Source organism: Bacillus mojavensis, assembly GCF_012648005.1.
In the GTDB taxonomy this organism is placed as follows: Bacteria; Bacillota; Bacilli; order Bacillales; family Bacillaceae; genus Bacillus; species Bacillus mojavensis.
On the sequence record NZ_CP051464.1, the window covers coordinates 2,489,065 to 2,604,407 of the forward strand.

Consider the following 115,343-nt stretch of genomic DNA (forward strand, 5'->3'; position numbering starts at 1 on the left):
GGTATTGTGATCATTGCTTGGATATCACTAATTACTTTGTGCATAGTGTTTGTGCATATTACAATAAAATCTGCTCCGGCTTTTTCTAATGATCTTGCTGCTTCCCCCAAGGTTTTACCAGCTTTATTCCAAGCTCCTTCTGATTGAAAGTGTTCAATCTCTTTAAAATTAACACTGTACAAAAGACACTTTGCCGAATGTAACCCCCCTAACTTCTTTTTTATTTCCTCATTGATAATTCGATAGTACTCAGCCGACGACTCCCAACTCATTCCGCCAATAAGACCAATCGTTTTCATAGCCCACCTCGATTTAAAATTCGAAATATTATTAGTATTTTAATATATAAGTCATTTTAATACCAGGACTGCTATTATCAAGTATAAAATGATTGATTGGTCTTCCAGGCCCGTAGCTACGGTGGAAATATAATTAAAATGATAGAAAACTATGCCCCTTTCTTGTCATGTGTATCGAAATCCTAAAATAATAGCGGATTTTTTATAATATGAGTTTCTTGTCTAGGACAACCTTTTTTCTTCATCATAACTTATATTGTAAGACAAGATTTTTTGAGAGGGTGATTTTGATGAGCTGCAACAACGGTGGGTTTAGAAGTGTGGACGAATTCATGTTCGGCTCTCGTCGCGGGAACAACGGTACCAATAGCTTCAATGGCTTCAATGGTTTTAATGGTTTTAATGGGGGTAACGGAAGTAACGGAGGTAATGGAGGTAACGGAGGCAACAATGTAGAAACAATTGTTTCTCCCACAAGAAATGTTGTAAATACGACAACCAATGAACGTACTGTTAGACGTGTTCAGCCTACTCATATTGTTAATGTTAATAGAAATGTTACAAGAGTAGAAAATTATTATCCAGTGACACAATCTGTAGAGAATGAAAATATCGTTGAGGAATATGATTGTGGAAGTGACTTAAGAAATCCATGCTGTAAACCAGTAAAAAGATGCAATAGGTAATCATTCAGTAAAGATTCATTTTAGGCATCCTTATGGATGCCTTTTTTATTACCCTACCCTTTCCAATTATAAGATTTTGGGCTTTAAAATGAAGAGAAATAAGTTGGTTTCTTTAAAGATAGACATTTAACAAAACGCTCGTATAAAAAAGGGGGACTTGGAGCGAGTCCCTGAAAATGAAAGAGTGGTTTTCTTCAATCATTTCTTTGTGAACTTGTTTTTTTGCAAATGATCTTCTATCACTTGTAAAGCCTGTTTCTCGTCAACGCCATTAGCTCTTATCCTAATGTGGGTATTAGGTTTAATTCCTAGTGACATCACATCAATGAGGGACTTGGGTGTATTTTTCAGATCGACAGCTTGCCCTTGATATTCAAGATATATACTGGAGCTAAATTGACAAGCCGCACGTACTAACAAGGCCGCTGCACGTGCGAAGCCTGTACTCGCGATCATTGTATACTGTTTTTCTATCATTCTCCCTGCTCCTTAGGCCTGAGAATTCCTTGAAGAATTGGAATAGGCCAGTTTTTATCATACGCCCTCTATTCTTTCTCTCAATCCGAAACATAGTATCTTGTTGATTTCCAGCAATATCGTTTACGAGCATAATTAATGATAACCAACTATTCGGTGAAGTACATATGGTTCTTCTAGAAACCTAACTTCTTGAGTCGTCAATTTAACTGCATCTACGGCATCTTCAAGATGTGACATTTTCGTAGCACCGTTACAGGCTCTTTCTGCAGCAGCCAGGCAAACGCGATATGGATACGGGGAACACCGTGTTTTTCCGCGATTTCCCCTGCTCTTTTATGATAAATGTTAACAAAGAAGGAATTGTTTCATTCATTCTAGCCTTACTTGCACTTATCCATGAAAACTTTCCATTTTGGGTCTGCTTTTGAGTTTGTCCTCATTTTCGCGCAGTTTCCCATCATAATCCTCAATTTTTTTATTTAATCTTTTTATTGTTTCATCAATTTCTCTCCGCTTTTCTATCAACCGCTGTCTTTCGTCCGCCAGGATATTTTTGCGTGCTTCTACTGTTCGGTCTCCTTCAGTAAATAACGTTGTATATTCAATTAACGCGTCTATCGTTAGTCCAGCATTTCGCATGCATTTGATAAATTCAACCCATTTGATATCTTCTTCACCATAATCGCGGATGCCGCTTTCTTTTCGTTTTACCGGCGGGATCAATCCAACACGTTCATAATAGCGGAGCGTTGCGGCTGTTAGGCCAAACTGCTTTGCCACTTGCGTAATATTCATATTTTTCACCTCTTTATCCTGCTGTTTTTGAAGATAACACTTAAAGTTCACTTTAAGTCAAGAAGAAACAAATTGAAACTGCTGACGTATTTCTCAATCTCATTCTTCAGGGAATGTCGTGAATATTCCGCCGCACGTAATACTTGGCATGATGCAACAAAAGACAGTGGGTTGCATGTAGACATTACTCCTGGAGACGGAACTGTTCATGATGAATGGTATGATACAGGATAAAACAGAATTTAATACTTAATTGTTTACTCTTATACTTTTATAAAAATATGTTTCTTAAAAAACTCTTGCCTTAAAGTGGACTTCAAGGTTTAAAGTGATGTTGAACACACCTGACAAACATCAAGTGACATGTTCTTATCTGGAAACTGACTATATGAAAGGAAGGTCTGTATGTGTAATCATCATAAAACTCGTGTATTAAGCGTACCAAATGCTAAAGCGAAATTTGAACAGACTACAATTGAAAGAAGAGAATTACGGGCGCACGACGTCTTAATCGACATTAAATTCAGCGGTATTTGCCATTCCGATATCCACAGTGCGTTCGATGAATGGGGCGGAGGAATTTTTCCGATGGTTCCCGGTCACGAAATCGCCGGAGTTGTGGAGGCTGTGGGAGCAGAAGTCACAAAATTCGCTGTCGGAGATCGCGTTGGCGTCGGCTGTTTTGTTGACTCCTGCGGAGAATGCGAATACTGCCTCAGTGGTGAGGAACAGTTCTGCACGAAAGGTGTTGTCCAAACTTATAATTCACTGGACTATGATGGAAATCCGACGTATGGCGGGTACAGCCAAAAAATCGTTGTCACTGACAGGTTCGTTGTTCGGATACCGGACAGTTTAGAGCTGGATGTCGCCAGCCCTCTATTGTGTGCAGGGATTACAACATACTCCCCTCTAAAACACTGGAACGTCGGCCCAGGCAAAAAGGTTGCGATTGTAGGAGTCGGCGGGCTTGGTCATTTGGCGATTCAATTTGCGCATGCTTTGGGTGCAGAGGTAACTGTCCTGAGCCGCTCTATGAATAAGAAAGAGGAAGCTCTTGAACTAGGGGCAGACCATTACTATGCAACCAGTAATCAAGCTACATTTACTGAATTGGCCGGGCGTTTTGACGTAATCTTAAATACGGTATCCGCGAATCTTGATGTAGATGCCTATTTATCATTGCTTCGAATAGACGGAACACTCGTCAATGTAGGGGCACCGGCCGAGCCGGACAAATATAGTGTATTTTCCTTAATCATGGGCCGCCGCAGCCTTGCAGGTTCTCTTGTCGGCGGAATTCCAGAAACACAAGAGATGCTAGATTTCGCTGCTCAGCATGGCATTGCACCTAAAATAGAAGTAATTCGTGCCGATCAAGTGGATGAAGCTTATGAGCGTGTTCTTCGCAGTGATGTACGCTATCGATTCGTTATTGATATGTCTACATTATAGTTGTAAAAGGTGGGGTAGCCATACTATTTTTTGTTTACTGCACTGCTCAGACAGGACGTGAAAATCATTTAAAAAGTCTATTTTTAAAAAAGAAACAGGTTGAAAAGAGTACTATCCTTTAGCCTCGTTTTGGCGGCAATTTACCAAATTGTGATAAATGATATAAAAACCATAAAACCTATAAAGCAACGCCTTCGCAGGACTCCTGCGAAGAACATCTGACAAGCAAATATTTTGAAGGAAGATGTACCTGCCTGTTATTCTATGGTATATAAGATTTCATAGGAGGTATAAATATGAGCAAAAAAATCGCTGTTCTCGTTACAGACCAATTCGAAGATATTGAATATACAAGTCCGGTAAAGGCATACGAAGAAGCTGGGCATAGCGTTGTAGCCATTGATTTGGAAGCGGGCAAGGAAGTTACCGGTAAACATGGCGAGAGAGTGAAGATCGACAAAGCGATCTCCGATGTAGATGCTAGTGAATTCGATGCCCTATTGATTCCTGGAGGATTTTCCCCAGATTTGCTTCGCGGAGATGACCGCCCAGGTGAGTTTGCAAAAGCATTCGTAGAAAATGAGAAACCTGTTTTCGCTATTTGCCACGGCCCGCAGGTACTCATTGATACGGATCTTCTGAAAGGCAAAGACATCACTGGCTACCGTAGCATTCGCAAAGACTTGATCAATGCTGGTGCAAACTACAAAGACGAAGAAGTAGTCGTTAGCCACAACATTGTAACAAGCAGAACACCTGATGATTTGGAAGCATTTAACCGCGAATCATTGAAACTGTTGAAATAACACAAAGGCACAGACGGTTTGAGTCTGTGCCTTTTTTATAGAGAAGATGTATTAGGTCTTCTCTAATCACAAGTCCTTTGATTCAAGTATCATCTTTTCAATTCTTTATCTTCTGACATCCAAGCTTCCCGCGTTGACATTCTGGAAGGCTGCTGTTGCATCCCAAACGTTCAAGCCAAATTGGCCTTCTGAGAATGCAGAATCCTCAGCATCTATCACCAGACGGTCATCCAAATATATTTTAAAGTGAGTGCCTTGAGCCACAGTTTTCAGATGATACTTTTTATTTATATCTATCGGTGTTTTATATTCAGCAATAACAGTGGCAACACCATCCTCAAATTTAAAAAATTTCACCAGATCATGTTTCGCATCCACATTGGCTACATAACCATTTTGTGCATCTTTGTCTGAACGAAACACAAGAGCTCCTGCCCCTTTTCCGTTCCCATCTTTAACTGTAATGTCAGATTCATAGGTGGAATCTGCTCCGGATGCTGAAGACATAATGAAGGAATCGCCGTCTGATCGTCCTTGTTTTCCATCAATTGTGTCAGCCCACGTACCGTTTACAGTTGTCCAGCCAGTCAAATTGGATATAAACGGTGACGCTCCCCATACTTTATTTAAAGGATGAATCGTTAGGGAGTTTACCTTAACACGGCCATTAACAGCATATAATTCAAGACCTTTGCTTGATCGATCCGGAAGAATGATGTCAGTCAACACCTGCTGTCCGTCATTGCCAAATACTTCGACTGAAGAGCGGTCAACAAAAATACGCATTTTTATCTTTCCATTTACCGGCTTCAGCGGAGCTGCTTGTTTCCCAGTGTTAAAGGTTGGATTGAAGGTGACGTTTCCGGATTGGCTTCGGTCAACGAACAGTTTGCCGCTCTTTTGATGGTAGCCGACTTTTGTATATTGATGTCTCCCTGTTCGAACCTTAAAACCAAATTCAGAAGCCGAACCTGGGTTCACTTGAAACTCTGCATTCATTTCATAAGCATCTCCAGATAGGCCCACCAATACATTACTGCTCTCTGGCGATATGCTCTTATTTTTCCACTCATGTGAGGCCCCCCGGATGGATTGCAGCTCTGTTACTGGTGTTTGAATGACTCTGACCCCTTTAGAGAACGCTTTCAATTTTACTTCTCTTGGAATAGTCATTGCACTTCTCCATGGAGATGTAGGAACATCGTTGGCATATTGCCAATTGCTCATCCACCCTAGCCAAAGCCGCCGTCCGTCTGAAGATGGTGTATCAGACCAAGAAACAGCTGCATAAAAGTCTTTACCGTAGTCGGTCCATAATACTTTGTCTGGCGGGTTTTCGTTCTTAAAAGTTGTTCCATCGAAACTCCCTACAAAATATTGCATGCCTGATCCTCCTGAAACCGCACCGTTTCCGACACTGACTTGCATCACCCATTTCTTTTGTTTCGGATTGCCGTCTACAGGAAGCTCAAATAGATCCGGGCATTCCCATACGCCTCCATGACTACCTTGTCCTTGCCCAAACTCACTTGCATATGTCCACTGCTTCAAGTTTTTCGATGTATAAATGAGAATTCGGTCACCAGCTGCCAGCACCAGCACCCACTTTTTATCTTTTTCGTACCAAAACACTTTCGGATCGCGAAAGTCTTTTTTTCCCGGGTTAGGAATGACCGGATTACCTGAGTATTTCGTCCACGTTCTTCCTTTATCATTACTATAGGCGATGCTTTGCACTTGGCCGTCTTCGTGATCCTGTGTATATATAGAGACAAGCGGCTTCTCCTTTCCGGTTTGAAAACCGCTTGTATTATTCCAATCGACCACTGTGCTTCCGGAAAAAATCGTGCCTTTTTCATCCGGTGACAGCGCTATAGGGAGATGCTTCCAATGAACTAAGTCCTTGCTTACTGCATGGCCCCAATGCATCGGCCCCCATTGCAGACCATATGGATGATGCTGATAAAACAAATGATACTCCCCTGCATAATAAACCATTCCGTTTGGATCATTCATCCAGTTTGCCTCTGGTGTAAAGTGATATTGAGGACGGTAATCCTCATCATAGTAGCTTGAATCGGCTGCACTTACTGGTAGTGCCATAGTAAACAGCATGGTGAACAGGATCACGACTTGAATAAGCTTCTTTTTCATTCTGATTCTCTCCTCTCTAACATTTGAACACATTCAAGAGAGACCTCTGCACGAGTAGATACGTGATAAAAGCTGTATCGAATGATGAAGAGGTTATGAGAAAGACTGCTGCAGGTTCTCCCCTTTTTACCTGTTAGCGCTTATGCCAGAAATCCAGCCCAATAGCCAAGAATACCGATCACAAATATGCCAACAATAATAAGGAGCGGATTTACTCCTTTTCGCAGCATCCATGCCACTAATAAAGTCAATCCTAAAGGCAGCACCCCCGGCATAATGCTGTCTAAAATATTTTGCACAGTTTGAACGTCAACTTTTCCGTTATCATCTTTAATTCTTGAAACAACGATTGGGATGTTGATGGTGGTCCACTTGGAGACCAAAGCCCCCATCACAAATAACCCGAGGATGGATGCACCTTCTGTCAGTTTTTGAATACGATTCCCTGTTAAATCCTGCAAAATCTCCATCCCTTTTACATAGCCGTACTTTAAACCGTAATATTTTGTGGTTAATCTGATGGCATTCAGCAGGAAAAAGAACAGCAGAGGACCGGCAATGTTTCCGCCTAAAGCAAGAGAAGCCCCTAAAGCAGCCAATACGGGACGTACGGTTCCCCAGAAAATAGGGTCACCCACACCCGCTATCGGACCCATTAAACCGATTTTCATCCCGCTTATTGCTTTCCCGTCAATTCCTTTATTGTTCGCCATTTCTTCTTCCATGGCAGCTGTCACCCCAAATATGGGGGCGGACAGCCACGGATGTGTATTAAACCATTCCAAGTGCCGCTGCAATGCTGCGTTTCTTTTCGCTCCCGGACCGTACAATTTTTTGATCGCCGGTATCATCACATAGCAATATCCCATTGCCTGCACACGTTCAAAGTTAAATGAGCCGAGCAAGAAATTCGAACGGATAAACATACTGAAAATGTCTTTTTTCGTTAATCTTTTTTCTTTCTCCATTTTTCATCCCCCCTCGTTCTTTATGCATCAAGATCATCATCATCATAGACAGCGGCATTGCTGCCGTCTGTGGCTGCGGCGACTGCTCCGTGTGCGCTATGTTTTTGCATAACCTGCTGGTATAAAAGCGCCAGACAGAGACCAAGAGCGCCAAATCCTACTAAATTGAAATCGGTAAACGCTGCCAACAAAAAACCAATATAGAAAAACGGCTTCAGATAAGGGATATTCATCATATTGATCACCATGGCATACCCCACAACAACAATGATGCCTCCGCCTATTTGCAACCCTTTGGTAATGACTTCCGGAATATTTCCCAAGAACGCCTGAACAGCGCTCACACTGATTAAGGCCACAACCAAAGTCGGTATCATGACACGCAGCGCTTGAAACACCATAGCGGTAATATGCATAATTTCAATTCCTTTGATATTTCCCTCCCTCGCATATTTATCAGCACGGTGAATGAAAAAGACAGTAATTGTTCGGACAAAAATAGTAAGCGCTTGACCTGCAGCTGCCAAAGCAACAGCGACGGCAATGCCTTCACCAATGCCTTGATCAGCGGTAATCACCAAAATGGTTGAAATCACAGAGGCAATAGCTGTATCCGGTGCCATGGCAAGGCCGACATTCATCCAGCCCAGCGCCATCAGCTCCAGCGTTCCTCCTAAGATAATTCCTGTTTTCAGATCACCCAGCACCAGGCCAACCAACGTGCAGGCAATCAGCGGACGGTGTGTTTGTCCTTCATCCAATACACTTGCTATACCTGTAATGGCTGCAATGATTAATAACAAAATAATTTGTATTGACGTCATCATCTCATCCCCTTGATGATTTTGTTACATTTCTTAAAATCTCCAAAAAGTCTTCGCTGGCATCAGAAGGCAGCTGCCTCAATTCCAGTGTGACGCCTAATTCATTTAATAATTCAAACGCCTCTATATCCTTTTCCGTTACACTGACTGATTTGGTGATTTGCCGGCGATTATTCTCAAAACGCATACCTCCGACATTTATGGTTTTGATAGGGACGCCTGCTTCTATGAGAGATACAACATCGGATGGTTTTTCAAACAAGAGCATCGCCGTTACCCCTTCGTAGCGCGGACTATGAAACGCCTTTGCCATTTTAGAAACTGACACGGCACTCGCCTTTACATTGGAAGGAGCAACCGAAAGGATCAGGGTTTTTCTCATTTCATCCTGGGCAACGTCATCTGACACCACGATGATTCGGTCTGCTGCATGGACTTTAATCCATCTTGTCAGGATTTGTCCGTGAATAAAGCGGTCATCAATTCTTGCCAATGTAATGTTCATCATAGTTCATCCTCTCTTTTTTCTTCGCTGACTGTTTTCACTTTTTCTAAATGTTCACTGCAAACTTGAAAGCTTTGCTGGCTCATTTTTTTTAAGTGATTCAGCAATTCTTTGAGTTTCATGTGTTCTCTTAGGCTTAATACCTCCAGTACGATCGGCAGGTTTATGCCGGCAGCCATATCCATCCTTTGATCCTTAGCGATAAAGGAAGCCGCTGCGTTATACGGTGTACCTCCAAAAATATCAACTAAAAACAGCACCTCATTTTCTTTCGGAATATCCTGAAGCGTCTGATGATATTTTTTTTGCAGCGTTTGGATGCCCTCTCCTTTAAAAAACGGCACCGCTATCAAATGATTTTCTTCCCCGAATATCATGCCTGAAGACTCTTTTAATGCTATGGGAAAGTCCCCATGTCCGCTAATAATGACTGAAATCATAACTCGTTTGCTCCTTTCCTTTTTCATACACCCATTTATAATGCAAGTATCGTGCCAAAGAAGCTGTGTTAAGCGTTTTCATTTGTTTTACAGCACATAAAGAAAGCTAATTGAAACACTTGTGGATACAAAAATAAACCTGTATTAAAATGGCGTTCCATTTAATACAGGTTTACGTAAAAAAACCGCTTTTAACACATGTGGCCATATACTTCTTCAGCAAAAATGGCGGCTATATATAATTTTTCATCATCGCTTATGTTCAGCCCTAATTTTTCTTCATAAGGGATTAATGTTCGCTCTGTCACCTCAAAAATCTCTTTCAGCTGATCGGTTATTTCGTCTTCTTCGGAAAAGGCAATCGGATTCTGTTTAATCACCCTTTCAAAGGCAAAAGCCGTATGCATAATCACTTTGATCATCACTGTGTTATTAAAAATGATGCCTAGCTCGTCTTGGATGGTTTGAAGCCACTCTAATAAGATATCTATAATGTGATGGGGGTTCAAAAAAACCAGATACTTTTTCAAACTATCCTCGCAAAGCTCCCGTACAATGATGTTTGTGCCCGATAATCCATTACTCATCGGGATGGTGCCTTTTGTGATCGCCTGTTGGATCATCTTCTCTCCTTCACCTTCAATTAAGACCTCCAAGGATACATGCGGAGCATTGATTTTAGGATCTTTTGTTCCTACTGTCGCAAGGATCTCATACTCTTTTTCGATTTCTTTGATGCTGTTTGCCAATTTAATCGATGATACGGTCAATATGTGGATAGGAGCATCAGAGGCCTTGTTTACGATTGTTGTTAAGATGTCTTCCAGCTTTTTCGCCGTTCCGCTGCCTGTTGTGCAGATCGAAACCAACGCCCTCTTTTTGCCTGGTGAGGCGGCAGGCTGCCGATCCCATAACTCAATAAAATCCTTTGTGACCGAATCATATATGGCATGTAAATGTAAATTCAGATAGTTCACCTTTCTGACGGCGTCCAGCACCATTGAGGTCGTGACATTGCTGATTGTTTTGATTTTGATGCCTGTTTTTTCTTCAAGCTTGCTTTCCAGCATTGCAAGTGACCCCATGTCAACAAGCATTAAAACACCTTCACCTTCATCTACCTGCTTCATTTTCTCCGCTAAGCGTTCCATGATTTCCGCAGGTGAAACAGAAAGAGGCATATCGACGGCCGCAATTGGGGTGCTCCCTAAAAGCTCCGTCGCTACTTCAACCATTGAACTCGCCATGCTATTTCCATGTGCGGCAACCACTATTCCCACTCTTTTGTTTTCTTTTAACGTTTTGATGGAATGAATCAGCATCGTTAAGTAGATGACTTCTATTTCCGGGACGGTTACTCTGAAGTGTTCCTGAATTTTGTCTTTAAATATGAGCGCCACCTCATACTCTTTCACATGTGTATCACGGATTTCATCTGTTTCCTGCGCATTTAAAACATCAATTTGCTTACCGCGTTTTAAAAATGAATCGATATGCATACTTAAGAAATAAATAAATTTACGGTCAAATGTGCAATGCAATTCATCTTCAGCTACTTCTTTTAATTGCTTCGTCATTTGAATCACGTCGTCCTCAACAAATGTCAGCAGATTGTCATTTCGAAAAGCCCTTTGGTTAAAAAAGCTTCTGACATGCAAATGAATATCCGTTAAAATATATTGGTTTATTTCCTTTTTGGACAAACCTTCTTTGTTTAACACTTCGACCTTTTTTTCTATCAAATGATACAAATTAAATGATAGATCATCATCAATTTTTGTTGTTTCATCTTCTACTATCGGGGATATGATGGTAGTGATATTGACATATTCAGAAATCGTTCTGCTTCTTTTCATGTTTTTGCTGCTTGACATCCAATCTTGCTTGATTTCATCCGGGAGATCCCGAACGGTTAGTTCCACAACTTCATCTCTGTCAAGATTATGTAAAAATCCATGTGCACAAACTAATTGTACATTTGATTTCAGCTGTCCCACATTCCCAAATTTCGCAGAATGAATCAATGCATTATATACATCGATATGCACACTTAGATTCTTCTTAATACGCTCTGCTTCTTTTCCCAATAAAAACGTTGTCAGATCAACTCTTTCTTTAAGAGATCGTTCTTCCAGCGATGGAATATGAATCGTCATTGGAATTCTTCGCAAAAATGTTTTTAATAAGGCAGAATTAGGATTTTCGGTAGTTGCACAAATAAATAATACTTTCGATGTTCGTTTATGCTCAGTTTCTCCAAGGCGGTTATAAGAACCGCTGTCAATGAAATAAAACAGCATTTCTTGTCCCTCAGGCGGAAGACGATGGATTTCATCCATAAACAGAATGCCCCCGTCGGCCTGCTCAACTAAACCGGCTTTATCTTCGCTGGCGCCAGTATATGCTCCTTTCTTATGGCCAAATAATTGAGAGAGTAATAATTGAGGATTGTTATAGTAATCTGCACAATTAAATGTGATGAACGGAGAACCAGGCTTCAAAATGTCAGAATAAGTCGCAAACTGATAAATTCGGTTCGCAAAAAGGGATTTACCGGAGCCTGTTGGCCCTAAGAGGAGCATGTGCAGACCGTGTGGAGGATAAAAGACAGCTGCTTTTGCTTGAGAAATTGCTTTCTTCAAACTCCCTTTTGCTCCAATCATAAGTTCTAGTGGATTCATAGAAATGTTTTGATGTATCTTTTTTGGGTTTTCAGAAAACTGCTTCAGCTCTTTAACTTCCATTATCTCTGTATCCCATTTTTTGTTGAATGCTTTCTCCACTACTTCCACCGGAATATAGCGCACGGGAAACGTTTTAATCTTTATCACCTTTTTGGACCGCACGAGATTGTTTAATTCAAAACTGACATTGGACCGGTCTATCTTTAATTGCTGAGCAATTTCCTTTGCTGAATTTCCCTGCACGTTTAGAAGATGATGTACGTCAGTCTTATGAAAATTTTGCAGCAGCTGGCGGTATATTTTATCAATCCTTTTCATCTATATCATCCTTTGTCCTTATTAGTCAAAATGGAAAAAACGGACATCAGTTTTTATGCCTTGTACTGAGGGAATCTTATCTCATTTAAGACCTTGCATTCACATGGATCCTTTCTTTTTGAATATTCCGTTAAATGTTTTGATATGCAGGAAACAATCAGCATCCTGTCTCACTAGATTGCACCAATTAAAAATAATTACGAACAGACGCCCTTTCTATTTTTGGTGTTTTTGATCTATGATTTACTCAAGTTGTCCCCCTTCAAAAGTAATAATTCGTAAACAGTTTATCACTCTTCGGGAACATATTGATGACAAAATTCCGATACTGCGGAAAATGCATCTTAAAGATCAGGACAAACAACCCAAAAACTCAATCTCTTATCTTGACTGAATGTTAACTAGTTATCTTCTTCTCACATTATTATTTTAATAAAAAATAGTGAGATATATATGAGAGCGGTAGAAAAGAAACCCTTTACACCTCCTGATGGATATGACACCTTATAAAAATAGAAAAGAAAGATAATAAGTTAGTTACATTTAATTAAAAAAATCAATAAAATTTAATTTAATTTACGTTTCCTGTTATAATGATAGATAAAAAATTTAGGAAGCTATGATACCTAAACAACCAAGATAACTTATATTTTTTATTGGAGGAAAACATAAAGTGACGGACGATTCCACTATGGACCATTCTCTGCACAAACGAAAATTGTCCAGAGGCCTTAAAAACAGGCACATACAACTCATAGCGATTGGGGGGGCAATCGGAACTGGTTTATTCCTTGGATCAGGGAAATCAATACATTTTTCAGGCCCCTCTATTTTATTTGCTTACATGATTACGGGTGTATTTCTCTTTTTCATTATGCGTTCACTGGGAGAGCTGCTCCTATCTAACGAGGGATACCACTCTTTTGTTGATTTTGTAAGAGATTATTTAGGAAATATGGCAGCATTTATTACTGGCTGGACATACTGGTTTTGCTGGATCTCACTTGCTATGGCTGATTTAACAGCTGTCGGACTTTATACCCAATATTGGTTTCCTGATGTACCCCAATGGATGCCAGGGTTCATTGCGCTTGTGATGTTGCTCATTATGAATCTCGCGACTGTCAAACTTTTTGGAGAATTGGAGTTCTGGTTCGCGTTAATCAAAATCATCGCAATACTGGCACTGATTGTTATCGGTATTGTCTTGATCATAAAAGGATTTTCCACACAGTCAAGCACAGCCGCCTTCACGAATCTTTGGAGTCACGGCGGCATGTTTCCAAATGGTTTACATGGATTTATTCTCTCATTCCAGATGGTCGTGTTTGCGTTTACGGGCATTGAACTAGTGGGGCTTACTGCAGGCGAAGCAGAAAACCCAGAAAAAGTAATCCCTAAAGCCATTAACAATATTCCTATTCGGATTTTACTTTTTTATATTGGCGCTCTTCTTGTGATTATGAGTATTTATCCATGGAATATCATCAATCCTGCTGAAAGCCCATTTGTTCAAGTATTCTCAGCAGTCGGTATCATAGCAGCCGCCAGCATCATAAATTTTGTTGTACTGACATCTGCTGCTTCAGCTGGCAATAGTGCTCTATTTAGTACAAGCCGGATGGTATACTCGCTTGCCAAGGATCATCATGCACCTGAACCATTGCAAAAGCTGACTGCCTCAAATGTACCAAGCAATGCCTTATTCTTTTCAGCCATTGCCATTCTGATTGGTGTTATTCTGAACTATATAATGCCAGAGCAAGTTTTTACGCTTATCACAAGTGTTTCTACTATCTGCTTCATCTTTATTTGGGGCATTATTGTGATTTGCCATTTGAAATATCGGAAAACAAGTCCGGATGCCGCAAAGGTGAATACATTTAAAATGCCGCTTTTTCCATTATCCAATTACGTAACACTGGCTTTTCTAGTGTTCATCCTGGTGGTGCTGGCACTCGCGAAAGATACGCGTGTTTCTCTATTTGTCACTCCAGTTTGGTTTCTCTTATTGATGATTGCGTATAAAGTTCGTAATACTAAGTGAAAATCACAAAAAAAGACAAGGGAGTTATGATCCCTTGTCTTTTTTTGTACTTCGAGGCACTAATAAAGCTTATTGTCCTTATAGAAATCAATGTATCAGGTAAACTGCAGAAACTAAAGGGCCTTCTATATATTTTCTGCTAACAATAAGATATTGCTTGTTTTATGATCCCGCTCAGTTAGTGACATGATGTTTTTCCATACGGATATCTACCAATACACTTATGAGGAAAATAAAGAATCCTTATTTATCCATAGACTCCGTATAAATGGCCGCTCATCAACTCAAACCAGTTTTGATACCAAACCCCACTAGCATGATCCCCGTTATTTTTTGAAAAGCTTTCTGGAACTTGGGATTTTTCATCCATTTTTTTGCGTAATCAATTATATAAACGAGAAAGAGGAACCATAACACCGCTAAAAGGGTGAGAATCGAAGCTAATATAATAAGCTGCTGGTTTACATTTCCCTTCAGATTGATGAACTGGGGCATGATCGTGACATAGACCAAAACCGTTTTGGGATTGAGAATGTTGCTAAGAGACCCTTGCATAAAGGAAGATTTATAGTATCGTTTCGGAGAAATTGCTGCGGTTTTTGCTTGGGCTTGCATGTCGTCTAAAGAGAACATATTCTTTGCAAAAAAACTTTTTATCCCTAAATAAATTAAGTATGCTGCTCCCAAATATTTGATCGTTGTGAAAAGAATCACCGACTTGGCTATAACCATTGATAAACCTAGAATGGCAATAACCGTCCAAAAAGAAAGTCCCGTTGCCAATCCGAGAATATTATAACGGCCAGCCTTTGCGCCATACCTAAGGGTATTTTTCATAACAAGCATCGTATCTGCTCCTGGAATGATAACCATCATAGCAGCTATTGGTATGTATGCGAGTAAGCTGTGCATGTTCTTTCCCCCTTTAAATGAATCCCCTCATATATAGTGACTACAAAAGTAACTCCTTACAAAAAGTGTATCAATACGTTTGGAAAAAATCAATATGGTTTGTTAAAATAGCGATTACAAAGGCAGCGACTGCTTTTTATATTGGAGGATGTATGAAGGAGAATATATTAGACATTTTAAAAAACCTCAATTTTACCGAATATGAATCAAAAGCTTATCTGGCCTTATTGCAAGAATCGCCTTTAACAGGCTATGCGGTAGCCAAAAATTCTGGCGTGCCTCGTTCAAAAATATATGAAGTCTTGGAAAGCCTTGTCTTAAGGGGAGATATTTTTGTAAGTCACGGAAATACGCCCCAGTATGTCCCCGTACCCGCTAAAGAACTGGTTAAAAACCGCCGGCTTAAAGCGGAAGAGAATTTTGACCAGGCTGAAAAATACTTTGAAAAATTTGAGCAGACCGCAAATGACCGGGAAAATATCTGGAATATCACCGGCCGCAATGAAATTCTTGAAAAGGTGAAGGCTTGTATATCATCAGCAAAAAAAAGAATCCTCTTAGAAATATGGAAAGAGGATTTTAAAGAAGTGGAATCAGAACTTAAACAGGCGGCAAATAAAGGTGTCATCGTCACTATTATTGCGTACGGAGAGATCGCATCTGATTTTGCTAATGTTTATCTTCATGATATGAGCAGTGAAATTACAGAAGAGTATGACGGACGGTGGCTTGTTTATAGCGGAGATGATTCAGAAGTTGTAGCAGGTATTGTCTCTCTTGGGAACGATAGCCGCGCTGCATGGACAATGCATGTAGGGTTAGTCATGCCTATTACAGAAGTAATCATTCATGATCTGTATCTCATGGAAATTATGAAGAAGCATAGAGGGCTTTTAGAAGATAGTTTTGGAAAAAACCTCATCCAGTTACGCCGCAAATTTTCAATCCACTCAGATTTTAAAAAACATTACTTGGAATAGAACACATGATGCTTCCTGTATATTATGTAACCAAAAAACATGGCTCGTCTCCACAAGCCATGTTTTTTTATGCACTCCCCAATTAAAAAGATCTTCTCCGTTTATTTTTAAGCAATTAATCCTCCCCCTCCCGCTCCTGATCATTTTTTAAAAAAATGATATCTGCGCAAACTATTTTTTAAACTGCCTCGTCTATCCTAGGTAACATCCAACGATATACGTATATTCGAAAAGGAGCCCTTTATTGCAATGAAGAAAAAACAAACAACAAAAGCGTTGCTTGTCACGTGTATAACTGACCATAAGCAAGATTTCTACAGGTTAGCCTTCAGTTATGTGAAAAATCAAGATGACGCGTTAGATATTATTCAGGAATCTATAAAAAAAGCGCTCAGCTCAGTTGAAACGGTCAGAAACCCTGAGACGATAAAAAGCTGGTTTTATAAAATTTTAGTTCGTACAGCTATTGATTTTTTGCGAAAACAAAAAAAGGTAAAGGTGATGGATGACGAAACGATAGAGTTTTTAAGCTCAGGAAAGAAAGATCACTATAAGGACACTGATCTTCATGAAGCGCTCGACGAATTGCCGTCCCACTATAAAACAATTATTATTTTGCGTTTTTTTGAAGACCTCAAACTAGAAGAAATTGCGGAAATTACAGGGGAAAACTTGAATACCGTCAAAACGCGCCTTTACAGAGCATTGAAGCTGATGCGCATTCAGTTGACGAAGGAGGATCTTTCTTAATGGATAAGAGATTACAGCAATTAAAAGAAGAATATAAAAATGTTCAGATTCCTAAAGAACTGGATATCATTGTCGAAAAAGCCCTTCAGCAAAAACCAAAAAAGAAAAGAATCGTCATGTGGCCGACATCAGCAGCTGTCGCGGCAGCTATTTTATTCACTGCACTTGTCAACATCAACCCAGATGCAGCTCAAGCTATGTCAAAAATCCCTGTCATCGGCAAGATCGTCAAAGCCATCACTTTTATTGAGATCAAAGAAGAGAAAGATGAATCAAGCATCGATGTCAAAACGCCTGCTCTGTCGGGACTTTCTAATAAAGAGCTTGAAAACAGCATCAACCAGAAATATTTGAAAGAAAGCAAGAAGCTATACAAAGAATTTATACAGTCCACATCCAAAAACAAAAAAGGACATCTCAGCATCTATAGTGATTACGAGACAGTAACAGATACGCCAGATTTAATTTCTATTCGGCGTGATATTGAAAAAACACAAGCATCATCTTACACACAAAGCCGTTATATCACAATTGACAAAAAGAACGATATCTTACTTACCTTAAAAAGCTTATTTAAAGATGACCGCTATATCAAAGTCATCAGCCAAAACATCAAAGAACAAATGAAACAGCAAATGAAGGAAGATCCAAATAAAATCTATTGGGTCACTGACGAGATTGCAGAACCATTCAAACACATTCAGCCTGATCAAACGTTTTATATTACAGAAGACCATAAACTTGTGATTTCATTTGATGAATATGAAGTTGCACCCGGCTATATGGGCGTTACAGAGTTTAAAATTCCGACCAGTGTCATCTCAAATCTGCTCATGGGAGAACGTTATGTTCGATAACAGAAAAACATCCATGTCGTCCTCTGGCATGGGAGTTTTCCCTTTCGCAAAGGGACCTGACAACTATCAAGAAGGCGTAATCTCGCAGCCAAAGCAACAAGAATATCTGCACATTATTGGAGGAATACCATGTATCACAAGACACAACATCACCGCTACATCACTGGACTCGATGGCCTTCGGGCCTTTGCCGTCCTGGCAGTTATCGCTTATCATCTAAACTTCAATTGGGCTAACGGAGGCTTCATTGGAGTTGATATCTTTTTTGTATTATCAGGCTATTTAATTACTTCTATCATATTACCGGCACATGGAAATGATATCAGCCTTGATTTTCGGGACTTTTGGGTGCGCCGAATGCGGCGGCTTCTGCCAGCGGCATATTTTATGATCATTTCTGCTGTTATTTGGGTCGTCGTGTGCAACCGGGAACTATTGCACACTGTACGCGGAGATGCCATCTCTTCTCTCTTTTACATGAGTAATTGGTGGTTTATTTTTCATAAACTCTCGTATTTTGATAGCTTCGGCTCCCCGTCACCGCTTAAAAATCTTTGGTCGTTGGCCATTGAAGAGCAATTTTATATGGTATGGCCGATGTTCTTGGTTGCTGGGATGTACATATTTAAAAACCGTGCTAAACTGGCGGCGGCGGTGTCATTGCTTGCGCTCTGTTCAGCCGTGATGATGAGCGTACTGTATGAACCCGGCGGAGATCCGAGTCGCGTGTACTACGGCACAGATACTCGTTCGTTTGAACTTCTCATAGGATGTGCTATGGCTCTAATATGGCCGATGAAAAGACTGTCTTCAAACAGGCTGTCAAACAAACTGAAGCGCCTTTTGCATGTCACTGAACTTTCGGCGTTTTGTGTTTTAGTATTGTGTGTCTATTTTACAGATGAATACGAACCTTTTCTTTACAGAGGCGGAATGTTTTTAATAAGCACTACCGCAGCGGTCCTTATTGCATGTGTATCCCACCCGAGCAGCTTTTTGGGCATTCTGCTTTCATGGAGGCCTCTTCGTTGGCTTGGAACAAGGTCTTACGGTATTTACCTTTGGCACTACCCTGTTATTGTGTTAAGCACGCCAGTTCAAGAAATCGGAAACCCTGTTTTATGGCATATCGTGCTAAAGATCATCGCTACATTTATACTCGCCGAGCTTTCCTATCATTTTATCGAGGAGCCTATACGGACACAGGGATTTAGATCATTTTTTCGCCGTATTTTTATCCATAGAATCAGAGAATGGAAAACGACATCTGTCGTCAGCAAAATGTCAATTGGTCTCATCATTCTCGCTACACTTATTTTTGCGGGAGGGCTGTCTGGGCTAGCCGGGGAGCAAAAGCACCCCACCAAATGGACGTATAGCTCACAAGAAACAAACGGTGATACCAGCCAGGCTTCTGAGGATAGAAAGAAAGCTGAAGCCAATGAAGACAGTGAAAACAATCCCGAACAAAAGACAACAGACTCCAATCAAGATCAAAAGCAAAACAAAGATAATGAACAAGAGACTAGTAAAAATAAACACAAGCAATCTCAGCAACAGAAAGAGCCGGCAGCTACTGATAAAGAAGTATTAGCTATAGGGGATTCCGTCATGCTTGATATCGCCTCCAGCCTTCGCCAGTCACTTTCACATGTCACAATTGATGGGAAGGTGGGAAGACAAATGTCTCAGGCTTTAGAATTGACACGGGAATACAAGTCTTTTAATCAGCCGAATAAAGCTGTCATCATTGAGCTGGGAACCAACGGCTACTTTACAAACAGCCAAATCGAACAATTGCTTACATCTTTCTCAAAAGCTCATATCTATCTTGTCAATACACGTGTGCCCCGGCAATGGGAAAGCAAAGTGAATGAATCTTTACGGCAGCAGGCTGACGCGCATGACAATATTACGTTGGTTGACTGGCATGCAGAAGCTCTCCAGCATCCGGAGTATTTCACCCCTGACGGCGTACACTTGGTTCCTCAGGGGGCTAAAGCTTTAACCGCTCTTATCGTTCAGGCAATAAAATAGATTAGCAAAAAAGAGGTCCTGCTGAGGACCTCTTTTTTTGCGATAGATCAATTCCAGTTACAGGCCCATCGCATGCACAAATTGCTTTTAAAAAAGGATTGCCTGTCACATTGATGACATGGACCAGGCATAAAACCTAATCTATTGGAAATTTATATTCTGCATTCTAAAATTATTCCTTCCGTTTCGTTCTCAATTTCACTTAATACGATAATAATATTCGATCCGTTAGTCATACTGTCACCCCTTTCGTTTATAATTCATTAATATTACAATATTTTTCACTTTATGTAAATAATTAGGTTTAAAAACCTCGCAATCTCTCTTCCTAACTTGAGAAATGGCTGGCTTATATATGGTTCTAATAATCTTTAATTCTAGCTGTGAAGACCTTATGTTTACCTATCGTTTCCGTGAGGGTAAGCAAATATAGAATGGGGGGATCATAGTGTCAGCTAATGCAGAAAATGAAATGAAAAAGCAAATAAATCGGTATGAGCCATTTTTCAAAAAACGATATAAAGTTCTCTATACAGTAAATGATTTTATCATTGGCGCTTTATTTTTCATCGGCAGCTTTTTCTTCTTTTACGATGAATTAATGTCTGCAGGAATATGGCTGTTTGCAGTTGGCAGCTTCCTGCTTTTAATCAGACCGACAATTCGACTGGTTCATGATTTTCATTACAGAAAGCATCTTGAGCGTCAATATCAACAAGGAGTGTCCTCTGACTAGTTTGAAGAAGCGAACAGTCTGAAACCTGCGGGGCATTCAAAAGCCGGGTCTATCGGACAGTCTAACTCAAACGGCAGGATGAAGGCAAAATGCTTGATTAAGTCAATAAAAAATCGAACTCCATACACAAATATATAACTTTATAACTATTTATATATAAAATAATAGAAAAAAACCTAAAGTTTTATATCTTTCGGACGATAATAATAATAAGGCCGGCGCGATACTCCCTATAACATCCTTTTCAGTAGATTTCAATATCGTGCCGGTTTTTTTCACATGCTAAAGCAATCCCGCCATCTCTGGCGGGATTTATTTTTACCTACATTCCTGTCCATACATCTTTTACATATCGTTTTTGATCTTGCAGCGTCTTCAGCCATTCTGCTGACGCTTCCTGACTTGCTCCTTTGTCACCTTCATAAGCCGCACGCAGAGTGTTCTCTACTTCAGGAGCCATATGCGCACCATCGCCGCATACATAAACGTGCGCACCTTTTTCGATCAGTGAAATTAATTTCTGTGCATCTTGTTTTAGCAAGTGCTGAACATATACTTTTGGCTCGTCTTCCATTCGTGAATAGCATCGATGGACTGTTACCAAACCGTCGTTTTCCGCCTGGTCAAGCTCTTCTTTATAAAGATCGTCATGATCAGGACGGCGGCACCCAAAGTATAAATGAGCTTCGCCAAGCGCACTTCCTTCCTTCTTCAGAACGGACCTGGCCTGGATGAAACCTCTGAATGGCGCAATTCCTGTGCCTGGTCCCACCATAATAAGAGGGGTTTCGGGATCATCAGGCAGCTGGAATCCAGATTGCGGCGTCCGAATGAAACAGGCAATCGTATCACCTTGACGGAGTCCGGCTAAATAATTGGATGCAACGCCCTTGTATTCTCCGCGTCCACTCCAAGCTGTCGCCTTTACAACTCCTACCGTCATACTGACCTTATTTGCTTTGACCTTCGGTGAGCTTGAAATTGAATAATATCTCGGCTTTAGTGATGGCAAAAGCTCTAAAAACCGTTCAAACGGCATTTCACAGGCCGGATAGTCCTCTAACAGATCCAGCATGGTCACACGTTTGGTCAGAACCTGTTCCTTGTACATTTCATCACTTGATATAAGCAATTCCAGCTCTTTTTTATGAGGCGGGCATACTGTATATGAAGCCAGCTCACGAAGCTGAAGCCTTGAAGCAGAATCCTGCAGCTCTACGTAGGATGATAATAACTCCGTCACTCTGATTGGCCGATCCAGCGGAAGGTGAGCCATATGCGGGCTTCCGTTCATTTTTATCACAGCGTGCGGCTGCAAATCGAATCGATTGAGAACCCGTTGAACCAGCTCTTGGCTGTTTTTCGGCAATATTCCGATGTGGTCGCCTTCTTTATACGTTTTTGAGTCAGGGAGCTCCAATTCTATATGACGAGTTGAACGCAAACTACTTTCTGCCTGAAGCTCACGGTTTTCAAGAACGATACCTTCAAACGCGCCATACGCTTTAGCAAGCGGTGTCTCTGTTGCTTCACTGAGAAACGTAATGGATAGTGAAGGCTTCGCTTCTTTCTCGGTTATTTCGTTCACATGGAAGGCTTCCATTGTTTCCTTCCAAAAGCGGTTCTCCCAAGACTCGCGATGGCTTTCAAAGTCGTCAGCCGCATCTCCTTCCCCAATGGATGTCAAACGTGATGCTCCTTTTGATGCCATCATGTCATCGATAAGGCGAGGAATTCGCTGATACGTGCTGGCCCAGCTTCGGTTTCCGCAGCCGAATACCGCATAGGAAACATTCTTTAATTGACCTTCCTCCAACTCTCCCAGCCACTCGACAAAGCCAGCAGCATTATCAGGCGGCGCTCCATTATATGAGGCAGTCACAATGACAACAGCACCTTGGTCAGGGAGTTTTCCGATGTAATCATCAAGAGGTGCGGTTTCCGCTGTAAAGCCGAGCCGGCGCCCGTAAGCGGCCAATTCACCTGCCATGCCTTCTGCTGTGCCGAGATTTGAACCGTAAAGAACGAGTAAAGGTGTGCCGTGTTTAGGTTTTGTCTCGTTTTCCTTCGTTTCGTGCGCGTTGCCAGTCTGTTCTTTTTTCTGAACATTCATTTGGACCGTCTTCCTTGGTTTCACTGTAATTTTAAAATTATCCGGTTTAATTGTTAATGCCTCTTTGATTTTGAGCTCGTAACCGGTGTGATTTATCAATTCAAAGTGCTTTAACACAAGGCCGAGAACCATTGTCGCTTCTTGAAGCGCAAACTGCATCCCGATGCACGCGCGCTGGCCGTTTCCAAACGGTTTATACGCATGGTGAGGAATATTCTCAGGGTTCTCAAACCGTTCCGGACGAAAATCTTCTGCATCTTCACCCCAAGCGTTTTGATCTCTGTGAAGTTTTGGGATCAAGACGGAGACGGGCTGCCCTTTACTGATAGGATATTCACCGCCTAATACTGTATCCTCCTTGGCATAAAGAGAAAAAGCGGGCGCTGTCGGATACAGCCTAAGCGTTTCATTGAGTACCATCCGGACATATTTCAGCTGCTGAATATGTTTATATTCTGGCGTGTCTTCCGTTAACACGGAATCGGCTTCCTCCTGAGCTTTTTTTAGTTTTTCTGGATGTTTAAGCAGGCAGTAAATCGCAAAGGAGAGCAAGCCGCTCGTTGTTTCATGGCCTGCAATTAAAAATGTGATGATTTGATATCTGATGTTTTCATCATCCAGTGTCTCACCCGTTACAGGATCTTTCGCATAAAGCATGAGCGATAACAGATCCTTAATGTTTTGATCCGGATGTGTTTTTCGCTCTGCTATTATTCTGTCGACCAGCGAATTCATCACTTCGATATCCTTTTGAAACTGCTGTCTCGTTTTGACCATCATCTTATCCTGCAGGCCCAGTCTTTTTGTTTGATTCATTCCCTCTTTTAAAGCCCGGAGCATGCTGGTGATAAACGGATGCTGTGTATCACGGTAAAAGCTGTTAAACCGATAGTTAAATCCGCATAACCCGATGGTATCAAGCGTCAAGCGGGTCATATCGTCCGCCACGTCAATTTCTTCATTCGGATTCAGCCGGCTCCATTTTTGAATCAGCTGTGTCGCGATATCCAGCATCATAGAATGATAGCCTTTCATTGCTTTTTGACTGAAGCTCGGCAGCAGAATACGATGGGCTTTCTGCCAATTCGGCTCGTGCGTCCAGCTTGTAAACAATCCGTCTCCTCCGAACTCACGCACTTTCAGCAAGCCTTTTCCAAGGTTTTTGTCAAAGCGGCTCTCGTCACACACTTCAGCAACAAGTTCATGGCCTGATACGAAAACGCCGGATACACCTGGAAAATCAAAACGGAAAATCGGCCCTAACTCATCAGCAATCCGCCATAAGGATTGAGAAAGCTGTTCCTTTTCCAAATGCGGGAGGTTTTTTAAAGGTCCGTATGTTTTCGGCTGAGGTATTGCACTTGCCTGTTTCATAAACATCTTCCTTTCTTTATTCTTCTGAAGTCAATGAATGAAGTTTAATCGCGTCCCAGCAGCACTGCTCCAATTCAGAAATCAAATCAGCATTCATCTCTATATCACCTTGTTGCATTAGCTGATACAGCTTGAGAAATGCGCCTAATACAATCGCAATTAATACATTGGAGGGCAAGGAGCGGATCACTCCTTCTGTTTTTCCCTTGTTAAAGAAATCGTCAAGCATTTGAGTCAGGTTTTCTATCATTTTTTTGCTTGTTTCATTCAAATAGTGAGCATCCTTTTTCGTCTCAAGGAAAAAAAGCGCGTAGTCGCTCTCCTTCGTAAATTGAACGAGACAGCAAAATATGTGGCGAAAGCCCTCTCTGACAGGCATTTCTGAATAATTGCGCTTTACCTTTTCTGAAAAGCGCTGAATGCTTTCTTGAAACAAAACATTGACGAGTGTTTCTTTGCTGTCAAAGTAGCGATAAATCGTGCCTGTACCAACTTCAGCTCTTTTTGCTATCATTGGGATGGTGGTGGCATCAAATCCTCTTTCCGTAAAAAGCGATAGCGATGCCTTCATGATCAAATCGTATTTACTGATAAGTGCGGATGCCATGTAAACTTAAAACCTCCGATTCTTTTAGGAATGAATGTTCATTCCGCTTGTTCATAAATGATATCCACTCTGCCACGAATCACCTCTTACCCATACTTATGTTTATAGTTTATATGAAAAAAACTTTTTTTAATATAAATGCTATGCAAAATATATAAAATTAAGAAAATATACCCAATTATCTAGATGTCAGAAGTCTGGATATATTTCCCGAGAAATTTTTTATTTAACAGCAATTATACAAAGACACGAATCACGTTCGATGACAGAAATGTCTCTAAAATGCTGATCTTGCAGCAATTGAATATATTTTTTCTCGCTTTTTTCTGCATTGTTATCAATACTGATGTAAAATCGGCCGTCAATTTGAAGCACTCGATAAATCTCTCTTAATGCGAGCCTGACATCAGTACAAGTCTGAACCGTATGTAACGAAAACACTTTATTGAAGGTACGGTCTTCAAAGGGGATCCTTTCCGGATGGCCATAGAGAATGCCCCCCTGTTCTGTTTTCTTTTGCTTTCGGATTGCACGGGACATCTGTCTTACTTTTCGCTTAGAAGAGTCGATGCTTTTGATGCTTCCCTTTTCAAGTTTTTCCGTTATTTTCTTAAAGACAGAGCCGTTTCCGGTTCCAATTTCTAAAATTCTGTCATTTTCTTGTATGTCTATAGAATCAATCATCATATGCTCAATTGTTTTCGTTTGCTTATATTTCCTAGAAAATAATTTCAATAGGTTGGATCGTTTATAAAGTTTGTTTTCTAGCATCTTAAACACCTGCTTTTGGTTTCCTGTGTTTATTTATTATATTGAAAAAATAAACATCGCTTCATTTCTTATACAGAATGAAGATATCAACTAGACGGCAATGTGTTTAGAAATGTTTCAACAGAACTGAACATTTTCATTTTTTCCCGCAAAAAAGGCAGAAAACAAAATGTTTTCTGCCCGCTTTTTAATGCCAATGATATGGGAACATATACAGCCTTTGCTGCAGGGTCGCAGCCAGTCTCTGCTGACGGAATGGATTGCCATAGCCGTGTTTGAAGGAATGCGGCATGGATGCATAACCATGGCCTATCGACGGCAGCCTTTTTTGTTGAAAGTTCATGATGCCATCACCTGCCCTTACATAAAGTGCTCTGCTTTTTTATGATATGCAGGACAGCATTTCCTTGACAGCTTCATTCGCTACACTTGGTCCTTCTCCATCGTATAATGCATCAATAGTTCCATTTTAAGCATATGTCATCTCTCCCTTCCTGTTTTTTTATTTGCTCTTAGCGCCAGTTTGTCAAATAAAGATGTTTCAGCTGAGATTCTTTCATTTCGTCATAAATCTGCTCGATCTGCTGTTCTCGTTCGAACTCTTCCGGGCTTTTAAACCGTTTGTTGATCGTTAAAGTCAAAAAGAATAGGTTAATCGTCATATCGCTCACCCCCTTTCAAAGTCCGCTCCAAGCGAAATAACCCGCGGCATCTCCCTGCTGCGGGCACATAAAAAACCGCAGACAAAAGAAGACACCCATCCTCTACTGCCTGCGGGGAGTTGCGTATGTCCGACGATTCCGATTTTAATGCGTGCGATAAGCATCGGTTAAGGAAGGACACGAACTCTTCCACAGGCTGAATAAACCATTATAAATTCCTTGTACATTACGTGAGCCACTAACTGGTCTGCGTCGTTGTCGCATTGTCATTTTGATTCAGCCTCCTTTGCTTTTTTTCTTACTTTGTAAGTATATCCACCAAATTCCATTTTGTAAACATCTTTTTCTAAAAATGGACGTAAATTGTGTGATTTATCGATTGTCTTTGTCCCTTGTTTATGAGACCTGCTTCATTTCTTTTCTTAAGCGGTCTTTCTTATGATATGCAATAAAATAGATGAATCCGACAAACACGGCTCCTCCAATAACATTGCCGATAAAAGCCGGTATGAGGTTACCGATAAACTGCCCCCACGTAAACGAGCCGGCAAAAATGGCAGCCGGAATCACAAACATGTTGGCGACAACGTGCTGAAATCCGATTGCCACAAAGGCCATGACAGGGAACCAGATGCCAAAAATTTTCCCTGCCCCATCTTGAGCACCGAAGGAAAGCCAAACTGCAAGACAGACCAGCCAGTTACAGCCGATGCCGGAAACGAGAACCTTGCCAAAGCTCATATCAAGCTTTCCTTGCGCGACAGCAATCGTCTTTTCCAAATATGGCCCCGTTTCGGTTAACCCGACAAGATGACCGAAAAAATAAGCAACAAACAAAGCGCCGATCAAATTCATAATGGTGACGATCACCCAATTAACCGCCAAATCCTTTAGTGATATTTTTCTGGAAAATAACGCCATTGCCACTGACATCATATTTCCTGTAATCAGTTCAGCCCCTGCAAGAACCACAAGTATCAGGCCTACAGGAAATACCGCAGCACCGATAAAACTGGACAGGCTTCCCCATTCTTTTGGAAGATCGCCGATCACCCTGATATCAAGCAAATAGCCGAATGCGATAAAGGCACCGCCTAAAAACCCTAGCACCAAGAGAGACAGCAGCGGAAGCTTTACCTTTTTCATCCCTGCTTCAATTGCTGCTTCTGCTATTTCATCCGGTTTCCGAAAACCCATACTACATACGCCTCCATTGTTTCTTCATTTTTACAGTTACAAAAGAAAAGCAACAAAAAAGGCAGCACTCAAATAACCTGTATCACTCAGGTGTTTGAATGCTGCCTAACTTGTTGCATACCCATACAACAACATCAAGCAGAATTAAGATGTTGGTAGAGAATATATACAGTTCGTGCATATATTCCATTGCTTTTGTCCTTCTATAACTGCAGTAAATACATCATAACAAATGTGACAATTTTGTGTCAACGGCAAATATGCTAGTTATAAAGGACTTCTTTTTGGTCATCAATTTTTCGATCAAAGACAAATACAGATACGGCGATATTTTCTTCAATTTTGATGTCAGAAAACAAATGAACAAGCTTAGCCCCGATCAGTTCCTCCATTCCTTCCGGCGTTTTTTTAGAGTAAAGGTCTTGAATCAGGCTTGTCCGGGCCGCATGCACCATCTCTCTTCCCTCAGGCGTGCGGGCGATAAACTGCTCGCTCGCGCTTAGGTTGCCGTAGAGCGTTGACACAGCCATATTATCTACAAATACCGTGTGAATCCGTTCAGGTCCTTTTCCGAACAATTCTTTGCGAAGTTTTCGAATAATATCATTGAACTCATGAATTTTCTTTGACATGCTCATTACCCCTTCCGATTTTGCCTTCATAAAAGGCCGTTCCCGGTTCCCCTCAGGACATTTCACTTGGTTAAAATTTTCCTGTCATATTGTATTATAATAAATATCACTTTATAATAAAAGCAGTGTTGATGGATTTGTAATAGGATCTTGTTATGAGTCTATCGGTTTATAAAAATCAAGGATTGGTCTGTTAGTAAGACTTGCTAGTGAACTATTCCGCCATGTGTGTTTACACCTTCTGTGAATGAAAGACAGGTGTATCTATACATGGCTTTTTTTGACTTCTTGATAGAAAGATGGAGGGGAATATGAATATGATGGACGATAAGTCGATCAGTGTCCGCGTTGACGGAACAGAAATTCAAGCACGAGCAGGGGCTACAATTTTAGATATTTTAAATGAAAATGGGATTGAGTATCCGCAAATCTGCCATGTCCCAGAGGTTGACCCGATTCAAACATGCGATACATGCATTGTAGAGGCAGACGGCAAGCTGGTTCGTTCATGCTCTACGGCCGCTGAAAACGGTATGTCAATTGATCTTTCGGGAAATCGCGTGAAAGAGGCGCAAACCGAAGCAATGGACCGGCTGCTTGAAAACCATTTGCTGTATTGTACGGTATGCGATAATAACAATGGGAACTGCACGCTGCATAATACAGCGGAAATGATGGGGATCGAGCATCAAAAATACCCTTATACGCCAAAAGAAGATCCGTCTTGCGCGGTTGATATGTCTCACCCGTTTTACCGCTATGATCCAAACCAATGCATCGCCTGCGGCCAGTGTGTTGAGGTGTGTCAGAACCTTCAAGTCAATGAAACGCTCTCTATCGACTGGGAACGCGATCGTCCGCGGGTTATTTGGGATGAAGGAGTTCCCATCAATGAATCATCTTGTGTCAGCTGCGGCCAATGTGTCACGGTTTGTCCGTGTAATGCACTGATGGAAAAATCAATGCTTGGCCAGGCTGGCTTTATGACAGGTATCAAACAGGATGTCATGGAACCAATGATTGACCTTGTCAAAAATGTTGAACCGGGGTACGGCAGCATTTTCGCTATTTCTGAAGTTGAAGCGGCTATGCGTGAAACAAGAACGAAAAAAACGAAAACGGTATGTACATTCTGCGGCGTCGGCTGCTCCTTTGAAGTATGGACAAAAGGACGGGATATCTTAAAGGTCCAGCCTGTTTCCGACGCTCCGGTTAACGCGATTTCTACATGTGTCAAAGGAAAATTCGGCTGGGATTTCGTCAATTCTGAAGAACGGATTACAAAGCCTTTAATTCGTAAAAACGGGGCTTTTGTTGAATCTTCTTGGGAAGAAGCCCTCGATTTAGTCGCAAGCAGATTAGGTGCAATAAAAGAGACATACGGCAAAGGCTCTGTCGGATTCATTTCTTCTTCTAAAATTACGAATGAAGAAAACTATGTCATCCAAAAATTAGCGCGTCAGGTATTTGAAACAAATAACGTCGATAACTGCTCTCGCTACTGTCAGTCTCCTGCAACAGACGGGTTGTTCCGTACTGTCGGTATGGGCGGTGACGCAGGCACGATTAAAGACATTGCCAAGGCCGGTCTCGTCATCATTGTCGGCGCCAATCCGGCTGAAGGACATCCGGTGCTTGCTACACGAGTAAAACGTGCACACAAACTTCACGGACAAAAATTGATCGTTGCCGACCTGCGGAAAAATGAGATGGCTGAGCGGTCTGATCTGTTCATTAGCCCTAAACAAGGTACAGACCAAGTATGGCTGATGGCCGTTACAAAATATATGATCGACCAAGGCTGGCATGATCAAGCGTTTATTGATGAGAACGTGAACTACTTTGAAAACTATAAAGAAACACTTAAAACCTATACCCTTGATTATGCAGAACGCATCACAGGCCTCTCAAAAGAGTACATCATTCAAATTGCCGAGATGATTCGTGATGCTGACGGCACTTGTGTTCTTTGGGGAATGGGTGTTACTCAAAATACAGGCGGCTCCGATACGTCAGCAGCGATTTCGAACTTGCTTCTGGCAACAGGCAACTACCGCCGTCCGGGTGCCGGCGCTTATCCTCTGCGCGGCCACAATAATGTTCAAGGCGCTTGCGACATGGGAACATTGCCAGGCTGGCTTCCAGGATATCAGCATATTACGGATGACGAAGCACGTGCCAAATTTGAGAAGGCTTATGGGGTGGCGATTGACGGAAAACCAGGTTTAGACAATATCCAAATGCTTCATTCCATTGAAGAAGGTAAGATGAAGGCCATGTACCTTGTTGGGGAAGATATGGCACTTGTCGATTCGAATGCGAACCATGTGCATGATATTTTATCAAGCCTTGATTTCTTCGTGGTTCAGGATATTTTCCTGTCGAGAACGGCGCAATATGCCGATGTCGTCTTGCCTGCCGCTCCATCTCTTGAGAAGGATGGAACGTTTACCAATACAGAGCGCCGTGTGCAGCGATTGTATCAAGCACTTCCGACACTTGGAGACGCGAAACCGGACTGGTGGATTATTCAAGAAGTGGCAAACCGCTTAGGAGCCGGCTGGAACTACAGCCATCCAAGCGACATTTTCTCTGAAATGGCCAGCCTTTCTCCTCTGTTTGGAAAAGCCAGCTATGAGGTGCTTGAAGGCTGGAACAGCTTCCTATGGGGCAGCTTCACAGGTGAAAGCACGCCGCTTCTGTATGAAGACGGATTTAATTTCCCAGACAAAAAAGCCCGTTTTGCACTGTCTGATTGGACTGAACCTGCCGCTTTCCCTGAAGAATATGATCTTCACATCAATAACGGCCGGATGCTTGAGCATTTCCATGAAGGAAATATGACAAATAAATCGAAAGGCATTCAATCCAAAGTGCCGAATGTATTCGTCGAAGTATCGCCGGAGCTTGCACAGGAGCGCGGCATTTGTGACGGTTCACTGGTTCGCCTTGTTTCTCCGTTCGGAGCTGTTAAATTAAATGCGCTCATTACTGACCGTGTGCGAAAAAATGAACTCTACCTGCCGATGAACTCGACAGACAAGGATTCAGCGATTAACTTCCTGACAGGGCCTGCGGCAGATAAACGTACGAACACGCCTGCTTACAAACAGACGAAGGTTCGCATGGAGGTGCTTGGAGGCTGTGAAAGCGCACCGCTTCCTAAAACAAACCCGCGTAACAAGAAACGGAATCCGCAAAACGGCGTCGAGGCAGAAAGAAAATGGAATCGTCCTGGTTATGTCCATTTGACTGATTAATTGAAAGGGGGAAACGAAAATGGCCACTCCGATTACAACAATCAAAAAAGAAACAAAAACAGCGGAGCAAATCAAGCTTGAGAAAATTGAGGAGCTGAAGGAGCTGCTGACGGAAAATGAGGATGCCGTCTCGAAAACGATGACGTTAATGAGTGAACTTAATGAGCTTGGTATCTTTGATGCAGCGGCAAGCATGCTGAGGGCGAAAGAAGACATCGCCAAAATCGCGCTTGGCCAGATATCTCGCGAGCCGGTCACAAACCTCATCAACACGATGATGGCGGCTGGAGGCGCTTTGACAAAGGCTGATCCTGCGTTTACAGGCAAGCTATTAGAAAGCGTGATGGCGGGAACCGAACAGGCGCAAAGCTTTTTAAAAGAAGACAAGAAGGTCGGCATTCTCGATCTCTTAAAAGCGATGAACGATCCCGATATCAACAGAGCAGTCGGCTTCGGACTTCAGTTTTTAAAAGGCATGGGAAAAGAGCTGCGGGAAGAATAACAAAAAACAGCCATCAGTTGATGGCTGTTTTTTTACTCGTCGGCTTCTTCCAAGCGCTTCTTATATACGAGTGAACGGTCGGCGCAAAAGAAAGCGCCGGCTAAAAACACGCAATCCGTCATAAACATAACCGATTTCTGGCCTAACGTTAAGCCCTGATCAGGAAGAACCGCGCCTATATATAAAAAAGTGCTGACTGCAAGCAAGGTAAAAGCGAAATGCTTGTAGTCTTCTTTTAATGATTTCATTCTATTCTTCTTCATAAGAGAATCACCTGCCAGATTCATAGTATACGACTATTATAATATAATCTGGCAGCTTACAGAGAAAGTAAATCTATCCATTTGTTATAAAATGTTAAGAGCCTGCTCGATATCTTCCAGCAAATCCTCTCCATCTTCTATTCCCACAGAGATTCTGATCAAGCCGTCCGTAATGCCGAGTTCAAGCCGGCGCTCTCTCGGGATAGAGGCATGTGTCATTCTAGCCGGAACAGAAATTAAGCTTTCTACAGCGCCTAGGCTTTCCGCAATTGTAAACAGCTTAAGTTTGCCTAAAAAGGCATCCACTCGCTCTTCACTGCCAATATCAAAGGAGATCATGCCTCCAAAGCCTGATCCTTGAGATGTCGCAAGCTCATGCCCCGGATGGTTTGGAGATCCAGGGTAATATAACGTTTGAACAGCAGGATGTTGCTCAAGAAAGCTTGCAATTTTCCGGGCGTTTTGATCAATTGCTTCCATTCTGAGCCCCAGTGTTTTGATTCCTCTCATTAACAGCCAAGAATCCTGAGGGCCAAGCACGCCGCCTGTTGAATTTTGCACAAAATGCAGCTCTTCTCCTAGCTCTTTCGAAGCTGTAATAACTAAACCGCCGACAACATCACTGTGTCCGCCGAGGTATTTAGTCGCACTGTGAAGCACGATATCAGCGCCTAAAGTAAGCGGCTGCTGAAAATACGGGGTGTTAAAGGTGTTGTCTACGATTAGAAGAACACCCGCTTTTTTCGCAATATCTGCCATCAGTGATAAATCGGTGATTTTGAGAAGCGGATTTGTCGGTGTCTCAATATAAATGGCCTTTGTGTTGGGACGAATCGCTTTTTCCACTTCTTCTCTGCTGCTTGTATCCACAAAAGTTGATTCAATGCCGAGACGGTTAAGCACTTTTGTCATTACACGATATGTGCCGCCGTACACGTCATCAGTCAATACAACATGGTCTCCGCTGTTAAACAGCATCATAACACCTGTGATTGCAGCCATTCCAGAGCTGAACGCATAGCCTGCTTCCCCGGCTTCGAGCTCTGTCACAAGCGTTTCCAGCGCAGTTCTTGTCGGGTTGGCCGTTCTTGAATATTCATAGCCCGTATGCTGGCCTGCTTTCGGCTGCTTGTACGTGCTCACTTGATATATCGGTACGGAAACAGCTCCTGTTTTCTCATCACCTGTAATCCCGCCATGTACCATCAATGTTTTTTTCTTCATATCAGATGCCTCCTTCGTATATATGTTTGCTGATATACCGATCACTGCTGTCTGGGAATACTGTGACAATATTTGTTCCGGCAGACGATTTTTTCGCTTCCTCCAATGCCGCATAAAGCGCTGCACCTGAAGAGCTTCCAATCAGCAGGCCTTCTTTTTCAGCCGCTTCTTTTACAAGCCTAAAGGCATTCTTATCTGTTACCGTATATATTGCATCAAAATGGCTTTCATCCATATAGTCAGGAATAAACTCCATGCCGATCCCTTCTGTTTTATGAGCATGAGGCTCTCCGCCGTTTAATATGGAGCCTTCCGGTTCGACAATCACTGTTTTGACTGCGGGATGTTTTTCTTTTAAGAAGGATGCTGTTCCCGCGAATGTGCCTCCTGATCCTGCACCTGCGACAAACGTATGAATATTGCCGTCAAGCGCTTTCCATATTTCAGGGCCAAGTGTCTTATAGTAAGTCGATGGATTTACTTGGTTTTTAAATTGCAAAACACAATAGGAATTTTCAATTTCTGTCTCCAGCTGTATCGCTTTTTGAATTGCTCCCTGCATTCCGTCTTTACGCGGCGTATGGACGATTGACGCTCCCAGCGCCTGCATAATCTGCTGCTTTTCTTTGCTGAAATGTTCTGGGACACAGAAAATGGCCTTTAAGCCATGTTTTCTGGCGTTAAGGGCAAGTCCGATACCTGTATTGCCGGCCGTTGCCTCTATAATAACTCCCCCAGGCTTTACTTTGCCTGATTCTAGGGCGTCACGGATCAGCATGTCTCCCAGTCTGTCTTTTATGCTGCCGCCAGGGTTCATCATTTCCAGCTTGGCATATACAGCCACTCCTTCAGGAATATCAAAATTCTTCAAGCGGAGAAGCGGTGTATTCCCAATCAGCTCAGTAATGTCCGTAATAACTGTCATATATGTCCTCCTCCTTGATAGAGGTTGTTTTAGAGAAAACGGAGGAGAACACTCCCCCCGTTTTAATGAATTCGTTTGATCACTTTTAACACAAGCTCTGTTGAGTTAACAGCGGCCTGCTCTAAAAATTGGTCAAATGAAACATGTGATTCTTTTCCTGCGATATCAGATAATGCTCTGATCACAACAAACGGCGTTTGAAACTGGTGGCACACTTGAGCGACTGCCGCTGCCTCCATTTCAACCGCATACAGATCAGAAAATCTCGCACGCACCTCTTCGACCCGCTTCGGATCATTCATAAAGGAATCGCCTGTTGCGATTGTTCCCTTTGCAACTTGAATGCCATCAAGCTCAGAAATCGCTTCTTCAGTAATGCTGATCAGCTTTTCATCTGCGGCGTAAGCAGCCGGAAGGCCTGGCACCTGTCCGTATTCATAGTCAAAGGCCGTTACATCTACATCATGATGGCGAACGTCAGTAGAAATGACGACGTCTCCCACATTCAGTGTATGATGAAATCCGCCAGCTGAGCCTGTGTTAATCACATAATCAGGCTTGTAGCGGTCAAGCAGAAGTGTCGTGCTGATCGCAGCATTCACTTTTCCGATTCCTGATTTTAAAAGAATGACTTCAGTTCCTTCATATTGGCCTGTTGTAAATTCACAGTGCGCGATCGTTTCTGTTTTGGCATTTTCCAGTTTGTTTCTTAGGATGGTTACTTCTTCTTCCATTGCTCCGATGACTGCTAGTTTCATCTATACACATTCCCTTCACTTTACCGTTTGATCGCCTCCATTATCCACACGAAATCGTTTTGCTGAATGAATTGGACTGCAAAACCTTCAGCTGTAAACATCTCTTTCATCGTTTCCAATGTGGGATAATGCTCCGTCTTTAAATCGTTCGCCAGCTGATAAAAGCCCTGAGAACGTGCTTTATCAATAGCTTGATTATACGCTTCTTCATGTTCAAAGACAGTATCGGCAAACACTATTTTATCATGCATGTGAAGGTATTTGCCATATTGCTTTATTGCGGCTCGTTTTTCTTCGTCAGTTAAATGATGAAAAGCATATGAACTGACAATCGTGTCAGCCTGAAATGGCGGTTCAGGGAATGTCAGGAAGTCTCCGTCAACAATTTCTGCCCTGCCGCGGAGCTTGTCAGATGCTAACTTGCGCATCGCCGGAGATGGCTCGACACCAAATATAGATTTTTCCGCTTCAAGCAGTTTCGCTGTCAAGTTGCCGGTCCCTGGCCCAAATTCTAACACACGCATTCCTGACCGGCTGACAATGGCATCCAAAATGTCATCATAGCCTCTGAACGCCTCTTTATACTGAATATCTAAACCTTGAACTGTTTGATCGTAAGTTGCGGCCCAATCCTCAAAGAGAGGGATAAATTCACGCCCCATAGTTGTCACACTCCATATTTTATAATTCCTATAAGTATACTATGAATTAATGATGGAACAGTTCCTATCTTACCACATCTTTTTGAAAGTAGGTACTAAAACACTTTGTGTTTTTTATCCAGTCATATATTGCGTGTATAGCATAAAAAGGCTTATACTTCATATGACTTGTAAAGGCGGAGGGGTCAAAAGATGAATTTTCAATTGGAACTGATTAAAGACAAAGTAGAATTTTTCGAAGCGGCATCACTGCAGGAGCTTGAAAAGAAAATCAACACACAAATTGAAAACAATAAAGCAATCATGCTGCGTGTGAAATCTGTCTCGCATCAAACTGCTGTAGCAGACGGAAAATTTTTTTACAGCGCCGTTGTTCATTTCGCAGCTGAGGTGTAAAACAAAAGCAGCCGAAAGATTCGGCTGCTTTTGTTTATTTTAATTTTTCTACTTTCGTGGGCTTCCAGCCTTTTCCGTCAACCCATGTAATCGTTACCTGGTATTTCTCTCCGCTCGTTTTATCTAAAATCTTACCTTTGGCATCCTGAGGGCTGCCGTTATTTCCGAGCCAGAGTACGGTCATGTTATCTGTTGAAACACCGGTTGCATATGATATGGCTTTCAGCATTTCGGCCCAGTCTTGTGAGCTTGAATCATAAGTGGCGGCATGCTCACCCTTTTGCTCAGTTCCGACTGCTTTCCAGTCAGGATTTTCATATGTCTTTTCCACATCACTTGATGAGCCGCCTTCTGTGACTTTTGCGTCTTTAAGCGGGTCATCTGAATCTGAGCTTGAGTCTGAATCTGAATCAGAGTCATCACTTTTAGAAGAATCATCTTTTTTGGAATCTGAATCAGAGTCAGAAGATTTCTCAGAATCCTTTTCGCTTTTGTCAGATGTATCTTTCTTACTGTCTTTTATATCCTCATCCGATTTCTTTTCCGTCTTACCTGAAGCCGGAGATTCCTGTTTTGGCGCCGTTTCAGAATCCTTGCTGACATCTTTGCTAGAAGGACTGTTAATGAACAGATTGGCTGCTACTACAACAATTAGAATAGATACGATTGCGATTAAGATGTTAAGCACTAAATTAGCTTTCCTGCGCTTATCACGGTTTTCATAACGAGATTGATTATTGCTCAATAATTCTGCACTCCTTTATCCCTCTTGGCTCAGCATATATTTTATCATGTGCTGAGAAGTTGTTCTATTTCTGATTGATTTCAATTTCGTGTACTTTTTTAACAATATCATAAAACACCGAATTTGTCAGAGCCTTATCCCCCGGCGTATCCATGTGTAAAACGACAAGCGCGTATTTCGGCTTATCCGCGGGAAAATACCCGGCAAACCATTTTTCATAAAGCGTTTCTTTATCTTTAGAAAGCTTTCCTGTCTGGGCGGTGCCTGACTTCCCTGCTACAGTATACGAAAGATCCTGAAACCTTCTGCCCGTTCCGGAAGGAGATTCCACCACCCGCCGCAGCATTTTTTGAAGCTGCTGCGCCGTATATTTGTCTATCGTTTCTCCTTTGAGCTTCTGATCTTTAAACTTCACAAGCGTTGTACCATTTTTGTATTCAATCTGCTCTGCGATTTTGATCTGTCGCTTTTCTCCGCCGCGGGCGATTGTCGCCATCATATTAGCTACCTCGAGCGGCGTTACCTTTACATTTTTCTGCCCGATCGCTGTTTGCGCAATTGCTTTTTTGACTGATTTGTCTTTTTCATCCCCCCAAATCACGCCGTCTTTTTCATTATAGAATTGGCGGAAATCTGACTCGTGGTACAGTTTTCCTTCCCAGCCTGCCCGATCTGTAAGGGACAGCTTTTCTGACATGTCTTCAATGACGGAATGGTCTTTCTTCATTAATTGTTCGGCAAGACTTGTAAACGTGTAATTGCAGCTTTGCGCGAAACTTTCTTCAAAGGACAGGGTTCCTTTATCGTCCCCCGGTTCGCCGTACAGGTTTAAATTGCAATTAAAGGTTTGACTCGGCTTTACCGCGTTTTGCTCAATCGCAGCTGCCGCTATCACAGTTTTAAAAACGGAGCCGGGATAGATTGGCGTCAGCATGTAATTTTGAAGCGTGTTTTGCCTGGACACATCGGCATCCGGTTTGCTTACGATGCCCGATACACTGCTCTTTTCGATGTCCAGCAGCACCGCTCCTCCTTTTTTCAGCCCCTGATCATCTAGTATGCCTTCTATCGCTTTTTGAATGCTGTGATCAATTGTTGTTTTGACTTGCAGCGGATAAAATGAGTTGGCCTCAGCTGTATATTTGACGTCCATGCCGAACAAAGGGTTTCCTTTTCCGTCCACATGATACAAAAGCTTCGTGTCCTGTTCCGGAAGCAAAAACTCATCAAATGTCCGCTCTAAACCAGTTGTGCCGATTTTCGTTTTAATCGGCAGGTTTTCCTTATCAGGATACTTACTGCGGAGAAGCGCCGGATCTTGATTGGTTGTGCCTATCGTATGCGAGGCAAGACTGGGCTTGTCTTCATTCTCCATATATACGCCGTAAATGCCAGGATATTTCAAAGAATTGATTTTTGTAATAGATTCCTTCGAAAGTGTTTTGATTTTCTTTTGATGTAAAATGACTGGTTTTTTCGATTTGGCAAGAGTCTGATGCAAATCATCTTCAGTCATGCCGAGAATCTCTGCGACTTTTTTAATCGGCCAATCCTGTGTTAACAGAAAAGGGAACAAGACAACCGCAGGCTCGCTTGTGCCAGTCAGTGCCTGGCCGTTTCGATCTAAAAACGATCCTCTGCCATCAGAAATGAGCACTTCCTCCGTTCGCTGATTGACACTTTCCTGTATTAAATTAATTTTCTTTTTAGAAAATGATTCTGTGAAAAACAGCTGAATTTCCGCCAGCCTCAGCAGAAGCAGAAAAAACACGATTAAAAAAGCCAGAACAGCCAGCTTCATTCGTTTCGATATCTTCATAAAAAAACACCTCACCCACATTGTGGACGAGGTGTTTCTTTGTTAAACGGATATTATGAAATTTTCACAATTTTCACGAGCATTTCTCCGCCCGGTGTCTGAACTGTGACTTCATCATCTACTTTTTTGCCAAGCAGGCTTTTAGCAATCGGCGAATCGTTTGATATTTTCCCTTCAAACGGATCAGCTTCTGCGCTTCCGACGATTGTATAAGATTCTTCATCGCCATCAGGCAGTTCGACGAAAGTGACAGTTTTCCCTAAACCGACAACGTTAGAGCCGCCGTCATCTTCAATGATTTTCGCATTGCGGATCATATTCTCAAGAGTCGTTACACGGCCCTCTACGAATGCCTGCTCTTCTTTCGCTGAGTCGTATTCAGAGTTTTCGGAAAGATCCCCAAAACTTCTCGCGATTTTGATGCGCTCTACTACTTCTTTTCGTTTAACCGTTTTCAAATATTCTAATTCTTGTTCAAGTTTTTGTTTTCCTTCTACAGTCATAGGAAAAACTTTCTCTTGTGCCATGTCCCTTCACTCCTTCTGGTTGTCCCTCAACATCTTCGATTATGTATGAGAGCATAAACTAAAAATACAAGAATGAGAACACAGGGCAGTCCTCGTTCTTCTCTCCCATATTGGTACTGTTTATCTTAAACTGAATCTTGTGGTTCTGCAAATATTTCGCGTTTATAAACAGGGAAAGAAGGGAATTTTACATCCCCTTCCTGCCTATACATAATATGGTCAGAGTTATTTATGTCTATGCTATGGTATTACAAAATCGCGTTTTGTTCAAGAATGGTTTGAATTTTTGTGACCATCAGATCAATTGCAACGTGATTTTGTCCGCCTTCCGGGATAATAATATCAGCGTACCGCTTTGTCGGTTCAACGAATTGATTGTGCATCGGGCGGACAACAGACACATATTGTTCAATGACAGAATCAATAGAGCGCCCGCGCTCATTAATATCTCTCATAATCCGTCTGATGATGCGCAAGTCAGCGTCTGTGTCTACATAAAGCTTGATATCCATCAGGTCGCGCAGCCTTTTATCTTCAAGAACAAGAATGCCTTCAAGAATAATCACGTCTTTCGGCTCTACGTGAACCGTTTCTTCCGACCGTGTGTGGAGCTTATAATCGTAAATCGGCTTTTCAATCGGACGGTAATTCAATAGATCTTGAATATGCTCGATTAAATAGTCATTATCAAACGCAAGCGGATGATCATAGTTTGTATTCAGCCTTTCTTCAAATGGAAGGTGGCTTTGGTCTTTATAATAGAGGTCTTGCTGGATCATTAAAATCGAGTGTCCTTTGAATTGTTCATAAATTGAACGTGTGACACTCGTTTTTCCTGAACCGGAACCTCCTGCGATTCCAATGACTACTGGACTCTTACCCATGGGTGATTACTTCCCCTTTCTCATCATGTTGCTCGGATAAATCTTTTTGTCTAATTTGAATTTGACAATTTGCAGGGGATGGCGGGCAGCGTCTAGCTCATTTCCGTCTTCGTCCCAAATGGTTTCAATTGTATGTGTAAAGTTTTCGATTTCCGGACCGAAAAATTCCACTTCGTCACCTTTTTTGAAGAAATTGCGCTGCTGAAGAGTGACCATTTGTGTATCCTCATCATAATTCAGCACTAAGCCGACAAAATCAAATGTTGTTTTTTTGCCGTGCTCGCCGAACATTTGCTCTTCATAGCCTGGTGTTCCTTCGAAGAAGGCTGTCGCAGTGTCACGGTTGGCGCATTTATCAAGCTCTTCCAGCCATTCTTTTTGAATCACAAAGTTATCGGGATCAGCGCAATAAGCGTCAATTACTTTACGATATACGCTGACAACTGTCGCTACGTAGTGAATGGATTTCATCCGTCCTTCAATCTTTAAGCTGTCGATGCCCATTTCAATCATTTTCGGAATCGACTCAATCAGCTTCAAGTCTTTCGGACTCATTGCAAACGGAGCATCTTCTTCACTGTATAAAGCAACGGCATCGGCCCCGTCGGTTTGATATAAATCATAATCCCAGCGGCATGACTGGCAGCAGCCTCCGCGGTTGGAATCGCGGGCTGTCATGTGATTGCTCAGGACACAGCGGCCGGAGTATGCAATACACATCGCACCGTGGATAAAGGATTCAATTTCGATATCTACTTTTTCTTTCATTTCTCTGATTTCGAGCGCGCTTGTCTCACGGGCTAGCACCACACGGTCAAGCCCTTCTTCCTTCCAGAACTGAACAGCCTTCCAGTTGGAGAGAGATTGCTGCGTGCTCAAATGAACCTCAACGTGAGGCGCTACTCTGCGGCAGGTTTCGATAATAAGCGGATCGGCCACAATGATGCCGGCAACGTTGGCGTCGCCGAGAGCTTTTAAATATTCTTCAAGTCCATCAATATTCTCGTTATGAGCAAAAATATTTGTTGTGACGTAAATTTTCGCGCCGTATTTTTTCGCAAATTCCACGCCCTCTGCGATTTCTTCAATCGTAAAGTTATCCGCATTCGAACGAAGCCCGTATTCCTGCCCTCCGATAAAGACGGCGTCCGCTCCGTAATGTACAGCAATTTTCAGTTTTTCAAGATTCCCCGCAGGCGCGAGAAGCTCTGGCTTTTTCGTAATCACACGCTTACCATCAACTATTTTAGAAATCTTATCATTTACGGCAGTCATAGCGTAACCTCCTTTTCATTAATAAACCGTTTCTTTAAAGAAGAAGCCGGTATCTATTTTTCTGTTTACTGGCTGAATGTTTTCAATGCGTTCGATCCAGTCTTCTTTTTTCGCTTCATATTCGTCACGGTTTTCCGCACACAGATCAATCGCTTCTCTGTACATGCTGGTGACTTCCACTAAGTATTCAGATGATTTCAGAACACCGTCGATTTTGAACGAATCGACTCCCGCATCTATTAGATCTTCAAGTTCATCAATGATACACACATCGTTCGGGCTCATGATATGTGTGCCGTTCTCATCTTCGAAAATCGGATATTTGTTATGGCGCTCCTTATCATGCAGGAACATGCCGGATTCTTTTTTCTTTCTTTCAATGTCCATGACTTTGCCCTGGTATTCGAAATAGTTTCCGATCAAGGAACGTTTCGATTGGAACATGCAGGTCATTCCATGCACCTGAACTTCAATTTCAACTTCTGCGTTTTCTTTGATCTCGACAATGCTGTCCATATTTAATTCTCTGGCAAGCACAGATCGAGCCGCGCCTTTACGTCCCCAGTAGTTGCATGTGTAATAGTTGGTTCCTGTCGTTTCTGTGCTCCAATGAAGCTTCAGATCCGGTGCTGATTCACGTGCAGCCATAAGAACGGCAGGATCGCCGAATACAGCTGCATCAACGCCCGTTTCCGCTAAGAAAGCAAGATAATCGCCTAGTTCTCCCACTTTATCGTTATGAAAAATTCCGTTTACGGCAACGTATACTTTTGCTCCTTCGTTATGGGCAATGTCTACGGCTTTCGTTACATCTGCACGTGAAAATTCCCCAGCTAATCTCAGACCGTATCTCTGTTCCCCAACTAAAAACGCAGTTGCCCCCGCCTGAATCAGCGGCAAAATGTCTGCCGTACTTGTCGGTGTGACTAAGAGCTCTGGTTTTTTCATGACGTTCACCTCTTCTTTTTACTAATCGCAAGCCCGTCCCCAACAGGGATAATCGCAGTTTGATAATCCGGATGATTCATCAGCCAATGATTATACTCATCGATTTTCGATACCAGCCTGCGCCTTCTTTTTGATTCTATTTTGCTGTAATCCTCTGCCACCAGACCTTTAAACAGCACATTGTCTGTTAAAATCACCCCGTCTGGCGAAAGCATCGGTTCATATAAGTGAAAAAAGTTTTGATATTGACCTTTAGCAGCATCAATGAAAATCACATCATATGGCGCTGTGACATGAACGGCTTCTGCTAATTCGAGCGCATCCCCGTAAAACACATGGATTCGGTCATCAAGCTGAAAATCCTTTATGTTGTGAACAGCTTCCTCATGGCGTGTCTCATTGCGTTCAATCGTATATATTTCTGCAGACGGCAGTGCCAGCGCCATTCGAATGGCCGAGTAACCGATAGCCGTTCCGATCTCCAGTATTTTCTTCGCCTGTTTGACTGACAAGATTTGGAGCAGCACTTCTATGCCCGCTTTTTCCATAATCGGAACATGATGTTCTTCCGCATATGCTTCCAGCTTCCTCACGTTATCCGGCTGAGGCTTCAATAATGCTTCTATATAGTCATTTATTTGTTCATAGCGGTCTGTCACAACAAACAGCCTCCCGTTCTAAAAAGGAGTGCCCCAGTCTTTGACACAGGACACTCTCTGAGCACAACTTGTATACGTTAGTAAACAACCCGATATATTTTATCATAAAACCTTGCGAAATGCGAATAAAAGGAGAGCTTTTGCTCTCCTTTTATTTCTGATTTTTTGCCGAAATATATTTTTCTTTTGCTTTATTATGTTCTTTTAATGTTTTCGTAAATACGACCTCACCGTTTGATTTTGCTAAAAAGTACAGATAGTCCGTTTTATCCGGATGAAGCGCCGCTTCCCAAGAAGACATTCCGGCATTGGCAATCGGACCTGGCGGAAGACCGGTGTTTTTGTACGTATTGTACGGCGAATCGATTTCAAGGTCCTTATAAAGCACCCGGTCTTTATGTTTGCCAGCCGCATACAAGACGGTCGGATCTGTCTGAAGCGGCATCTTCTTTTTCAGCCTGTTATAAAAGACGCTGGATATTTTATGGCGATCGGCTTTTTCAGTCGCTTCCTCTTCGATCAAAGAAGCCATCGTCAGCAGCTTATGCACAGAAAGCTTTTCTTTCTTCATTTCTGTTTTGTATGTCTTCACATAAGAATCTGTCTGTTTCATCATCTCAGTTATGATGTCCTCAAGCGACGTATCCGGATCGTGGAATGGATATGTAGCCGGGAATAGGTATCCTTCCAGCGGATGCTTTATATTTTTCTGAAAAACATCGTTTGTAACGGTGTCCGGAAATTCCTTTTTCAGCTGATTGATAAACGTTCTATCGTCCAGCTTTGCCATGACCTGTTTTGTTGAGTATTTCGTTTCCTCAGCAATGGCTGTGGCGATTTGTGTCAGCTGTTTCCCCTCAGGCACCGTAATTTGAAAGGCGTAGCTTGTAGCCCCGTTTGTCAGCTTCTTGATAATGGCATCCAGATCCATTCCTTTGTTCAGATGATAGTACCCGGCTTGGAATCCCGAAGCTTTTTTATATTTCACATAATACTGAAATGCCTTTTCACTTTTTATGACATTGTTTTCCTTCAAAATCGATGCGATCGCAGATACAGATGATCCGCTCGGAATGTTAATATTAACTGTCGTTTTATTGTTTTTTTCAACAGGTTCCAGCAGTGATTTCCCATATAAAAATGCTCCGCCTATGATGAGAAGCAGCACAATAACGGAAGACAGTACAATTCTTTTTTTATTTAGAAATGATTTTTTTTGCTGATTAATATACATAAGGTCTCCTCCCATCAGCTTTTATACTACATGATTCATGCTGTTTCGGCAATTTATTACAAAAAAACGTCTCTTGATAAGCAGAAAAAAAGCCGGAGCAGTATAGGCTCCGGCTTTTGCGCGGTTTTACTCTTCGTCTTCTTCCGCTAAAAACGTGTTTAATGTCTCTTCGATCATATCCCATTCTTCATCGGTTTCGATCGGGAATAGTTCGCCGTCTTCACCATCTTCGTTTGGCGTAAAGCTGGAAGCAAGAATTTCTACTTCTTCGTCATTCTTTGTTTCAATTGGGTAGTACAAAACATAAGATTTGCCAAACTCTTCGTTTTCAAATGTAAACAGCACTTCGCAAAGCTGTTCATTTCCTTGATCGTCAACAATTGTAATATTTTTTTCGCCGTGTTCCATTATATTCACCTCTGGCTTTAATTTAAACTGTCAAGATATCCTTGCAGAATCATAACAGCCGCCATTTTATCAATGACTTTTTTTCGTTTCTGCCTGCTGACATCAGCGGCAATCAGCATTTTTTCAGCCGCCATTGTGGTAAGACGCTCGTCCCACAGCACAACAGGTACATTGTACGTGGTTTCAAGCACTTTCGCAAATGCTTGGCTGGCTTCGCCTCTCGGGCCGACAGTTCCATTCATGTTTTTAGGAAAGCCGAGCACGATCTTATCTATAGTATAGTCTTTTGTCAGTTCAGATAAACGAGGTAATCCGTAATCGCCCTCTGCTTCATTTATCTTTATGGTCTCAATGCCTTGAGCAGTCCAGCCCATTTCGTCGCTCAGAGCAACACCGAGTGTTTTGGTTCCTAAATCGAGCCCTAATATTCTCATTGTTTATTTACGCCTCTTTATGCTGTTCTAAATAAGACTTCACCAATTCCTCGATTAATTCGTCTCTTTCAAGTTTGCGAATTAAATTGCGAGCGTCACGATGCCTAGGAATATAAGCGGGATCACCTGACAGCAAGTATCCGACAATCTGATTGATTGGATTGTAGCCCTTTTCCTGAAGCGCGTCATACACTGTAATCAGCACCTCATTTACGTTAGTTTCGGCAGAATCATCGGAGAAATTAAATTTCATCGTTTTATCAAACGAGCTCACCGTTTTGCACCTCTTTCCCAAATTCGCAGGCAAAGTTCAGCCTGGGGTCCTTATCTTACCATCATTCTACACTACATGGGCAAATTATAAAACGGATTTCACCCAATCTTCTACAGAAGCCAAGGCTTCTTCTAATTTTTCCGGCTGCTTTCCGCCTGCCTGTGCCATGTCCGGACGGCCTCCGCCGCCTCCGCCGCAAACTTCCGCGGCTTGTTTAACAAGCTTGCCGGCATGAAGGCCTTTCTCAATCAGATCCTTAGTAACACCGGCAGAAATATTGACTTTATCATTTTGCACAGCGCCAAGCACGATGACCGCAGAGCCGATTTTTGCTTTCAGTTCATCAACCATTGTACGGAGATGGTTCATATCTTTGGCGTTTACCTTTTCCGCAAGCACACTGACACCATCAACTTCTTTTACTTTTGATAGTATGGCGCCTGCTTCAACGTTGCCGAGTTTCGCCAGAAGAGATTCATTTTCTCTTTGCGCTTCCTTCAGCTCAGCCTGCAGCGCAGCAACGCGTTTCGGCACTTCTTTGATATTTGTTTTCAGTTCGTCGGCAGTCTGCTTCAAAACGGAGATCTGGCTGTTCATTTCTACGTAAGCGCCTTGTCCTGTTACAGCTTCAATCCGTCTAGTGCCAGCTCCGATTCCAGACTCAGATACGATTTTAAATAAGCCGATTTCCGCTGTGTTGCTGACATGGCATCCGCCGCAAAGCTCTAGGCTGTAATCTCCAACTTGAACAACCCTTACAATATCACCGTATTTTTCTCCGAACAGAGCCATAGCTCCCATTTCTTTTGCTTCAGCGATCGGTTTCAAATCAATGCTGACCGGGATGCTTGCCCAAATCTTTTCGTTTACAATAACTTCAATTCGTTCGAGCTCTTCTTTTGTCACTTGCCCGAAGTGTGAGAAGTCGAAACGAAGGCGGTTTTCAGTTACAAGAGAGCCCGCCTGATTGACATGCGTTCCGAGAACATCTTTCAATGCCTGGTGCAATAAGTGCGTTGCCGTATGGTTTTTAATGACGCCGCTTCTCATATGATCTTCAACCTCAGCTGTTACATGCATGCCTTTTTGAACGGTTCCGCTCTCGACAACACCTTCATGCACATGCTGGCCGTTCGGCGCTTTTTGCACATCTTTCACTTTTACCACTGCCAGCTCGCTGCGTAAAAAGCCTTTGTCGCCGATTTGACCGCCGCTTTCCGCATAGAAAGGTGTTTCGTCAAGAATGATCTGTACAGTTTCGCCTTCATGCGCTTCGTCAATTAACTGGCCGTCCCGCAGAAGCACAATCACATTGGCATCAGCCTTTGTTTGGGAGTAGCCGACAAAGGTGCTTTCTTCTGTTATGTCGCGTAATGCGCCGCCCTGCACCTGCATGCTGCCGACATCCTGACGAGCATTTCTGGCCCGCTCGCGCTGCTGGTTCATTTCTTCTTCAAAGCCTTTATGGTCAACTGTCATGTTCTCGTCTTCCGCATATTCTTCAGTCAGTTCAACTGGGAATCCGTACGTGTCGTAAAGTTTAAACACATCCGCACCTGAAATGACGCTGCTGCCCTTATCTTTTTCCTTTTTGATCATTTCTGACAAGATGGCAAGCCCTTCATTCAGTGTTTCGTGGAAGCGTTCTTCCTCTGTTTTAATGACTTTTGAAATGAATTCTTCCTTCTCTTTGACTTCAGGGTAGAAAGCAGCCATGATCTCAGCAACAACCGGAACAAGATCGTACATGAACGGACGGTTGATATTGATCGTTTTGGCATAACGCACAGCGCGGCGCAATAAACGTCTTAATACATAGCCGCGTCCTTCATTAGACGGAAGCGCCCCGTCACTGACAGCAAAAGCAACCGTTCTGATGTGGTCGGCGATGACTTTAAATGCAGTGTCTTTTACATTGTCTTGGCCGTATGCTTCACCAGAAATCGTTTCTGTCGCTTTGATGATTGGGACAAACAAATCAGTATCGAAGTTTGTCGGGACATTCTGGATGACAGATACCATTCTTTCAAGTCCCATGCCTGTATCAATGTTTTTCTTTGGAAGCGGCGTATAGGTGCCGTCCGGGTTATGGTTGAACTCAGAGAATACAAGGTTCCATACTTCAAGGTAACGGTCATTTTCTCCCCCAGGATAAAGCTCTGGATCATCTGGATCGTTCCCGTACGCTTCACCGCGGTCGTAGAAAATTTCTGTGTTCGGTCCGCTCGGCCCTTCGCCGATGTCCCAGAAGTTCCCTTCCAGGCGAATAATTCTTTCTTCCGGAATACCAATTTTTTTCGCCCAGAACTCATATGCTTCTTCATCTTCCGGATGAACCGTAACAGAAAGAAGCTCTTCATCAAAACCAATCCACTTGTCACTCGTTAAAAACTCCCAAGCCCATGTGATCGCTTCTTCTTTAAAGTAATCGCCGATGGAAAAGTTTCCAAGCATTTCAAAGAATGTGTGATGGCGCGCGGTTTTACCCACATTTTCAATATCGTTTGTTCTGATTGCTTTTTGAGCGTTTACGATTCTCGGATTTTCCGGCACAACGCGGCCGTCAAAATATTTTTTCAGCGTTGCAACACCGCTGTTGATCCAAAGCAGTGAAGGATCTTCATGCGGCACTAATGACGCGCTCGGCTCTACAGCATGTCCTTTTTCTTTAAAGAAATCCAAAAACATTTGACGCACTTCAGCAGAAGTTAAGTGTTTCATTGTATTTCCTCCTCTATAAAAATCGAAATTCTCTTCAGTGACAGCAAAAAAGCCCTCCCCCTATGCAAACCACACGTTTACACAGGGACGAGAGCTGTCTCGCGGTACCACCCTGATTACGGGCCTTATGATTCGCCCGTCACCTTTCATCCCATAACGCAGGATGTGCGGCAGCGATTAACTGCACTCAGGATTAGCTTCCTCCGATCTTCTGATAAAGCTCCTTTCAGCTTACGGAGCTTCTCTCTTTAACAGGGCTTCGGCGTACTCAGATCCGTCACTCGAGATTCGTATGTATTCTACGAGAAATTATAGACAAGCGGCACGCCAATGTCAATGCTCCGTCCGCATCCGCAGAAAATGGATCATCATCACCTTTAAAACAGCCGCAGCAGGCACTGCCAGAATCATGCCGACAATCCCCGCCAGCTCTCCTCCGGCAAGAAGCGCAAGCATAATCACTACAGGGTGCATCTTGAGGCTTCTGCCGACAATGAACGGACTGAGGACATTTCCTTCCAAAAATTGAAGTACAAACACCGTAATGACAACGACAAGAACGGCCTTCACAGAAATCGTCATCGCAATTAAAAGCGCAGGAACAGCGCCGATAAAGGGCCCGAAGTACGGGATGACATTCGTAATACCCGAGATAAGACCCAGTATCAGCGGATATGGAAGGTCAAATATCCAAAATGTGATACCGGCTACGGCTCCGAGAATCAAGCAGACGAGCAGCTGGCCGCGAATGTAATCACCGAGAGAATCATCTACATCTAGCAAAAAAGCGCTGCCCCGCTTCCTCCACGACTTCGGCGTCAAATACCACACCGTTTTTTTCATTAATTCGATGTCCTTAACCATATAAAACACGAGAAAAGGAATTGTTGCCGCGATTAAGAAATAGTCGAGCACTTTACGGATTCCGCTGATTGCCCCTTCGATTGTGCCGGCGAAAAACGCCTCCGTCTGCCTAATCATTTTGTCTATGCGGTGATGCATGCCGTCCGGCCAGTCATCTGTATGATTATGCACATGAAGAAGGAGCCCATTGTACGTCTCGGCAAACATAGGTATATTTTCTGATAAATCCGTCAGCTGAACAATTAAAACGGGCACACCCTTATATAATGCCCATCCCAGCCCGCCAAAAAAAAGAACATAAATGACCAAAATGCTTAATGTCCTTGGCAGACCTTTGTCATGAAGCCACTCAGTGACCGGCAGTAATAAATAAGAAATAAAAATAGAAATGATCAAGGGAATAAAGATTGATTTTATGACGAGCCACAGGGGAGACCATAACATATCAAGCATACAAAAGACATAGACTGTTAACAGGACCAATAAACAAATGGCCACCCATAACAAAAGCTGCACCGGTTTCTGGAGCATCTGCTTTCACCTCTCCTATATCTTTTGAGGATTATAAGGAATTATTCTTTTATGTTTTCCCTTCACTGCTGGCTTATATAAAAAGGATACTCTAAAGAGAGTATCCTTCTTTCCTTAAAACATTTTCATCATTTTTTTTCTCATCCGCTTCATGCTTCGATTATTATTCAGCATGTCAGATTGAGTCGCCATTCGGTACACGAGAGCCCCAGCTCCCATCGCCAAAAGAGAAGTCATTGTCCGATTCATCCTGCGCATCTCCTTTCGATATTAAAAATTGATGCTGCGTTCATCCTCAGAAAACAAATCATCCAGGCTGCTTAGCGTTCCGTCTTCTTCCACTTGATGAGTTTCAATCTTCCCTTTGACCACTGTCAGCTCAATGAAACAGCCCCAGCAATAATATTGGTTCACGCCGATTTTCCCGATGTCCTTACTTTTGCAGTTCGGGCATATAAGCATACTCACACCTCTATCCGTTCAGAACGATCTCGTCTTTCCGCACCTCTACAAGCGAATCTGCTCTTTGGATGTGGCGTTTACATCCCGCCAAGTCAGAAAAGAAACCGTCCGAGAGTTCATATGCTACGATTATGCCCCTGTCCAAACAAAAGTATACATCTTCCAGCATCCCCAAAATATCACCCTCTTGCGATTTCACGAGCTTCATTTTCATCTGCTCATATGTGAAGCATGATTTCGGAAGAGGCAGAAGCTGCTCTGCATTGACTGCAGCCAATATCCGGTCATGAAGAATGCAACTGATATCACATGCACGTAAAAGCGCATGATGGTTATGAAAAAGACGTTTTTGTTCAAGAATAAATCCGAGACAATTTCCTTCAAGAGAAAAACAAATATCAGAAATCGTCCCAAGATAAACAGAAGTTTGTTCTGAATATACAGGAAATCCTTCTACCTCATGGCATGTTCTCAAAGTGTGATCAACCACCTTTTGTTGAACAGGCTTAGGTTTTGCTTTTCACCTTTGACACATACGATGAAATCACTTCCACCCCCAATGAAAAAGCTCCCGCAAACACGGGAGCCCCTTTTACAGCTGTTCTTCTTTCATAAAATCGAATGGCGTAATGCCTTCCATTCCGATATTTGCGTCGTGCACGCTGAACGGGAGCTCTTTTTGCAAAGCTGCAAGCTCAGCATCCATTTCAGCCGTCTGCGCTGACAGCCTGTTTTTTAGTGAGGTCTGTCTGACAGTCGCGTCATTATTTTTCACGCCCCACTCCAGCGCTTCCTCTTCCCCGCATAAAATGAGAAATTTCTTCGCCCTCGTGATAGCGGTATATAGAAGGTTTCTTCTGAGCATTCTATAGTAGCCCTTCACTACAGGAAGAACCACGATCGGAAATTCACTGCCCTGCGATTTATGAATAGAGCAGCAATACGCATGAGTAAACTGACTGAAATCTTTTTTCGTAAACGTCATTTCATTGCCGTCAAAAGAGACAACAGCCATGTCTTCTTTTTCTGTGTTTTCCTTCGCATAGAAAATGGAAGTGATTTCTCCAATGTCGCCGTTAAACACATTGTTTTCCGGCTGATTGACAAGCTGCAAAATTTTATCCCCGGTTCTATAGACAACGTCGCCGAACTTAATTTCCCTCCGCTTTTCTTTTGGAGGGTTTAAAATATCCTGCAGCATCACATTCAGCTCATTGATTCCAGCTTTCCCTCTGTACATCGGGGCGAGAACCTGAATATCTTTTGCCGTATATCCTTTTTTCAATGCATTCGCGACAACCTTCTCAACCACTTCTTTAATTTGCGAACCACCGCAGCGAATAAAGGAACGATCCTTTGTCGGAGCAGTCAGGTTATTTGGAAGCAGCCCGTTTTTCATCTCGTGGGCAAGCTCGACAATGGACGATCCTTCCGCTTGTCGATAGATGTCTGTCAGTCTTACAGTCGGAATCACCTGGGATGCCAAAAGGTCTCTGAGCACTTGACCGGGTCCGACGGAAGGCAGCTGGTCTTCGTCTCCGACAATGATAATTTGATTATGATCAGGGATCGCTTTAAACAAATGATTCGCAAGCCATATATCGAGCATACTCGCTTCATCGATAATCAAAAGCTTCCCTTCAATTGGCTGGTCCTCTGTATGAGTAAATCCTTCCGCACCGTTCCAGCCGAGCAGCCGGTGTATCGTAACAGCCGGAAGACCAGTTGACTCACTCATTCGTTTCGCCGCTCTGCCTGTAGGCGCGGCCAGCACAATCGGAAAGGCTTCATCTTTTTTATAATCCGACGGATCAAGTGAAACACCGTGAAGTTCTCCATACAATTCCACAATGCCTCTGATTACCGTTGTTTTTCCTGTACCCGGTCCTCCCGTTAAAAGAAGCATCGGTGACGACAGCGCTTTTTGTATCGCTTCCTTCTGACTCGGCGCGTACTGAACATTCATACGCTCTTCCAATTCTCCCAAAGCCATCAGGAATTCCGATTCAGGAAACTGGTCGTCATATTCAGTTTGGCTTGCGATCTGTCTCACACGCTTTGCCACATTTTGTTCAGCGAAAAACAGCGACGGAAAGTAACATCGTTCATCTTCTATGACAATATCCTTATTTTCTCCAAGCGCAATAATCGCGTTAGCGGCATCCATTTCTGCAATGCGCTGCCCATCTGCTGCTGACTGGTTTAACAGCGTTTGGGTTTCGATAATCAGCTGTTTCGTTTCTATGTACGTATGCCCTTCTGACAGGCATGTCGTTTCTAGCGTGTATAAAATAGCCGCTTTTACCCGCTCAGGATGATTCCCTGAGAGCCCCATTCTTCCGCCGAGCTCATCTGCTTTTCCAAACCCGATGCCTTCCACATCTCTTACAAGCTGATAAGGGTTCTCCTGAATTTTTTCCAGCGTCTCGGATTCATAGGCCTGGTAGATTTTCATAGACAGCTGAGGGCCGAAGCCAAATTGATTCAGCGAAATCATAATTTGCTCCAGTCCCTGATGCCGCTGCAGGGCACCGGCAAGGGTGTCAGCTTTCTTTTTTGACAGTCTCGGAACATCATAAAGGACTGAAGAATCAGCCAAAATTTTATTAATCGCTCTGTCACCCAGCTTTTTCACAATCTCTTCAGCGGTTTTTTTACCGATTCCTTCAAACAGATCGCTCGACAAATACTGAATGACGCCTTCTTTTGTTGTCGGGATCTCCTTTTTGAAGTGCTCAGCTTGAAATTGCAGTCCGAACTTTGGGTGAGTAACGGTTTTTCCGTAAAACGTGTAGGTCTCTTCTTCTTGAAGCGCAGGGAAGTAGCCCGTCACGGATACGACTTTATCTTCAATAGCTTCGGAGGTCTCTGTGACTTTCACTTTCAGAACCGTATATAAATTGGCGTCATTGTGATAAATGACGGTGTTTACTGTCCCTTTTAAAAAGGGCTCCTCCTCCATTTTCAGCTGATCCGGGTGCTGCTGCACGAGCCGTCCCTCCTCCTGAGCTTTTTATGATGGGTCGATTAGTTTTTTTGCATGAAGCGCCAGCATATGATCCGGCTGGATTTCGATTGCCTTGTCCAGCATTTCAAGCGCTTTTTCACGATTTTCTTTATAAGCATAAGCGACACCGGAATTATAAAACGCATCCGCGTGCCCCGGGTCTTGCTCTGTTACAGCTTCGAATTGGCTGAGTGCTTCGTCCAGCATGCCTTCGTTCGCCAAGCACATCCCGAATTGGAAACGCGCTTCTGTATCGTCTTCATTCAGCTCGACCGCTCTTTGTAAATATGGCAGAGCGAGCTTAGGCTGCTCAAGCTTTACGAGAACCGTTCCGAGCATGTAGAAAAGATCACCGTTCTCCATTCCGGCACGCAGCGCTTTTTCAAACATGTCTTTTGCTTCTTTGTACATTTCTTTTACCACATAGACATTTCCTGCTCCATAATAAGCAGTGGCGGCGCTGCTGTCTAATTCAAGCGCTTTATCATAAAACGCTAAAGCCCGTTCCAGTTCATTTACGGATGAAAGCAGGTTCGCAAAGTTAATATACGGAATTGCGTCTTCTTTGTTTTCTTCAATCGCTTTTGTAAAAGCCTCTGCCGCTTTTTCGTAATCGCCTTCCTGCATTGCCGCTATACCGGCTTCATTGTAATCCACAGTCATCTTCCTTTCATTAAAAAACCCCAACTCGCTGTTGAGGTTTTTTTCATTTTATACATACCACAATTTTGTGCCATCTTTATATACGTCATCAATGGTTCCGCCGCCAAGGCATTCTTCGCCATCATAGAAGACAACGGCTTGTCCCGGTGTGACAGCACGAACCTGCTCGTCGAAAATAACCTCCGCTTCGCCTTCCCCAGTCATTCGAACTGTAACTTTATGGTCTTCTTGACGGTAACGGAATTTGGCTGTGCAGGAAATTTCTTCGCCATCCATTATATCCGAACGAACCCAGCTGATATTAGTCGCTGTGATTTTATCGGAGTAGAGGAGCGGGTTGTGGAACCCTTGGTCGACGTAAAGGATGTTCTTTTCAAGATCTTTACCGACCGCAAACCAAGGCTCGCCGCTTCCGCCGATTCCAAGGCCGTGACGCTGACCGATCGTGTAGTACATTAATCCGTCGTGGCGTCCTTTTACTTCACCGTCCATCGTCATCATATCACCCGGCTGCGCAGGGAGATATTGACTGAGGAATGTTTTGAAATTGCGTTCGCCGATAAAACAGATGCCTGTACTGTCTTTTTTCGCCGCCGTTGCCAGATCTGCTTCTTTGGCAATTTCACGCACACGGCTCTTTTGAAGCTCGCCGATCGGGAACATCACTTTGCTTAGCGTATCTTCTGTCAGCTGATTCAAGAAGTACGTTTGATCTTTGTTTTCATCAATGCCGCGCAGCATTCTGACTTTGCCGCCGCTTCTGTCGACCCTTGCATAGTGGCCAGTCGCTAAATAGTCGGCGCCAAGTGACAGTGCATGCTCCAAAAATGCCTTGAATTTAATTTCTTTGTTGCACAGCACATCCGGGTTTGGTGTTCTGCCTGCTTTATATTCATCGAGGAAGTATTGAAATACCTTCTCGTAATATTGCTTTTCAAAATTAACGGCATAGTACGGAATTCCGATTTGATTGCAGACGCGGATCACATCTTCATAATCCTCTGTCGCCGTGCAGAAACCATTTTCGTCCGTATCATCCCAGTTTTTCATAAAGATTCCGATTACGTCATAGCCCTGTTCTTTTAACAGCAGAGCCGCCACAGATGAGTCTACTCCGCCGGACATGCCGACAACGACTCTTGTATCCTCCCGCCGTTTTTCCATTTCATTCACTCCAATAATTAAGTCCGCCTTATTGTGTTAGCCGCTTTACAACAGCAGCCACATGTTTGGCAGCGGTTTTCACTTGCTCAGCCGTATTGCCGAGACCGAAGCTGATTCGAATTGAGGACGTCAGCCGGTCGCTCTCTTCACCGAACATGGCAGTCAGAACATGTGACGGCAGGACTGAACCAGCAGTGCACGCTGATCCGCTGGAGACCGCGACTCCCGCCATATCAAGATTTACCAGCAGTGCCTCCACAGATACACCGGGAAAATAAAGGTTCATGACATGCGGAAGGCTATGCTCTTGATCTCCATTGATCTCGAATGCCACACCGGCATCCTTAAGCGTGCCGGCTATGATTGTTTTAAACGATTGATACTTCTCGTTTTTTTCGTCCCGATCTTCGCCCGACAGCTTGACCGCTTCTTTCAGCCCGACAATTCCCGGAACATTTTCTGTTCCGGCACGGCGTTTTCTTTCTTGCTCTCCTCCGAATAACAACGGAGAAAGCTTTACATCCTTACTTGCATATAAAAAGCCTGTCCCTTTTGGCCCGTTGAGCTTGTGCCCAGAAACAGACAGAAGGTCAATATGGCTGCTTTTCACATCAATTGAAAAAAACCCGAATGCCTGAACAGCATCGGTATGAAAATAAGCCGTGTGTTCCTTCAGCAGCTGGCCGATTTCATCGATCGGCTGCACAGTTCCGACTTCGTTATTTCCATACATCACCGTCACAAGGATTGTATCATCACGGAGTGCTTCTTTCACCTGATTTGCACTGACTCTGCCGTTTTGATCAACATCCAGATATGTCACTTCAAATCCGTCTTCCTCCAGTTTTTCACATGTGTGAAGCACGGCGTGATGCTCAATTTTTGTCGTGATGATATGTTTTCCCTGATTTTTTCTGGCAAGCGCAGTTCCCATTATCGCTAAGTTGTCAGCTTCCGTTCCCCCGCTAGTGAAAATAATTTCCTGTTCTGCCGCACCAATTTCAGCTGCAATGTGCGCTCTTGCTTCGTCCACCCATTTCCGTGATTCCCTTCCAAATGAATGAATGCTGGATGGATTGCCGAAATTTCCGGAGAAATGCGGTATCATTTTCTCCAACACGCGATCATCCATCGGAGACGTTGCGGCGTGATCCAAATAAATCCGTTCCATTTTGTTTTACACCTCTGATCTAAATATAGAACATATAAGCTTCTTGCTCTCCATCTGTGTAGCTGGCAAGGTCCTCTAATGTTGTGCTGTCTAACACTTCTTTGACAGCGTCCCGTATGCGGATCCACAGCTCCCGTTTGGCAGGCTCCTCGTCTTCGAGCACTTCCACAGGGCTGATCGGGCCTTCAAGCACGCGGATGATGTCTCCAGCTGTAATGGCATCCGGCTCACTTCCTAATACGTATCCGCCATAAGCGCCTCTGATGCTTTTGACTAAGCCGGCATTTCGGAGCGGTGATACCAGCTGCTCTAAATAATGCTCTGACAGATTATTCGTCTGTGCGATGCTTTTTAATGAAGTCGGTCCTTCGCCATGCTTTTTGGCGAGCTCGATCATAATGGTGAGACCGTATCTTCCTTTAGTTGATATTTTCAACATGAACACCTCTGTTATTTCATGATTTTCCACATATATAATGGTAATTTCTATATAATTCGTCCGTTTATTAAATAATAGACCAACTGCTATTATAGCATACCTTGTTCGAATTTTCATGGAAGCCGGCGGAAACGCGGCTTCCCCCTTTTCTAATTTCCGGATTTCCGTTACCCTGTAATTAAGTAAGGAGAGATGATGATGAAGCCATTGGCATATCGGATGCGTCCGACGAAAATAGAGGATATTATTGGCCAGCAGCATCTGGTGGCTGAAGATAAAATTATCGGCAGAATGGTTCAGGCAAAACATTTGTCATCGATGATTTTGTACGGGCCGCCCGGAATTGGAAAAACCTCAATCGCAACAGCAATTGCCGGTTCAACAAGTATTGCTTTCCGCAAGCTGAATGCTGTTATTAACAATAAAAAGGATATGGAGATCGTAGCTCAAGAAGCCAAAATGTCTGGCCAGGTCATTTTGATTTTGGATGAAGTCCACAGACTTGATAAAGGAAAACAGGATTTTCTATTGCCTTATTTAGAAAATGGCATGATTATTTTAATCGGCGCCACTACAGCTAACCCATATCACGCCATAAATCCGGCCATCAGAAGCCGCACGCAGATTTTTGAGCTTGAGCCATTAACACCCGAATTGATTAAACAGGCTTTGGAGCGGGCTCTTCATGATGAGCACCGGGGGCTTGGCACATACTCCGTTTCTATTGATGATCAGGCGATGGAGCATTTTGCCCAAGGATGCGGGGGCGATGTCCGTTCCGCTTTAAATGCGCTTGAGCTTGCTGTATTGTCAACAAAGGAGTCTGCGGACGGCGTGATTCACATTACATTAGAGACTGCGGAAGAATGCCTGCAGAAAAAGAGTTTTTCTCACGATAAAGACGGTGATGCGCATTATGACGTATTGTCCGCCTTTCAAAAATCGATCCGAGGCTCTGATGCCAACGCCGCTCTTCATTATTTGGCTAGATTAATTGAAGCGGGTGACTTGGAAAGCATCGCGAGAAGACTGTTGGTTATCGCCTATGAAGATATCGGCTTAGCCAGCCCGCAAGCAGGGCCGAGGGTGCTGCACGCAGTTCAGACCGCCGAACGGATTGGGTTCCCTGAAGCGCGCATACCGCTGGCCAATGCGGTCATTGAGCTCTGTCTCTCGCCAAAATCCAATTCAGCTATTTTAGCAATCGATGAAGCGCTCGCGGACATCAGAGCAGGAAAAATCGGCGATGTCCCAAAACATTTAAAAGACGCGCATTATAAAGGGGCACAGGAACTAGGAAGAGGCATCGACTATAAATACCCTCATAATTATGAAAATGGATGGGTTGAACAGCAGTACCTCCCTGATCCTTTAAAGAACAAGCAATATTACAAACCGAAGCAGACTGGTAAATTTGAATCTGCGTTAAAGCAGGTGTACGATAAATTAGTAAAAAGAAAATAAAAAAACAGCCTTGAATATGCTTCAAGGCTGTTTTTTATTCCATTATTTATCCTTCACACGTTTAATTTCAATATCTTTCAAAAGATCCATGACAACATGACCGCCCATAATCAATCCTGCAACAGACGGCACAAAAGCATTAGAGGACGGCGGCATTTTGGCTTTGCGAATTTTCGCATCGTCATTTCCGACTTCTTTTCTGACGTCTTCCCGGATCACAATCGGGCTTTCATCAGAGAAAATGACTTGAACGCCCTTTTTGATGCCTTCTTTACGGAGTCTCGTACGAACCACCTTTGCGATCGGGTCCGTATGCGTTTTAGAAATATCAGCGATTTGGAAACGTGTCGGGTCTGTCTTGTTCGCAGCACCCATGCTGGAGATCAGCGGAATATCGCGTTTCAGACATTCTTTCATTAAATGGATTTTATAATGAATGGTGTCTGACGCATCAATCACATAGTCAAGGTTATACTCAAAGAATTGCTCATACGTTTCTTCCGTATAGAACATTTTTAATGAAATCACTTCACACTCAGGGTTAATGTCCGCAATTCGCGCTTTCATTAAATCTACTTTCGGCTGACCGACAGTAGAAAGAAGAGCATGAAGCTGACGGTTTACGTTTGTAATGTCCACATCATCCTTATCAACAAGCAGGATGCGCCCGACGCCTGAACGTGCAAGCGCCTCCGCTGCGAACGATCCGACGCCCCCAACTCCGAGCACAGCAACTGTGCTGTTTTTCAGCGTTTCAAGGCCTTCTTTTCCAATAGCTAATTCATTGCGTGAAAACTGGTGTAACAAGAACCTCACTCCACATTCTTAATCTGGTTTTCCTATGATAAATGGCTGTTACACAAACAGCCGTTTTTTCTGCGCATAAAAAATAAAGTCCCAATTGTGCCGTTGCAGCTTTCCTTTGTTTTGAACCCGCTCTCAGCAGGTGGGTGCCCTCTTTTAAATCTTGTAAGTCCTCTTTACCGAATGAAAAGAGGCATGTACGCCATTTAAAAATGCGGGCTCCCAAATCAAAAAAATGTTCGGTCAAAACTAGGTGTACAACTAACACATCAGGACTTTATTTAACTTGTCAAAATCATATCACAGACGATTTTGATTTTCAAGAATCGAACTGCACATTTAGTTCTTTACTTTTGATTTGATAGAAAGATGAAGCTCATCAAGCTGTGCATCGCTTACTTCTCCCGGCGCATCTGTCATCAGACAGCTTGCACTTGCCGTTTTCGGGAAGGCGATGGTATCTCTCAAATTCGTCCGGCCGGCAAGAAGCATAACGAGACGGTCTAAGCCAAGCGCAATTCCGCCGTGCGGAGGAGCGCCGTATTCAAATGCCTCAAGAAGGAATCCAAACTGTTCGGCTGCTTCTTCTTTTGTGAAGCCAAGCAGTGTAAACATTTTTTCCTGAATATCCTTTTCAAAAATACGGATCGATCCTCCGCCAAGCTCATAGCCGTTTAAGACGAGGTCATAGGCTTGTGCTTTCATGTCCTCAGGCGCTGTTTCAATCAGCTCAAGGTCTTCACGGACAGGCATTGTAAACGGATGGTGCGCTGCGTAAAAACGGCCTTCCTCCGCATCATGCTCTAAAAGCGGCCAGTCAATCACCCATAAGAAATTGAAGAGGTTTTCGTCAATGAGTCCGCGTTCTTTCCCAAGCTTTAAGCGCAGGGCGCCGAGTGATGCGGCAACAACTTCGAATTTATCCGCTCCGAACAGCAGCAAGTCACCCTCAGCGGCTTCAAGCGCTTCAATTAGCTTAGACTGCTTTTCATCATCAAAGAATTTGGCGATTGGGCCTTTCACTCCGTCTGCTTCGACCTTCACCCAAGCAAGTCCTTTCGCTCCGTAATTTGCGGCAAACGCACCTAGAGCATCAATGTCTTTTCTTGAGTAATCGCCGGCTCCGCCTTTTACGTTGATGGCTTTGACTACACCGCCGTTTGCCACAGCTGATGAGAACACCTTAAATTCAGTATCTTTTACAATGTCAGATACATCTGTCAAAAGCATGTCAAAGCGAGTATCCGGTTTATCAGAACCGTATTTGTTCATCGCCTCGTCATACGTCATTCGAGGCAGAGGAAGCTTGAGTTCCACACCTTTCGTTTCACGCATAATCTTTGCCATCATATCCTCAGCCAATGACATAATGTCTTCCTGGCTCATAAAGGACATTTCAATATCGATTTGCGTAAACTCAGGCTGGCGGTCCGCACGCAAGTCCTCATCACGGAAACAGCGGGCAATCTGATAATAGCGTTCAACGCCTGAGACCATCAGAAGCTGTTTAAATAGCTGTGGAGATTGAGGCAGCGCATAGAATTCACCTTCGTGCACACGGCTCGGCACCAAATAGTCACGTGCCCCCTCAGGTGTGCTTCCTGTTAAAATCGGCGTTTCAATATCAAGAAACCCTTTTTCATCTAAAAAGCCCCGAGCAGCTCTCGTCACGTTATGGCGCAGCTGGATCGTTTGAAACATAGCCGGTCTGCGCAAATCTAAGTAACGGTATTTTAAACGCACGTCCTCTGATACATCATCCGCTTGATCAGAAATGGCAAACGGAGGTGTCTTCGCCGCACTCAATACAGTCACTGCATCAGCGTGAATTTCAATCGCGCCTGTTTTCAAATTCTGATTCACTGTGCCTTCTTCGCGCGCAACCACTTTTCCTTGAATATCTAGAACGTATTCGTTTCTGATGCCTTCCGCAATAGCAAGCGCTTCTTTTGATACATCAGGGTTAAAAACGACTTGAACAATTCCCGTACGGTCACGCAAGTCAATAAAAATCAATCCGCCGAGGTCCCGTCTTTTTTGGACCCAGCCTTTCAGCGTTACAGATTCGCCAATTGCTTTTTCAGTCATTTCGCCGCAATAATATGTTCTTCCAAACAATGCGTTCCACTCCTTATCCCTTTTGGTTTGCTTTCATTACATGTATCAATTCATCAAGAGCCACTTCAATCTGTTCGCCTGTTTTTGCATCCTTTACGTTGATTTTGTTTTGAGCAAGCTCATCCTCTCCCAAAATCGCAATAAATCTGGCGTTGAGGCGGTCAGCTGTTTTAAACTGGCCTTTCATTTTTTTATTTTCGTAATCAATCTCACTGGAAATGCCGGCTTCTCTCAGTTTGTACACCAGCGAAACGGAATAATCCTTCGCTTTTTCGCCAAGCGTCACGATATAGCAGTCAATTCCCTGGTCAACCGGCAGTTCTCTTTTTTCAGCATCAATTGCGGCAAGCAGGCGTTCAATGCTCATCGCAAATCCGATGCCGGGCGCCTCTGGTCCGCCGATTTGTTCGACCAATCCGTCATAGCGTCCGCCGCCGGCAAGCGTTGTAATCGCGCCAAAGCCCTCCGCATTGCTCATGATTTCAAATGCGGTATGGTTATAATAATCCAGCCCTCTCACAAGGTTAGGATCAATTTCATAAGAAATGCCGAGATCGTTTAAATATTGCTTCACTTTTTCAAAATAAGCGGCTGATTCTTCATTTAAGTAAGTAAGAATAGAAGGTGCCGATTTCATCAGCTCATGATCCCGGTCCTTTTTGCAATCCAAAATTCTGAGCGGGTTGGTGTGCAGGCGTGACTGACAGTCTGAACAAAATTCCTCGATGCGCGGCTCAAAGTGTTTCACGAGCGCTTCTCTGTAGCTTTTGCGGCTGTCCCGATCGCCAAGACTGTTTATCACAAGCTTGACGTTTTTCAAGCCGGCCTTCTGGTAAATACCCATCGCCAGCGCCATTACTTCAGCATCTATTGCAGGGTCTTTCGAACCAATCGCTTCGATGCCAAACTGATAAAACTGGCGGTAACGGCCCGTCTGCGGACGTTCGTAACGGAACATCGGCCCGACATAATACAGCTTTGTCGGCTGAACAGGATTTGCAAATAATTTATTTTCATTAAAAGCGCGAACTGTTGCAGCAGTTCCCTCGGGGCGAAGCGTCAGGCTTCTGCCTTTGCGGTCCTGGAAGGTGTACATTTCTTTTTGCACAATATCCGTAGACTCCCCGACGCCTCTGGCGAACAGTTCTGTATGCTCAAAAATCGGCGTGCGGATTTCTTTATATTGATAAGTTCGGCAAGTGTCTCTCATGATTTGTTCAACATACTGCCAGCGCTCTGATTCTCCAGGCAGAATATCTTGTGTTCCTCTTGGAATGTTATATCCCATGTGTAGACCTCCTATGTATTCCTTATAAAATATACATTTATCGTCAATGATGAAAATGAAAAAAACTCCCGCCCCTACTATACACTTATAGTAGGGACGAGAGTTATACCCGTGGTGCCACCCTAGTTGGAATATTTTTGTATTCCCGCTCGATCCTTTAACGCAGGTTCACGTTCACTGCCTAATGACGGTATCACGCGTTCAGCAGGAAACCTCCGGAGTGTTGTTTCGAGAAAGACGCAATGGGAGCCGCTTTCAGCCTGGGGCGGTTCCTCTCTAGCCATGCAATCTGACCTACTCTTCTCCATTATTGGTTCAACAATTTAATTTATTATGTACTCGATTTCTATTATAATAATGGCATTGCTGTACTCTGTCAAGCTTTATTCCGGTTGTTTTTCTGCTGTGATGCTTCTTTGGACATAAGACCAAATTCAGTTGCCGTTTCAGTGAGATAACCAATTGTATCTGGATCGGCATGATCACTGAAATGCAGGTTTCCTTCGCCGTCGTGAAATGCACGCCCCATTTTTGGATGATATTTCATGATTTGCACACCTTTTTCATTGTATTTATGCCTAGTATAAACAAATCATTTTATTTTTATTTAAAAATCAGAAAGGACTTTACGATATTAAAAAAGAATGCTTTTTTTTAGATCATTAGAAAGGAGGACACAATGAGCAAGAAACACTTTGTTCTTATTGTATGTATTATCGTCGCCGGGGCGCTTTTCCCGCCATTTTCTGCCGTTACAGCCGCTCAGGGAGAAGCGGTCATCGCAACAGATGAAATGAATGTCAGAAGCGGCCCGGGACTTAGCTACGGCATCATGGCGGAGGTGAAAAAAGGAGAACGCTACCCCATCTTGAAGGAAGACGGAGACTGGGTGCAAATACAGCTTGGTTCCGGAGAAAAAGGGTGGGTTGTCTCCTGGCTTATTACTAAGGAAAAACAGGCAGGCACAAGCTCCACTGACAGCAGTAAAACTGTTACATCAACAGATCCAGATTTACGGATGAGAACAGGCCCTGGTACATCATACGAAGTCATCGGCAAATTCCCGCAGGGCAGCCAAGCCTCAGTGATTGAAAAGGATTCCGGCTGGGTCAAGATTTCATATCGAAATTCCACCGGATGGGTATCTTCCGAATACGTCACATCAGGCAGCGGCAGTTCAGCGTCTGAGGAAAGTGATCAGACAGAATCATCTGGTTCAACAACGGGAACGGTTGGCGTTTCTTCACTGAATGTCAGAGGCTCCGATTCACATGATGCAGCGATTATAACAAAACTTTCACGAGGAACGAAACTTACAATCCTCGAAGAGAAAAACGGCTGGCTCCATATTGAAGTGAATGGGCTAAAAGGCTGGGTCGCAAGCCATTACATTGTGACCAGTTCTCACCCGGATGAAAATTCAGCTGATGTCAGCAGTTCAGACAGTACCAAAAAAGCCTATATCGTATACGAAGGAACGAATTTAAGAAGCGATGCCTCAACGTCAGCTTCTATCGTTAAACGCACAGCCAAAGGCGATGCATACACCATTACCGGATCAAAGGGCAGCTGGTATGAAGTAAGACTTGACAATGGGCAGACCGCTTATGTCGCCAACTGGGTTGTGCAGACGTCTAAAAGCGCTAAAGAATCCGGGGAGCCGCCTGTCGCTGATTCCGCTTCCGGAAGCGGGTCGCTGAAAAATAAAGCGATTGTTGTCGATCCGGGGCATGGAGGAAAAGACAGCGGAACAATCGGCTATTCAGGCCAATTCGAGAAAAAACTGACGATCAAAACGGCGCAACTGCTGGCCAGCAAACTTAGATCAGCAGGAGCAGACGTGTATGTGACACGGCAGGATGATACATTTGTCAGCTTACAGTCACGAGTCTCGACGTCTCATTACCGCAACGCAGACGCCTTCATCAGCATTCATTACGACAGCTTTGCGGATACTTCTACAAGGGGCAGCACAGCTTATTACTACAGTCCTGCAAAGGATCAAAAACTGGCATCAGATGTACACTCTGAAGTGGTTAAGCGATCTTCAATTCCTGACCGCGGGGTACTATTCGGAGATTATTATGTGCTCCGCGAAAACAAACAGCCCGCTATGTTGTACGAGCTAGGATATGTAAGCCATCCGCAGGAAGAAGCCATTGTACATAGCAATTCATACCAAGAAAAAGTAACAGACGGAATTGAGAGCGGATTGGAGAAATATTTTCAATAAAAAAAGCTGCCTTTTGGCAGCTTTTTTTATTTTGAATCCATAATCAATGTAACCGGTCCGGAGTTTGTGAGCTTTACATCCATCATAGCGCCGAATTTTCCGGTTTCTACTTTGATTCCTTTTTCACGAAGCAAGTCATTCCATTTTTCATAAAGGCCCAAAGCCTTATCAGGTTTTGCGGCGTTCATGTAGTTCGGGCGCCGTCCTTTTCTTGTATCTCCGTAAAGCGTAAACTGTGAAACAGACAAAACCTCTCCGCCTGTATCCAGAAGCGACAAATTCATTTTTCCATCACTGTCATCGAAAATGCGAAGATTCACCATTTTTTCCGCTAAGTAAGCAGCATCCTCTTCTGTATCATCGTGAGTGATGCCGACCAGGACCATAATGCCTTGTCCAATTTGGCCGATCACATCTCCATCAACGGTTACGCTTGCTTCTGTTACTCGCTGAACGACTAATTTCATTTTCTGACTCCTTTAATTCATGACGCGGCGCACAGAATATATATCCCTTATTTGCTTAATGCGCTCGACGACTTTATGCAGATGATTGATGTTCTGGATAAAAATAGCCATATGAATGGTTGCCACTTTGTTGCGGTCCGATTTGCCAGAGACAGAAGAAATATTTGTTTTCGTCTCATTCACTGCCTGAAGCACCTCGTTAAGCAATCCGCGGCGATCATACCCAAGAATCTCGATCTCAACATTGTATTCCTTGCGTTTTTGCACCTGTGACTCATGTTCCCACTCTACGGGGATCAGCCGCTCCTGCGCTTCATTCGTTTTGACATTCGGGCAGTCGTCGCGATGGACGGAAACCCCTCTGCCTTTTGTAATAAAACCGACAATATGGTCACCAGGCACAGGATTGCAGCATTTCGATAAACGCACAAGAAGATTGTCGATCCCCTTGACGCGAACGCCAGCTTCACGCTTTCTTCCTTGCGGATACGGTTTAGGCTCAGCAGTGACATCCTGAACAATTTTTTCTTGTTCTTCCTGATCACGCTGTTTTCTTTCTTTTTCCGTCAGCCGGTTCGCCACCTGCAGGGCTGTGATGCCATTGTAGCCGACCGCTGCATACATGTCTTCTTCATTTGAGAAATTAAATTTATCTGCAACTTTTTGGATGTTCTCCGGTGTCAGGACGTCCTTCACTTCAAAGTCCAGATTTTTAATTTCTTTTTCAACCAATTCCCGGCCTTTTTCGACATTTTCTTCGCGCCGCTGTTTCTTAAAGAATTGACGGATCTTATGCTTCGCTTGTGAGGTTTGAGCAAGCTTCACCCAATCCTGGCTCGGGCCATAAGAATGCTTGGAGGTGAGAATTTCAACGATATCACCTGTCCGGAGCTTATGGTCAAGGGTCACCATTTTTCCGTTGACCTTCGCACCGATTGTTTTATTGCCGATTTCAGAGTGAATCCGGTAAGAGAAATCAATCGGGACAGAACCGGACGGAAGCTCGATGACATCTCCTTTTGGCGTAAAGACGTACACCATATCCGAGAACAAATCGATTTTGAGCGACTCCATAAATTCTTCGGCATCTGTTGATTCATTTTGGAATTCCAAGATTTCGCGGAACCATGAAAGCTTTTTCTCAAATGTCGCGCTTTCACTCGCTGCTTTTCCTTCTTTATAAGCCCAGTGAGCTGCAACCCCGTATTCCGCAATTTCATGCATTTCAAAGGTGCGGATCTGCACTTCCAGCGGGTCGCCTTTAGGCCCTATAACTGTTGTATGAAGCGATTGATACATGTTCGGCTTCGGCATTGCGATATAATCTTTGAACCTGCCGGGCATCGGCTTCCAGCATGTATGAATAATGCCTAGCACCGCGTAGCAGTCCTTTATGCTGTTCACGAGAATCCGGACAGCAAGCAGATCATAAATTTCGTTGAATTGCTTATTTTGCAGCACCATTTTTCTATAGATACTGTAAATATGCTTCGGCCGGCCTGAGAAGTCAGCCTTAATGTTGACTTCTTCGACACGTTTTTTCACCTCATTGACAACCTCGTCGACATAAAGCTCGCGTTCTGCGCGTTTTTTCTTCATGAGGTTGACAATTCTGTAATATTGCTGAGGATTCAAATAACGGAGCGCCGTATCTTCCAGTTCCCATTTAATCTTTGAAATCCCGAGGCGATGAGCCAAAGGAGCAAAGATTTCCAGCGTTTCATTAGAAATTCTCCGCTGTTTTTCTTGGGGAAGATGTTTCAGTGTCCGCATATTGTGAAGACGATCCGCCAGCTTGATCAGTATGACCCGGATATCTTGAGCCATAGCGACAAACATTTTGCGATGATTTTCCGCCTGCTGTTCCTCTTGAGATTTATATTTAATTTTACCGAGCTTCGTTACACCGTCCACAAGCATTGCCACTTCCTCGGAGAATGCTTCCTTCAGGTCATCAAGCGTCACATCAGTATCCTCCACTACATCATGCAGAAATCCGCCCGCGATTGTGGATGGATCCATTTCAAGGTCAACGAGAATTCCCGCAACCTGAATCGGATGTATAATGTAAGGCTCACCTGATTTGCGGTATTGCTCGCGATGAGCATCTTCAGCGTACAGGTATGCTTTTTCGACAAATGCGATATGCTCATCGGATAGATAACTGCGCGCTTTATCAATAACTTGCTCGGCAGTCAATACTTGTTCGTTCGCCATGGAATCACCTTTTTTAAAATGTAAACTGTATTGTAGTTTATTATCAAGAAAAAAACGATAGATGTAAAGAGCAGAAGTTCAAATCACCAAATAATATATCAAATAAATGCAAAACAATAGGAAAAAAGCACCCTGTATCGAGTGCTTTTTCCTTTATGAGGTTATCTTTAGTATTTCATTAATGTTAAGATGTCATAATTATCAAGCTTATTTCTGCCATCAAGGTAAGAAAGCTCGATTAAGAAAGCGATACCAGCTACAATGCCGCCAAGCTCCTCGACAAGTTTGATTGTTGCTTCAATTGTGCCGCCTGTTGCAAGCAGGTCATCTGTAATAAGCACACGCTGGCCTGGTAAAATCGCATCTTTGTGGATCGTTAATACGTCTTTGCCATACTCCAAACCGTAATCCACTTTGATGACCTCACGCGGCAATTTGCCTTCTTTGCGCACCGGTGCAAAACCGACGCCAAGCGCGTAGGCAACCGGACAGCCGATAATAAAGCCGCGTGCCTCTGGACCGACAACCAAATCAATTTGTTTTTCTTTCGCATATTCAACAATTTGATCTGTTGCATAGCGATAGACATCGCCTTTATCCATCAGTGTCGTAATATCTTTAAATTGCACGCCCTCTTTCGGGTAATCCGGTACAATTGTTACGTATTGTTTTAAATCCATCTGTTTTATGTCCTCCTCGTACTTTCATAAGCCTCTGAATCTTGTTTCATCAGCTTATTCAGCCATTCCTTCAGCTCTTCAGCCGCAGAATAATTCAGCTTTTGATCCAGCTCCATCAGCTGCTGTTTTGCTTGATATGTTTGCGAGTCTGTTAAATCGCGTTTTTTCGCTCCGCTTATTACAGACAGCACACCATTCTCTATTTTAACAAAACCGAGATCAAAAAACACCTTTGTCATGAAATTGATTGTTTCAACGGACCAGCCTTTATGCCTCGCAAGCTCTGAGCCGTGTTTATTCAAGTCAAAAGTGCCTCTTTTCAGCAAGAATGCATAATACCATTTAAAGTGGTCTCTTGCCGGAAAAGATGATAAAAAGTGTTCCTCATGATTGAGAAAGATGAAGTAAATCCGCTCAGGCGCTTTGCCTTCTAGCAAACGTACGAGCATGTCCAGCGAAGGCGGAGAATCCAGTAATACAATATATGCATTGTCAAGTTCACATGCCTTCGCTTGGTCTTCAGAACTGATAACGTGCACGTCATGGCGAAAATCTTCAGACTGAAGAAGCGCTTTGGTTTCTTCTTTGAAGGAGACAATGACTCGTTTATCAGACGGAAGGGCGGAAACCGTATCTTTCCACGTGCGTTTTCCTCTTAAGTCAAACAGCTGCCATTCAGCAACAGCCGCATCCTTGATCATCAGCTGCGGTTTTTTTCTGTTATTCCATTCGTTGATCGACATTTCGCCAACAATCGAAATTTTTGAGCCGGGCACAATATTTTCCTCAAGCTCGCCTTTATTGAAACCGACGCAGTCAAGCTGGGAGGAATCGTTTCTAATCGTCATTTTGACATGATTTTTATTCGCCCCGATTTTGCGGACATCTTCCAGCACTGCGTTTTCTACCATCACATGCGGTTTCGGGTTCAGCATGCCGAAGGGAGAAAGCAGATTCATCTCTGTGATGCTTTCAACCGTAATGTCCTCCACGCTGCATACGAGGTCTACTTCCTGTACAGGAATAAAATCTTCTTCCGTAAGCGTATGGTCAGCTATCTCATTCAGCCTGTTCCGCAATTCCGGCACATCCTCGGCATTCAGCGTCATGCCAGCCGCCATTGGATGGCCTCCAAAGTGCGGAAGAATATCTCTGCATTCAGAAAGGCTTTCAAACAAATTAAATCCCCTAATGCTTCGTGCCGAACCTTTGGCGATCCCTTTTTCTTCATCAATTCCAAGGACAATGGCCGGGCGGTAAAAACGGTCTACAAGCTTTGAAGCTACAATTCCGACGACTCCGGGATTCCACCCTGCTTTTGCCACGACAATCGCAGTTTGATTAAGCCCTTCTTGTTCAACCATTTCAATCGCTTCATCCGTCATTTTACTGACCATCTTTTGCCGTTCTTTATTAAGCTGATCGATTTCAGCGGCAAGCTCTTCCGCTTCAAACTGGTCCTCTGACATCAACAGATGAACAGCAGGATCGGCCTGTTCAATTCTTCCGACTGCATTCAGTCTCGGTGCGAGCTGAAATCCGACGGTTTCTTCGTTCGCTTCTCCGATGTCTCCGCCTGAGAGCTTAATCAGCTCTTTTAAGCCAAGCCGGTTCGTCCGCCGGAGCTTTTCGAGACCTAATGTTGCAATTAATCTGTTTTCATCATGCAGCGGAACTAGATCGGCAATGGTGCCGATTGCCGCCAGGTCAAGAAGTTCATCTGGCCATTCGCCCAATAATGCGTGGGCAAGCTTAAACGCTACTCCCACTCCTGCAAGCTCCTTAAAAGGATAGGTGCAGCCAGGCTGCTTCGGGTGAACGATCGCATGAACATCCGGAAGCTCTGGTCCAGGCTCATGGTGGTCGGTAATGATGACATCTAAGCCAAGTTCCTTTGCTACCTTCGCTTCATGGACAGCGGCGATCCCCGTATCAACCGTAATAATGAGTGAGAAGCCTCGTTCTTTAATCGAACGAAACGCCTGTTCATTGGGGCCGTAGCCTTCTTTAAACCGGTCAGGTATATAAAAATCAACTTGCGCTGACAGCTTTTGCAAAGTGTGCAGCATCACTGACGTACTGGTAACTCCATCGGCATCATAATCGCCATATATCATAATCTGTTCTTGTTGTGAAATCGCCTGTTTTATTCGTTCAACCGCTTCTTTCATCCCCTTCATCTCATAGGGATCATAGAATTCGGCATCCTTTGTATGTAAAAACAGTCTCGCGCTTTCTGCCGTATCAAAGCCTCTTTTTACAAGCAGCGACGCAACAAGAGGTGTTATGTCCAATTGTTCTGTGAGTGATTTGACCTTTTCCTGATCTGGTCTCTGGATTTCCCATCGCATTTTTGACGCTAACATAAATTCACCCCTCAACCACCCTATTATACTAGAGCAGGCTGAGGGGTTTCAAATATAATTCGAAAACTAGTCTTTTTTCTCAATAATGGCGGATGCATCCTGTGTGTCGGCTTGGACATCATTCAAATGAGCATCCTCTTTGTTATGTATCACGTCCTGTGCGGTTTTGTTTTCTTTCCGCAGCTCTTTTATTTCTCTCTTTAACTTCATGACTTGAAAAATCCCGGCAGAAAAAACGATCAGCGCCCCCATCAGTACTGAACCTAAAATGACGAGAATAAGCGGCCACTCTGATCTGCCAAACAGGTAATCAACTTCTACGGATCTTACATTAATGACTGCGAAAACAGCGACAAGCAATGTAAAAATAAGTGCAAATATAATCGTCCATTGTTTGTTCATTCGATTACCCCCCAAACTTCACTTATTGAGGTTAGTTTCCCTATTCACCTTGGTTTTAAACATAGCTTGACGCGAGGTCAAGCCCCCAATGCGGTTAATTTTTCACGAATCAGCCTCTTCAGTCCTTCTCTCTCTCCAGAGATGACGAGTGTATCTCCTTCTTCTATCACTGTTTCAGACCCAGGATTCAATTGCTTTTTCTGATTCTTCTTTAATATAGCAATGATAGTCGCTTGATATTCCTGCCGCACGTCCAAATCACCGATGGTCTTGTGAACGGCTGCTGCTCCTGCTTCTGCTTTAAACCATTCTATGATCAAATCGTCAAGAGCTACTTCCACGGTTTCTAACGCTTTCGGTTTATATGCCATCCCGCCCAGAATCGCAGAAATCTGCCTCGCTTCCGCATCATCAAACTGTACGGATGTCACACATTCTTCATGATCATTTTCGTCAAAATAATACAGCTCTCTTCTGCCGTCGTCATGAATAATAATTGATATTTTATCTTGGTTTCTGGTGACAATCTCAACTTTTTGCCCGATACCCGGCAGCTCCGACTCGCGAACCTTCATAGCCAAACCCTCCCACATAAATGAAAACCTGTCACAAATCCTCTTCACACCATTTATATGTTTAATTGTAAGCGTATGTCATTATAGCAAATGTCTATTTTAAGATCAATCAAACGCAAAAAAATCAGACTGCCCATAATGGACAGCCTGACAGTTACTCTATTGTTCCGTACCTTTTTTTAATTCTTTCCCTTTCCAAACAAGCCAAATTTGCGCGGCAATGTAGAGGGATGAATAAACACCTGTTAACAGCCCAACCAATAGAGCGATTGAGAAGTTTGTAATAGAAGATGCCCCAAAGATCAGCAGTGTTATGACTACAATTACTACAGTTAATACAGTATTAACTGATCTTGTAAAGGTTTGCTGCAAGCTTAGGTTTACGATATGGCTCAAATCGGCAAACGTTTTCGGCTTGCGCTTTTTCATATGCTCGCGAACCCTGTCAAATGTAACGATTGTATCGTTAATTGAATAACCGACAATCGTCAGAACGGCTGCAATAAAGGTAACATCTACCTCCAGCCTTGAAATGCTGAAAAATGTGACGATAAAGAAAGCATCATAAAGCAGTGAAACAATTGCAGCAATTGCCATTTTGTACTCGAATCGGATGGAAACGTAAATAATGATTCCGATTGAAGCAATGGCTACTGCGTACAATGCATTTCTCGCCAGCTCTTTACCAACAGTAGGTGACACCGTGCTGACATTCGGCTCGGCTCCGTACTTGTCTTTAAAGTAATCTTTCACTTTTGCAATGGTTTCTTTATCAGGCACTCCTACAAAGCGGGCAACACCAATATTGCTCTTTTCGCCTGACAAGACAACCGTGTCAGGTTCCATGCCAAGTGATGCAAAGTCCTTCTCCACCTGCTCTGTCGTCAGCTTATGGTCACTTTGCACTTCAATCCGGGCGCCGCTCGCAAAGTCAATGCCCAAATTCAGCTTAAATACAAGCAGAATAATAATCCCGGCAACGGTAACTGCACTTGAGAAAATAAAGAAAATTTTTCGCTTGCTCGTAAAATCCCATTTTTGGAACGGCGTATACGGTTCTGTATTTTCATCTGTGTCCTGGATGTCCACAATATGTTTCTTTTTGACGCCAAACCAGCCTTTTTTGCGGTCTAACCATCTGCTTTCCACAAGAAGCGAAAGCAGAAATCTTGATAAGAAGACTGCGGTAATAAAGCTTGTCAGTATCGACAGAATCAGCATTGTCGCAAACCCTTTAACAGAGCTTGTCCCAAAGACAAAGAGCACAACCGCTGCAATAATGGTTGTAATATTCGCGTCAAAAATCGTCGCAAATGACCGTCTGTTTCCTGAGCGGAAGGCAGAACGGACGGATTTTCCTAGCTTAAGCTCTTCCTTAATCCGCTCATAGGTGATGATGTTGGCATCTACAGCCATCCCAACGCCTAAAATGAGTGCGGCTATTCCCGGAAGGGTGAGAACAGCGTTCATCCAGTCAAAAATCTGGAGTGTAATGTATACATAAACTGATAGCGTAATCACCGCAATCAATCCTGGCAGGCGGTAATAGAAAAGCATAAATAGGAAAATAATAGCAATCCCGATAATACCTGCAAATACCGTATCATGCAGCGCCTGCTGTCCGAATTGTGCGCCTACTGATGTTGAGTATTTTTCAGTCAGTTTCACAGGCAGCGCCCCGGCATTTAAAATGCTGGCTAAATCTTTCGCTTCCTGGACTTTAAAATGCCCTTCGATTTTTACATCTTTTGTGTTTAATTCCTGGCTTACATTCGGTGCGGAAACATATTTAGGGTTCTCTTTCTGAACTTCTTTTTTAAAGGAGTCACCTTTTTCGTAATCCAGCCAAATAACAAGCTGGTTGTTCGGCGCCATGTTCATGACCTTTTTCGTCACTTCTCCGAATTTATCAGCATCTTTCAATTTGATAGTGACAATCGGTTCATTTGTTGTACTATCATAAGTTTGTTGTGCGCCGTTTTCGACGAGATCCGCACCATTCAGCAATTCTTTATCATTTGCATCTCTGAAAGAAAGCTGAGCCTCAGTCGCCAGAATTTCCCGCGCTCTGTTTTGGTTTGTCACACCAGCGAGCTGAACACGAATCCGGTTATTTCCTTCAATTTGGATGTTCGGTTCACTGACACCGAGGACATTCGCCCTGCGGTTCAAAGCCTCTACTGTGCTGACCAGAACGTCTTTTGTGATTTTGTCACCTTTTTTTACAGGCTGTACGTCATACAGCACCTCAAATCCGCCTTGCAAATCCAATCCTAACGTAATATTGTTTGCGGCAGGCTTCGTAAAGTAGCCTAGGCCCGTGCCAATCAATAGAACGAAAAGGAAAAACGCAATCAAGCGTCCTTTTTTCATTATGTATATCCTCCCTTAAACCTATGCAGATCAACTGCTACCTCAGTAGTTCTTCTAATGCTTCCTGACCTTCTTCACTGCCCAGCCAATTAGACGTTTTAAATGACTCAACAGTTGCATAGTTCATAAATTCTCCAATTTTTACTGATAAAATATCCCTTGTCAGCTCATAGATGTGCAATTCCGATTTCTTTTTCCACTTCTTGTTTTTTAAGTATGACCACAAACTATCGAGTTCAACATCATCATATCCCAGAATCTTAAACTCTTCCAGTTTGCTGTAAAGAAACGGCCTTACGTGGTCTTTATATAGGTCGGCTGGATGCTTATCCACGAATTCCACGCTCCTTTTTTATTGTTTTTCAAGAAGACTTGTCATGCTTGGACGATATATACGCATATCTTTATTGTATATGATTCCAGGTAGTTTGAGAAGGCAGGGGGTAAAAATGGCGAAACAGACGTTTTTAAAGGGCACTCTTATCCTTATCGCAGCAGGGATGGTCACAAGAATGCTCGGCTTTGTCAACCGGGTGGTCATCGCCCGTTTCATAGGCGAGGAAGGGGTCGGGCTCTATATGATGGCAGCTCCTACCTTTTTCTTAGCCACTACATTAACTCAATTCGGTCTTCCCGTCGCAATCAGTAAGCTAGTCGCTGAAGCCAGCGCACGCGGAGATCATCAAAAAACGAAAAATATTTTAGTCATGTCTCTTACCATCACTGGGATTCTCAGCCTGATTTTCACACCGTTGTTTTTATTTTTCGCCCCGGTCATGGCGGAAACCATGCTGACAGATCAGAGGACGCTGTATCCCCTCTTGGCCATTACTCCGGTCGTGCCGATTATCGCCATATCCAGTGTGCTGAGAGGGTATTTTCAAGGAAAACAAAATATGAACCCGCTTGCCGTTTCACAAGTCCTAGAACAAGTCATCCGTATTTCTCTCGTGGCTGTATGCACGACGATTTTTCTCCCTTACGGAATTGAATATGCCGCAGCGGGAGCCATGCTTTCTTCAGTTGCTGGAGAGCTGGCGTCACTCGTTTATTTATTCATTTGTTTTAAATTCAAAAAGACAATTAAAATCAGAAAACATTTTTTTCAATCGATTAAAAATGGAAAAGAAACTTTTTCCCAATTAATGAGTGTCTCCCTTCCTACAACCGGCAGCCGTTTTATCGGCAACCTTTCATGGTTTTTTGAACCCATTGTTGTAGCACAAAGCCTTGCAATTGCCGGAGTGGCGACAGTTGCGGCAACAAAGCAATACGGGGAACTGACCGGCTTTGCCATGACGCTGCTGACTCTGCCCAGCTTTATTACATATTCTTTGTCGACCGCGCTTGTTCCTGCGATAAGTGAAGGAATGGAACAGAAAAAACTTCAGGTGGTTGAATATCGATTGGAGCAGGCCATGCGGCTGTGCCTGCTTAGCGGGGGCATTTCAGTTGTGATTTTATATGTGTTTGCGGATGAGCTGATGAGCGTGATGTATGGGTCCTCAGGCGCAGCCGTGTTTATAAAAGTCATGGCTCCGTTTTTTCTGCTTTATTATTTTCAGGGTCCGCTTCAGGCTGTGCTGCAGGCGCTCAATTTAGCAGGGGCTGCAATGATGAACAGCTTGATCGGAGCTCTTGTGAAAACAGGCCTCATTTTCGTCCTTGCCACGAGACCGTCTCTCGGCATCATGGGTGCTGCATTAGCGATTGTAACGGGCATGGTGCTCGTCACCCTTTTGCATGCAGCGACAGTGAGCAAGGTGCTGCCAATCAGCATCAAAATAAAAGAGTACGTGCTCTGCTTCGCGGTTATTTTTATATGCGGGTTCATCAGCACTGCTGTCAAACAATATGTGCGCTTCGGAGAGTCGGAGGCTGTGAATGTTGCCGGATGGATTGCGATCAGTGCTGTTTTCTATATCATCTTGCTGCTCGTCTTCCGTTTAATCAAAAAAGATGAGCTTCGCCGCATCCCTGTTATCGGACGCCTGATCGTCCGATGAAGTCAGGGGCGGTGCCCATCTTTTTCATCAATAAAAAATTCACCGTCAGTAAACGAACAAAATGATATACCTGAAGAACTCGTGTATCCCTGTTTCAATAAATTCTCCTCCAGCCACTTGCTATCTTTGCCGATCCGAGCCAGGTTCTCAGTTTGAATGTCACCGTCAATGATAAGCGGCATCTCCAGCTGTCTATGTTCATCATCTTTTTGTTTTTTTACGACAGTCAATTTGCCTGACGGCTCTAATATAGCAAATGATACATCAGCTACTCTTTCGACATTATTTTCTCTAAGCTGAACCATCAAATCATCAAAATTATAACGCTGTGATTTCATAGCGTCTTCGTCAATTTTTCCGTATTTAATGATAATGGTCGGCTTGCCGTCAAGCAGCTGACGAATACGCCGGTTTTTTAAGGATAGGTATGCAAACGTCACTTGGATCATCATTAGCACAAGCATTGGCAAAATGGTATGAAACAGATGGTCATCTACGTTTTCTATGGCCAGGACGGCAATTTCAGCCATCATGATAAAGACAACAAGATCTAATATACTAAGCTCTCCGATTTCCCGCTTGCCCATGAGACGAAAAATAATCAGGATCACAAAATATAATATGACTGTGCGAAACGTTATAGTAAGAAGCTCTTCCATGATGCACCTCCAACTCATCATAGCATGCAACAAAACAAACGATTTATGTAAGAAAAAGTGATCGTATTTCATAAAGCTTTTACGTCTAATTCACGGATCTAGGGAATACATTTTTACAAAGACGAGCCATCAGCATGTCTGAAGCTTTGTTTAATAAGAACAGAAGCCTTTATAGATAGGCAGGGAGGAGAAATTCATGGAGGAAACGAAACAAGTTGGAAAAGGCATACTCTACGGCTTAATCGCCATATTTTCAGCCATGCTCCTAACGAGTTTAGCCGTTTCACTTTTACTGACAGCAACCTCGCTTGAAGAATCATCATTCAACTGGCTGATCACCGCCGTATCATTCCTTTCTTTGTTTATCGGCGGATTCATATCTGGCGGGAAAGGGAAGGAAAGAGGCTGGCTGATTGGGGCATTGACTGCTTTGAGCTTTTCCTTGATTATTTTACTGTTTCAATATTTAGGATTCGGAGAAACATTTACAGTAGAACAATTGCTCTTCCATCTTGGGTTTTTAGGCGTATGTATGCTTGGCGGTATTTTCGGAGTGAATTTGAGAGGAAGCAGATCTTCCTCATAAAAAAAGAGCGGGGGCTACCCGCTCTTTTTTGTTTGCTATGTATGAACTCCTGCTGTTATTCAGCAGCAGAAGTTTCTCTGATCGCGCGGCGGTCGAAAGTAAGACGTGTGTTATCACCAGTCTTAATGACGACTTTGCTTTCGTCGATAGAGTCAACTGTACCGTGCAATCCACCGATTGTCACGACTGAATCGCCTTTTTTCAGTTCCTCCTGCATTTGACGCACAGCTTTCTGCTGCTTCTGCTGTGGACGGATCAGCAAGAAATAAAGAACCGCAAACATTAAAATAATAGGAACGATTGTACCTAAAGTACCTGTCATCTTTTCCCCCCCTTTCTGAAACAAACTTGCCATTATGGCTTTTTATATTAGAAGCTTTTCGCATTTGGCTTATTATAGCCGTAACGCTCAAAGAACTCTTCTCTGAAATCACCCAGACGATCCTCGCGAATAGCCTGTCTTACCTGCTCCATTAAGTGTAACAGAAAATGAAGGTTATGGTAAGTTGTTAATCGGAGTCCAAACGTTTCATTGCAGCGAATCAAGTGTCTGATATACGCCCGTGTGTAATTTTTGCATGTGTAGCAATCACACTCTTCATCAATCGGACGGAAGTCTCGCTCAAATTTTGCGTTTTTCATATTGAGCCGGCCTTCAGCAGTAAACACCGTGCCGTTCCGTGCAATACGGGTAGGCAGCACACAGTCAAACATGTCTACTCCGCGGATCGCTCCGTCAATCAGAGCATCTGGAGAACCAACTCCCATCAGATACCTCGGCTTATCCTTCGGTAAAAGCGGAGTCGTAAATTCAAGCACCCGATTCATAACGTCTTTCGGTTCACCCACGGACAATCCACCTATAGCATATCCCGGAAAATCAAGGGAAATCAAGTCTTTCGCGCTTTGTGTACGCAAATCTTCGTATTCTCCCCCTTGAACAATACCAAACAGGCCTTGCTCGTCCTGACGGGCATGGGCATTCAGACAACGTTCGGCCCAGCGGCTTGTCCGCTCAACTGACCGTTTCATGTAATCGTATTCTGCCGGATATGGAGGGCATTCATCAAATGCCATCATAATATCAGAGCCGAGTGCGTTTTGGATCTCCATCGCTTTTTCCGGGGATAAAAACAGCTTATCCCCATTTAGGTGATTGCGAAAGTGAACGCCCTCTTCCTCTATATTACGAAACTTGCTTAATGAAAAGACCTGAAAACCGCCTGAATCTGTTAAAATTGCGCGGTCCCAGTTCATAAATTTATGGAGTCCGCCAGCTTCTTTTACAATATCGTGCCCCGGGCGGAGCCATAAGTGATATGTGTTGCTTAAAATGATACCAGCGTCCATTGCCTTTAGCTCTTCAGGCGCCATTGTTTTAACTGTCGCCAGTGTGCCGACCGGCATAAAAACAGGCGTTTCAAAGGAGCCATGGGGAGTATGCACTCTGCCCAGGCGCGCCCCTGTTTGTTTGCATTCTTTTATAAATTCATAGCGTATTGGTTGTTCAGCCACTTTTTATGAGGCCTCCTGTTCTCAAGTTATATAATCAGCATTGCGTCGCCGAAGCTGAAGAAACGGTATTCTTCTTCAACCGCATGGTTATACGCACGCAGGACGTTTTCTCTGCCTGCAAGCGCACTGACCAGCATAATCAATGACGATTTCGGCAGATGGAAGTTTGTAATCATTCCGTCAATGCCTTTGAATTCATAGCCTGGATAAATAAAAATAGATGTCCATCCGCTTGATGCTTTAAATCGCCCATCATGTTCACCGGCAATCGTTTCAAGCGTGCGGGTTGAGGTCGTGCCGACAGAAATAATGCGTCCGCCCTTTTCCCTTACGCTGTTTAAAGCCGCGGCCGTTTCTTCTGACATTTGATAGAACTCTGCATGCATATTATGCTCTTCCACTTCATCGGCACTGACCGGACGAAACGTTCCGAGACCGACATGCAGTGTGATGAACTCAATTTGAACGCCTTTGTCCTTTAGCTGCTGTAAAATGTCTTCCGTGAAATGAAGGCCGGCTGTAGGAGCAGCGGCAGATCCGATTTCTTTTGAAAACACCGTTTGGTAGCGTTCTCTGTCATCAAGCTGTTCCTTAATATATGGCGGAAGCGGCATTTCTCCGAGTGATTCCAGCACCTCATAAAAAATACCGTCATAATGGAACTCAACTTTTCTGCCGCCATGCTCCAGCTCTTCCGTGCAGACAGCTTTTAATCTACCGTCTCCAAATGTTACAACGGTTCCTTTTTTTACCCGTTTTGCCGGTTTGACGAGTGTTTCCCACCTGTCACCGGCTTCCTGTTTCAGCAAAAGCAGTTCTACTTTTGCCCCTGTATCCTCTTTTATTCCGAATAACCGGGCAGGCAAAACGCGGGTATTATTCAGGACGAGACAATCCCCTTCTTTAAAGAAACTGATAATCTGTTTAAACGAGCTGTCTGTCAGCTCTCCTGTATGTTTATCAAGCACCATCAGCCTTGAAGCGTCACGCTGTTCCAATGGCACCTGTGCAATTAAACATTCCGGAAGTTCAAAATCAAATAAATCAACTTTCATAATTTCACCTTTATTCTAGTCTTTTGTTATTTCATTCTGCCGAAAAGATTAAGCAAGATTGATAATACCACACTTATGATAATACAAGTGACAACCGGGAAGAAAAACGTGACATTTCCTTTTTTCACAAAAATATCTCCCGGCATCTTGCCAACAAAATGCAAAATTGCTCCGATGATAAGCAAAACAGCACCAAGAATCATAATGATCTTAGGAAATTCAGTCATATCGGGGAGCCTCCATTTGAAAATGATGATAAACGGCCGGTGTGACGATCCTTCCCCGCGGCGTTCTCTGGATAAAACCGATTTGCAGAAGATACGGTTCGTACACATCTTCAATCGTATGCGGTTCTTCGCCAATCGTGGCTGAAATCGTATCTAGCCCCACTGGACCGCCGTTAAATTTTTCGATCATTCCCATCAGCAGCTTGTGATCAATGTGATCCAAGCCGAGACGGTCAACTTGAAGCCGCTCCAAAGCGTCCTGAGAAATCTCTTCTGTAATCCGGCTGTCGCCTAACACCTGTGCAAAATCCCGGACCCTTCTCAGCAGGCGGTTCGCCACCCGCGGCGTTCCTCTTGATCTTCTGGCAATCTCAAGCGCTGACGGCTGATCAATTTCAACCTCAAACACATCAGCCGTTCTCGTAACAATATCAGCCAGCTCTTCTTGCGTATAATACTCAAGCCGCGACATAACGCCGAATCGATCTCTTAACGGCGCCGTCAAAAGCCCTACTCTTGTCGTGGCGCCGATCAATGTAAAAGGCGGAAGATCAAGACGGACTGAACGGGCAGAAGGCCCTTTTCCAATGACAATATCAAGACAAAAATCTTCCATTGCCGGATAAAGCACTTCTTCAATCGATCTGTGCAGCCTATGTATCTCATCGATAAATAATACATCCCCCGGCTCGAGCGCCGTTAATATCGCAGCCAAATCACCCGGTCTTTCAATCGCAGGGCCCGAAGTGGTCCGCAACTCCACTCCCATTTCGTTGGCAACGATGGAAGCAAGCGTCGTTTTTCCGAGCCCAGGCGGACCGTACAAAAGAACGTGATCAAGCGTTTCCTGTCTCATTTTTGCGGCATCTATAAAAACACGCAAATTCTCTTTTACCTTATGCTGCCCGATATATTGAACCAGGCGCTGAGGCCTCAGGCTTTGCTCTATCACTGATTCATGGTTGTCTGCTTCACTTGAGACGAGCCGTTCATCCATGAACATCACCTTACTTCAATAGTTTTTGTAATGCTTTTTTTACGTATTGGTCTGTTGTCAGACCAATATCCTCTTTTAAGTGAGGAAGTATCTTTTTGATTTCTTTTTCGGCATAACCGAGTACCCTGAGGGCCTCGATTGCTTCTTCAAGCGCCGTTTCTGCCGTTTGTTTATCAAGTCTTTCTTCATGATTGAACAGGTTCTCAATCATTTCAGGCACGACGTCAGCCAGCTTTCCTTTTAAATCAAGGATAATCTGGCGCGCAGTTTTTTTGCCGACGCCTGGGAACTTGACTAAAAAGGCTTCATCTTCATTTTCAATTGCTTGAATGACCGCTCCCGGGTCACCTGAGCCCAGAATGGCGAGTGCCCCTTTTGGACCGATACCGGTCACATTTAACAGCTTTGTAAAGAGCGCTTTTTCCTCCCTTGTTGAAAAGCCGTATAGTAAAAACGCATCCTCTCTTACATGATGGTACGTAAAAATGGTTTCTTGACTTCTCTCCTTATATATAAACGGATTTGGCGTAAAAATCTGATAGCCGATGCCGCCGTTTTCTATCACAATATATTGGGGAGAAACATAATCAATCGTCCCTTTAACAAATTCGATCACGAACATTCACCTCTTTGACTGTTCTTCATTGTACCATAAAAACAGCCAAAGGCTTAATGAAAAGTTAACATATGTTCGCTTGTCTTTCATTGTTCCACGAAAAAAAAGACATGAGCACATGTCTTCAATCAGCAGTGGTCACCCGCTGTACGTCTTGATATGTTCTATGACATCTTGAAACTCCGCTTTCGTCCGAAACGGAATGCCTTTTTCGAGATTTTTTTGCATATGGCTCTCCAGTCTTTCTAAGTCAATTTGAAAAAAAGATTGAATGGGTTCAGCATCCGACTCCGGCCGTCCATGAAAGGTGGAAATCACTCCGCTGTCAGAAACGCCGATATACCCATTCACCTTGCTGAGCGGAGAAATATCGTCCACCTGCTTCCGAAATAGAACGTACCCATTTTTATGTTCGACCAGCGTCCATCCCGCATAATCCGCCCAAAAGTCATCCATGGAGAGCACCTTTTCACGCTTATGCTCGATGCTGACCTCTCCATCCAAATACACTTTTTCAAGCTGCACATGTACCTGCAGCGGTTCATAGTGCTCCACTTCTGCCCCTAACGCGCTGGGAGCACCCATTACAAAAGCTGCGGCTGAGCAAAATAAACCCAGCAACAGATACGCAGTGCTAAACCGTTTCACCTTTTACACCTCTTTGCGCACGTTTACGACTAGTCTGACCAAAGAGGCTACTGCTTAACCGTTTTCTCAAAATTTGTTTGCACATTTTTCCTGACAAGCCGTTCTTCTGGATACATATCGGCGTTTCGTTCCGAAATCGTCAGAAACTGTGTCAGGAAAGCACTGAGAAAATATAATGCCGCAAAAATCCATATCACGCCGCCTGCGCCAAGCGGTCCGATAAAAAGGCTCACGATGCCGGGAGCAATAAAGGCGCATAGACCCGACCCCAGATTTAACACGGACATGGCAGCACCTTTGTTATCAGGCGCAAGCGTCGGCAAAAGCGCGCTTAACGGAACATATCCGGCCAGTGCCGCACCGTAGCAGCAGGCAATGATCATCAGCACCCAGTACTGATGGCCGATCAATTGCGGCGTGTAATAAAGCGCCAGTGTAAAAATACCGCAGCCGACACCGCCGAACCACATGACTGTATTTCGCCAGCCCAGTTTGTCTCCGACTGCGCCGAAAATGATGTTAAATACAATGTTGACAAAAAACAGCGTTCCCCAAATTTGCAGCCACTCTGAAACAGAATAGCCGTAACGCGCTAAATATGTCGGAAGAAATATCGCAAATCCGAATTGTCCGAGAGCATTAATTGTCTTGACCACGCCGCCGATGCCGACTTTAGGATTTTCAAACATAATTGTAAATGCCTTCGACAGCTCTTTCCACTTCGGCTGATCTTGTTTCTGTACAGGCATAAATTTATCTTTATTAAAAAACAATGCGAGAACTCCACCTGCTGCCACAAATAAGAGAGCGCTCCAAAGCGTATTGATTTCTCCAATCGCCGGAACCGCATAGCTTGAATAAAACGGCCCAAGCACGTTTAGGCCGCACGTGAACATAAACCAAAACCATCCGACGGCTTTACCAAGGATTTGCTGAGAGGTGCTGTATGATACCCATACTAGAAACGAGTATGCAAACAGCGGGTATCCCAAGCCCCTAAGCGCGTAGCTGCCCAAGAGAGCCGGATAGTACATATGAGGAATCGCCCAGCCGATAAAAGCAACTGAACCGAGGATAAAAGCTAGTAAACCGACCGTCATCGTTTTCCTTGGCCCCCAAGTCTGGACAAAGGTTCCTGATAGCCAAGCCGAAATCGTGACCGCAATGCCATACACCGTAAATAGAGAAGCAGATTGCTGCATACTGAGACCGTGATCAACAAGAAAAGGAGACAGCCATCCTTGCTCAAGTCCGTCTCCAACCATAAAGATGACCACACCAATATAACCCCAAATCATGTGAGAAGGAATCCCAATTTTGTTCAGAGCATTTCCTTTAGCATGTGCTGTATTCATGATTTCCACCGCCTACTTTTTCTAAAGTATCAATGGAATGTATATACCCAAGCTTGCTGTATTGTAACCCTTTCTTTCTGAATATTAAAAAACAATTTTTTCAGTATGTTCAATGGTGACAGGCATGCCTAAAGCGAGCGACTGCTGAGCCGCCCTTGCTATTCGTTCCGCCTGAAAGCCGTCATCGCCAGTGCAGGCAGTCTCTCGATTTGTTTGGATGGCTTCTGCAAACTGAAGAATCTCCTCTACATAGGCTTCCTTATAGCGTTCAGGGAAAAAGAAATGCGGTTTATCCTTCATGACAACGTCAGCGGTCGACACTTCTACCGTCGTCGGCCTGCTATTGTCCGCTGCTGCCGAGCCTTTCGTGCCGAAAACCTCGACACGCTGGTCATATCCGTACACAGCTTGACGGCTGTTGTCTATCACACCCATGGCACCGTTTGCAAATGTCAGGGTAATGACAGCCGTATCAATGTCCCCCAGCTCTGCAAAGGACGGATTCACCAAAGCCGCTCCTTTTGCATACACTTCCGTCACTTCACTTGCCATGATGTATCTGGCCATATCAAAATCATGAATCGACATATCGATAAAGAAGCCGCCTGATGTGCGGACATAATCAACATTCGCCGGTTCAGGGTCCCGTGACGTAATTTTTAATAAATGAGGCGTGCCGATTTCACCATTTGAGACAATGGTTTTGATTTTCCTAAAATGAGGGTCGAAACGGCGGTTAAATCCGACTTGCAGTTTAACCCCATGTTTCCGGACAGCCGCAAGTGCCTCCTTCGTTTCATCGGGAGAAAAACTAATTGGTTTTTCACAAAAAATATGTTTTTTCGCCTCAGCTGCTTCTCTGATGATTTGCGTATGTGTGTTTGTTGGCGAACAGATAAAAACAGCGTCAATATCAGGATCAAGTAATAAATCTCTATAGTCAGCGGTTATGTATTCAATGTGGTGACTGGCGGCCCAATCCTGTAAACAGCTTGCAGAAATATCAGAAACCGCTTTTATTTTCATATGAGGAATCCGATGTATATTTTGAACATGAAGTTTGCCGATGCGCCCTGCACCGATAATTCCTGTCACCATCTGTTTCGTCATAGCGTGTTCCCCCTTGAAAGTTTACGAAAGCGCTTTATTTCAAATTAATAGTATCCCATTTGTAAGCGCTTTTCAAGGAGTGGCATAAACGTTTTCATGTCTCTTTTATCACAATCAAAGCTTATAGGTAGCCTTCTTTCCCAAGACCAGATACACTATATTTAGGCTCTTTTTCCTGAACAGTTTTGGATTTTCCTATAAACAACTGCATAAAATAGAGCAAAGAAGGTGAATGAAATGCTGACAAAAGCAGAGGCACTGGCCCATTCAGTCATATACCGCCAAAACAGCAGATTTGATAAAGTCAAAGAGAAACCCGAGGAATTGACATTAATCGGCAAGGGACGAAGCGCCTATGTGTTTGCCATAACAGAAGGTGACCGAAAAATGGCGCTGAAGGTATTCTTTCCGGAGTATCAAGCGACAGCCGTCAAAGAAGCAGCGATTTATGAAAAATTAGCCGGATCCGCATTCTACCCTGACATTTATGAAACTGGTGATTCATTTATTTTAATGGAATATATTAAAGGCGATACTTTTTACAACTGCCTGAAAAAAGGCATCGCGATCAGCGACGATATGATTCAGCAGGTAGAGGACGCACTTTCTGACGCCCGTGCAGCCGGTCTCAACCCGTCAGACATTCATTTGCGCAATCTGATTCTGACAGAATCCGGAGCAGTGCGGGTCATTGATGTCGCGAGATTTGAACAGACAAAAACGTGCACACAGTGGGACGATTTAAAAACGGCGTATCATATGCTTTATAAAAAGCCGATTTTCCCGAAAAAAATCCCGGGCTTTTGGCTTGAGCTTATCGCTTTTTTATATAAAAAAGATTGGTTTCAGAAGCACGTAGCACAACGGAAAAGAAAATATTCTTCATAGAAAAGGCAGCCGCTTATGCGGCTGCCTTTATCACTTTATTTTTACTTTCTGAGAGCAGAAATCAATTTCATTTGTTCAGGCGACAGCTTGATGCGATATCCTCTCACACTCAAATAAACCGCTTCTGAGTTCTTTTCGCTGGAATGACAATATGTGTTTTCCATTTCTGTCTCCCCCACCCTTTATCTATTTTCCTTTATCATACCTGCACTTTATTGAGGAAATTTTAAAGAAATGTAAAGATCGTATAAAATTCTTGATATGGTAAGATGAGAGAAAAAAGGGAGAGAGTCACTTCAAAACACGCAGTAAAGTCCCTCTTGTTATATTCTCATGTCTTCTGTTCTTCGGCGGTGCCGTTTACTGGATGTTTTTTTCACTCAAAAACGTTCCGAAAGGCAGCCTTGTACAATCAGTGGAATCTCCGGACGGAAGCTATACGCTAAACACTTATGTATCCAATAATACCTTAGGCTTAGATGCCGCCAGAGGCGAACTCGTGAATGAAAAAACACTTGTCAAAAAAACAATCTACTGGAATTATCCTGACAGCAGACCAGCTGTTAAGTGGTTGAACAACAATACAGTAAAAATCGGCGGCCAGACTTTACATCTTGATATCGATGAAACTTATGATTGGCGAAAGGATGATCATTGGATTCGTGAGGAGCCGCCGCAAGCATCAGTGAGGTAAGGTGATGAATGATCCTTATCGCCTTGCCTTTTATATGCGCAACGGCAGAGCTTGGCTATTTATTTCTCTAGGACTGTTTACAATTGGTGACATGCCTTTTTAAACAGAAGCGCGGCATACTTCATACGCTGCGCTTTTTTTCACCCCATTCTCCCCTCTTATGATCATTACACGTTATATAATGTGACAGATTGATTGTAAAAATAGTTCAATTAACCCAAAATCCTCTTTATAAAATGAAATCGAAACGACATGAGGAGGAAGCTTGATGGCAGATTTTGTTGCTAGTTTAAACGCGGTCTTATGGAGTACACCCGTCATTTATACTTTATTAGGAATTGGTTTGATCTTTTCTATTGTGACCCGTTTTTTACAAGTCAGACACATCAAAGAAATGATTGTGCTGATGTTTCAAGGAAAGAGCTCAGAGGCAGGGGTATCTTCTTTTCAAGCATTATCAATCGCGCTGTCCGGCAGGGTGGGAACCGGAAACATTGCAGGTGTGGCAACAGCAATTGCCTTCGGCGGACCCGGCGCGGTGTTCTGGATGTGGGCCATTGCTTTTATCGGTGCTTCGAGCGCCTTTGTTGAATCTACTCTTGCCCAAATTTATAAAGTGAAACAAGGCGGCCAATATCGAGGCGGACCCGCTTATTATATAGAAAAAGGATTAGGCATTAAGTGGTTTGCTGTTTTATTTGCGGCTGCGGCACTGATTGCAATGGCTCTCCTTATGCCAGGGGTCCAGTCCAACTCCATTGCAGCGGGCGTCCAAAATGCATTCGGCATATCTCCTGCCATTACTGGCTGTTTTCTTGTTCTCTTATTAGGTTTTATCATTTTCGGAGGTGTAAAACGTATTGCCAGTGCAGCACAAATGATTGTCCCGTTTATGGCAGTCGGATACATTCTGCTCTCCCTGATCATCATTGTGATGAATATTTCTGAACTGCCTGCTGTGATTTCTTTGATTTTCAGAAGTGCATTTGCGTTAGATTCCGCATTCGGCGGCCTCATCGGCATGGCCATTTCATGGGGCGTCAAACGTGGCGTTTATTCAAACGAAGCCGGCCAAGGAACAGGCCCTCATCCCGCTGCCGCTGCAGAGGTGTCCCATCCAGTAAAGCAGGGATTGGTTCAGGCATTTTCTGTTTATATCGACACTTTATTTGTATGTTCCGCTACTGCATTCATGATTTTATTTACCGGTATGTACAATACACAGGCTGCCGACGGATCATTTATTGTCAATCACCTGAAAGGCGTAGAAGCTGGACCGGGCTTCACTCAGGCCGCCATTGACAGTGTGCTGCCCGGCTTTGGTGCAGGCTTTGTCGCTATTGCTTTGTTCTTCTTCGCTTTTACAACCATTATGGCTTATTACTACATCGCTGAAACAAATATCGCGTATTTAGCGAGAGGCAGAGAAAGCAAGTGGGCTATGCTTGGCTTAAAACTGATCATTTTAGCCGCGACATTCTACGGTGCGGTCAAAACCGCTACACTCGCTTGGGCTCTAGGTGACGCGGGACTTGGCATTATGGTTTGGCTGAACGTCATTGCCATTGTTTTGCTCGCCAAGCCAGCGCTTATTGCGTTGAAGGATTATGAGCAACAGAAGAAACAAGGGTTAGATCCAGTCTTTGATCCTAAAACTCTCGGCATCAAAAACGCTGATTTCTGGGAGAAAGAATCCACACACGAAAAAGAGCACGTCTCCTAAGATGAAAAAAGACCGGCCTGAGAGCACTTTGCGCCGGTCTTTTCATATTACTGATAATTGGTATACACTGCCTGAACATCATCATCGTCTTCAAGCGAATCGATCAATTTTTCCAGTTTTTCAACAGCCTCGTCATCAGCGTCTGCATATGTTTTCGGTATCATGGTCACCTCAGCTGAATCGACTGGATAATCCGCTTCAAGTGCTGCTTTTACCTTTTCAAAATGTTCAGGCGCTGATAATACTTCAAAGTATTCATCCTCTGTCCGCAGCTCTTCGCCGCCCGCTTCTATGACATCAAGCATCAGTTCATCCTCTTCTATTTGCCGCTCTGTACGGTCAATTGCAATGTATCCCTTCCGTTCAAATAAAAATGCTACACATCCGCTTTCTCCGAGACTTCCGCCGTTTTTATTGAAAGCTGTCCGCACATTTGTCGCCGTACGGTTTTTATTATCAGTTAAGCACTCCACCATGACGGCAACCCCTGATGGGCCGTAGCCTTCATAGGTGATTTCCTCATAGCTGCTATCGTCCTGGCTTCCTGCGGCTTTTTTAAGGGCACGGTCTATATTTTCATTTGGCATATTGGCGCCTTTTGCTTTTTCAATTACAAGCCGCAATGCTGAATTTGCTTCAGGATCGGCTCCGCCTTGCTTCGCAGCCACATAGATTTCTTTAGCAAGCTTCATAAATATTTTACCGCGCTTTGCATCTTGCGCATTTTTTCTTTTTTGTATGTTTTTCCATTTAGAATGGCCAGCCATGCTTTCACCTTCCTTGATATTTCTATGTACACTTTAATGGGTATTGCAAACCGTTGTAAAGAAAAAGACCGCCGGGAATCACTCTCCGGCAGCCTTCTTAGTCCTAGCGTCTGTTCATTTTATGAAGTCTTGTGAACAGTCCTTTATCTGTAGATACTTGAATGTCACGGCCATCCGCATAGTTTCGTGCGGCTTTTGTGACATTTTGCCTGTCAGACTTTGTGAAATCAGCGTGGCTTCTGACTGCGATGACGACTTTGTCATCCGTAACCATGACTTGTGTGTCATTGACGTTTTTGACTTGTTTCACACGATTGGCGATTTTTGCGGCAAGTCTTCTGTTCTCTTGGTTGTCATACCCGTTGTTGTTCGTCCCATTTCGGTTCATGTTTCTGTTATTAGTGTTGTTATATGTTCCGTCTGTTGTCAATGGGACGCGATCATCGGCAGTAACACGGTCGTTTACATTGGTTGTGTTTCGGTCACGGCCGTTCTGGCCGTTCTGGTCTTCCATCAATTCAGAGACCGGGCCGTCGTGATCCATCCCGTCTCCCTGTCTGTCAGCGTCGTTCTCATTTGTATAATATCCGATTGGACGGGTATTACCGTTATTACCGTTATTACGCGTATCATTAAGGGCATCATTATTTGCGCCGCATGCTGTTAATCCGGCTGTCATCAAAATGAGACCTGCAATTGTTAACTTTCTACCCAATGGAAAAACCCCCCGAGGACTGATTGAGCATGTTGTGCTCGTTTTTATCATGCGCATGAGGGAGATATGTTAAGCGTGTCAGTTATGACCATTCGTCTTGTACAAAACAATAACTAAAAAAAGGAACGATTTACATCGTCCCGAGCAATCATTCACTTTCTTCTTCCGGCCGTCCAAACATCTGATTTGTTGAAGGCTGATTTGGCATGGATGTTCCGGCTCCATACGGATTCGGATTTGCTCCTCCGTAAGGCATATAAGGCGTTCCATATGCGCCTCCCTGATAACCAGGTGCTGAGAAGTATGGCTGCTGATCATCGTCACACCCGCAATCATCATGATCCTTAAATGGCGGCATATAACCATGCGCCATATTTGGCTGATAAGCACCCATCACTTGAGGAGCGCCATAATAAGGACCATATGGCATATGCCCATAAGGAGATCCATAAGCCGGCGATGCATATTGAGGCGCGCCGTGCGAAGGCTGATATCCGTAATGCCCGTGATGGCTGTTTTCATGATGCTGGTTATCATATTTACCCGGATCATATTGCGAAGGTGAAGCAAAACCTGGCTGATAGCCATAAGGCTGATGCATCGGAAATGCATGTGCAGGATAGTATGGGTAGCACAGGCCGGAACCAGGCAGAACCGGTGAGACAGGAACCGGACATGGTACAAAATGGGTTGGATACGGATAATATGGCTGAACTGCCGGCATATTCGGAACAGTGTGGTGGATGTTTTCTTCTTCCAGACCGCCTACATCTGGCGCTTTAGGCGTATTAGGCATATTCGGATAATTTGCATTTTCCATATTACTCATTGCCTCCTGTTGTGGAAATTGATCTTGCATGTGATACATATGATCTATATTTCCGTCATGATGCTTTTTAGGCTCCTCCGGTTTAGGAGGTGACCAAGGCTGAAAAAGCTGATTCATATCATAATAATCGTTTACATCAGCTTCAGGATACACATTATCATGCAAATTCGGCATCGGCGGGACAAAAGGAACTGACTGCTTTTCTTTCGGTTTTGTGTCTTCTACGTCGACAACGGATTTAGGCTTCTCCTTGGAATATGGGTGTTCTTTCTTCTCATTCCCGGATGCCGCCGGACTTTTGCCAGCTTTTATCTCTTTTCTGACCGGAACACCTCCAGACGGCACTTTTATTTTCATCCCAGGCATAATTAAATCTGGATTGCTGAGCTGCGTATTGAGTTTTTTCACTTCCTCAACATCAACTCCGTATTTTTCAGCTATTTTCCAGAGTGAATCGCCTTTTTGAACGATATGGATTTTCAACGTTTTCCCCTCCTATGCAAAACGTGAACAGTTCAGTTGTGTGATTACAATATGTTTCTTCACAACATATGCCTGCTCAAAAGAAGTTATGAGTACAGGAGGGGAAATATTTCTGATTTACGTAATGGAAAGCATTCGATTCAGTGCAAGAAGGGCATCGTCCTGAATGACTTTCGGCACTTTGATCACGCCTGCTGGTTCTCCTTTTTCGATTTGTTCTAAAGACCAGAGCAAATGCGGGAGGTCAATTCGATTCATCGTCAGACACGGACACATATCCGGATTCAATGATTCGATCTGTTTGTCGGGATATTCTTGAATCAGTCGCTGAACAAGATTCATTTCTGTACCGATTGCCCACTTGCTTCCCGGCTGAGCGCGGCTGACGGTATCAATAATATATTTCGTTGATCCGCTGTCGTCACTTTGCATTACAACTTCATGAGAGCATTCGGGATGAACAATGATCCGGATGTCAGAATCTCGTTCTCTCAAATCATTTATATTTTTCACAGTGAATTTTTCATGAACAGAGCAGTGGCCTTTCCAAAGAATAACCTTGATATCGTTATGTTCTGCTTCGTTCTCCAATTGATCTTGAATCGGGTCCCAGACAGCCATGTCTTCAAGCGGGATACCCAGTTCATAAGCGGTGTTTCTCCCTAAGTGCTGATCAGGCAGAAATAAAATGCGTTTTTTCTGTGTAAACGCCCATTCAAGCACTTTTTTTGCATTCGATGAGGTTACAGTCGCTCCCCCGTGCTTTCCGACAAATGCCTTGATCTCCGCTGTAGAATTCACATAGGTTAATGGTATGATCGTGTCGCCGAATATATGCTGAAGTTTCTCCCACGCCCTGTTCGTCTGCTGCATGTCAGCCATATCAGCCATAGAACAGCCCGCTCTCATATCTGGCAGGATGACCGTTTGGTCCGTACCTGTCAGCATATCAGCGGTCTCTGCCATAAAATGTACGCCGCAAAATACAATATATTCCGCATCCTTATTTTTTTCCGCCATTTGGGCAAGCTGGAGTGAATCGCCCGTTTGGTCAGCAAATTGAATTACTTCATCCTTTTGGTAATGATGGCCTGGAATAAACAACCTGCTCCCGAACTTTTCCTTAATCGCTGCAACACGTCTCTCCATCTCTTTCATTGACAGCCCTTTATAATGGTCAGGCATCATTTCAAATTGTTTGATTGCATCAAGAATTGACATAACCGCATTCCTCCACTGACTGATTTGTTAACGCTACATCCATGCTGATATCTAAGCTTCTGACCGAATGAGTCAGAAATCCTAAGGAAATATAATTCACACCCGTCCCTCTAAAAGCGGGCAGAGATTCTAATGTAATTCCTCCGGAAGCTTCGGTTTTAATGTGATCCGGTGTGATATTTGCAAAATGGCGGACAGTGTCAGGCGGGCAATTGTCAAACATAATGACATCAGCTTCAGCAAGAATGGCTTCTCTGAGCTGCTCCTCAGATTCAATTTCCACTTCAATATTCACCATGTGCCCTGCTGCCTGCCGCGCTTTTTCACACGCCTTTACAATGGAACCGCAAGCTGCAATATGATTATCTTTGATCATGATTCCGTCGTACAGGCCGAATCGATGGTTATATCCTCCTCCGACCCTGACCGCATATTTTTCGAGCATTCTTAACCCCGGCGTCGTTTTCCTTGTGTCACAAACCTTAATCTGTTCATCATCAAGCCGTTCAACAGCCTGCCTTGTCATCGTCGCAATACCCGACAGCCTTTGAATAAGATTTAATACTACCCTCTCTCCAGAAAGAAGAGCAGCGGCCGGCCCGCGTAAGACGGCAATCACATCACCCTTTCGCAAATGATCTCCATCTTTTTTGTGTAAAAACGTCTGAACCTTTTCATCTAAAAAGGCAAAGCCTTCCTTTATTACCGCAGCTCCGGCGAAAATGCCGTCTGACTTTGCAACAATTGAGGCCTCACAGTTCTGTCCTTCAAAGATGGACTGTGATGTAAGATCTCCCGTCCCTATATCCTCATGAAAAAAGTGATTCAGCAATTTTTTCAGCTGTAAATGATTCATTTCTCCAAATCCCTTCGTTTTTTCTCATTTTGGTTCCCTTTTTTGTATGGACAATTTGTTTGCCTTGCCAGCCTGCATCAGCCTGAGGGATATCAATTCGAAAATGCGCCCCCCTGCTTTCTTCCCGCAATAGAGCAGACGAAGTCATCAGCTTTGCAACCTGCCACAAGTGAGAAAGCTCCAGCTGCGGAATTGTGATATCCTTCACATTTATCTTCTGAGATGGGAGCCCATAAAGCCAATTGCTCATCTCAATCAGTCTGTCTTTTTCTCTTACTATGGACATGTCGCTTGTCATTCTGTTTTGCAGTTCAGAAAGCTCGATATTCGGCACCTCATAAACTCCGCTGGTTTCACCGTTGAATTGACTATACCTGTTATCAACCGGTTTTCTCATGATATGTTCTGCTGCTCTTTTACCAAACACAAGTGCCTCCAGCAAGGAATTGCTCGCAAGACGATTGGCTCCGTGTAAGCCGGTGCATGCAGTTTCCCCTATCGCGTAAAGCCCGGGCACAGTTGTTTCTCCCCACCGATTGACTGAAACGCCTCCCATTAAGAAATGCATTCCCGGCGCAACAGGTATTTTTCTTTTACGAATATCAACCCCTGCCTTTTCGCAAATAGAGGTGATTGTGGGAAAACGCACTTCGAAGTCAGAAATAGCGCTGCAATCAATATACACACGTTTTCCTTTTGCTATTTCTTCATGAATCACCCGCGAGACGACGTCCCGTGGTGCTAAATCCTCCAGCGGATGCCGTCCGGCCATAATACGGCGGCCGTTTTGGTCTGTTATAAAACCGCCCTCACCTCTGACTGCCTCTGAAACAAGCCCACACGAGACGCCATTTTTGACTAGAAGTGTAGGATGAAACTGGGTAAACTCTAAATCAGTTAATTCCGCTCCGGCCCGGTAAGCAAGTGAAAGACCATCACCCGTGACAGATGGATCGTTCGTATGGTGCTGAAACAAGCTTCCGCATCCGCCAGCTGCCAGCACAACCTCATCCGCATGCCGCAAATTGATCCGGCCGCGGCTGTCTTTCGTCACTACACCGGCACAGCGCCCATTCTTCATCAGCAAATCAACCGCTGTTTCATTCTCGATGACTTCGATTTGGCTATTGATTTGTTTCAGCAAGTAATCAATAAGCATGCTGCCTGTAGCGTCTCCGCCCGCATGAAATATGCGGTTACGCGTATGGGCTCCTTCCCTGCCAAGGCTGACTTTGCCTTGTTTATCCCGGTCAAATGGAAAGTCATTCTCCAAAAAGTTCTCTATGATGGTTTTTCCATCAAGTAAAACGTCTGATACGATGTTTTGATCGTTATGTCCGCAGCCTGCATATAACGTATCCTCCATATGAGACGCAATCGAGTCATCTTTTGCATAAGCCGCCGCAATTCCGCCCTGTGCATGTCTTGAATTGCTGTTTTTTATGCCTTTTTTCGTGATGACAGTCACCTGGTATGATGGCGGAAGTGCAGAAGCCAGGGCAAGTGCTGCCGCTCCTGAACCAATGACCGCAATCGTCTTTATAGACATATGCCACCTCCTGTTGTTTACACCTGTCTTGACACCTATATTTACACAAGGATAAAATAAACTCAAGAGTTTTTTTATGAAGAACATATGGAGGAAAGACCGGATGATTTATTTAGATTATGCAGCAACCACGCCAATTTGCGAGGAAGCTCTGGACGTATTTCAGAAGCTCAGCATTGAAATGTACGGAAATGCCAGCAGTTTGCATGATGCTGGGGGAAAAGCAAAGCATATACTGGAGTACTGCCGGGGGAAAATAGCTGCCATAATCGGCGGAGAAACAGATGGGATATATTTTACAAGCGGCGGTACTGAATCCAATTTTCTTGGCATTCAATCATTGTTAAACGGCCTGCCAAAAACAAAAAGACATTTTATTACGACGGCCATGGAACATCAATCAATCCATAACTGTGCTGCTTTTCTGCATAATCATGGCTTTGACGTGACAATCATTAAGCCTAATGAGTATGGGCTTATTACCGAGGAAATATTGGCAGCCCATATTCGCCCGGACACAGGCCTGGTTTCTATTCAGCATGCCAATTCAGAAACAGGAATCATTCAGCCCATTAAACACCTGTCATCGTTTCTTCACAACAGGAAAATTCTTCTTCATTGTGATGCGGTTCAAACATTCGGCAAACTGCCCATCAATACTGAGGAAATGGGGGTTGATGCTCTCTCTGTCTCCAGTCACAAAATCCACGGCCCTAAAGGAGTCGGAGCTGTCTATATTCGACCGGACGTTAATTGGAAGCCGGTATACCCTGACACCGCTCACGAGAATGGGTTTCGAGCAGGCACGGTAAACGTACCGGGTATCGGAGCCTTTACAGCGGCAGCGGAGCTGATCGCAAGTGAAATGGAAAAACAGATATCCCACAATCAAATGCTGAGACAATACTTTTTAGAACAAATCCGTATTCGGTCTCTCCCTGTAACCCTTGCGGCAGACGGTGCAAACACAGAATGTCTGCCCCATATTATCGGGTGTTTTTTTGGCTCATTTGAAGGACAATATGTTATGTTAGAATGTAATCGGAATAATATTTGCATTTCAACGGGAAGCGCTTGTTCTGCAGGTTATCACGGGCCGTCTGAAACGATGAAAGCGTTAAGAAAAACAGAACAGGAAGCCTTGCAATTTATCCGGATCTCTTTCGGAAGAAACACAACCACTGAACAGCTGGATATGTTATTACATACGTTTACAGCGCTTTTGGAACAAAGGAAAGGAGAATATCATATTGACCGAAGAATTAAAGCTCATGGGCGCCAATAGGCGTGAGCAGCTTCTTTTGTGGCTGAAGGAATCCCAATCGCCACTGACAGGAGGAGAGCTCGCCAAAAAAGCAAATGTTTCAAGACAGGTGATCGTTCAGGATATCTCGCTTTTAAAAGCGAAAAATGAGCCGATTATCGCCACAAGCCAAGGGTATGTCTATCTGGACGCCGCCGCTCAAAAGCATCAGCAGGCAGAAAGAATCATAGCGTGTTTGCACGGACCTGAACGGACAGAAGAAGAATTGCAGCTCATCGTGGATGAAGGGGTAACTGTAAAAGACGTAAAAATTGAGCACCCTGTATACGGCGATTTAACTGCAGCGATCCAAGTCGGCACGCGAAAAGAAGTCAAACATTTCATCAAAAAGATTAATTCCACAAATGCCGCCTATTTATCACAGCTGACAGATGGTGTGCATCTCCATACACTGACAGCGCCGGATGAACATCGCATCGATCAAGCCTGTCAAGCGCTCGAGGAAGCCGGCATTTTGATTGAAGACTAAAAAAAGCCCTATTAGGGCTTTTTATAATTGATAAGATTGATATGTACCAAGCAGCTTTACTTTGCACCCGAGCGCTTCAAGCTCCTGCATAGCTCCAGGGATTAATACTTCATCAAACGCCTGTTCAATATCAATAATAAAGAAATAATTCCCTAACCCGGTTTTGGTCGGACGGGATTCGATTTTTGACAGGTTTAAGTTTCTCCAAGAAAAAGCAGACAGCACTCTATGCAGCGCTCCAGATTGATCATCCTGGGGAAGCATCACCATCAGTGTTGTTTTTGGTCTTGAATTCAATTTTGAATTCACTTCAAAGGTTATATTTTCATCAGGAGACAGAATGACAAATCGCGTATGATTGTCTCTATAGTCCTGGATATCCCGTTTTACGATTTTTAATCCGTATGTAGAAGCCGCCATTTCATTGGCAATCACCCCGATATTCAGCTCGGGATGGTCACTGACAAACTTTGCCGCCGCTCCAGTTGAATTGGCGTATTCATACGAGACGGAAGAAAAATGCCGATGGAGAAACTTATGGCACTGCGCAATCGCATGTGAGTGCGAATAAATTTTGTTCAGGTCTTTCCATGCATTCTCTCTGGAAGGATGAACGAGTAAATGCTGATGTATCGGCAATGTCATTTCACCTACGATAGGCAGAGGCTGTTCATGTATTAAATAGTCTATTGTTAAGTTTACTGATCCTTCTAATGCGTTCTCTAAAGGCACAAAAGCGAAATCAACCTCACCCGCAACTGCCGCATCTATACATTCCGGTATCGTGCGGTAAGCAACATGCTCGGCGCCATTTAGAAAACAAGAACTGACTGCTAGATGTGTGAATGTAGCTGCTGGACCTAAGTAACCGACTTTCATGACGATATTCTCTCCCCTTACGCTCCTGAACCTAATATTTCAACCTTTTCTACAAAGTCAAACTTTCTCATCTTGTTCATTAATGTATGAATGTCCTCTTCCATTGCGGATGTACTGATAGACAGCGTTACGTTTGCTCTCCCTTGAAGCGGAATGGTCTGGTGAATGGAAAGAACGTTGCTTCCAGAGTCAGCCACCGCCTGAAGGAGCTGAGATAACGCGCCTGAGCGATCCTCTAAATGAAAGAAAAGTGTGATAATTTGTTCTTTAACCATTGTATAAAAAGGAAAAACGGCATCTCTGTATTTATAAAATGCGCTTCTGCTTAAATCTACCTTTTGAACGGCGTCTGCCACTGATTCTGCTTTTTTTCGATCCAGCAGTTTTTTGACTTCCAATGTTTTTCTCATCGCATCAGGCAACACATCTTCACGGACAAGATAAAACGTCTCCTCTTTCACTTGCATCCCCCCTTTTGAAAATAGAGAGCCTGATATCCAGGCTCTCACCCATTATTAATCAATAAATTCAAATTCAAATTCAAGAAGTCTGATAATGTCTCCGTCTTTGGCCCCGCGTTCTCTGAGTGCTTCATCAACACCCATCCCCCGCATCTGTCTTGCAAATCGTTTAACAGATTCATCACGTGAGAAATCAGTCATCTTGAATAACCGCTCAAGACTGTCTCCTGAAAGCACAAAGACTCCGTCAGGTTCTCGCGTAATGTTGAATGGCACTTCTTCATTCTCCATCGTGTACATGACACGGTTTTGCGTAAGCTCTTCCTCGTCATACAGCGGGAATTCCGGAGTGTTTTCCAGCTGATTGGCGACTTCGTACAAAAGCTCGCGAAGACCTTCTCTTGTCACTGCACTGACTGGGAACACCGGATAATCATCCTTCAGCTTTTCTTTGAAGCCTTCAAGATTTTCCGCCGCCTGCGGCATGTCCATTTTATTCGCGACAATAATTTGCGGGCGCTCCGTGAGACGCAAATTGTACTCGCTCAATTCCTGATTAATCGTCACATAATCCTCATACGGATCGCGGCCTTCCAAACCGGACATATCAATGACATGAACGATAACGCGGGTCCGCTCAATATGGCGCAAAAATTGGTGGCCGAGCCCGACGCCTTGATGAGCCCCTTCAATCAGGCCAGGCAAATCGGCCATAACGAAGCTCCGTCCGTCATCTGTTTCGACCATGCCAAGATTCGGAACAAGTGTCGTAAAGTGATAATCCGCAATTTTCGGTTTGGCAGATGAAACGACGGACAATAAAGTCGATTTCCCTACACTTGGGAATCCGACAAGCCCGACATCTGCAAGCACTTTTAATTCAAGAACAACATAACGTTCTTTTCCCGGTTCACCGTTTTCTGAGAGCTGAGGTGCAGGGTTTGCCGGTGTGGCAAAGCGTGAGTTTCCTCTTCCGCCTCTTCCGCCCATTGCGATGACTGCCTGCTGTCCATGCTCGGTTAAATCGGCAATGACCTGCTTTGTATCATCGTCTGTCACAACTGTGCCGGGCGGAACCTTAATGACCATATCCTCCGCATTTCGTCCATGCTGGTTTTTTGACATGCCATGCTCGCCGCGAATCGCTTTAAAGTGTTTTTTATATCTAAAATCCATAAGAGTACGGAGACCTTCGTCCACTTCAAAAACGACGTCTCCTCCCTTTCCGCCATCTCCGCCGGCAGGGCCGCCTTTCGGCACATATTTTTCACGGCGAAACGCAACCATCCCGTTGCCTCCGTCGCCGCCTTTTACATACACTTTCACCTGATCTACAAACATAATGTCCTCCGTTCTAAACCGTTAAAAAACACCGCTAGTTCAACCCAATTTCAATTAGACATTCGTGGCTTGTGATCCCAAAACGCATGATATCAAAGTCCTCATATCCATTTTGCCGAAAATCATCAAAGGCAGATATATTGGCAAAAGTGCCGTGAAAATCAAGGTACAGTATCAGCTGTCTGTCAGGATGATCGGTTTGAAGCGAAACGGTTAAATGATTTTCACTGCCTCTAGTAACTGCTTGTTCAAACAGATGAAACAGCTTTCTCATCAGTTTCGCCAATTTTTGATCATAAGCTGACAAATCCTTAATTTCCCCGAGAACTTCATATTCAAGCGTCATACATTGGGCTTTCCAATTAAACGTAAGAAAATCAAACGCTAAATGCGGTGTTTTCAGGTTTGAGAGCTTTGATTCGTGTTTAGCGTCTATCACCATTTCTTCAATGATTTCAAAGACGCGGTCATACTTCTGCAAGCTTAAGTTTCCTTTAATAAGCTGCAGCTTATTCATCCAATCATGCCGGGAATGGCTGAGAAGATGAATCAGTTCATTTGTTAAAGCTGTATCGCTTATATTTTCTTCTTGATTTTTTGAAACATCCTTCATTTTCGCACTCCCAATCATTTGATTTCTTATTTAGGAGTCTGTATAAGTGTGTATTATGAATTATAACAGAGAAGGCTTTGATAGAAAAACAATTGTTTTTCCCAGAAATATCATGTTCCTTTTTTCTGGCTTAGGTTGATTTTCAGCCAGGCAGAACATTTTATGTATTACTGCTTGGGGAACATATCCAGTGGGTTTGAGACATTCGTTCTCATTCTTGGCGGGGTCTGCTCGCACATACTCTGCATAACATTCTTGATGCTTACTCCGCATATTGCAAAAAAAACTCCAGTCATTATCGACCGGAGTTTTTGAATCATTATTGAGCTACAGGATATACGCTCACTTTTTTGCGGTCACGTCCGAAACGTTCGAATTTAACAGTTCCGTCGATTTTCGCAAAAAGAGTGTCATCTCCGCCGCGGCCCACGTTTTCACCTGGGTAAATTTTTGTTCCGCGTTGACGGTAAAGGATAGAACCGCCTGTTACGAATTGACCGTCAGCACGTTTAGCACCTAAACGTTTAGCCTCAGAGTCACGTCCGTTCTTTGTAGAACCTACTCCTTTTTTAGAAGCGAAAAACTGAAGATCTAATCTAAGCATGTAGCTCACCTCCTATATTATGTTTGTGGTCACACGCAAGTGATCTTTGTAATCCCGTTCGATTGTCTCTAACGAAACAATCATGCCTTCAATCAGCAGCTGAGCTTTTTGGCGCGCCTCCGGATCGAGAGATTCAGGGAATTCAAAGTAAAAATAACCCCCATCTTCTCCTATATCAAGAAGCGGCTCGAAGCCCGCCAACGCGATGACCGCGTTAACGGATCCAAACACAACAGCTGTCACTCCGGCACAGACGAGATCTTGTCCATGTTCAGCAAAATTCGCGTGACCCGTCATTTCAAAAGACAATACGCTTTTGTCAGCACGGGACCTTCTGATTGTTGCCTGAATCATGGCTTACGCGTTGATTTTTTCGATCGTCACTTTAGTGTAAGGCTGACGATGACCTTGTTTTTTATGAACGTTTTTCTTTGCTTTGTATCTGAAAACAGTGATTTTTTTCGCGCGGCCTTGTTTTTCAACTTTAGCCGTTACTGTTGCGCCTTCAACTGTAGGGTTGCCGACTTTCACATTGTCTCCGCCAACAAACAAAACGTCTTCAAAAGTAACTGTTTCACCTGCTTCAGCAGCAAGTTTCTCGATGTAAACAGTTTGGCCTTCTTCAACTTTAATTTGTTTACCGCCTGTTTTAATGATTGCGTACATTCTCTGCACCTCCTATTAGACTAAGACTCGCCAGATACCAGGGGGCTGTAAAACAACTCTTAACACCTGTACTGAGCGGTTGTAGCATTGGTGCTACATCCATAACATTAAAAAATATATCAAAATACAAGGCGTTTGTCAATCGATTTTAATAAGGCAGCAGCAGTTCCTCCATGGAGGAATTTGTCCGTTTATCAGCAAAGTAGGCATGCAGCACTTCATTCTCATCCAGCTGGCTTAACTTCTCTCCTGACTTTTCTATAATAATGGGATGCTTACAGCCTCGTTTGAATTCCGCCATTACATGATAGACTTTATCCTCAGCATTAACGGTAAGCGGAAGCAATTTTTCAAGCTCACGGTTTTTCCCATAGTATCTTTCCAAGAGAAACCTCACATGGATGTAGTGTCTTTGCCTGTACTCCTCAAACAAAGAAACAGCCAGAAAGACAAACAAAACCCATGCGCTGATTTGCAGAGGAACCGCAAATAAAACCCAGCATGCGAGAAGCAGGCAGCACACAAGTGAAGTCTTTAGATTCAGCCGGTGCGCTTTTTGAAAAGCCAGATGCTTTGAAAAAAATAAAAATAACAGCTTGCCGCCGTCAAGCGGCCAAATCGGCAGCAGATTCACAAATAAAATAGATAGATTATAAAATGTAAACAGTTCAAAGGTCTCGTGATCAATTATTGAGAGGCCTGCAAGCATCCAAGCCGCAAGCTGGAGCCAAATGTGCTGAAGAGGTCCGGCAATAATAACCGCAAACTCTTCCTTTAACGGCCGATTTCCGTGCTCTTCCACTTCAACCGTTCCTCCAAATGGCAGCAAAAAAACACGCTTGATTCTCCAAGAAAAAAACACGGCCAGAGCGGCATGCCCCAGCTCATGGATCAGGACAATTACAAGCAAACATAGCAATGCTTTCATATGCCCTGTAACCAGCCCCAGCGCCATGATAATCCAAAGAAAAGGATGAACATGAATTTTCAAGATGAGGTCAAGCCATTTATTCAAATGAGATCACCTGAATCGGATCAATAAATTTGTCGCCGTCTTTCATGGCAAAATAATAGAGCCCTTTGTTATGATCATCGAGTTTAATCGTACCGAGCTTTTTGCCTTTATCTACAAAATCATATAAAGCGACATCCACGTCTTTCAGTTCACCATAAATGCTGTAGGTATTGTCAGCATGCTGCACTTTTACTGTAAGCCCCGTCTCACCGTCTTTACTGACTTCAACAACATAGCCTTCTTTTATACAATCGATTGTATCACTGCTTGTTTCGACTTTAATGCCTTCCCCGTTGTCCTGAAAATCCTGCTGAACTTTACCAGATGCGGGTGCAACAAGATCTTGACTCACTTCAACCTGCTGTTCCTTATTTTTCTTTTCAGGAGCGAGAAATGCAAGCGGGCTGCCAAATTTCGTTTCAAACCAATGGCTTGCTGAAGCAAATTGAAATTCTGTTTCGAAGGTTTGTGCAACGACCGGCTTGATCTGGCTGATGGGTCCAATGTTTGTTTTATAGGCTATGGCAGAAACCAGAACAAGGCAGGCCGATAGAAGGCATTTCAGAATCATTGAGTCTGTTTTCACCAAAGGGTGTCTTCCGCTGAAATTCGAATTGCCATCTTCATATACCGGGATAGCCCCATGTTTTTCCTGATCAGATACCATGACCCAAGACGGCGGTTTTTGCTTTTCGGAACCTGTCTGAGTAGGGAAACGTTTTGAGCCGGACACCTGTTTCCTTCTTTTCTCTAATCGTTTTCTGATTTCATCTGCTCTGTGACTCATTGCCATCATCCTTTGCATTCGTTGGGTTTGTACATCATATGTCTTGTCCACGGCAATTATTCGATTTACCTTCAGCACAGAGCAGTCAGAAACAAAAAAACCTGACACAGCATTTGCTTTGTCAGATTCTTCTCTTTTATTCTATGAAATTAAGATCTTACTCCGAAAAATGACTTAATCTTAGCCATCATTCCCTTGTTTTGCTCTTCAAGCACCTGCAAAGGAACAGATTCGCCTAAAATGCGGCGGGCAATATTTCGATATGCGATGGAAGCGCGGTTTTTCGGATCCATTGCAATTGGTTCGCCATGGTTAGATGCCTTAATCACTTCATCATCATCAGCAACGATACCGAGCAAATCAATCGACAAATGCTGAACGATTTCATCGATATCCATCGTGTCACCGTTTTTCATCAGGTGATTTCTGATTCTGTTTACAACGAGCCGCGGCGGTTCAATATTTTCTTCTTTTTCCAATAGCCCTATAATGCGATCAGCATCTCGAACAGCTGAAATTTCAGGCGTTGTGACCACTACCGCCTTGTCAGCCCCGGAAACGGCGTTTTTGTATCCTTGCTCAATTCCTGCGGGGCAGTCTATGATGACATAATCAAATTCCTGCTTGAGCTCTTGGACCATAGTTTTGATTTGTTCAGGAGCAACAGCCGTTTTATCGCTCGTTTGAGCAGCGGGCATTAAATAGAGCAAATCATCAAAACGTTTATCCTTTACGAGCGCCTGATGCATTTTACATCTGCCCTCTACAACGTCTACGAGATCATAAATAATTCTATTTTCAAGACCCATTACTACATCCAGGTTGCGCAGTCCTATATCAGTATCTACTAAACATACACGCTTCCCTAAAATGGCTAAGGCGGTACCGAGGTTAGCAGATGTTGTTGTTTTACCTACTCCGCCTTTTCCCGAAGTTATTACGATAGCCTCACCCAATTCACATTCCTCCCTCAAGCCTTGTTAGATCAGGTCTTAAATGAGCCAAATGTTGAAGGCGTTCAATGACCATATTTCCGTCTGTATCTAAATAAGCACATTCCATTTCGTTCCCTTTTTGAATGTGGTCTGGGGAGCGATTTAACACGTGATTGATTCTTAACTGTGTCGGCAGCATTTCAGAGGCAGCAATAACCGCATGATTATTTCCGTTAAATCCGGCGTGGGCAATTCCTTTTAGCGAACCCAAAACAAAAATGTTTCCGCCGGCTCTGACTGTCCCGCCCGGATTCACATCTCCGATCAGAAGCAAATCGCCCTTCACCTCGAGCACTTGGCCTGAACGGACAATTTTTGAGACAGAAATAATTTCCGCTTCCTCTTTCATACGCTGTGCTTCTTTTTTAGTAATGACTTCACTCTCAATAGAATGAACAAACAAATCTTTTTTTGACGCAATTATTTCGGTCAGCTGTTCCTCTTGCTCCTGATATAAGCATCGATTGCCCAGCTTAATGTGAACGCTGATTTTCTGGCCTTTTCCATCTGTATATTGTTCAATTGACAGCATATTCTGAAGACCATCGAGAAGCTCATCAAAAGAACATGCATCGTCAAGATGCAATGTCAAACCATTCTTTGTTCCTTTTATCGTTACATATTGCTGCTTTTTGGTCTTCACAATATTCACCTCAACAACATACTCATTTCGTCAAAAAAAGATAAAATCCTTTTTACTCATCTCTCAATTCTTTCTTTAGACTCATAAAAAATAATCTAAATGGGAGAACCAGGATGAGTGCGCTTATCATATTTAATAAAACTGTCGGTATAAACCGGTCTAGCACAAAGCCATTAAACGTCATAATGTCTTTGTGAATCAGCGACTGAATACCGAACACATAAAATTCTAGCAGACAAACAGCGAGAACAGCAATCAGGATGACGACAAAAGCGTTTGTGTGCAGCACTTTAAACGCTTTTGACGCCAAATAGCTTAGCCCCGCAAAGCCAAACATATAAACACCTAATAGACTTGTATAATTCATATCATATAGAAAGCCGAAAATAAAACCGTAGATCACTGCGTGTTTTTGATTGATAAAAGCCGACATAAAAATCAGCACAAGCATCAGAAAACGCGGGACGAGCACCTGGTCATCCGTAACAAACGGGAAATGCACCAGATCAGTAAAAATGCTTTCCGCCGAAAAAACCAACATCATAACGAAAGGGAGAAGGAAACGTTTCACGATCCTTCCTCCTCTGTATCGACAGTCGGCACATCACGATTAACAACGATCACATTATTTAAATCTGAAAGATCAGCCGCAGGTTTTACATAGGCAACTTTCGTTAATCCATAAGAGTCAGACTCGATCTCAGTCACTTCACCGATTGTCAGCCCTTCTGGAAATACGCCTCCTGTGCCTGACGTTTCAATCAGATCGCCTTTTTTCACGTCTTGTTTATCCTTGCGTTCGATTATGGTCATCTTAAGCCGTTTTTTGTCTTTATCATAGCCTTCGATTAAACCGTAGCCTTTGCTGCCTTTTTTCCCAGAAATGGTTGTTGCGACTCTGTTATTACGGTCAGTATCGCTTAAAAGCTGGACCGTAGACGTAAAGTTATTAAGGCCTGAGCTTTTAATCTTCCCGATTAATGCGCCTTTTTCGTTCGTTACCGCCATATCTTTCGCTACGTTTTGCTGTGTCCCTTTGTTAATGGTCACTTGTTTCGCCCAATTATCAGGGCTTCTGGCAATAACTGTCGCCAAAATCGGCTTGTAATCTTTTATTGATTTCACATGGCCGAGTTCGTCACGCAGGGATTTGTTTTCGTCTTCAAGTTCTTGAAGCTTGGCTTCATATTTTGTCTGCCCGTCAAGCTTTTCTCTCAGACGCTCGTTTTCTTCGTATGTGTTTTTTAAATCACTAATGTTCTCAAATATCCCTGCAAAAAATTCGGCAGGCGTATGAAAAATGTTTTGAAATACTCCCGTCGTATCACCGATCAGTTTCTCAGGCCAGGTGGTATTACGGCCGTCCTTCAGCGAAAATCCAATCATAGCCACCAATATGATAATACACAGAAGTAATAGCATTAACCGTTTATTCGGCATCGTGTTACACCTCTTCTATTGAACTCCCGATTATCTTGTTTTTCCTTTGAAAAGATGGATGTGCTCCAGTGCTTTTCCTGTCCCGATCGCTACACAATCAAGCGGGTCTTCAGCAATAAGGACCGGCATTTTTGTTTCTTCGCTGATGACTTTGTCCAAATTACGAAGAAGCGCTCCGCCGCCGGTTAACACAATACCTCTGTCCATGATATCTGCGGCAAGCTCAGGCGGTGTTTTTTCAAGTGTGCTTTTCACTGCCTCTACAATGGTTGACACCGTGTCACGCAAAGCATTAGAAATTTCTTTCCCGGTAATTTCGATCGTTTTCGGCAGACCTGTCAGCAAGTCACGGCCGCGGATTTCCATTTTATCGGATTCTTCTGCGGATTCAGCAGAGCCGATATCCATTTTAATCGCTTCAGCAGTGCGGTCCCCGATCATCAGGTTGTATGTTTTTCTGATGTAGTTGATAATCGCATCGTCCATTTCATCACCGGCAACGCGGATGGATTGAGATGTTACAATACCTCCGAGGGAAATAATTGCAACTTCTGTCGTTCCGCCCCCGATATCAACAACCATGCTTCCAGTCGGTTCCCAAACCGGGAGATTGGCGCCGATAGCCGCAGCAAACGGCTCTTCAATCGGATACGCGTCACGCGCTCCGGCTTGTCTTGTCGCATCGATAACAGCACGCTCTTCAACCGCAGTAATGCCGGATGGCACACAAACCATCACATAAGGTTTTCTGGCAAACATGCCTTTATTTTTAATGGCCTGATTGATGTAATATTTCATCATGGTAGCCGTTGTTTCATAATCAGCGATAACGCCGTCTTTCATCGGGCGAAGAGCCACTACGTTTCCAGGCGTCCGTCCGATCATATTTTTCGCATCATTTCCGACAGCAACAATCGATTTCGTATCCGTTTGCAGCGCGACGACTGACGGCTCCCTCACAACAATTCCTTTACCTTTTACAAAAACAAGCGTATTCGCAGTTCCAAGATCTATACCAAGGTCTCTTGTACCAATTCCAAACATATGTATGTATCTTCCTTTCTTAAAGCAAAAATACCCTAAAGGGAAAAACTCATAAACTCTATTATAGCTTAATTCGACGAAAAAAAAAGTGTTACAAATATCCTTTTTCCTTTAAACTCACAAATTTTTTGTCGCCAATCACCAAATGGTCAAGCAGCTCGATGCCAATCAGGTTTCCGCATTCAAACAGCCGTCTTGTCACTTCAATATCTTCCCTGCTCGGCGTCGGATCCCCCGAAGGATGATTATGGATACAAATAAAGGAAGCGGCAGATCGTTTGAACGCTTCTTTAAACACCTCCCGGGGGTGGACAATGGATGAATTCAGACTTCCGATAAAAACAGTGCGTTTATGGATGACTTGGTTTTTTGTATTTAAATATAAACAGACAAAATGCTCCTGGGTCAAAAAGCGCATATCCTCCATGACCAGATTTGCGCCGTCTTCCGGGGAGCGGATTACAAAATGTTCTTCATTGGCTAATTTATGAATACGGCTTCCCAGCTCAACTGCTGCGAGTATTTGCACAGCCTTCACCAGACCGATTCCCGGGATGCTGGACAGCTCCTCAACTGAAGCTTCTTTCAGCAGGCGCAGCCCGTCAAACGAACGCAGAAGCCGGTTTGAAAGGTTCATAACAGATTCGTTCTTTGTGCCTGTCCGCAATAAAATAGCCAAAAGCTCGTTGTTTGCTAAGTTCTCGGCTCCGACTTTCAGCAGCCGTTCTCTAGGCTTTTCTTTCTTTGGGAAATCTTTGAGTTTAAATGGCAGATCGTGTATGATCAAGCCCTCCTTTTCTTTCCCTTCCCGTTTATAAAACCGTCAGGCTTCTACATCAAAATCCTTCAGAACTCTCATTGTTTTTGATATAGGGAGCCCTACGACTGAATAATAATCTCCGTCTATTTTCTTTACAAAAAGTGCGCCTTTTCCTTGGATGCCGTAAGCACCTGCCTTATCCATCGGCTCTTTTGTTTCAATATAAGTCCAAATATCTTCTTCACTGAGGGGCCAAAACACAACTTCTGTCTTGTCATAGAACGTTTCGCTGTGATTTGCGGTTTGAATACTGACAGCGGTTATCACGGTATGACTCCGGCCGGAAAGCCTGCGGAGCATAGCAGCGGCTTCTTCTTGATCTTGCGGTTTGCCGAGGCACTCACCGTCAAGACATACCATTGTATCAGCACCGATTACGATTGCGCCCGGATTGAGATCGGCCACAGCCTTAGCTTTTTGTTTTGCCAACCATTGGACGTTTTCTTCAGGTGAAAAGTTTCGATTTAATTTTTCCTCTACTTCACTGACAATAATGGTGTAGGGAATCTGAAGCAGATCGAGGAGTTCTTTTCTTCGCGGAGATTGTGATGCAAGTATAAGCGGCTTAGCCATGTTCGTCATCCTTTCAGGGTTTGCTTAAGAAAAAAAGATACTCATTTATCCTACCAAATCACGAGGCTCGCCACAATTTCAGAAAAATAACTTTTTCATGACAAAATAAAAAAAGCCTGTCACTAAGGACGAAGGCTCAGGCACTTTCTATTATTTAATTACGGCTAAAAGCTGCTGCTGAGCCTTCCATCCGGCTTCAGCACTTGGGTCCTCTAATTCCTTTAACGCCTGCAATATTGCTTTTTTCTCTCCCGTTTCAGCTGCTTCTGTTTCACCGAGCGAATTTTTTATTTTTTCAACACTCGCTTTTGTGATATCTTCTCCGAGGATCGCCTTCGCTGAGAGCTCCGCTGTTTTCTTGAAAGGACCTGTCATATCCGACTCTATTGATAAGGATAGTTCCTTGCCCCCCCAGGCTTCAAAATCGCTGTCGATTAAAAGCTGCCCTACCTGCTGTGATACAGCCTTATCACTTGCCAGGCCCGCGATGACATACGTGTACCCGTCATCCTTTGACAGGGAAACGGCGGAATATCCTTTTTCAGTCAGCTGTTCAGTTAACGTCTCTGCACCCTTTTCATTTGAAAACTTTCCTGCTTGCACTGCATATGTTTTATATGTACCTTCCGTTTGTGCCGCTTGTTTTTCTCCGGCGGTGCTTTGTTTCTCCGCAGCTGTATCTCCTGCTTTTGCCGTCTGGCTGCCTAAAGAGTCATCTAAAGAGGCTGGCGCCGACGCTTCTTTATTGCCTGATATATTTAATGCAAATAACCCTAAGCCGGTGCCTAAAACCGCTGCAAAGGCAATCGTTGCTGCCACTCTTTTTATCGGCTTGGCCGCCCCTGTCTTTCCTTTTGAATAGAGCTTCGATTTTTTCTTTTGATAGGGCGGAACAACTTTGGGATCATCTTTAAACACCTTATCCTCCTCTGAATCCCAGTTAAATTCATCTTCATCAGGATGTTCATGGGAGGCTGCAACCTCCTGCTCCGCCTTTCTCTTTTCTTCCCAATTTGAAAACGTCATGTTTTTTTCTTGCTCTGTCTTCGGTGTCTCCTGCTCGTAAACTGTTTCTTCTTTTCCATTAATCGTCACCTTAAGGGCTTTTTCTTCCGCTTTACTGATTTTTTTTTGCTTCCTTTTTTTCAATTCTGCTTCCTCCCTTCATTTGTGTGACCGTTCTTGTGGCTTTTCATGCTACACACTTTAGCACAGGCGAAAAAAAAAAGAACAAGACTTTTGTCGCCTTGTCCAAAAAACGTTCGTCAAATTTTTCATCAGTCACCCTAACGCCATTTTGACATAAAAGGAAATGATAGAGTCACCGTATAAATAAGCGAAAATGCTTCCTGCCGCAATTGCCGGTGCAAAGGGAATCGGCTGTTTTCTGCCCAGCCTTCCGAACAGTACAGCGGCAGTTCCGTACAATGCTCCTATAAGTACGGAGAAAAAAAACGCGGCAGCAAGCATTTTCACACCAAGCACAAGGCCGATGACGGCAAGTAATTTAATATCCCCTCCCCCTATTCCTCCGTGAGTGATGACGGCAATAAAAGCCAGCAAAAGAAAACCGGCAGCCGCACCTATGAAGCCTTCATACCATGAATAAAGCGGAGAAATGATTCTGCCAGCCGCCAGAAAGGGAAGAAAGAATAGCAATATGCGATTTGGAATCAGCATAAAGTGAATATCTGTCACAGAAACAATGATAAGAAGAGAAAGAAACAGCAACGCAACAATCAGTTCCCAAGACAAACCAAAACGAAATCCCGCGGCTGCAAATAAACACGCTGTCGAGAGCTCTGCCGCTGGATACATAAGAGAGAGCTTTTGGCCGCAGCTTTTGCATCTGCCTTTTAGCAGAGCAAAAGATAAAACAGGGATTAATTCTGCCGGGGTTAAGGTTCTCCGGCAAAAAGAACATGCCGAACGAGGGTTTATGATGGACATGTGTAAGGGGATACGGCATCCTGCCGTGTAATAAAATGAACCGAGGATAAGGCCGAGGACAAAAAGAATCGGAATCATAGACAACACACCTTTACTCTCATTAGATTATGCTATGGATTGTAGCACGGTTAGCATATTGAACTATAATAAGCAATTTTAGATTTTGACAGAAAAAATCCCGGCAGAATATCATTATTGATTCTGCCGGGACAAAGTCATTACAGCATTCTTTTTCGAATGTCAGAAATAAAATATAGTGATCCCGTAATGAGCACGATATCATTTGAGCCTTTTTTGCTTTCTATTAATTTGATCACTTGCTCCGGATCTTCACTCCAGCTTTTGCTTCCGATTTCACTAGCATCATACAGGTCTTTCGCAAGTGAAGCACGCGGAAAATCAAAAGAAGCAAAATGAATCGAGTGCGCGATGGTTTCCAGTTTCTTAATCATGTCATGATACGGCTTGTCCTTTAACGCGCTGAACACCACACAAATGTCGGAATCCGGGAAACGCTGCTTCATTGTTTCAGTCAGCTTATCGATCCCTTCTTCATTATGGGCGCCGTCTAAGTATACCGGCGGATGTTCCTGAACCAACTCTAATCTGCCCGGCCAAGCAGCCTTAACGAGCCCGGTTCTTATAGCAGCATCACTAATTTCAGCAATGTTTTCCCTGTTAAGCCACTCGGCAGCCAAAATGGACAAAGCCGCATTTTGTCTTTGATGCGTGCCGATGAGAGATGTTCGAATATCTGCATAACACTTTTCTCCTGTTTTAAAAGAAAATTGTTCTCCCGCTGGAAGAGCCTCTTCATTATAAATCCTGCATGTATCATGCAATGACTGAAAAGGAGCAGATTTTCGTTCAGCTTCATGTCGGATTACCTGTAAGGCTTCCGGCTGGGTAACGGCTGTCACCATCGGAATGCCATCTTTAATAATTCCGGCTTTTTCTCCTGCGATTTCTGCAATGGTGTTTCCTAAAATGTTCATATGGTCGTGACCGATGCTTGTGATGACAGTTAAAAGCGGTTCGACAACATTAGTAGAATCGTACCTTCCGCCGAGACCTGTTTCAAAAATAACAAAATCGACCTGATGATACGCAGCAAAATATAAAAATGCACAAGCCGTCATAATTTCAAATTCTGTCGGCTGACCGTGTTCAGTTTGGTCAAGCTCTTCAACGATCGGTTTCACCTGATTGACGAGTGTGACCCACTCCTCGTCTGTAATAGGTGTGCCGTTTACGCTGATGCGCTCATTAAATGTAATGATATAAGGCGACGTAAACGTACCGACAGTGTATCCCGCTTCTTGCAGCATAGAACGGATAAAAGCAACAGTTGATCCTTTGCCGTTTGTTCCCGCCACGTGGAGCGCGCGGATTTTCTTTTCAGGATGGTCCAATCGCTCCATCAGCTGCTTCATTCGATCAAGACCGGGCTTCACTCCGAATTTTAGACGGCTGTGAATCCAGCTGCGCGCTTCTTCATATGCAGTAAACAATGATAATCCCCTCTTTTATAAGACAAGGCGGTTTCTCAAGAAACCGCCTCGGCTTTTCATTAGCCCTTAAGCTCAGCCATTCGTTTTTGAACAGCGTCACGCTTCGCCACGTAATCTTTCTCTTTCTCACGCTCTTCATCAATTACGTGCGCAGGCGCTTTTTTTATAAATCCTTCGTTTCCAAGTTTCTTTTGAACACGTTCGACTTCTTTCGTCAGCTTATCGAATTCTTTTTGCAGTCGGGCGATTTCTTCATCGATATTAATTAAACCTTCAAGCGGAAGTATAACTTCTGCGCCTGTGACAACTGCCGTCATTGCTTTATCAACAGCCTCGATATCTGTACCGATTTTCAGTACGCTCGGATTTGTAAAGCGTTCAACATATGAACGGTTTGCTTCGAGACGGGCTGCGACCTCGTCCGTGCTCGCTTTAATGTACAGTTCAACTTGCTTGCTCATCGGTGTGCTTACTTCGCTGCGGATATTACGCACAGAACGGATCAGTTCAACGAGAAGCTTCATGTCAGCAGCAGCTTCAGTATCTGTATGCTCAGGCACAACAACAGGCCATGTGCTCACAGTAATGGATTCTCCTTGGTGAGGCAGGTGCTGCCAAATTTCCTCCGTTAAGAATGGCATAAACGGATGAAGCAGGCGCATCGTTTGATCCAGAACATAAGCAAGGATGGAACGGGTTGTTTTCTTAGCCGCTTCATCTTCTCCGTATAGAGGAAGCTTCGCCATTTCAATATACCAATCACAGAAATCGTCCCAAATAAAGTTATATAAATGGCGGCCGACTTCACCAAATTCATATTTATCAGCTAGCTGTGTCACACTTTCGATCGTTTCATTTAAACGCGTTAAAATCCACTTGTCAGCTACTGATTTCTCACCTGAAAGATCAAGCTCATCATATGTCATGCCGTCCATGTTCATTAACGCAAATCGAGAAGCGTTCCAAATTTTATTGGCGAAATTCCAAGTTGATTCCACTTTTTCATAGCTGAAGCGAAGATCTTGGCCAGGGGAGCTTCCAGTCGCCAGGAAATAGCGAAGGGAATCGGCTCCGTACTTGTCAATCACGTCCATCGGATCGACACCGTTGCCAAGAGATTTACTCATTTTTCTGCCCTGCTCATCACGGATTAAACCATGGATTAAAACATCTTTAAACGGACGTTCTCCAGTAAATTCAATTCCTTGGAAAATCATGCGTGACACCCAGAAGAAAATGATGTCGTAGCCTGTAACAAGAACGTCAGTCGGATAATAGCGTTTAAAATCTTCAGCTGTCAGATCAGGCCAGCCCATAGTGGAGAACGGCCAGAGCGCAGAACTGAACCAAGTATCCAGCACGTCTGTATCCTGCTCCCAATTTTCGCTGTCATCTGGCGCTTCAAGACCGACATATAGCTCGCCGGTTTCTTTATGATACCAGGCAGGAATGCGGTGGCCCCACCATAATTGACGGGAAATACACCAGTCGCGGATATTTTCCATCCAATGCAAATACGTTTTTTCGAAGCGGTCAGGGACAAAGTTGACTTTTTCTTCTTTCTCTTGCAATTCTATTGCTGCATCAGCAAGCGGCTGCATGCGCACAAACCATTGGGTAGAAAGGTAAGGTTCAACAACTGCTCCGCTTCGTTCACTATGCCCGACAGAGTGCAGATGGTCCTCGATTTTGAAGAGAACGCCTGCCTCCTGTAAATCTTTAACGAGCTTTTTGCGGCATTCGAAGCGATCCATGCCTTGATATTGCAGCGCATTTTCATTCATCGTGCCGTCTTCATTCATGACAAGAATGCGCTCTAAGTTATGGCGGTTGCCAAGCTCGAAGTCGTTCGGATCATGGGCAGGCGTAATTTTCACTGCACCTGAACCAAACTCCATATCAACGTAGTCATCGCCGACAATCGGTATTTCACGATTTGTGATAGGCAGAATAACCGTTTTCCCGATCAGGTGCTTGTAGCGCTCATCCTCAGGGTGTACCGCAACGGCTGAATCACCAAGCATCGTTTCTGGACGTGTCGTCGCGATTTCAATTGAACCTGATCCGTCAGCAAGCGGATAGCTCATGTGATAGAATGCGCCTTGAACGTCCTTGTAAATGACCTCAATGTCGGATAAAGCTGTTTTTGTTGCAGGGTCCCAGTTTATAATGTATTCGCCTCTGTAGATCAAGCCTTTTTCATATAGTTTAACGAATACTTCGCGAACCGCTCGGTTTAAGCCTTCATCAAGCGTAAAGCGCTCACGGGAATAATCAAGGCCAAGTCCTAATTTCGCCCACTGGCTGCGAATGAAGTCAGCATATTCTTCCTTCCACTTCCATGTTTCTTCAAGGAATTTCTCACGGCCTAAATCGTAGCGGCTTGTGCCTTCTTCACGAAGTTTCGCTTCAACTTTAGCCTGTGTCGCGATACCGGCGTGGTCCATACCCGGAAGCCACAGCACATCATAGCCCTGCATGCGTTTCATTCTTGTTACAATGTCTTGCAGCGTTGTATCCCACGCGTGGCCAAGGTGAAGTCTTCCTGTTACATTTGGCGGCGGAATAACAACAGAGTACGGCTCTTTTGTCTGGTCACTGCCCGCTTCAAAAAACTTACCTTTTAGCCAAAAATCATATCGGTCTTTTTCAACCGCAGCCGGATCGTATTTTGTCGGCATTGTTTGTTCATTCGTTTCCATCATAACCCTCCAGCATGTGTAAAATGGCTGAGAACGAAAAAAGAGCCCTTCATCCTTGGGAAAAGGACGAAAAGCTCTTTCGCGGTACCACCTTTTTTCATGAACCTTGTCAGTTCATGCGCTTCAACGGATAACGGGGGTCTCCCGAATTTCTCTACTCTTCTTTCAAGAAATTGTGCTCCCGGGCGACCTTCCAATCAAACAACATAAGAAGCCTTTCAGCAAGCGGCTTCTCTCTCTGCATGCGTCTTTCTTGTACTCTTCCCGTTCTAAGCAGGTGTATCTATCAGCTCATTATATTCTTTATTTATGTTCTTTATTATAGTAAAAGTGTTTTTGATTCGTCAATCATCTTTTCCAAAAATACTGCTTCTTATACAAGATGGGCAGGCACCTATTGACCAAGTATACATATGATGCTTGTAAATGCGTAGAGGAGGATGCACCGTGAAGAAACGTTTCAGCTCTTATTCCCTGCCGCCGTGGGTCAGGCAAATTCGGCTTGTATCCGCGCAAGTGATTATTCCGATAACGATTTTCCAGGGTATCAGAACCATTTTCTTTCCGACAACCTTTGATGTCTTGCTGCTCGCACTATTGATTTTTTTAGCCTGTGCGCTTCATTTGGAATGGATATAAACAAACAAGTCCGCGCCAATTAAGACGTGGACTCGTTTTCCGCCTGAAATTTTTTCTCTTGTTCAATTTGATGAATTTTCATCACAAACGGCTCTATATTTTTCATTTGCCAGTATGCCTTTAATAAGTGTGTACATTCATCTTTTTCACGGCGCCTTTTCCCGGTCTGATAGCGGTTCAGCACTTTGTACACCGCTGCCGGATAAGCCATGTAACTGAGAAAAAGACTGATTTCAGCCTCATGCAGAGGAAATGCTTTCGTATATGCATAAAACCAATCGACACACTCAGGACAAGCTTTTGGAAAACCGCTGAACATTCGTGTATAAAAGCCGAGCAAGTCGTTTTGCGGCGGCCCCACAGACGCTCTCTCAAAATTCGTAAAATATCCGGTTCCTGCATCATTGTACAGAAAATGGTGAATAGACAGGCTGCCATGGTTAATGACAACCCTTGAGGTGCCTTTTTCTTTTGCCGCTTCATACCAGTCCTTAATCCGCTCAAGCGCAAAGTTTACAGCGGAAATGGTTTCTGAAAAATAGGTTACAGCCTGCAGTTCAAAGGGAGAAAGGTACCATTCTTTCTCCGCTCTGTCTACAAACTGTTCATAAATGATCTTTTCATTTTCCCACTTTTTTCTCGTTTGTTCATAGTGGCGTTCAATGTCTTCACGCCTGACCTTGATTTCTTGCGCAGTTCTTTCGTGGAGGCGGGCTGTTTCTCTAAATAGATAGCCATGTTTCTGATCCCGCTCTTCCTCTTGGTCAAATTGGAGCCAAGGCATTAAGTAATAGGAGTCTCCCGTTTGTACGCCCCCGGAGAAAAACTCCCCCCCATTTGTTCTGTAAATAGGAACAAAAGAATGAAAGCCTTTTTCCTCAATTGCCACCATTTGATCTGTAAAATGTCTGCCGCGAACCGATTTCATTTTTTTCAGCGCAAATACCCCATAATCTGAATACACTTTCCACACACGAGGACTGACTGGCTCAATAAATTGAGCCGTCAGTCCGTATTCCTGAAGAACCGATTGGACATCTTCCATTCCATTCACCACATTTTCCGATCGCTTA

115 protein-coding genes, 1 other RNA gene, 2 pseudogenes and 3 other annotated features (1 of these 121 running past the window's edge) are annotated in these 115,343 nt (G+C 43.6%); of the genes and pseudogenes, 23 read left to right on the forward strand and 95 right to left on the reverse strand.

The window, feature by feature from the left end:
- Positions 1-299: the beginning of an aspartate/glutamate racemase family protein gene (locus HC660_RS13085; protein ID WP_095713405.1), read on the reverse strand. 400 nt of this gene lie to the left of the window's left edge; only the first 299 of its 699 coding nucleotides appear in the window; the start codon lies at positions 297-299; its stop codon lies beyond the left edge, outside the window.
- A gap of 320 nt (positions 300-619) precedes the next feature.
- On the opposite strand from HC660_RS13085, the gene HC660_RS13090 reads away from it, so the two are divergent.
- Positions 620-985, forward strand: a complete 366-nt coding sequence (locus HC660_RS13090; protein ID WP_244956462.1) for a CotD family spore coat protein — start codon at positions 620-622, stop codon at positions 983-985.
- A gap of 198 nt (positions 986-1,183) precedes the next feature.
- Here the strand turns inward: HC660_RS13090 and HC660_RS13095 are convergent, their stop codons facing one another.
- From HC660_RS13095 to adhR, 3 genes and pseudogenes are all read right to left on the reverse strand, one after another.
- A complete protein-coding gene (locus HC660_RS13095) occupies positions 1,184-1,462 on the reverse strand; it encodes an HPr family phosphocarrier protein (RefSeq protein ID WP_168748315.1) in 279 nt (92 codons plus the stop codon).
- Between the two features lie 135 nt (positions 1,463-1,597).
- A pseudogene (locus HC660_RS21115) lies at positions 1,598-1,800 on the reverse strand (aldo/keto reductase); the annotation flags it as partial.
- Positions 1,801-1,855: 55 nt separating this feature from the next.
- The gene (gene adhR / locus HC660_RS13100; protein WP_010335066.1) at positions 1,856-2,260 is read right to left on the reverse strand and encodes an aldehyde stress transcriptional regulator AdhR; all 405 of its coding nucleotides are present in this window, start codon (positions 2,258-2,260) and stop codon (positions 1,856-1,858) included.
- Between the two features lie 405 nt (positions 2,261-2,665).
- Here adhR and HC660_RS13105 point away from each other — a divergent pair, with 405 nt between their 5' ends.
- Both HC660_RS13105 and yraA read left to right on the forward strand, forming a co-directional pair.
- Positions 2,666-3,715: an NAD(P)-dependent alcohol dehydrogenase gene (locus HC660_RS13105; RefSeq protein WP_168748316.1), complete on the forward strand. Its 1,050-nt coding sequence runs from the start codon at positions 2,666-2,668 to the stop codon at positions 3,713-3,715.
- A 296-nt stretch (positions 3,716-4,011) separates the two neighbouring features.
- Positions 4,012-4,521, forward strand: a complete 510-nt coding sequence (gene yraA, locus HC660_RS13110; RefSeq protein WP_010335069.1) for a cysteine protease YraA — start codon at positions 4,012-4,014, stop codon at positions 4,519-4,521.
- 105 nt (positions 4,522-4,626) lie between these two features.
- Here the strand turns inward: yraA and HC660_RS13115 are convergent, their stop codons facing one another.
- The 6 genes from HC660_RS13115 to HC660_RS13140 form a co-directional block, all read right to left on the reverse strand.
- Positions 4,627-6,675, reverse strand: a complete 2,049-nt coding sequence (locus tag HC660_RS13115) for a levanase SacC (protein WP_168748317.1) — start codon at positions 6,673-6,675, stop codon at positions 4,627-4,629.
- 140 nt (positions 6,676-6,815) lie between these two features.
- Positions 6,816-7,643 (reverse strand): PTS fructose transporter subunit IID, encoded by an 828-nt coding sequence (levG, locus tag HC660_RS13120; protein WP_168748318.1) that lies wholly within the window; start codon positions 7,641-7,643, stop codon positions 6,816-6,818.
- A 20-nt stretch (positions 7,644-7,663) separates the two neighbouring features.
- Positions 7,664-8,467, reverse strand: a complete 804-nt coding sequence (levF, locus tag HC660_RS13125) for a PTS fructose transporter subunit IIC (RefSeq protein WP_168748319.1) — start codon at positions 8,465-8,467, stop codon at positions 7,664-7,666.
- A 4-nt stretch (positions 8,468-8,471) separates the two neighbouring features.
- The gene (locus tag HC660_RS13130; protein ID WP_168748320.1) at positions 8,472-8,972 is read right to left on the reverse strand and encodes a PTS sugar transporter subunit IIB; all 501 of its coding nucleotides are present in this window, start codon (positions 8,970-8,972) and stop codon (positions 8,472-8,474) included.
- Complete coding sequence (levD, locus tag HC660_RS13135; protein WP_168748321.1) at positions 8,972-9,412, reverse strand: PTS fructose transporter subunit IIA; 441 nt, start codon at positions 9,410-9,412, stop codon at positions 8,972-8,974. The genes HC660_RS13130 and levD overlap by 1 nt, the downstream gene beginning before the upstream one ends.
- Positions 9,413-9,603: 191 nt before the next feature.
- Positions 9,604-12,414 (reverse strand): sigma-54-dependent transcriptional regulator, encoded by a 2,811-nt coding sequence (locus tag HC660_RS13140; protein ID WP_168748322.1) that lies wholly within the window; start codon positions 12,412-12,414, stop codon positions 9,604-9,606.
- A 673-nt stretch (positions 12,415-13,087) separates the two neighbouring features.
- Between HC660_RS13140 and HC660_RS13145 the strand changes: the two genes are divergently transcribed.
- On the forward strand, positions 13,088-14,461 hold the full coding sequence (locus tag HC660_RS13145; RefSeq protein ID WP_168748323.1) for an amino acid permease: 1,374 nt from the start codon (positions 13,088-13,090) through the stop codon (positions 14,459-14,461).
- 279 nt (positions 14,462-14,740) lie between these two features.
- Here the strand turns inward: HC660_RS13145 and HC660_RS13150 are convergent, their stop codons facing one another.
- Positions 14,741-15,373, reverse strand: coding sequence for a LysE family transporter (locus HC660_RS13150; protein WP_010335077.1), 633 nt, complete (start codon positions 15,371-15,373; stop codon positions 14,741-14,743).
- Positions 15,374-15,525: 152 nt separating this feature from the next.
- Between HC660_RS13150 and HC660_RS13155 the strand changes: the two genes are divergently transcribed.
- The 5 genes from HC660_RS13155 to HC660_RS13175 all read left to right on the forward strand — a co-directional run bounded on the left by HC660_RS13155 (position 15,526) and on the right by HC660_RS13175 (position 20,733).
- Positions 15,526-16,353 carry a TrmB family transcriptional regulator gene (locus HC660_RS13155; protein ID WP_010335078.1) on the forward strand — a complete coding sequence of 276 codons (828 nt, stop codon included), beginning with the start codon at positions 15,526-15,528 and terminating at the stop codon, positions 16,351-16,353.
- 249 nt (positions 16,354-16,602) lie between these two features.
- A complete protein-coding gene (sigV, locus tag HC660_RS13160) occupies positions 16,603-17,103 on the forward strand; it encodes an RNA polymerase sigma factor SigV (protein ID WP_010335079.1) in 501 nt (166 codons plus the stop codon).
- Entirely contained in the window at positions 17,103-17,960 is an 858-nt protein-coding gene (gene rsiV, locus HC660_RS13165) for an anti-sigma-V factor RsiV (RefSeq protein WP_168748324.1), read from the forward strand. Before sigV ends, rsiV begins: the two co-directional genes overlap by 1 nt.
- Before the next feature lie 129 nt (positions 17,961-18,089).
- On the forward strand, positions 18,090-19,997 hold the full coding sequence (locus HC660_RS13170) for an acyltransferase family protein (RefSeq protein ID WP_168748325.1): 1,908 nt from the start codon (positions 18,090-18,092) through the stop codon (positions 19,995-19,997).
- A 472-nt stretch (positions 19,998-20,469) separates the two neighbouring features.
- A complete protein-coding gene (locus tag HC660_RS13175; RefSeq protein WP_032731316.1) occupies positions 20,470-20,733 on the forward strand; it encodes a YrhK family protein in 264 nt (87 codons plus the stop codon).
- A gap of 322 nt (positions 20,734-21,055) precedes the next feature.
- On the opposite strand, the gene cypB is transcribed toward HC660_RS13175, so the two are convergent.
- From cypB to HC660_RS13210, 7 genes are all read right to left on the reverse strand, one after another.
- On the reverse strand, positions 21,056-24,220 hold the full coding sequence (gene cypB / locus HC660_RS13180) for a bifunctional cytochrome P450/NADPH--P450 reductase CypB (protein ID WP_168748326.1): 3,165 nt from the start codon (positions 24,218-24,220) through the stop codon (positions 21,056-21,058).
- Between the two features lie 16 nt (positions 24,221-24,236).
- A complete protein-coding gene (gene fatR, locus HC660_RS13185) occupies positions 24,237-24,827 on the reverse strand; it encodes a transcriptional regulator FatR (RefSeq protein WP_168748327.1) in 591 nt (196 codons plus the stop codon).
- Positions 24,828-25,049: 222 nt separating this feature from the next.
- Positions 25,050-25,607: a class I SAM-dependent methyltransferase gene (locus HC660_RS13190; RefSeq protein WP_280525843.1), complete on the reverse strand. Its 558-nt coding sequence runs from the start codon at positions 25,605-25,607 to the stop codon at positions 25,050-25,052.
- A gap of 178 nt (positions 25,608-25,785) precedes the next feature.
- Positions 25,786-25,944, reverse strand: a complete 159-nt coding sequence (locus HC660_RS13195) for a hypothetical protein (protein WP_168749475.1) — start codon at positions 25,942-25,944, stop codon at positions 25,786-25,788.
- A 166-nt stretch (positions 25,945-26,110) separates the two neighbouring features.
- Positions 26,111-26,260 (reverse strand): YrzI family small protein, encoded by a 150-nt coding sequence (locus HC660_RS13200; RefSeq protein WP_003237348.1) that lies wholly within the window; start codon positions 26,258-26,260, stop codon positions 26,111-26,113.
- Between the two features lie 396 nt (positions 26,261-26,656).
- Complete coding sequence (locus HC660_RS13205; RefSeq protein ID WP_010335087.1) at positions 26,657-27,457, reverse strand: formate/nitrite transporter family protein; 801 nt, start codon at positions 27,455-27,457, stop codon at positions 26,657-26,659.
- A 263-nt stretch (positions 27,458-27,720) separates the two neighbouring features.
- On the reverse strand, positions 27,721-28,089 hold the full coding sequence (locus HC660_RS13210) for a Na-translocating system protein MpsC family protein (protein ID WP_010335088.1): 369 nt from the start codon (positions 28,087-28,089) through the stop codon (positions 27,721-27,723).
- A 317-nt stretch (positions 28,090-28,406) separates the two neighbouring features.
- Between HC660_RS13210 and fdhF the strand changes: the two genes are divergently transcribed.
- Positions 28,407-31,349, forward strand: coding sequence for a formate dehydrogenase subunit alpha (fdhF, locus tag HC660_RS13215; protein WP_168749477.1), 2,943 nt, complete (start codon positions 28,407-28,409; stop codon positions 31,347-31,349).
- A gap of 19 nt (positions 31,350-31,368) precedes the next feature.
- Positions 31,369-31,851 (forward strand): helical membrane plugin domain-containing protein, encoded by a 483-nt coding sequence (locus HC660_RS13220; RefSeq protein ID WP_168748329.1) that lies wholly within the window; start codon positions 31,369-31,371, stop codon positions 31,849-31,851.
- Between the two features lie 32 nt (positions 31,852-31,883).
- Here the strand turns inward: HC660_RS13220 and HC660_RS13225 are convergent, their stop codons facing one another.
- The 5 genes from HC660_RS13225 to HC660_RS13245 all read right to left on the reverse strand — a co-directional run bounded on the left by HC660_RS13225 (position 31,884) and on the right by HC660_RS13245 (position 35,683).
- The gene (locus HC660_RS13225) at positions 31,884-32,114 is read right to left on the reverse strand and encodes a YrhC family protein (protein ID WP_010335091.1); all 231 of its coding nucleotides are present in this window, start codon (positions 32,112-32,114) and stop codon (positions 31,884-31,886) included.
- A gap of 84 nt (positions 32,115-32,198) precedes the next feature.
- On the reverse strand, positions 32,199-33,338 hold the full coding sequence (locus HC660_RS13230; protein WP_168748330.1) for a bifunctional cystathionine gamma-lyase/homocysteine desulfhydrase: 1,140 nt from the start codon (positions 33,336-33,338) through the stop codon (positions 32,199-32,201).
- 1 nt (position 33,339) lies between these two features.
- On the reverse strand, positions 33,340-34,263 hold the full coding sequence (locus tag HC660_RS13235; protein ID WP_168748331.1) for an O-acetylserine dependent cystathionine beta-synthase: 924 nt from the start codon (positions 34,261-34,263) through the stop codon (positions 33,340-33,342).
- Between the two features lie 62 nt (positions 34,264-34,325).
- Positions 34,326-35,021 (reverse strand): 5'-methylthioadenosine/S-adenosylhomocysteine nucleosidase, encoded by a 696-nt coding sequence (mtnN, locus tag HC660_RS13240; protein ID WP_168748332.1) that lies wholly within the window; start codon positions 35,019-35,021, stop codon positions 34,326-34,328.
- A gap of 20 nt (positions 35,022-35,041) precedes the next feature.
- Positions 35,042-35,683 carry a class I SAM-dependent methyltransferase gene (locus HC660_RS13245; protein ID WP_168748333.1) on the reverse strand — a complete coding sequence of 214 codons (642 nt, stop codon included), beginning with the start codon at positions 35,681-35,683 and terminating at the stop codon, positions 35,042-35,044.
- Positions 35,684-35,875: 192 nt separating this feature from the next.
- Between HC660_RS13245 and HC660_RS13250 the strand changes: the two genes are divergently transcribed.
- Complete coding sequence (locus HC660_RS13250; RefSeq protein ID WP_010335096.1) at positions 35,876-36,079, forward strand: YrzA family protein; 204 nt, start codon at positions 35,876-35,878, stop codon at positions 36,077-36,079.
- Positions 36,080-36,113: 34 nt separating this feature from the next.
- Here HC660_RS13250 and HC660_RS13255 read toward each other — a convergent pair whose 3' ends face one another.
- The 21 genes from HC660_RS13255 to cymR form a co-directional block, all read right to left on the reverse strand.
- Positions 36,114-36,824 carry a YrrS family protein gene (locus HC660_RS13255; RefSeq protein WP_010335097.1) on the reverse strand — a complete coding sequence of 237 codons (711 nt, stop codon included), beginning with the start codon at positions 36,822-36,824 and terminating at the stop codon, positions 36,114-36,116.
- Between the two features lie 64 nt (positions 36,825-36,888).
- Entirely contained in the window at positions 36,889-38,643 is a 1,755-nt protein-coding gene (locus HC660_RS13260; protein ID WP_168748334.1) for a peptidoglycan D,D-transpeptidase FtsI family protein, read from the reverse strand.
- Between the two features lie 53 nt (positions 38,644-38,696).
- Positions 38,697-39,170 carry a transcription elongation factor GreA gene (gene greA, locus HC660_RS13265; protein ID WP_010335099.1) on the reverse strand — a complete coding sequence of 158 codons (474 nt, stop codon included), beginning with the start codon at positions 39,168-39,170 and terminating at the stop codon, positions 38,697-38,699.
- Between the two features lie 248 nt (positions 39,171-39,418).
- Entirely contained in the window at positions 39,419-40,054 is a 636-nt protein-coding gene (gene udk, locus HC660_RS13270) for a uridine kinase (RefSeq protein WP_010335100.1), read from the reverse strand.
- A gap of 6 nt (positions 40,055-40,060) precedes the next feature.
- Complete coding sequence (locus HC660_RS13275; RefSeq protein ID WP_168748335.1) at positions 40,061-41,329, reverse strand: peptidase U32 family protein; 1,269 nt, start codon at positions 41,327-41,329, stop codon at positions 40,061-40,063.
- 18 nt (positions 41,330-41,347) lie between these two features.
- Complete coding sequence (locus HC660_RS13280) at positions 41,348-42,277, reverse strand: peptidase U32 family protein (RefSeq protein ID WP_168748336.1); 930 nt, start codon at positions 42,275-42,277, stop codon at positions 41,348-41,350.
- Positions 42,278-42,282: 5 nt separating this feature from the next.
- Positions 42,283-42,936: an O-methyltransferase gene (locus HC660_RS13285; RefSeq protein WP_168748337.1), complete on the reverse strand. Its 654-nt coding sequence runs from the start codon at positions 42,934-42,936 to the stop codon at positions 42,283-42,285.
- A gap of 151 nt (positions 42,937-43,087) precedes the next feature.
- On the reverse strand, positions 43,088-44,170 hold the full coding sequence (mltG, locus tag HC660_RS13290) for an endolytic transglycosylase MltG (RefSeq protein WP_010335104.1): 1,083 nt from the start codon (positions 44,168-44,170) through the stop codon (positions 43,088-43,090).
- A gap of 126 nt (positions 44,171-44,296) precedes the next feature.
- Positions 44,297-44,578, reverse strand: a complete 282-nt coding sequence (locus tag HC660_RS13295) for a DUF1292 domain-containing protein (RefSeq protein WP_010335105.1) — start codon at positions 44,576-44,578, stop codon at positions 44,297-44,299.
- Positions 44,579-44,595: 17 nt separating this feature from the next.
- Positions 44,596-45,012 carry a Holliday junction resolvase RuvX gene (gene ruvX / locus HC660_RS13300; protein ID WP_010335106.1) on the reverse strand — a complete coding sequence of 139 codons (417 nt, stop codon included), beginning with the start codon at positions 45,010-45,012 and terminating at the stop codon, positions 44,596-44,598.
- 7 nt (positions 45,013-45,019) lie between these two features.
- Positions 45,020-45,286: an IreB family regulatory phosphoprotein gene (locus HC660_RS13305; protein ID WP_003225903.1), complete on the reverse strand. Its 267-nt coding sequence runs from the start codon at positions 45,284-45,286 to the stop codon at positions 45,020-45,022.
- 84 nt (positions 45,287-45,370) lie between these two features.
- Complete coding sequence (alaS, locus tag HC660_RS13310) at positions 45,371-48,007, reverse strand: alanine--tRNA ligase (RefSeq protein ID WP_168748338.1); 2,637 nt, start codon at positions 48,005-48,007, stop codon at positions 45,371-45,373.
- Between the two features lie 333 nt (positions 48,008-48,340).
- On the reverse strand, positions 48,341-49,402 hold the full coding sequence (locus tag HC660_RS13315) for an AI-2E family transporter (RefSeq protein ID WP_168748339.1): 1,062 nt from the start codon (positions 49,400-49,402) through the stop codon (positions 48,341-48,343).
- A gap of 114 nt (positions 49,403-49,516) precedes the next feature.
- Positions 49,517-49,651: a YrzQ family protein gene (locus tag HC660_RS13320; RefSeq protein ID WP_010335109.1), complete on the reverse strand. Its 135-nt coding sequence runs from the start codon at positions 49,649-49,651 to the stop codon at positions 49,517-49,519.
- A gap of 21 nt (positions 49,652-49,672) precedes the next feature.
- Positions 49,673-49,864 (reverse strand): YrzR-like zinc ribbon domain, encoded by a 192-nt coding sequence (locus HC660_RS13325; RefSeq protein ID WP_010335110.1) that lies wholly within the window; start codon positions 49,862-49,864, stop codon positions 49,673-49,675.
- A 10-nt stretch (positions 49,865-49,874) separates the two neighbouring features.
- The gene (locus tag HC660_RS13330) at positions 49,875-50,339 is read right to left on the reverse strand and encodes a PRC-barrel domain-containing protein (protein WP_010335111.1); all 465 of its coding nucleotides are present in this window, start codon (positions 50,337-50,339) and stop codon (positions 49,875-49,877) included.
- A 117-nt stretch (positions 50,340-50,456) separates the two neighbouring features.
- Positions 50,457-52,853, reverse strand: coding sequence for an SF1B family DNA helicase RecD2 (gene recD2 / locus HC660_RS13335; RefSeq protein WP_168748340.1), 2,397 nt, complete (start codon positions 52,851-52,853; stop codon positions 50,457-50,459).
- Positions 52,854-52,877: 24 nt separating this feature from the next.
- Positions 52,878-53,498 (reverse strand): tetratricopeptide repeat protein, encoded by a 621-nt coding sequence (locus tag HC660_RS13340; RefSeq protein WP_238933066.1) that lies wholly within the window; start codon positions 53,496-53,498, stop codon positions 52,878-52,880.
- Between the two features lie 84 nt (positions 53,499-53,582).
- Complete coding sequence (gene mnmA / locus HC660_RS13345) at positions 53,583-54,698, reverse strand: tRNA 2-thiouridine(34) synthase MnmA (protein ID WP_168748341.1); 1,116 nt, start codon at positions 54,696-54,698, stop codon at positions 53,583-53,585.
- Positions 54,699-54,726: 28 nt separating this feature from the next.
- The gene (locus tag HC660_RS13350; protein WP_168748342.1) at positions 54,727-55,869 is read right to left on the reverse strand and encodes a cysteine desulfurase family protein; all 1,143 of its coding nucleotides are present in this window, start codon (positions 55,867-55,869) and stop codon (positions 54,727-54,729) included.
- 19 nt (positions 55,870-55,888) lie between these two features.
- Positions 55,889-56,305: a cysteine metabolism transcriptional regulator CymR gene (gene cymR / locus HC660_RS13355; RefSeq protein WP_003225879.1), complete on the reverse strand. Its 417-nt coding sequence runs from the start codon at positions 56,303-56,305 to the stop codon at positions 55,889-55,891.
- 201 nt (positions 56,306-56,506) lie between these two features.
- Between cymR and HC660_RS13360 the strand changes: the two genes are divergently transcribed.
- Positions 56,507-57,772: a replication-associated recombination protein A gene (locus tag HC660_RS13360; RefSeq protein WP_010335115.1), complete on the forward strand. Its 1,266-nt coding sequence runs from the start codon at positions 56,507-56,509 to the stop codon at positions 57,770-57,772.
- Positions 57,773-57,814: 42 nt separating this feature from the next.
- Here HC660_RS13360 and HC660_RS13365 read toward each other — a convergent pair whose 3' ends face one another.
- The 5 genes from HC660_RS13365 to HC660_RS13385 form a co-directional block, all read right to left on the reverse strand.
- On the reverse strand, positions 57,815-58,579 hold the full coding sequence (locus HC660_RS13365) for a tRNA threonylcarbamoyladenosine dehydratase (protein WP_059293512.1): 765 nt from the start codon (positions 58,577-58,579) through the stop codon (positions 57,815-57,817).
- An 83-nt stretch (positions 58,580-58,662) separates the two neighbouring features.
- A non-coding RNA gene (ssrS, locus tag HC660_RS13370) (6S RNA) lies at positions 58,663-58,855 on the reverse strand.
- Between the two features lie 60 nt (positions 58,856-58,915).
- Positions 58,916-60,694 (reverse strand): aspartate--tRNA ligase, encoded by a 1,779-nt coding sequence (gene aspS, locus HC660_RS13375; RefSeq protein WP_168748343.1) that lies wholly within the window; start codon positions 60,692-60,694, stop codon positions 58,916-58,918.
- A 13-nt stretch (positions 60,695-60,707) separates the two neighbouring features.
- Positions 60,708-61,982 (reverse strand): histidine--tRNA ligase, encoded by a 1,275-nt coding sequence (gene hisS / locus HC660_RS13380; protein ID WP_168748344.1) that lies wholly within the window; start codon positions 61,980-61,982, stop codon positions 60,708-60,710.
- Between the two features lie 89 nt (positions 61,983-62,071).
- Positions 62,072-62,302 (reverse strand) — a binding site (T-box leader).
- A gap of 56 nt (positions 62,303-62,358) precedes the next feature.
- The gene (locus HC660_RS13385) at positions 62,359-62,529 is read right to left on the reverse strand and encodes a YrzK family protein (protein WP_010335119.1); all 171 of its coding nucleotides are present in this window, start codon (positions 62,527-62,529) and stop codon (positions 62,359-62,361) included.
- Positions 62,530-62,661: 132 nt separating this feature from the next.
- On the opposite strand from HC660_RS13385, the gene HC660_RS13390 reads away from it, so the two are divergent.
- Positions 62,662-64,215 (forward strand): N-acetylmuramoyl-L-alanine amidase family protein, encoded by a 1,554-nt coding sequence (locus tag HC660_RS13390; RefSeq protein WP_168748345.1) that lies wholly within the window; start codon positions 62,662-62,664, stop codon positions 64,213-64,215.
- 26 nt (positions 64,216-64,241) lie between these two features.
- On the opposite strand, the gene dtd is transcribed toward HC660_RS13390, so the two are convergent.
- The 8 genes from dtd to HC660_RS13430 form a co-directional block, all read right to left on the reverse strand.
- Entirely contained in the window at positions 64,242-64,682 is a 441-nt protein-coding gene (gene dtd / locus HC660_RS13395; RefSeq protein ID WP_168748346.1) for a D-aminoacyl-tRNA deacylase, read from the reverse strand.
- A gap of 12 nt (positions 64,683-64,694) precedes the next feature.
- Positions 64,695-66,899, reverse strand: coding sequence for a GTP diphosphokinase (gene relA / locus HC660_RS13400; protein ID WP_010335122.1), 2,205 nt, complete (start codon positions 66,897-66,899; stop codon positions 64,695-64,697).
- 167 nt (positions 66,900-67,066) lie between these two features.
- Positions 67,067-67,579: an adenine phosphoribosyltransferase gene (locus HC660_RS13405; protein ID WP_010335123.1), complete on the reverse strand. Its 513-nt coding sequence runs from the start codon at positions 67,577-67,579 to the stop codon at positions 67,067-67,069.
- A 5-nt stretch (positions 67,580-67,584) separates the two neighbouring features.
- Entirely contained in the window at positions 67,585-69,945 is a 2,361-nt protein-coding gene (recJ, locus tag HC660_RS13410; protein ID WP_168748347.1) for a single-stranded-DNA-specific exonuclease RecJ, read from the reverse strand.
- A gap of 66 nt (positions 69,946-70,011) precedes the next feature.
- On the reverse strand, positions 70,012-70,347 hold the full coding sequence (locus HC660_RS13415; RefSeq protein WP_168748348.1) for a LapA family protein: 336 nt from the start codon (positions 70,345-70,347) through the stop codon (positions 70,012-70,014).
- Between the two features lie 77 nt (positions 70,348-70,424).
- The gene (locus tag HC660_RS13420; RefSeq protein WP_168748349.1) at positions 70,425-70,922 is read right to left on the reverse strand and encodes a cation:proton antiporter regulatory subunit; all 498 of its coding nucleotides are present in this window, start codon (positions 70,920-70,922) and stop codon (positions 70,425-70,427) included.
- Between the two features lie 159 nt (positions 70,923-71,081).
- Entirely contained in the window at positions 71,082-73,295 is a 2,214-nt protein-coding gene (gene secDF, locus HC660_RS13425; protein ID WP_029441375.1) for a protein translocase subunit SecDF, read from the reverse strand.
- A 37-nt stretch (positions 73,296-73,332) separates the two neighbouring features.
- Complete coding sequence (locus HC660_RS13430) at positions 73,333-73,629, reverse strand: post-transcriptional regulator ComN (protein WP_010335127.1); 297 nt, start codon at positions 73,627-73,629, stop codon at positions 73,333-73,335.
- Positions 73,630-73,744: 115 nt separating this feature from the next.
- Here HC660_RS13430 and spoVB point away from each other — a divergent pair, with 115 nt between their 5' ends.
- On the forward strand, positions 73,745-75,301 hold the full coding sequence (gene spoVB, locus HC660_RS13435; RefSeq protein ID WP_168748350.1) for a stage V sporulation protein B: 1,557 nt from the start codon (positions 73,745-73,747) through the stop codon (positions 75,299-75,301).
- Positions 75,302-75,303: 2 nt separating this feature from the next.
- Here the strand turns inward: spoVB and HC660_RS13440 are convergent, their stop codons facing one another.
- Entirely contained in the window at positions 75,304-75,960 is a 657-nt protein-coding gene (locus tag HC660_RS13440) for a DUF421 domain-containing protein (RefSeq protein ID WP_168748351.1), read from the reverse strand.
- A 196-nt stretch (positions 75,961-76,156) separates the two neighbouring features.
- Here HC660_RS13440 and HC660_RS13445 point away from each other — a divergent pair, with 196 nt between their 5' ends.
- Positions 76,157-76,546, forward strand: coding sequence for a TIGR04086 family membrane protein (locus HC660_RS13445; RefSeq protein WP_010335129.1), 390 nt, complete (start codon positions 76,157-76,159; stop codon positions 76,544-76,546).
- Between the two features lie 55 nt (positions 76,547-76,601).
- Here the strand turns inward: HC660_RS13445 and yajC are convergent, their stop codons facing one another.
- From yajC to iolG, 9 genes are all read right to left on the reverse strand, one after another.
- Positions 76,602-76,868 (reverse strand): preprotein translocase subunit YajC, encoded by a 267-nt coding sequence (gene yajC / locus HC660_RS13450; RefSeq protein ID WP_010335130.1) that lies wholly within the window; start codon positions 76,866-76,868, stop codon positions 76,602-76,604.
- 47 nt (positions 76,869-76,915) lie between these two features.
- The gene (gene tgt / locus HC660_RS13455; RefSeq protein WP_168748352.1) at positions 76,916-78,061 is read right to left on the reverse strand and encodes a tRNA guanosine(34) transglycosylase Tgt; all 1,146 of its coding nucleotides are present in this window, start codon (positions 78,059-78,061) and stop codon (positions 76,916-76,918) included.
- A 26-nt stretch (positions 78,062-78,087) separates the two neighbouring features.
- Positions 78,088-79,116 (reverse strand): tRNA preQ1(34) S-adenosylmethionine ribosyltransferase-isomerase QueA, encoded by a 1,029-nt coding sequence (gene queA, locus HC660_RS13460; protein ID WP_168748353.1) that lies wholly within the window; start codon positions 79,114-79,116, stop codon positions 78,088-78,090.
- A gap of 26 nt (positions 79,117-79,142) precedes the next feature.
- Complete coding sequence (locus tag HC660_RS13465) at positions 79,143-79,343, reverse strand: DUF2905 domain-containing protein (RefSeq protein WP_010335134.1); 201 nt, start codon at positions 79,341-79,343, stop codon at positions 79,143-79,145.
- A complete protein-coding gene (gene ruvB / locus HC660_RS13470; protein WP_010335135.1) occupies positions 79,336-80,340 on the reverse strand; it encodes a Holliday junction branch migration DNA helicase RuvB in 1,005 nt (334 codons plus the stop codon). Before ruvB ends, HC660_RS13465 begins: the two co-directional genes overlap by 8 nt.
- 10 nt (positions 80,341-80,350) lie before the next feature.
- Positions 80,351-80,956 carry a Holliday junction branch migration protein RuvA gene (ruvA, locus tag HC660_RS13475; RefSeq protein WP_168748354.1) on the reverse strand — a complete coding sequence of 202 codons (606 nt, stop codon included), beginning with the start codon at positions 80,954-80,956 and terminating at the stop codon, positions 80,351-80,353.
- Positions 80,957-81,094: 138 nt separating this feature from the next.
- A complete protein-coding gene (locus tag HC660_RS13480) occupies positions 81,095-81,604 on the reverse strand; it encodes a sporulation cell-cell signaling protein BofC (protein ID WP_168748355.1) in 510 nt (169 codons plus the stop codon).
- A gap of 47 nt (positions 81,605-81,651) precedes the next feature.
- The gene (locus HC660_RS13485; protein ID WP_168748356.1) at positions 81,652-82,959 is read right to left on the reverse strand and encodes an MFS transporter; all 1,308 of its coding nucleotides are present in this window, start codon (positions 82,957-82,959) and stop codon (positions 81,652-81,654) included.
- 84 nt (positions 82,960-83,043) lie between these two features.
- Positions 83,044-84,069 (reverse strand): inositol 2-dehydrogenase, encoded by a 1,026-nt coding sequence (iolG, locus tag HC660_RS13490; RefSeq protein ID WP_168748357.1) that lies wholly within the window; start codon positions 84,067-84,069, stop codon positions 83,044-83,046.
- Between the two features lie 237 nt (positions 84,070-84,306).
- On the opposite strand from iolG, the gene HC660_RS13495 reads away from it, so the two are divergent.
- Positions 84,307-84,957 (forward strand): phosphotransferase, encoded by a 651-nt coding sequence (locus HC660_RS13495; protein WP_010335140.1) that lies wholly within the window; start codon positions 84,307-84,309, stop codon positions 84,955-84,957.
- Between the two features lie 41 nt (positions 84,958-84,998).
- On the opposite strand, the gene HC660_RS13500 is transcribed toward HC660_RS13495, so the two are convergent.
- The gene (locus tag HC660_RS13500; protein WP_010335141.1) at positions 84,999-85,121 is read right to left on the reverse strand and encodes a hypothetical protein; all 123 of its coding nucleotides are present in this window, start codon (positions 85,119-85,121) and stop codon (positions 84,999-85,001) included.
- A 203-nt stretch (positions 85,122-85,324) separates the two neighbouring features.
- Here HC660_RS13500 and HC660_RS13505 point away from each other — a divergent pair, with 203 nt between their 5' ends.
- Together HC660_RS13505 and HC660_RS13510 are read left to right on the forward strand one after the other, a co-directional pair.
- A complete protein-coding gene (locus HC660_RS13505) occupies positions 85,325-85,651 on the forward strand; it encodes a DUF5412 family protein (protein WP_229146615.1) in 327 nt (108 codons plus the stop codon).
- 268 nt (positions 85,652-85,919) lie between these two features.
- On the forward strand, positions 85,920-87,374 hold the full coding sequence (locus tag HC660_RS13510) for an alanine/glycine:cation symporter family protein (RefSeq protein ID WP_168748358.1): 1,455 nt from the start codon (positions 85,920-85,922) through the stop codon (positions 87,372-87,374).
- Positions 87,375-87,421: 47 nt separating this feature from the next.
- Here the strand turns inward: HC660_RS13510 and HC660_RS13515 are convergent, their stop codons facing one another.
- The 6 genes from HC660_RS13515 to nadB form a co-directional block, all read right to left on the reverse strand.
- Positions 87,422-88,141: a YebC/PmpR family DNA-binding transcriptional regulator gene (locus HC660_RS13515; protein WP_168748359.1), complete on the reverse strand. Its 720-nt coding sequence runs from the start codon at positions 88,139-88,141 to the stop codon at positions 87,422-87,424.
- A 103-nt stretch (positions 88,142-88,244) separates the two neighbouring features.
- On the reverse strand, positions 88,245-88,856 hold the full coding sequence (locus HC660_RS13520; protein ID WP_010335145.1) for a spore germination protein SgpA: 612 nt from the start codon (positions 88,854-88,856) through the stop codon (positions 88,245-88,247).
- 148 nt (positions 88,857-89,004) lie between these two features.
- Positions 89,005-90,168 (reverse strand): spore coat assembly protein SafA, encoded by a 1,164-nt coding sequence (gene safA, locus HC660_RS13525; RefSeq protein ID WP_010335146.1) that lies wholly within the window; start codon positions 90,166-90,168, stop codon positions 89,005-89,007.
- A 117-nt stretch (positions 90,169-90,285) separates the two neighbouring features.
- The gene (nadA, locus tag HC660_RS13530) at positions 90,286-91,389 is read right to left on the reverse strand and encodes a quinolinate synthase NadA (protein ID WP_168748360.1); all 1,104 of its coding nucleotides are present in this window, start codon (positions 91,387-91,389) and stop codon (positions 90,286-90,288) included.
- Positions 91,376-92,245, reverse strand: coding sequence for a carboxylating nicotinate-nucleotide diphosphorylase (nadC, locus tag HC660_RS13535; RefSeq protein ID WP_101861166.1), 870 nt, complete (start codon positions 92,243-92,245; stop codon positions 91,376-91,378). The genes nadA and nadC overlap by 14 nt, the downstream gene beginning before the upstream one ends.
- A complete protein-coding gene (gene nadB, locus HC660_RS13540) occupies positions 92,199-93,794 on the reverse strand; it encodes an L-aspartate oxidase (protein WP_168748361.1) in 1,596 nt (531 codons plus the stop codon). The genes nadC and nadB overlap by 47 nt, the downstream gene beginning before the upstream one ends.
- A 103-nt stretch (positions 93,795-93,897) precedes the next feature.
- Between nadB and HC660_RS13545 the strand changes: the two genes are divergently transcribed.
- On the forward strand, positions 93,898-95,079 hold the full coding sequence (locus tag HC660_RS13545; RefSeq protein ID WP_168748362.1) for an IscS subfamily cysteine desulfurase: 1,182 nt from the start codon (positions 93,898-93,900) through the stop codon (positions 95,077-95,079).
- Positions 95,045-95,587 carry a transcription repressor NadR gene (locus HC660_RS13550; RefSeq protein ID WP_010335151.1) on the forward strand — a complete coding sequence of 181 codons (543 nt, stop codon included), beginning with the start codon at positions 95,045-95,047 and terminating at the stop codon, positions 95,585-95,587. The genes HC660_RS13545 and HC660_RS13550 overlap by 35 nt, the downstream gene beginning before the upstream one ends.
- Before the next feature lie 21 nt (positions 95,588-95,608).
- On the opposite strand, the gene pheA is transcribed toward HC660_RS13550, so the two are convergent.
- The 4 genes from pheA to HC660_RS13570 are packed head-to-tail and all read right to left on the reverse strand — an operon-like array spanning position 95,609 to position 98,881.
- Positions 95,609-96,466, reverse strand: coding sequence for a prephenate dehydratase (gene pheA / locus HC660_RS13555; RefSeq protein ID WP_168748363.1), 858 nt, complete (start codon positions 96,464-96,466; stop codon positions 95,609-95,611).
- A gap of 17 nt (positions 96,467-96,483) precedes the next feature.
- Complete coding sequence (gene thrR, locus HC660_RS13560; RefSeq protein WP_010335153.1) at positions 96,484-96,927, reverse strand: transcriptional regulator ThrR; 444 nt, start codon at positions 96,925-96,927, stop codon at positions 96,484-96,486.
- A 54-nt stretch (positions 96,928-96,981) separates the two neighbouring features.
- Entirely contained in the window at positions 96,982-98,268 is a 1,287-nt protein-coding gene (obgE, locus tag HC660_RS13565; RefSeq protein WP_010335154.1) for a GTPase ObgE, read from the reverse strand.
- A 34-nt stretch (positions 98,269-98,302) separates the two neighbouring features.
- Complete coding sequence (locus HC660_RS13570) at positions 98,303-98,881, reverse strand: sporulation initiation phosphotransferase Sop0B (protein WP_168748364.1); 579 nt, start codon at positions 98,879-98,881, stop codon at positions 98,303-98,305.
- Positions 98,882-98,958: 77 nt separating this feature from the next.
- On the opposite strand from HC660_RS13570, the pseudogene HC660_RS13575 reads away from it, so the two are divergent.
- Positions 98,959-99,081: pseudogene (locus tag HC660_RS13575) on the forward strand (hypothetical protein).
- Between the two features lie 119 nt (positions 99,082-99,200).
- Here the strand turns inward: HC660_RS13575 and rpmA are convergent.
- From rpmA to valS, 16 genes are all read right to left on the reverse strand, one after another.
- Positions 99,201-99,485: a 50S ribosomal protein L27 gene (gene rpmA / locus HC660_RS13580; protein WP_003222623.1), complete on the reverse strand. Its 285-nt coding sequence runs from the start codon at positions 99,483-99,485 to the stop codon at positions 99,201-99,203.
- A 12-nt stretch (positions 99,486-99,497) separates the two neighbouring features.
- Positions 99,498-99,839 (reverse strand): ribosomal-processing cysteine protease Prp, encoded by a 342-nt coding sequence (locus HC660_RS13585; protein WP_026014751.1) that lies wholly within the window; start codon positions 99,837-99,839, stop codon positions 99,498-99,500.
- 3 nt (positions 99,840-99,842) lie between these two features.
- Positions 99,843-100,151, reverse strand: a complete 309-nt coding sequence (rplU, locus tag HC660_RS13590) for a 50S ribosomal protein L21 (protein ID WP_003222620.1) — start codon at positions 100,149-100,151, stop codon at positions 99,843-99,845.
- Between the two features lie 13 nt (positions 100,152-100,164).
- Positions 100,165-100,242: a sequence feature (ribosomal protein L21 leader region), on the reverse strand.
- Between the two features lie 57 nt (positions 100,243-100,299).
- Positions 100,300-101,166: a M50 family metallopeptidase gene (locus tag HC660_RS13595; protein ID WP_168748365.1), complete on the reverse strand. Its 867-nt coding sequence runs from the start codon at positions 101,164-101,166 to the stop codon at positions 100,300-100,302.
- Positions 101,159-101,953 carry a M23 family metallopeptidase gene (locus HC660_RS13600; protein ID WP_168748366.1) on the reverse strand — a complete coding sequence of 265 codons (795 nt, stop codon included), beginning with the start codon at positions 101,951-101,953 and terminating at the stop codon, positions 101,159-101,161. Before HC660_RS13600 ends, HC660_RS13595 begins: the two co-directional genes overlap by 8 nt.
- A gap of 149 nt (positions 101,954-102,102) precedes the next feature.
- On the reverse strand, positions 102,103-102,909 hold the full coding sequence (gene minD / locus HC660_RS13605; protein WP_010335160.1) for a septum site-determining protein MinD: 807 nt from the start codon (positions 102,907-102,909) through the stop codon (positions 102,103-102,105).
- Between the two features lies 1 nt (position 102,910).
- Positions 102,911-103,591, reverse strand: coding sequence for a septum site-determining protein MinC (gene minC / locus HC660_RS13610; protein ID WP_168748367.1), 681 nt, complete (start codon positions 103,589-103,591; stop codon positions 102,911-102,913).
- Positions 103,592-103,643: 52 nt separating this feature from the next.
- Positions 103,644-104,162 carry a rod shape-determining protein MreD gene (gene mreD / locus HC660_RS13615; protein ID WP_010335162.1) on the reverse strand — a complete coding sequence of 173 codons (519 nt, stop codon included), beginning with the start codon at positions 104,160-104,162 and terminating at the stop codon, positions 103,644-103,646.
- Positions 104,159-105,031, reverse strand: a complete 873-nt coding sequence (gene mreC / locus HC660_RS13620; protein WP_010335163.1) for a rod shape-determining protein MreC — start codon at positions 105,029-105,031, stop codon at positions 104,159-104,161. Before mreC ends, mreD begins: the two co-directional genes overlap by 4 nt.
- A 30-nt stretch (positions 105,032-105,061) precedes the next feature.
- Complete coding sequence (gene mreB, locus HC660_RS13625) at positions 105,062-106,075, reverse strand: cell shape-determining protein MreB (protein ID WP_010335164.1); 1,014 nt, start codon at positions 106,073-106,075, stop codon at positions 105,062-105,064.
- Between the two features lie 91 nt (positions 106,076-106,166).
- Positions 106,167-106,862 carry a RadC family protein gene (gene radC, locus HC660_RS13630; RefSeq protein ID WP_168748368.1) on the reverse strand — a complete coding sequence of 232 codons (696 nt, stop codon included), beginning with the start codon at positions 106,860-106,862 and terminating at the stop codon, positions 106,167-106,169.
- A 36-nt stretch (positions 106,863-106,898) separates the two neighbouring features.
- Positions 106,899-107,468, reverse strand: a complete 570-nt coding sequence (locus HC660_RS13635) for a Maf family nucleotide pyrophosphatase (protein WP_010335166.1) — start codon at positions 107,466-107,468, stop codon at positions 106,899-106,901.
- 150 nt (positions 107,469-107,618) lie between these two features.
- Entirely contained in the window at positions 107,619-108,617 is a 999-nt protein-coding gene (locus HC660_RS13640; protein WP_168748369.1) for an SPOR domain-containing protein, read from the reverse strand.
- A gap of 132 nt (positions 108,618-108,749) precedes the next feature.
- On the reverse strand, positions 108,750-109,496 hold the full coding sequence (locus HC660_RS13645) for a prepilin peptidase (RefSeq protein ID WP_168748370.1): 747 nt from the start codon (positions 109,494-109,496) through the stop codon (positions 108,750-108,752).
- Positions 109,497-109,636: 140 nt separating this feature from the next.
- The gene (locus tag HC660_RS13650) at positions 109,637-110,929 is read right to left on the reverse strand and encodes a bifunctional folylpolyglutamate synthase/dihydrofolate synthase (protein WP_168748371.1); all 1,293 of its coding nucleotides are present in this window, start codon (positions 110,927-110,929) and stop codon (positions 109,637-109,639) included.
- Positions 110,930-110,988: 59 nt separating this feature from the next.
- The gene (gene valS, locus HC660_RS13655; RefSeq protein WP_168748372.1) at positions 110,989-113,631 is read right to left on the reverse strand and encodes a valine--tRNA ligase; all 2,643 of its coding nucleotides are present in this window, start codon (positions 113,629-113,631) and stop codon (positions 110,989-110,991) included.
- 59 nt (positions 113,632-113,690) lie between these two features.
- Positions 113,691-113,912 (reverse strand) — a binding site (T-box leader).
- 166 nt (positions 113,913-114,078) lie between these two features.
- On the opposite strand from valS, the gene HC660_RS13660 reads away from it, so the two are divergent.
- Complete coding sequence (locus tag HC660_RS13660) at positions 114,079-114,270, forward strand: YszA family small membrane protein (RefSeq protein WP_010335171.1); 192 nt, start codon at positions 114,079-114,081, stop codon at positions 114,268-114,270.
- A gap of 19 nt (positions 114,271-114,289) precedes the next feature.
- Here HC660_RS13660 and cotN read toward each other — a convergent pair whose 3' ends face one another.
- Positions 114,290-115,315, reverse strand: coding sequence for a spore coat protein CotN (gene cotN, locus HC660_RS13665; protein WP_168748373.1), 1,026 nt, complete (start codon positions 115,313-115,315; stop codon positions 114,290-114,292).
- Positions 115,316-115,343: the final 28 nt, after the last annotated feature.

Coding starts and splice junctions, on each gene's coding strand:
- HC660_RS13095 (WP_168748315.1), bottom strand. CDS start 1,462: ATGATAGAAAAACAGTATACAATGATCGCGAGTACAGGCTTCGCACGT.
- adhR (WP_010335066.1), bottom strand. CDS start 2,260: ATGAATATTACGCAAGTGGCAAAGCAGTTTGGCCTAACAGCCGCAACG.
- HC660_RS13105 (WP_168748316.1), top strand. CDS start 2,666: ATGTGTAATCATCATAAAACTCGTGTATTAAGCGTACCAAATGCTAAA.
- yraA (WP_010335069.1), top strand. CDS start 4,012: ATGAGCAAAAAAATCGCTGTTCTCGTTACAGACCAATTCGAAGATATT.
- HC660_RS13115 (WP_168748317.1), bottom strand. CDS start 6,675: ATGAAAAAGAAGCTTATTCAAGTCGTGATCCTGTTCACCATGCTGTTT.
- levG (WP_168748318.1), bottom strand. CDS start 7,643: ATGGAGAAAGAAAAAAGATTAACGAAAAAAGACATTTTCAGTATGTTT.
- levF (WP_168748319.1), bottom strand. CDS start 8,467: ATGACGTCAATACAAATTATTTTGTTATTAATCATTGCAGCCATTACA.
- HC660_RS13130 (WP_168748320.1), bottom strand. CDS start 8,972: ATGAACATTACATTGGCAAGAATTGATGACCGCTTTATTCACGGACAA.
- levD (WP_168748321.1), bottom strand. CDS start 9,412: ATGATTTCAGTCATTATTAGCGGACATGGGGACTTTCCCATAGCATTA.
- HC660_RS13140 (WP_168748322.1), bottom strand. CDS start 12,414: ATGAAAAGGATTGATAAAATATACCGCCAGCTGCTGCAAAATTTTCAT.
- HC660_RS13150 (WP_010335077.1), bottom strand. CDS start 15,373: ATGCACAGCTTACTCGCATACATACCAATAGCTGCTATGATGGTTATC.
- HC660_RS13155 (WP_010335078.1), top strand. CDS start 15,526: ATGAAGGAGAATATATTAGACATTTTAAAAAACCTCAATTTTACCGAA.
- sigV (WP_010335079.1), top strand. CDS start 16,603: ATGAAGAAAAAACAAACAACAAAAGCGTTGCTTGTCACGTGTATAACT.
- rsiV (WP_168748324.1), top strand. CDS start 17,103: ATGGATAAGAGATTACAGCAATTAAAAGAAGAATATAAAAATGTTCAG.
- HC660_RS13170 (WP_168748325.1), top strand. CDS start 18,090: ATGTATCACAAGACACAACATCACCGCTACATCACTGGACTCGATGGC.
- HC660_RS13175 (WP_032731316.1), top strand. CDS start 20,470: ATGAAAAAGCAAATAAATCGGTATGAGCCATTTTTCAAAAAACGATAT.
- cypB (WP_168748326.1), bottom strand. CDS start 24,220: ATGAAACAGGCAAGTGCAATACCTCAGCCGAAAACATACGGACCTTTA.
- fatR (WP_168748327.1), bottom strand. CDS start 24,827: ATGGCATCCGCACTTATCAGTAAATACGATTTGATCATGAAGGCATCG.
- HC660_RS13200 (WP_003237348.1), bottom strand. CDS start 26,260: ATGACGATTAACCTATTCTTTTTGACTTTAACGATCAACAAACGGTTT.
- HC660_RS13205 (WP_010335087.1), bottom strand. CDS start 27,457: ATGGGTTTTCGGAAACCGGATGAAATAGCAGAAGCAGCAATTGAAGCA.
- HC660_RS13210 (WP_010335088.1), bottom strand. CDS start 28,089: ATGTCAAAGAAAATTCATGAGTTCAATGATATTATTCGAAAACTTCGC.
- fdhF (WP_168749477.1), top strand. CDS start 28,407: ATGATGGACGATAAGTCGATCAGTGTCCGCGTTGACGGAACAGAAATT.
- HC660_RS13220 (WP_168748329.1), top strand. CDS start 31,369: ATGGCCACTCCGATTACAACAATCAAAAAAGAAACAAAAACAGCGGAG.
- HC660_RS13225 (WP_010335091.1), bottom strand. CDS start 32,114: ATGAAGAAGAATAGAATGAAATCATTAAAAGAAGACTACAAGCATTTC.
- HC660_RS13230 (WP_168748330.1), bottom strand. CDS start 33,338: ATGAAGAAAAAAACATTGATGGTACATGGCGGGATTACAGGTGATGAG.
- HC660_RS13235 (WP_168748331.1), bottom strand. CDS start 34,263: ATGACAGTTATTACGGACATTACTGAGCTGATTGGGAATACACCGCTT.
- mtnN (WP_168748332.1), bottom strand. CDS start 35,021: ATGAAACTAGCAGTCATCGGAGCAATGGAAGAAGAAGTAACCATCCTA.
- HC660_RS13245 (WP_168748333.1), bottom strand. CDS start 35,683: ATGGGGCGTGAATTTATCCCTCTCTTTGAGGATTGGGCCGCAACTTAC.
- HC660_RS13250 (WP_010335096.1), top strand. CDS start 35,876: ATGAATTTTCAATTGGAACTGATTAAAGACAAAGTAGAATTTTTCGAA.
- HC660_RS13260 (WP_168748334.1), bottom strand. CDS start 38,643: ATGAAGATATCGAAACGAATGAAGCTGGCTGTTCTGGCTTTTTTAATC.
- greA (WP_010335099.1), bottom strand. CDS start 39,170: ATGGCACAAGAGAAAGTTTTTCCTATGACTGTAGAAGGAAAACAAAAA.
- udk (WP_010335100.1), bottom strand. CDS start 40,054: ATGGGTAAGAGTCCAGTAGTCATTGGAATCGCAGGAGGTTCCGGTTCA.
- HC660_RS13275 (WP_168748335.1), bottom strand. CDS start 41,329: ATGACTGCCGTAAATGATAAGATTTCTAAAATAGTTGATGGTAAGCGT.
- HC660_RS13280 (WP_168748336.1), bottom strand. CDS start 42,277: ATGAAAAAACCAGAGCTCTTAGTCACACCGACAAGTACGGCAGACATT.
- mltG (WP_010335104.1), bottom strand. CDS start 44,170: ATGTATATTAATCAGCAAAAAAAATCATTTCTAAATAAAAAAAGAATT.
- HC660_RS13295 (WP_010335105.1), bottom strand. CDS start 44,578: ATGGAACACGGCGAAAAAAATATTACAATTGTTGACGATCAAGGAAAT.
- ruvX (WP_010335106.1), bottom strand. CDS start 45,012: ATGAGAATATTAGGGCTCGATTTAGGAACCAAAACACTCGGTGTTGCT.
- alaS (WP_168748338.1), bottom strand. CDS start 48,007: ATGAAACACTTAACTTCTGCTGAAGTGCGTCAAATGTTTTTGGATTTC.
- HC660_RS13315 (WP_168748339.1), bottom strand. CDS start 49,402: ATGCTCCAGAAACCGGTGCAGCTTTTGTTATGGGTGGCCATTTGTTTA.
- HC660_RS13320 (WP_010335109.1), bottom strand. CDS start 49,651: ATGAATCGGACAATGACTTCTCTTTTGGCGATGGGAGCTGGGGCTCTC.
- HC660_RS13325 (WP_010335110.1), bottom strand. CDS start 49,864: ATGCTTATATGCCCGAACTGCAAAAGTAAGGACATCGGGAAAATCGGC.
- HC660_RS13340 (WP_238933066.1), bottom strand. CDS start 53,498: ATGCAGGAAGGCGATTACGAAAAAGCGGCAGAGGCTTTTACAAAAGCG.
- mnmA (WP_168748341.1), bottom strand. CDS start 54,698: ATGGAAAAACGGCGGGAGGATACAAGAGTCGTTGTCGGCATGTCCGGC.
- HC660_RS13350 (WP_168748342.1), bottom strand. CDS start 55,869: ATGGAACGGATTTATTTGGATCACGCCGCAACGTCTCCGATGGATGAT.
- HC660_RS13360 (WP_010335115.1), top strand. CDS start 56,507: ATGAAGCCATTGGCATATCGGATGCGTCCGACGAAAATAGAGGATATT.
- hisS (WP_168748344.1), bottom strand. CDS start 61,982: ATGGGATATAACATTCCAAGAGGAACACAAGATATTCTGCCTGGAGAA.
- HC660_RS13385 (WP_010335119.1), bottom strand. CDS start 62,529: ATGAAATATCATCCAAAAATGGGGCGTGCATTTCACGACGGCGAAGGA.
- HC660_RS13390 (WP_168748345.1), top strand. CDS start 62,662: ATGAGCAAGAAACACTTTGTTCTTATTGTATGTATTATCGTCGCCGGG.
- dtd (WP_168748346.1), bottom strand. CDS start 64,682: ATGAAATTAGTCGTTCAGCGAGTAACAGAAGCAAGCGTAACCGTTGAT.
- relA (WP_010335122.1), bottom strand. CDS start 66,899: ATGGCGAACGAACAAGTATTGACTGCCGAGCAAGTTATTGATAAAGCG.
- HC660_RS13405 (WP_010335123.1), bottom strand. CDS start 67,579: ATGGATTTAAAACAATACGTAACAATTGTACCGGATTACCCGAAAGAG.
- recJ (WP_168748347.1), bottom strand. CDS start 69,945: ATGTTAGCGTCAAAAATGCGATGGGAAATCCAGAGACCAGATCAGGAA.
- HC660_RS13415 (WP_168748348.1), bottom strand. CDS start 70,347: ATGAACAAACAATGGACGATTATATTTGCACTTATTTTTACATTGCTT.
- HC660_RS13420 (WP_168748349.1), bottom strand. CDS start 70,922: ATGAAGGTTCGCGAGTCGGAGCTGCCGGGTATCGGGCAAAAAGTTGAG.
- secDF (WP_029441375.1), bottom strand. CDS start 73,295: ATGAAAAAAGGACGCTTGATTGCGTTTTTCCTTTTCGTTCTATTGATT.
- spoVB (WP_168748350.1), top strand. CDS start 73,745: ATGGCGAAACAGACGTTTTTAAAGGGCACTCTTATCCTTATCGCAGCA.
- HC660_RS13440 (WP_168748351.1), bottom strand. CDS start 75,960: ATGGAAGAGCTTCTTACTATAACGTTTCGCACAGTCATATTATATTTT.
- HC660_RS13445 (WP_010335129.1), top strand. CDS start 76,157: ATGGAGGAAACGAAACAAGTTGGAAAAGGCATACTCTACGGCTTAATC.
- yajC (WP_010335130.1), bottom strand. CDS start 76,868: ATGACAGGTACTTTAGGTACAATCGTTCCTATTATTTTAATGTTTGCG.
- queA (WP_168748353.1), bottom strand. CDS start 79,116: ATGAAAGTTGATTTATTTGATTTTGAACTTCCGGAATGTTTAATTGCA.
- HC660_RS13465 (WP_010335134.1), bottom strand. CDS start 79,343: ATGACTGAATTTCCTAAGATCATTATGATTCTTGGTGCTGTTTTGCTT.
- ruvB (WP_010335135.1), bottom strand. CDS start 80,340: ATGGATGAACGGCTCGTCTCAAGTGAAGCAGACAACCATGAATCAGTG.
- HC660_RS13485 (WP_168748356.1), bottom strand. CDS start 82,959: ATGAATACAGCACATGCTAAAGGAAATGCTCTGAACAAAATTGGGATT.
- iolG (WP_168748357.1), bottom strand. CDS start 84,069: ATGACGAAACAGATGGTGACAGGAATTATCGGTGCAGGGCGCATCGGC.
- HC660_RS13495 (WP_010335140.1), top strand. CDS start 84,307: ATGCTGACAAAAGCAGAGGCACTGGCCCATTCAGTCATATACCGCCAA.
- HC660_RS13500 (WP_010335141.1), bottom strand. CDS start 85,121: ATGGAAAACACATATTGTCATTCCAGCGAAAAGAACTCAGAAGCGGTT.
- HC660_RS13505 (WP_229146615.1), top strand. CDS start 85,325: ATGTTTTTTTCACTCAAAAACGTTCCGAAAGGCAGCCTTGTACAATCA.
- HC660_RS13510 (WP_168748358.1), top strand. CDS start 85,920: ATGGCAGATTTTGTTGCTAGTTTAAACGCGGTCTTATGGAGTACACCC.
- HC660_RS13515 (WP_168748359.1), bottom strand. CDS start 88,141: ATGGCTGGCCATTCTAAATGGAAAAACATACAAAAAAGAAAAAATGCG.
- nadA (WP_168748360.1), bottom strand. CDS start 91,389: ATGTCAATTCTTGATGCAATCAAACAATTTGAAATGATGCCTGACCAT.
- nadC (WP_101861166.1), bottom strand. CDS start 92,245: ATGAATCATTTACAGCTGAAAAAATTGCTGAATCACTTTTTTCATGAG.
- nadB (WP_168748361.1), bottom strand. CDS start 93,794: ATGTCTATAAAGACGATTGCGGTCATTGGTTCAGGAGCGGCAGCACTT.
- HC660_RS13545 (WP_168748362.1), top strand. CDS start 93,898: ATGATTTATTTAGATTATGCAGCAACCACGCCAATTTGCGAGGAAGCT.
- pheA (WP_168748363.1), bottom strand. CDS start 96,466: ATGAAAGTCGGTTACTTAGGTCCAGCAGCTACATTCACACATCTAGCA.
- obgE (WP_010335154.1), bottom strand. CDS start 98,268: ATGTTTGTAGATCAGGTGAAAGTGTATGTAAAAGGCGGCGACGGAGGC.
- HC660_RS13570 (WP_168748364.1), bottom strand. CDS start 98,881: ATGAAGGATGTTTCAAAAAATCAAGAAGAAAATATAAGCGATACAGCT.
- rpmA (WP_003222623.1), bottom strand. CDS start 99,485: ATGCTTAGATTAGATCTTCAGTTTTTCGCTTCTAAAAAAGGAGTAGGT.
- HC660_RS13585 (WP_026014751.1), bottom strand. CDS start 99,839: ATGATTCAGGCAACAATCAGAAGGTCCCGTGCTGACAAAAGCGTATTG.
- rplU (WP_003222620.1), bottom strand. CDS start 100,151: ATGTACGCAATCATTAAAACAGGCGGTAAACAAATTAAAGTTGAAGAA.
- HC660_RS13600 (WP_168748366.1), bottom strand. CDS start 101,953: ATGAGTCACAGAGCAGATGAAATCAGAAAACGATTAGAGAAAAGAAGG.
- mreC (WP_010335163.1), bottom strand. CDS start 105,031: ATGCCGAATAAACGGTTAATGCTATTACTTCTGTGTATTATCATATTG.
- mreB (WP_010335164.1), bottom strand. CDS start 106,075: ATGTTTGGAATTGGTACAAGAGACCTTGGTATAGATCTTGGAACTGCG.
- HC660_RS13635 (WP_010335166.1), bottom strand. CDS start 107,468: ATGGCTAAGCCGCTTATACTTGCATCACAATCTCCGCGAAGAAAAGAA.
- HC660_RS13645 (WP_168748370.1), bottom strand. CDS start 109,496: ATGATTCCGATTCTTTTTGTCCTCGGCCTTATCCTCGGTTCATTTTAT.
- valS (WP_168748372.1), bottom strand. CDS start 113,631: ATGGAAACGAATGAACAAACAATGCCGACAAAATACGATCCGGCTGCG.
- cotN (WP_168748373.1), bottom strand. CDS start 115,315: ATGGAAGATGTCCAATCGGTTCTTCAGGAATACGGACTGACGGCTCAA.